Annotated in this window: 105 protein-coding genes and 1 tRNA gene (1 of these 106 cut by a window edge); 54 read left to right on the top strand and 52 right to left on the bottom strand. The window is 65.3% G+C overall.

All coding sequences use genetic code 11. From position 1 onward, the window contains the following. Positions 1-96: 96 nt before the first annotated feature. From EAH75_RS16445 to rsmD, 3 genes are read right to left on the bottom strand one after another with little or no spacing between them, the layout of a single operon-like run. Positions 97-600, bottom strand: coding sequence for a hypothetical protein (locus tag EAH75_RS16445; RefSeq protein WP_140806250.1), 504 nt, complete (start codon positions 598-600; stop codon positions 97-99). Next, entirely contained in the window at positions 593-1,132 is a 540-nt protein-coding gene (gene coaD, locus EAH75_RS16440; protein ID WP_140653595.1) for a pantetheine-phosphate adenylyltransferase, read from the bottom strand. Before coaD ends, EAH75_RS16445 begins: the two co-directional genes overlap by 8 nt. Positions 1,133-1,171: 39 nt before the next feature. Continuing rightward, a complete protein-coding gene (gene rsmD, locus EAH75_RS16435; protein ID WP_140806249.1) occupies positions 1,172-1,753 on the bottom strand; it encodes a 16S rRNA (guanine(966)-N(2))-methyltransferase RsmD in 582 nt (193 codons plus the stop codon). An 89-nt stretch (positions 1,754-1,842) separates the two neighbouring features. Here rsmD and ftsY point away from each other — a divergent pair, with 89 nt between their 5' ends. The 6 genes from ftsY to EAH75_RS16405 all read left to right on the top strand — a co-directional run bounded on the left by ftsY (position 1,843) and on the right by EAH75_RS16405 (position 6,562). After that, entirely contained in the window at positions 1,843-3,000 is a 1,158-nt protein-coding gene (gene ftsY, locus EAH75_RS16430) for a signal recognition particle-docking protein FtsY (RefSeq protein WP_140806248.1), read from the top strand. 23 nt (positions 3,001-3,023) lie between these two features. Then, positions 3,024-4,103, top strand: coding sequence for an AsmA family protein (locus EAH75_RS16425; protein ID WP_140806247.1), 1,080 nt, complete (start codon positions 3,024-3,026; stop codon positions 4,101-4,103). A 115-nt stretch (positions 4,104-4,218) separates the two neighbouring features. Beyond that, entirely contained in the window at positions 4,219-5,265 is a 1,047-nt protein-coding gene (gene mutY, locus EAH75_RS16420; protein WP_140806246.1) for an A/G-specific adenine glycosylase, read from the top strand. Positions 5,266-5,334: 69 nt separating this feature from the next. Continuing rightward, entirely contained in the window at positions 5,335-5,613 is a 279-nt protein-coding gene (locus EAH75_RS16415; protein WP_140653376.1) for an oxidative damage protection protein, read from the top strand. Positions 5,614-5,685: 72 nt separating this feature from the next. After that, positions 5,686-5,761: transfer RNA gene (locus tag EAH75_RS16410), tRNA-Phe, on the top strand. 342 nt (positions 5,762-6,103) lie between these two features. Beyond that, positions 6,104-6,562 carry a hypothetical protein gene (locus tag EAH75_RS16405; protein WP_140653374.1) on the top strand — a complete coding sequence of 153 codons (459 nt, stop codon included), beginning with the start codon at positions 6,104-6,106 and terminating at the stop codon, positions 6,560-6,562. Here the strand turns inward: EAH75_RS16405 and EAH75_RS16400 are convergent. From EAH75_RS16400 to EAH75_RS16385, 4 genes are all read right to left on the bottom strand, one after another. After that, a complete protein-coding gene (locus EAH75_RS16400) occupies positions 6,549-8,156 on the bottom strand; it encodes an MASE1 domain-containing protein (protein WP_161596314.1) in 1,608 nt (535 codons plus the stop codon). The genes EAH75_RS16405 and EAH75_RS16400 overlap by 14 nt on opposite strands. A gap of 330 nt (positions 8,157-8,486) precedes the next feature. Continuing rightward, a complete protein-coding gene (locus EAH75_RS16395) occupies positions 8,487-11,612 on the bottom strand; it encodes an efflux RND transporter permease subunit (protein WP_241668979.1) in 3,126 nt (1,041 codons plus the stop codon). Beyond that, a complete protein-coding gene (locus EAH75_RS16390; RefSeq protein ID WP_140653370.1) occupies positions 11,609-12,736 on the bottom strand; it encodes an efflux RND transporter periplasmic adaptor subunit in 1,128 nt (375 codons plus the stop codon). The genes EAH75_RS16395 and EAH75_RS16390 overlap by 4 nt, the downstream gene beginning before the upstream one ends. Before the next feature lie 46 nt (positions 12,737-12,782). Continuing rightward, positions 12,783-14,270, bottom strand: coding sequence for an efflux transporter outer membrane subunit (locus EAH75_RS16385; protein ID WP_428993521.1), 1,488 nt, complete (start codon positions 14,268-14,270; stop codon positions 12,783-12,785). A 338-nt stretch (positions 14,271-14,608) separates the two neighbouring features. On the opposite strand from EAH75_RS16385, the gene EAH75_RS16380 reads away from it, so the two are divergent. Continuing rightward, complete coding sequence (locus EAH75_RS16380; RefSeq protein WP_140653368.1) at positions 14,609-14,887, top strand: 2-hydroxyacyl-CoA dehydratase; 279 nt, start codon at positions 14,609-14,611, stop codon at positions 14,885-14,887. 191 nt (positions 14,888-15,078) lie between these two features. Here EAH75_RS16380 and EAH75_RS19980 read toward each other — a convergent pair whose 3' ends face one another. Next, positions 15,079-15,216 (bottom strand): hypothetical protein, encoded by a 138-nt coding sequence (locus EAH75_RS19980; RefSeq protein WP_241668978.1) that lies wholly within the window; start codon positions 15,214-15,216, stop codon positions 15,079-15,081. Between the two features lie 31 nt (positions 15,217-15,247). Between EAH75_RS19980 and EAH75_RS16375 the strand changes: the two genes are divergently transcribed. After that, positions 15,248-16,009 (top strand): LysM peptidoglycan-binding domain-containing protein, encoded by a 762-nt coding sequence (locus EAH75_RS16375; RefSeq protein ID WP_241668977.1) that lies wholly within the window; start codon positions 15,248-15,250, stop codon positions 16,007-16,009. Positions 16,010-16,050: 41 nt separating this feature from the next. Here the strand turns inward: EAH75_RS16375 and EAH75_RS16370 are convergent, their stop codons facing one another. Both EAH75_RS16370 and EAH75_RS16365 read right to left on the bottom strand, forming a co-directional pair. Continuing rightward, positions 16,051-17,751, bottom strand: coding sequence for a serine/threonine-protein kinase (locus EAH75_RS16370; protein ID WP_140806242.1), 1,701 nt, complete (start codon positions 17,749-17,751; stop codon positions 16,051-16,053). Further along, a complete protein-coding gene (locus EAH75_RS16365) occupies positions 17,748-18,143 on the bottom strand; it encodes an FHA domain-containing protein (protein ID WP_241668976.1) in 396 nt (131 codons plus the stop codon). Before EAH75_RS16365 ends, EAH75_RS16370 begins: the two co-directional genes overlap by 4 nt. 281 nt (positions 18,144-18,424) lie before the next feature. Between EAH75_RS16365 and EAH75_RS16360 the strand changes: the two genes are divergently transcribed. From EAH75_RS16360 to arsB, 4 genes are read left to right on the top strand one after another with little or no spacing between them, the layout of a single operon-like run. Further along, positions 18,425-18,922, top strand: a complete 498-nt coding sequence (locus tag EAH75_RS16360) for an ArsR/SmtB family transcription factor (protein ID WP_241668975.1) — start codon at positions 18,425-18,427, stop codon at positions 18,920-18,922. Beyond that, positions 18,919-19,383: an ArsI/CadI family heavy metal resistance metalloenzyme gene (locus EAH75_RS16355; protein ID WP_140806241.1), complete on the top strand. Its 465-nt coding sequence runs from the start codon at positions 18,919-18,921 to the stop codon at positions 19,381-19,383. Before EAH75_RS16360 ends, EAH75_RS16355 begins: the two co-directional genes overlap by 4 nt. Before the next feature lie 3 nt (positions 19,384-19,386). Beyond that, on the top strand, positions 19,387-19,896 hold the full coding sequence (locus EAH75_RS16350) for an arsenate reductase ArsC (RefSeq protein ID WP_140806240.1): 510 nt from the start codon (positions 19,387-19,389) through the stop codon (positions 19,894-19,896). After that, entirely contained in the window at positions 19,886-20,968 is a 1,083-nt protein-coding gene (gene arsB / locus EAH75_RS16345; protein WP_140806239.1) for an ACR3 family arsenite efflux transporter, read from the top strand. The genes EAH75_RS16350 and arsB overlap by 11 nt, the downstream gene beginning before the upstream one ends. Before the next feature lie 9 nt (positions 20,969-20,977). Here arsB and EAH75_RS16340 read toward each other — a convergent pair whose 3' ends face one another. After that, the gene (locus EAH75_RS16340; protein ID WP_140806238.1) at positions 20,978-23,467 is read right to left on the bottom strand and encodes a glucose/quinate/shikimate family membrane-bound PQQ-dependent dehydrogenase; all 2,490 of its coding nucleotides are present in this window, start codon (positions 23,465-23,467) and stop codon (positions 20,978-20,980) included. A gap of 196 nt (positions 23,468-23,663) precedes the next feature. On the opposite strand from EAH75_RS16340, the gene EAH75_RS16335 reads away from it, so the two are divergent. Further along, the gene (locus EAH75_RS16335) at positions 23,664-24,098 is read left to right on the top strand and encodes a PepSY domain-containing protein (RefSeq protein WP_140806236.1); all 435 of its coding nucleotides are present in this window, start codon (positions 23,664-23,666) and stop codon (positions 24,096-24,098) included. A 79-nt stretch (positions 24,099-24,177) separates the two neighbouring features. Here the strand turns inward: EAH75_RS16335 and EAH75_RS16330 are convergent, their stop codons facing one another. Next, complete coding sequence (locus tag EAH75_RS16330) at positions 24,178-24,981, bottom strand: glycosyltransferase family 9 protein (protein ID WP_241668974.1); 804 nt, start codon at positions 24,979-24,981, stop codon at positions 24,178-24,180. Between EAH75_RS16330 and EAH75_RS19975 the strand changes: the two genes are divergently transcribed. From EAH75_RS19975 to EAH75_RS16320, 3 genes are all read left to right on the top strand, one after another. Next, positions 24,982-25,446, top strand: a complete 465-nt coding sequence (locus EAH75_RS19975; protein ID WP_241668973.1) for a hypothetical protein — start codon at positions 24,982-24,984, stop codon at positions 25,444-25,446. Between the two features lie 336 nt (positions 25,447-25,782). Then, positions 25,783-26,085 carry a PepSY domain-containing protein gene (locus EAH75_RS16325; RefSeq protein ID WP_140653345.1) on the top strand — a complete coding sequence of 101 codons (303 nt, stop codon included), beginning with the start codon at positions 25,783-25,785 and terminating at the stop codon, positions 26,083-26,085. A 154-nt stretch (positions 26,086-26,239) separates the two neighbouring features. Then, a complete protein-coding gene (locus EAH75_RS16320; RefSeq protein ID WP_428993520.1) occupies positions 26,240-27,865 on the top strand; it encodes a M28 family metallopeptidase in 1,626 nt (541 codons plus the stop codon). 74 nt (positions 27,866-27,939) lie between these two features. Here EAH75_RS16320 and EAH75_RS16315 read toward each other — a convergent pair whose 3' ends face one another. Together EAH75_RS16315 and EAH75_RS16310 are read right to left on the bottom strand one after the other, a co-directional pair. After that, complete coding sequence (locus tag EAH75_RS16315; protein WP_140653341.1) at positions 27,940-28,923, bottom strand: alpha/beta hydrolase; 984 nt, start codon at positions 28,921-28,923, stop codon at positions 27,940-27,942. Between the two features lie 17 nt (positions 28,924-28,940). Further along, complete coding sequence (locus tag EAH75_RS16310; protein ID WP_140653339.1) at positions 28,941-30,563, bottom strand: alpha-glucosidase family protein; 1,623 nt, start codon at positions 30,561-30,563, stop codon at positions 28,941-28,943. Positions 30,564-31,109: 546 nt separating this feature from the next. On the opposite strand from EAH75_RS16310, the gene EAH75_RS16305 reads away from it, so the two are divergent. From EAH75_RS16305 to EAH75_RS16290, 4 genes are all read left to right on the top strand, one after another. After that, complete coding sequence (locus EAH75_RS16305; RefSeq protein WP_140806234.1) at positions 31,110-33,839, top strand: TonB-dependent receptor; 2,730 nt, start codon at positions 31,110-31,112, stop codon at positions 33,837-33,839. 380 nt (positions 33,840-34,219) lie between these two features. After that, positions 34,220-35,779 (top strand): alpha-amylase family glycosyl hydrolase, encoded by a 1,560-nt coding sequence (locus tag EAH75_RS16300; protein ID WP_140806322.1) that lies wholly within the window; start codon positions 34,220-34,222, stop codon positions 35,777-35,779. Between the two features lie 27 nt (positions 35,780-35,806). Further along, positions 35,807-38,182 (top strand): TIM-barrel domain-containing protein, encoded by a 2,376-nt coding sequence (locus EAH75_RS16295; protein WP_170212704.1) that lies wholly within the window; start codon positions 35,807-35,809, stop codon positions 38,180-38,182. A 128-nt stretch (positions 38,183-38,310) separates the two neighbouring features. Then, positions 38,311-39,867 carry a GH39 family glycosyl hydrolase gene (locus EAH75_RS16290; protein ID WP_140653335.1) on the top strand — a complete coding sequence of 519 codons (1,557 nt, stop codon included), beginning with the start codon at positions 38,311-38,313 and terminating at the stop codon, positions 39,865-39,867. A gap of 125 nt (positions 39,868-39,992) precedes the next feature. Here the strand turns inward: EAH75_RS16290 and EAH75_RS16285 are convergent, their stop codons facing one another. Then, entirely contained in the window at positions 39,993-40,520 is a 528-nt protein-coding gene (locus EAH75_RS16285; protein ID WP_140806233.1) for a hypothetical protein, read from the bottom strand. A gap of 75 nt (positions 40,521-40,595) precedes the next feature. Continuing rightward, positions 40,596-42,179 (bottom strand): tryptophan halogenase family protein, encoded by a 1,584-nt coding sequence (locus EAH75_RS16280; protein WP_140806232.1) that lies wholly within the window; start codon positions 42,177-42,179, stop codon positions 40,596-40,598. Positions 42,180-42,350: 171 nt separating this feature from the next. On the opposite strand from EAH75_RS16280, the gene EAH75_RS16275 reads away from it, so the two are divergent. After that, positions 42,351-44,756 (top strand): TonB-dependent receptor, encoded by a 2,406-nt coding sequence (locus EAH75_RS16275; protein WP_140653328.1) that lies wholly within the window; start codon positions 42,351-42,353, stop codon positions 44,754-44,756. A gap of 196 nt (positions 44,757-44,952) precedes the next feature. Here the strand turns inward: EAH75_RS16275 and EAH75_RS16270 are convergent, their stop codons facing one another. From EAH75_RS16270 to EAH75_RS16260, 3 genes are all read right to left on the bottom strand, one after another. After that, positions 44,953-46,347: a sugar porter family MFS transporter gene (locus EAH75_RS16270; protein ID WP_140653326.1), complete on the bottom strand. Its 1,395-nt coding sequence runs from the start codon at positions 46,345-46,347 to the stop codon at positions 44,953-44,955. After that, positions 46,347-48,839: a glycoside hydrolase family 3 protein gene (locus EAH75_RS16265; RefSeq protein ID WP_194150630.1), complete on the bottom strand. Its 2,493-nt coding sequence runs from the start codon at positions 48,837-48,839 to the stop codon at positions 46,347-46,349. The genes EAH75_RS16270 and EAH75_RS16265 overlap by 1 nt, the downstream gene beginning before the upstream one ends. Before the next feature lie 209 nt (positions 48,840-49,048). Further along, positions 49,049-50,062 carry a LacI family DNA-binding transcriptional regulator gene (locus tag EAH75_RS16260; protein ID WP_140806229.1) on the bottom strand — a complete coding sequence of 338 codons (1,014 nt, stop codon included), beginning with the start codon at positions 50,060-50,062 and terminating at the stop codon, positions 49,049-49,051. Between the two features lie 345 nt (positions 50,063-50,407). On the opposite strand from EAH75_RS16260, the gene EAH75_RS16255 reads away from it, so the two are divergent. The 9 genes from EAH75_RS16255 to EAH75_RS20070 all read left to right on the top strand — a co-directional run bounded on the left by EAH75_RS16255 (position 50,408) and on the right by EAH75_RS20070 (position 60,443). After that, positions 50,408-52,597: a Six-hairpin glycosidase-like protein gene (locus tag EAH75_RS16255; protein ID WP_140806228.1), complete on the top strand. Its 2,190-nt coding sequence runs from the start codon at positions 50,408-50,410 to the stop codon at positions 52,595-52,597. Further along, positions 52,594-54,105, top strand: a complete 1,512-nt coding sequence (locus EAH75_RS16250) for an MFS transporter (RefSeq protein WP_140806227.1) — start codon at positions 52,594-52,596, stop codon at positions 54,103-54,105. The genes EAH75_RS16255 and EAH75_RS16250 overlap by 4 nt, the downstream gene beginning before the upstream one ends. Positions 54,106-54,234: 129 nt before the next feature. After that, positions 54,235-55,917: an alpha-amylase family glycosyl hydrolase gene (locus tag EAH75_RS16245; protein ID WP_140806226.1), complete on the top strand. Its 1,683-nt coding sequence runs from the start codon at positions 54,235-54,237 to the stop codon at positions 55,915-55,917. 712 nt (positions 55,918-56,629) lie between these two features. Beyond that, positions 56,630-56,818: a hypothetical protein gene (locus tag EAH75_RS16240; RefSeq protein ID WP_140806224.1), complete on the top strand. Its 189-nt coding sequence runs from the start codon at positions 56,630-56,632 to the stop codon at positions 56,816-56,818. Further along, positions 56,815-57,237, top strand: a complete 423-nt coding sequence (locus EAH75_RS16235) for an ACT domain-containing protein (RefSeq protein WP_140806223.1) — start codon at positions 56,815-56,817, stop codon at positions 57,235-57,237. The genes EAH75_RS16240 and EAH75_RS16235 overlap by 4 nt, the downstream gene beginning before the upstream one ends. Positions 57,238-57,250: 13 nt before the next feature. Then, a complete protein-coding gene (locus EAH75_RS16230; protein ID WP_140806222.1) occupies positions 57,251-57,787 on the top strand; it encodes a DUF1697 domain-containing protein in 537 nt (178 codons plus the stop codon). A 193-nt stretch (positions 57,788-57,980) separates the two neighbouring features. Beyond that, positions 57,981-59,576, top strand: a complete 1,596-nt coding sequence (locus tag EAH75_RS16225) for a DHA2 family efflux MFS transporter permease subunit (RefSeq protein ID WP_140806221.1) — start codon at positions 57,981-57,983, stop codon at positions 59,574-59,576. Between the two features lie 101 nt (positions 59,577-59,677). Then, a complete protein-coding gene (locus EAH75_RS16220) occupies positions 59,678-60,085 on the top strand; it encodes a pyrimidine dimer DNA glycosylase/endonuclease V (RefSeq protein WP_241668971.1) in 408 nt (135 codons plus the stop codon). A 226-nt stretch (positions 60,086-60,311) separates the two neighbouring features. Then, a complete protein-coding gene (locus EAH75_RS20070) occupies positions 60,312-60,443 on the top strand; it encodes a hypothetical protein (RefSeq protein ID WP_277752549.1) in 132 nt (43 codons plus the stop codon). 21 nt (positions 60,444-60,464) lie between these two features. Here EAH75_RS20070 and EAH75_RS16215 read toward each other — a convergent pair whose 3' ends face one another. Next, on the bottom strand, positions 60,465-60,710 hold the full coding sequence (locus tag EAH75_RS16215) for a hypothetical protein (protein WP_140806220.1): 246 nt from the start codon (positions 60,708-60,710) through the stop codon (positions 60,465-60,467). A 175-nt stretch (positions 60,711-60,885) separates the two neighbouring features. Here EAH75_RS16215 and EAH75_RS16210 point away from each other — a divergent pair, with 175 nt between their 5' ends. Further along, on the top strand, positions 60,886-62,094 hold the full coding sequence (locus EAH75_RS16210; RefSeq protein WP_241668970.1) for a patatin-like phospholipase family protein: 1,209 nt from the start codon (positions 60,886-60,888) through the stop codon (positions 62,092-62,094). 127 nt (positions 62,095-62,221) lie between these two features. Here EAH75_RS16210 and EAH75_RS16205 read toward each other — a convergent pair whose 3' ends face one another. The 5 genes from EAH75_RS16205 to EAH75_RS16185 all read right to left on the bottom strand — a co-directional run bounded on the left by EAH75_RS16205 (position 62,222) and on the right by EAH75_RS16185 (position 67,975). Further along, entirely contained in the window at positions 62,222-63,757 is a 1,536-nt protein-coding gene (locus EAH75_RS16205; protein WP_194150628.1) for an MFS transporter, read from the bottom strand. A gap of 6 nt (positions 63,758-63,763) precedes the next feature. Next, positions 63,764-64,921 (bottom strand): efflux RND transporter periplasmic adaptor subunit, encoded by a 1,158-nt coding sequence (locus EAH75_RS16200; protein ID WP_140806217.1) that lies wholly within the window; start codon positions 64,919-64,921, stop codon positions 63,764-63,766. Further along, entirely contained in the window at positions 64,918-66,402 is a 1,485-nt protein-coding gene (locus EAH75_RS16195; protein ID WP_140806216.1) for an efflux transporter outer membrane subunit, read from the bottom strand. Before EAH75_RS16195 ends, EAH75_RS16200 begins: the two co-directional genes overlap by 4 nt. Before the next feature lie 65 nt (positions 66,403-66,467). Continuing rightward, the gene (locus tag EAH75_RS16190) at positions 66,468-66,926 is read right to left on the bottom strand and encodes a MarR family winged helix-turn-helix transcriptional regulator (protein WP_140806215.1); all 459 of its coding nucleotides are present in this window, start codon (positions 66,924-66,926) and stop codon (positions 66,468-66,470) included. A 299-nt stretch (positions 66,927-67,225) separates the two neighbouring features. After that, positions 67,226-67,975 (bottom strand): SDR family oxidoreductase, encoded by a 750-nt coding sequence (locus EAH75_RS16185; RefSeq protein ID WP_140653297.1) that lies wholly within the window; start codon positions 67,973-67,975, stop codon positions 67,226-67,228. Positions 67,976-68,083: 108 nt separating this feature from the next. Here EAH75_RS16185 and EAH75_RS16180 point away from each other — a divergent pair, with 108 nt between their 5' ends. Continuing rightward, positions 68,084-68,998: a LysR family transcriptional regulator gene (locus EAH75_RS16180; protein ID WP_140653295.1), complete on the top strand. Its 915-nt coding sequence runs from the start codon at positions 68,084-68,086 to the stop codon at positions 68,996-68,998. A gap of 54 nt (positions 68,999-69,052) precedes the next feature. Here the strand turns inward: EAH75_RS16180 and EAH75_RS16175 are convergent, their stop codons facing one another. From EAH75_RS16175 to EAH75_RS16160, 4 genes are all read right to left on the bottom strand, one after another. Next, positions 69,053-70,075 carry a LacI family DNA-binding transcriptional regulator gene (locus EAH75_RS16175; RefSeq protein WP_140653293.1) on the bottom strand — a complete coding sequence of 341 codons (1,023 nt, stop codon included), beginning with the start codon at positions 70,073-70,075 and terminating at the stop codon, positions 69,053-69,055. Positions 70,076-70,261: 186 nt separating this feature from the next. Beyond that, positions 70,262-71,686 carry a sugar porter family MFS transporter gene (locus tag EAH75_RS16170; RefSeq protein WP_140653291.1) on the bottom strand — a complete coding sequence of 475 codons (1,425 nt, stop codon included), beginning with the start codon at positions 71,684-71,686 and terminating at the stop codon, positions 70,262-70,264. A gap of 177 nt (positions 71,687-71,863) precedes the next feature. Then, positions 71,864-73,693, bottom strand: coding sequence for a DNA helicase RecQ (gene recQ / locus EAH75_RS16165; protein WP_140653289.1), 1,830 nt, complete (start codon positions 73,691-73,693; stop codon positions 71,864-71,866). A 74-nt stretch (positions 73,694-73,767) separates the two neighbouring features. Beyond that, positions 73,768-74,112 (bottom strand): MGMT family protein, encoded by a 345-nt coding sequence (locus EAH75_RS16160; RefSeq protein WP_140653287.1) that lies wholly within the window; start codon positions 74,110-74,112, stop codon positions 73,768-73,770. Between the two features lie 95 nt (positions 74,113-74,207). Here EAH75_RS16160 and EAH75_RS16155 point away from each other — a divergent pair, with 95 nt between their 5' ends. Next, positions 74,208-74,612, top strand: coding sequence for a hypothetical protein (locus EAH75_RS16155; RefSeq protein WP_140653285.1), 405 nt, complete (start codon positions 74,208-74,210; stop codon positions 74,610-74,612). A gap of 6 nt (positions 74,613-74,618) precedes the next feature. On the opposite strand, the gene EAH75_RS16150 is transcribed toward EAH75_RS16155, so the two are convergent. Next, positions 74,619-75,731 (bottom strand): inorganic phosphate transporter, encoded by a 1,113-nt coding sequence (locus tag EAH75_RS16150; protein ID WP_140653283.1) that lies wholly within the window; start codon positions 75,729-75,731, stop codon positions 74,619-74,621. 90 nt (positions 75,732-75,821) lie between these two features. Next, positions 75,822-76,451: a DUF47 domain-containing protein gene (locus EAH75_RS16145; RefSeq protein WP_140653281.1), complete on the bottom strand. Its 630-nt coding sequence runs from the start codon at positions 76,449-76,451 to the stop codon at positions 75,822-75,824. Positions 76,452-76,600: 149 nt separating this feature from the next. On the opposite strand from EAH75_RS16145, the gene EAH75_RS16140 reads away from it, so the two are divergent. Further along, complete coding sequence (locus EAH75_RS16140; RefSeq protein WP_140653279.1) at positions 76,601-77,923, top strand: hemolysin family protein; 1,323 nt, start codon at positions 76,601-76,603, stop codon at positions 77,921-77,923. 15 nt (positions 77,924-77,938) lie between these two features. Here the strand turns inward: EAH75_RS16140 and EAH75_RS16135 are convergent, their stop codons facing one another. Next, a complete protein-coding gene (locus EAH75_RS16135) occupies positions 77,939-78,697 on the bottom strand; it encodes an RNA methyltransferase (RefSeq protein WP_140653276.1) in 759 nt (252 codons plus the stop codon). A gap of 126 nt (positions 78,698-78,823) precedes the next feature. Here EAH75_RS16135 and EAH75_RS16130 point away from each other — a divergent pair, with 126 nt between their 5' ends. Next, positions 78,824-79,627 carry an inositol monophosphatase family protein gene (locus EAH75_RS16130; RefSeq protein ID WP_140653273.1) on the top strand — a complete coding sequence of 268 codons (804 nt, stop codon included), beginning with the start codon at positions 78,824-78,826 and terminating at the stop codon, positions 79,625-79,627. A gap of 87 nt (positions 79,628-79,714) precedes the next feature. On the opposite strand, the gene EAH75_RS16125 is transcribed toward EAH75_RS16130, so the two are convergent. The 4 genes from EAH75_RS16125 to EAH75_RS16110 form a co-directional block, all read right to left on the bottom strand. Continuing rightward, a complete protein-coding gene (locus tag EAH75_RS16125) occupies positions 79,715-80,203 on the bottom strand; it encodes a hypothetical protein (protein ID WP_140653271.1) in 489 nt (162 codons plus the stop codon). Positions 80,204-80,246: 43 nt separating this feature from the next. Beyond that, positions 80,247-80,954, bottom strand: coding sequence for a DnaA regulatory inactivator Hda (gene hda, locus EAH75_RS16120; protein WP_140653269.1), 708 nt, complete (start codon positions 80,952-80,954; stop codon positions 80,247-80,249). Further along, positions 80,951-82,123 (bottom strand): AI-2E family transporter, encoded by a 1,173-nt coding sequence (locus tag EAH75_RS16115; RefSeq protein ID WP_140653267.1) that lies wholly within the window; start codon positions 82,121-82,123, stop codon positions 80,951-80,953. Before EAH75_RS16115 ends, hda begins: the two co-directional genes overlap by 4 nt. A gap of 109 nt (positions 82,124-82,232) precedes the next feature. Continuing rightward, positions 82,233-83,216 (bottom strand): DUF2066 domain-containing protein, encoded by a 984-nt coding sequence (locus EAH75_RS16110; RefSeq protein ID WP_140653265.1) that lies wholly within the window; start codon positions 83,214-83,216, stop codon positions 82,233-82,235. Positions 83,217-83,367: 151 nt separating this feature from the next. Between EAH75_RS16110 and purM the strand changes: the two genes are divergently transcribed. The 3 genes from purM to EAH75_RS16095 are packed head-to-tail and all read left to right on the top strand — an operon-like array spanning position 83,368 to position 85,831. Next, on the top strand, positions 83,368-84,396 hold the full coding sequence (gene purM / locus EAH75_RS16105; RefSeq protein ID WP_140653263.1) for a phosphoribosylformylglycinamidine cyclo-ligase: 1,029 nt from the start codon (positions 83,368-83,370) through the stop codon (positions 84,394-84,396). Positions 84,397-84,416: 20 nt separating this feature from the next. Next, entirely contained in the window at positions 84,417-85,088 is a 672-nt protein-coding gene (gene purN, locus EAH75_RS16100; protein ID WP_140653261.1) for a phosphoribosylglycinamide formyltransferase, read from the top strand. A 35-nt stretch (positions 85,089-85,123) separates the two neighbouring features. Next, entirely contained in the window at positions 85,124-85,831 is a 708-nt protein-coding gene (locus EAH75_RS16095) for a DUF3108 domain-containing protein (RefSeq protein ID WP_140653259.1), read from the top strand. A 75-nt stretch (positions 85,832-85,906) separates the two neighbouring features. On the opposite strand, the gene murA is transcribed toward EAH75_RS16095, so the two are convergent. Both murA and EAH75_RS16085 read right to left on the bottom strand, forming a co-directional pair. After that, the gene (gene murA / locus EAH75_RS16090) at positions 85,907-87,166 is read right to left on the bottom strand and encodes a UDP-N-acetylglucosamine 1-carboxyvinyltransferase (RefSeq protein ID WP_140653257.1); all 1,260 of its coding nucleotides are present in this window, start codon (positions 87,164-87,166) and stop codon (positions 85,907-85,909) included. A 47-nt stretch (positions 87,167-87,213) separates the two neighbouring features. Then, entirely contained in the window at positions 87,214-87,453 is a 240-nt protein-coding gene (locus tag EAH75_RS16085) for a BolA family protein (RefSeq protein WP_140653255.1), read from the bottom strand. Positions 87,454-87,678: 225 nt separating this feature from the next. On the opposite strand from EAH75_RS16085, the gene EAH75_RS16080 reads away from it, so the two are divergent. From EAH75_RS16080 to EAH75_RS16020, 14 genes are all read left to right on the top strand, one after another. Next, positions 87,679-88,689, top strand: coding sequence for a KpsF/GutQ family sugar-phosphate isomerase (locus EAH75_RS16080; RefSeq protein ID WP_140653253.1), 1,011 nt, complete (start codon positions 87,679-87,681; stop codon positions 88,687-88,689). 36 nt (positions 88,690-88,725) lie between these two features. Then, positions 88,726-89,265: a KdsC family phosphatase gene (locus tag EAH75_RS16075; RefSeq protein WP_140806214.1), complete on the top strand. Its 540-nt coding sequence runs from the start codon at positions 88,726-88,728 to the stop codon at positions 89,263-89,265. Next, complete coding sequence (gene lptC, locus EAH75_RS16070; protein ID WP_140806213.1) at positions 89,262-89,864, top strand: LPS export ABC transporter periplasmic protein LptC; 603 nt, start codon at positions 89,262-89,264, stop codon at positions 89,862-89,864. Before EAH75_RS16075 ends, lptC begins: the two co-directional genes overlap by 4 nt. Beyond that, entirely contained in the window at positions 89,821-90,417 is a 597-nt protein-coding gene (gene lptA / locus EAH75_RS16065; protein ID WP_140806211.1) for a lipopolysaccharide transport periplasmic protein LptA, read from the top strand. The genes lptC and lptA overlap by 44 nt, the downstream gene beginning before the upstream one ends. A gap of 3 nt (positions 90,418-90,420) precedes the next feature. Further along, positions 90,421-91,140, top strand: coding sequence for an LPS export ABC transporter ATP-binding protein (lptB, locus tag EAH75_RS16060; RefSeq protein WP_140653243.1), 720 nt, complete (start codon positions 90,421-90,423; stop codon positions 91,138-91,140). Positions 91,141-91,237: 97 nt separating this feature from the next. After that, a complete protein-coding gene (locus EAH75_RS16055; RefSeq protein WP_140653579.1) occupies positions 91,238-92,704 on the top strand; it encodes an RNA polymerase factor sigma-54 in 1,467 nt (488 codons plus the stop codon). A 147-nt stretch (positions 92,705-92,851) separates the two neighbouring features. Beyond that, the gene (gene hpf / locus EAH75_RS16050; protein WP_140653240.1) at positions 92,852-93,175 is read left to right on the top strand and encodes a ribosome hibernation-promoting factor, HPF/YfiA family; all 324 of its coding nucleotides are present in this window, start codon (positions 92,852-92,854) and stop codon (positions 93,173-93,175) included. 158 nt (positions 93,176-93,333) lie between these two features. Beyond that, a complete protein-coding gene (gene hprK / locus EAH75_RS16045) occupies positions 93,334-94,299 on the top strand; it encodes an HPr(Ser) kinase/phosphatase (RefSeq protein ID WP_140653237.1) in 966 nt (321 codons plus the stop codon). Between the two features lie 4 nt (positions 94,300-94,303). Beyond that, the gene (gene rapZ, locus EAH75_RS16040; RefSeq protein WP_140806210.1) at positions 94,304-95,212 is read left to right on the top strand and encodes an RNase adapter RapZ; all 909 of its coding nucleotides are present in this window, start codon (positions 94,304-94,306) and stop codon (positions 95,210-95,212) included. Positions 95,213-95,252: 40 nt separating this feature from the next. Beyond that, positions 95,253-95,645, top strand: a complete 393-nt coding sequence (locus EAH75_RS16035) for a PTS sugar transporter subunit IIA (RefSeq protein WP_140806209.1) — start codon at positions 95,253-95,255, stop codon at positions 95,643-95,645. Then, complete coding sequence (locus EAH75_RS16030) at positions 95,638-95,907, top strand: HPr family phosphocarrier protein (RefSeq protein WP_140653230.1); 270 nt, start codon at positions 95,638-95,640, stop codon at positions 95,905-95,907. Before EAH75_RS16035 ends, EAH75_RS16030 begins: the two co-directional genes overlap by 8 nt. A gap of 5 nt (positions 95,908-95,912) precedes the next feature. Next, on the top strand, positions 95,913-96,035 hold the full coding sequence (locus tag EAH75_RS20065; protein ID WP_275669872.1) for a hypothetical protein: 123 nt from the start codon (positions 95,913-95,915) through the stop codon (positions 96,033-96,035). Then, positions 96,032-97,774: a phosphoenolpyruvate--protein phosphotransferase gene (gene ptsP, locus EAH75_RS16025; protein WP_140806208.1), complete on the top strand. Its 1,743-nt coding sequence runs from the start codon at positions 96,032-96,034 to the stop codon at positions 97,772-97,774. The genes EAH75_RS20065 and ptsP overlap by 4 nt, the downstream gene beginning before the upstream one ends. A gap of 192 nt (positions 97,775-97,966) precedes the next feature. Then, positions 97,967-98,770 (top strand): hypothetical protein, encoded by an 804-nt coding sequence (locus EAH75_RS16020; protein WP_240046276.1) that lies wholly within the window; start codon positions 97,967-97,969, stop codon positions 98,768-98,770. Between the two features lie 48 nt (positions 98,771-98,818). On the opposite strand, the gene EAH75_RS16015 is transcribed toward EAH75_RS16020, so the two are convergent. Beyond that, a complete protein-coding gene (locus tag EAH75_RS16015; protein ID WP_140806206.1) occupies positions 98,819-99,730 on the bottom strand; it encodes a LysR substrate-binding domain-containing protein in 912 nt (303 codons plus the stop codon). A 100-nt stretch (positions 99,731-99,830) separates the two neighbouring features. Here EAH75_RS16015 and EAH75_RS16010 point away from each other — a divergent pair, with 100 nt between their 5' ends. Continuing rightward, positions 99,831-100,871: a YeiH family protein gene (locus tag EAH75_RS16010; protein ID WP_140806205.1), complete on the top strand. Its 1,041-nt coding sequence runs from the start codon at positions 99,831-99,833 to the stop codon at positions 100,869-100,871. Between the two features lie 932 nt (positions 100,872-101,803). On the opposite strand, the gene tsaB is transcribed toward EAH75_RS16010, so the two are convergent. Both tsaB and creD read right to left on the bottom strand, forming a co-directional pair. Beyond that, on the bottom strand, positions 101,804-102,496 hold the full coding sequence (gene tsaB, locus EAH75_RS16005) for a tRNA (adenosine(37)-N6)-threonylcarbamoyltransferase complex dimerization subunit type 1 TsaB (RefSeq protein WP_140653222.1): 693 nt from the start codon (positions 102,494-102,496) through the stop codon (positions 101,804-101,806). After that, positions 102,493-103,866, bottom strand: coding sequence for a cell envelope integrity protein CreD (creD, locus tag EAH75_RS16000; RefSeq protein ID WP_140806204.1), 1,374 nt, complete (start codon positions 103,864-103,866; stop codon positions 102,493-102,495). The genes tsaB and creD overlap by 4 nt, the downstream gene beginning before the upstream one ends. 198 nt (positions 103,867-104,064) lie before the next feature. On the opposite strand from creD, the gene lepB reads away from it, so the two are divergent. After that, complete coding sequence (gene lepB / locus EAH75_RS15995; protein ID WP_140806203.1) at positions 104,065-104,739, top strand: signal peptidase I; 675 nt, start codon at positions 104,065-104,067, stop codon at positions 104,737-104,739. 59 nt (positions 104,740-104,798) lie between these two features. Here lepB and EAH75_RS15990 read toward each other — a convergent pair whose 3' ends face one another. The 11 genes from EAH75_RS15990 to EAH75_RS15940 form a co-directional block, all read right to left on the bottom strand. Next, positions 104,799-105,263, bottom strand: coding sequence for a hypothetical protein (locus EAH75_RS15990; RefSeq protein ID WP_140806201.1), 465 nt, complete (start codon positions 105,261-105,263; stop codon positions 104,799-104,801). A 198-nt stretch (positions 105,264-105,461) separates the two neighbouring features. After that, a complete protein-coding gene (locus EAH75_RS15985; RefSeq protein ID WP_140806200.1) occupies positions 105,462-106,124 on the bottom strand; it encodes a class I SAM-dependent methyltransferase in 663 nt (220 codons plus the stop codon). Positions 106,125-106,267: 143 nt separating this feature from the next. Beyond that, positions 106,268-107,080, bottom strand: coding sequence for an alpha/beta fold hydrolase (locus EAH75_RS15980; RefSeq protein WP_140806199.1), 813 nt, complete (start codon positions 107,078-107,080; stop codon positions 106,268-106,270). A gap of 49 nt (positions 107,081-107,129) precedes the next feature. Further along, on the bottom strand, positions 107,130-107,555 hold the full coding sequence (locus EAH75_RS15975) for an organic hydroperoxide resistance protein (protein WP_140806198.1): 426 nt from the start codon (positions 107,553-107,555) through the stop codon (positions 107,130-107,132). 359 nt (positions 107,556-107,914) lie between these two features. Next, complete coding sequence (locus tag EAH75_RS15970) at positions 107,915-109,546, bottom strand: ABC-F family ATP-binding cassette domain-containing protein (RefSeq protein ID WP_140806196.1); 1,632 nt, start codon at positions 109,544-109,546, stop codon at positions 107,915-107,917. A gap of 217 nt (positions 109,547-109,763) precedes the next feature. After that, on the bottom strand, positions 109,764-110,729 hold the full coding sequence (locus EAH75_RS15965) for a quinone oxidoreductase family protein (RefSeq protein WP_140653205.1): 966 nt from the start codon (positions 110,727-110,729) through the stop codon (positions 109,764-109,766). A 30-nt stretch (positions 110,730-110,759) separates the two neighbouring features. Further along, complete coding sequence (locus tag EAH75_RS15960) at positions 110,760-111,590, bottom strand: oxidoreductase (protein ID WP_140806195.1); 831 nt, start codon at positions 111,588-111,590, stop codon at positions 110,760-110,762. 51 nt (positions 111,591-111,641) lie between these two features. Beyond that, positions 111,642-112,151, bottom strand: coding sequence for a cytochrome P460 family protein (locus EAH75_RS15955; protein WP_140653201.1), 510 nt, complete (start codon positions 112,149-112,151; stop codon positions 111,642-111,644). A gap of 25 nt (positions 112,152-112,176) precedes the next feature. Continuing rightward, the gene (locus tag EAH75_RS15950; protein WP_140653199.1) at positions 112,177-113,235 is read right to left on the bottom strand and encodes an alpha/beta fold hydrolase; all 1,059 of its coding nucleotides are present in this window, start codon (positions 113,233-113,235) and stop codon (positions 112,177-112,179) included. Between the two features lie 98 nt (positions 113,236-113,333). Then, entirely contained in the window at positions 113,334-113,933 is a 600-nt protein-coding gene (locus EAH75_RS15945) for a DUF308 domain-containing protein (protein ID WP_140653197.1), read from the bottom strand. Beyond that, on the bottom strand, positions 113,930-113,964 hold the end of the coding sequence (locus EAH75_RS15940; RefSeq protein ID WP_428993519.1) for an epoxide hydrolase family protein. Its footprint extends 1,330 nt past the window's final position; the window shows 35 of its 1,365 coding nt (coding positions 1,331-1,365); the start codon falls outside the window, past its right edge; the stop codon is at positions 113,930-113,932. The genes EAH75_RS15945 and EAH75_RS15940 overlap by 4 nt, the downstream gene beginning before the upstream one ends.

Here is a 113,964-nt window from a genome sequence, read left to right as displayed (position 1 = left end):
CTTCACGGCGATCGGCCCCGCGACATCGTCCTCGCCCCGTCGAAGGGAGCGCAACGATGCAACGCCGCGCCGGTGCGACCGGCGCGGCAATCACGATTACATGACGACGAAACGGATGGTGGCACCGGTCGGCTTCAGCGCGTCGGTGACGCGCTGTTCGTCGGCCTTGTCGCCGATGAACAGGACAATCACGTCCTTGAACGAACCGGGCTTGGCATCCTTGAATGCCGCCACGACCAGATCGGCGGTCTTGGTGGAGTCCGGGCCACCGAAGGCCAGCAGGTTGCCCGGCAATACGCCGCGCGCCACGGTGTCCTGCACGCTCTGCAACTGGCGATCGTTCTGTGCCTTGGCTTCGTCGGTGGTGCCTGCGGTCACCATGTAGGCATACGGCTGGTTGGCACTCATGCCCTGCATGTTCTTCTGAACAATCTGGCCGAGGTAGTTGTTCCAACCCTTCGAATCGGCCGGATCGGTCGGCTTGGGCGCCTGCTGCGCCGCCTGCTGGCCGTCTTGCTGGTCATCTCCGTGTTTGCCGCAGGCGCTCAGGGCCAGCGTGGCGGTCAGAGCAATGGCAGCGATGAGAACGAACTTACGCATGGTTATCACCTTCGGTTTCGGGTTGTTTGTTGGAGCCGGGACGGCTTTTCTGCCAGCGCTGCCGCATGGCCTGTTGCACCGCCGGATGCACGAAACCCGAGATGTCGCCACCAAGGCGGCCGATCTCGCGCACCAGCGAGGAGGAAATGAAACTGTATTGCTCTGCCGGGGTCAGAAACAGCGTCTCCGCCTGCGGAATCAGATGCCGGTTCATGCTGGCCAGCTGAAACTCGTATTCGAAATCCGACACCGCGCGCAGACCGCGAATGATCACCCCTGCACCGATGTCCTCGACAAAGGTGGCCAGCAGGCAATCGAAGCCGCGCACTTCCACGTTCGGCAGGTCGGCCAGCGCCATGCGCGCCAGGGTGATCCGTTCGCCAATGCTGAAGCCGGGCCCCTTGCTCGAACTGTCGGCCACTGCCACCACCACCCGGTCGAACAGCGGCGCGGCGCGCGTCACCAGGTCGGTGTGACCATTGGTGATCGGATCGAAGGTGCCCGGATAGACGGCCAGGCGCGGGTTGCCCAAAGGTTTTCTCACAAGGCGAAAGCGGCAGTGGATGTGCCCCTAGCTTAACGGAAGCGAGCGCCGATAGAGCGCAAAACGCACCTCGCCAGCATGGCCTTCGCGATGCAACTGCCAGTTTGCCGGCAGTACCGGCACCTCGGCACGCGGCGACTCCACGTAAATCCATGCCTGTGCGGCCAGCCAGCCGCCCTGTTCCAGTTGCTGCGCCAGCACCGACCACAACTCCAGCGCGAACGGTGGGTCGAGAAATACCAGATCCTGCAGTTGCGGCGCGCCCTGCAGAAACTGGCCTGCATCCGATACCGCCACCTGGCCGCCGGTGGTCTTCAGTCGCACCAGGTTGTCGCGCAGCACCTGCGCCGCACGCGCATCGCGCTCGACAAACCGCACGCCTGCCGCCCCGCGCGACAGCGCCTCGATGCCGAGCGCGCCGGTACCGGCGCACAGATCCAGGCAGCGCGCGCCATCCATCACCGGGGCCAGCCAGTTGAACAGCGTCTCGCGCACCCGCTCGGCGGTAGGCCGCAGGCCCGGCAGCTCCGGCACGTTGAGCCGCGAATTGCGCAGGCTGCCACCGATGATGCGAATGCGCCCGGGCGCCGCGCTGCGACCGCCGTTCACGGCGCGGCACCCTCAGCGGCCAGACCCTCAGCGGGCAGTACAGGTTGGAGTGTTAGCATGCCGCCCATTGTCTTTGAATCACGGCCGCAATGCTCAAGTTCTGGAAGAAGAAGCCTGTTGAAGCGGGGCCCGCCGAACCGGCTCCGGGGCAATCCGCTGCCAAGGTGCCAGCCAGCGCTGCCGTACCGGAAAGCAGCGATCCGTCGCTGCATGAGGCGTTGGCGGAAATTCCCGCGCCGCTGGAGACGCAGCCCGACACCGAGCGCTTCGCCGCGCCGGTCATCGAATCCGCAGCCACCGCAGAAGCACCCGCAACCAAACGTGGCTGGCGCGAACGGCTGTCCGGCAACGCCTTCGCGCGCAGCCTCAGCTCGTTGTTCGTGCGCCATCCCAAACTCGACGACGATCTGCTCGACGAACTGGAAACCACTCTGATCACCGCCGACGTCGGCGTCGAGGCCAGCACCGAATTGGTCGACAGCCTGCGCAAGCGCATGCACAAGCGCGAATTCGCCGATGCTCCCGCTTTGCTGGCTGCGTTGCGCCAGGCGCTGATCGCCCTGCTCAGGCCGGTCGAGCAGCCGCTGGATGTGCGCGGCAGGCTGCCGTTCGTGGTGCTCGTCGTCGGCATCAACGGCGCGGGCAAGACCACCACCATCGGCAAGCTGGCCCGTCGCTGGCGTGACGAGCGCCACGCGGTGATGCTGGCCGCCGGCGACACCTTCCGCGCTGCCGCGGTCGAGCAGCTCAAGACCTGGGGCGAGCGCAACCAGGTGCCGGTGATCTCGCAGGGTCAGGATGCCGACGCCGCCAGCGTGATCTTCGACGCGCTGCAGGCGGCGCGCTCGCGCGGCATCGACGTGCTGATCGCCGACACTGCTGGTCGCCTGCATACCCAGGGCGGCCTGATGGACGAACTGGGCAAGATCGCCCGCGTGCTGAAGAAGATCGACGACGCCGCACCACATGAAGTGCTGATGGTGATCGACGGCACCACCGGCCAGAACGCGGTCAACCAGGTGCGCCAGTTCCGCCAGATCGTCGGCGTCACCGGCCTGGTCGTGACCAAGCTCGACGGCACCGCCAAAGGCGGCGTGGTGTTTGCGCTGGCACGCGAATTCGGCCTGCCGATCCGTTACGTGGGGCTGGGCGAGACCGCCACGGACTTGCGCGTGTTCGAGGCCGAGGCATTTGTCGATGGCCTGCTGCCCGCCAGCCTCGGTGGCGATGGGCATGACCATGACTGAACCGCGACGGCGAGGCTGAGCCGATGTCGCGCCGACTGCGGCTGACCCTGCTGATACTTGGCGGCTTCGCGTTGGCCGTCGTGCTGGCCGCGGTGATAGCCGTCTATCTGCTGCTGCAGCCCGAGCGCTTCACCCGAATGCTGCAGACCCAGGCGCGCTCAGCCGGGCTGGAGCTGAACCTGGCAAGCCCGGCCAGCCCGACATTGTTCCCGCGGCCGGCGCTGGATCTGAACGGCATCACACTCAATGCGGAAGGTGCCAACGTGCCGATCCTGCTGGCTGCGCGTGGCCAACTGGCACTGCCATGGCACACGCTGTTCGGCGGCCCGACGGTCATTTCGCAGTTGCAGATCGAATCGCCGCGGGTCGACCTGGACGCATTACAGGAATGGCTGAGCGCCTTGCCCGCACAACCTGCCGGCACGCCGCCGAACATCCCGCGTATCGACACCGGCGTCAGCATCACTCGCGGCAGCGTGGTGCGCGGCAACGAAGTGCTGCTCAACAACGTCTCGCTCGAGGCCGGCAGCCTGATCTCGGGCCAGCCTTTTCCGCTGAGCCTGTCCGCTACCACGGCGGCCGGCACGCCGCTGCAAGTGCGGCTGTCTGCCACTCCGCGCATCGAGGGCAATGCGCTGCAACTGGACAACGTCACCCTGCATCTTTCGCAAGGCAGCGCGATGACGCTTGCGCTCACCGGCAGCGCACACTGGCATGGCACAGCCGATGCCGCCGCCAGCCTTGCCGGCAAGCTCGATCAGGCCAGCGCCGGCCAATACGACATCTCGCTGACGCTGACCCCGGCCAATCAGGGCAACCCGCTGTTGCTCGCATTGAAACTCGACGGCCCCGACAACCACGCCGACCTGCGCCTGCCGCCGCTGACCCTGGCACATTGGTGGAGCCAGCTTGGCGACGAGCAGGCTCCGCAGCTGACCATGCCGCCCATCAGCGGCCATGCGGAAATCGCGAAAATCGAAACCGGCAGCATCAGCATCGAGGGGCTCACCGTGCAGGCCGGCGACGACGTGCCTGCAGCCGCCAGCACCGTCGCAGTACCAGCGAAACCCGCCGCCAGCAAACAGCCATCCAAACAAAAGTGACAGTTCATCCCCAGACAACCGCATGCCATCAAGTCATCGCTCACTACTTGGATCAAGCTCGAGGCGAACGGCTGATGTGCAGCATCTCGTCAAGATTCATTGCCTCGGAGAATCCGTGAGCGCACCGTTGGTCACCCGCCTGCTGCCCTGGTTCGACCAGCACGGCCGCAAGGATCTGCCGTGGCAGCACCCGCGCGACGCCTATCGCGTGTGGCTATCCGAAGTGATGCTGCAGCAGACCCAGGTCGCCACCGTCATCGGTTACTTCAAGCGTTTCATCCACGCGCTGCCGACCCTGCGCGACCTCGCCGCCGCCGATGAGGACACCGTGCTGGCGCTGTGGTCCGGGCTCGGCTACTACCGCCGCGCGCGCTTCCTGCATCGCGCCGCACAGATCTGCGTCGAGCAACATGGCGGCGAACTGCCGCGTGACTTCGATGCACTGCGTGCCCTACCCGGCATCGGCCGCTCCACCGCCGGCGCGATCCTGGCCCAGGCACATGGCCTGCGCTTCGCGATCCTCGACGGCAACGTCAAGCGCGTGCTCACCCGCTACCACGGCATCCACGGTCATCCCGGCGAAAGCGCGGTGGAAAGACAGCTATGGCTGCACGCCGAAGCCCACACGCCGGTTACCCGCGTCGCTGACTACACCCAGGCGATCATGGATCTGGGCGCTACCCTTTGCGTACGCTCGCGTCCGCGCTGCGGGGACTGCCCGCTGGCCGGCGACTGCATCGCGTACCGCGACGACCTCACCGCGCAACTGCCCAGCCGCAAACCCGGCAAATCCATTCCCACCCGCGCCACCGTGATGCTGATCCTGCGCGACAGCCAGGGCCGCGTGCTGCTGGAACGACGCGGCCCGCAAGGCGTGTGGTCGGGCCTGTGGAGCCTGCCCGAAGCCACCGACCCCGATGGTGCGTGGCGCATCGCGCAGCAGCACGCGCAGATCGACGACGTGCAAACCCTCACCCCGTTCACCCACGTGTTCAGCCATTACAGGCTGGACATCGAGCCGTTGCTGTTCGACCGCGCGACAGCACAACGCGGTATCGCCGATAATCCGCAGTTGCGCTGGTGCAGCGCCAGCGAACTGGGCGCACTCGGCCTGCCCGCACCCGTGCGTGCGTTGTTGCTGCAGATCAACGACGCCAGCTGAGCGCATGCGGCAAGCTCCACACTTCACCCCGGCCACGCCCGACCGGCACAGCCGACAAGGAACCAGACCATGAGCCGCACCATCCATTGCGCCAAGCTCGGCATCGACGCCGAAGGCCTCGACTTCGCCCCTTGGCCCGGCCCGCTCGGCCAGCGCATCTACGCCGAGATCTCCAAGCCTGCATGGCAGCAGTGGCTGGCCCACCAGACCACGTTGATCAACGAATACCGGCTCAACCCGCTCGACCCGAAGTCACGCAAATACCTCGGCGAACAGATGGAGAAATTCCTGTTCGGCGGCGACTTCGCCCAGGCCACCGGCTTCACCCCGCCCGACCACGAGTCTTGACGAAACGCCGTGCATTCGGTCTAATGCGCGGCTCCACGCAACATCGGCAACCCTCGCGGTTGTTCAAGTTTTGGCCGGGTAGCTCAGTTGGTAGAGCAGGGGATTGAAAATCCCCGTGTCGGCGGTTCGATTCCGTCCCCGGCCACCATGTACAGCAACGCCTTAGCCCACTTTCGCGAGTGGGCTTTTTCGTTTCAGGACATGGCCAAGGCGCGGGTAAACTCGAGGTTGTTCGGGTGAATCGGTTTCCCCCCCCGGAAAGTGCCAACAGCGCACTTGATGCTTTTCCACATCCCCTTCCAGGTTCATCGCAGGGGCCACGATGGCGTAACCCGATAGTCGGATGATTCGACGCTCATTGTGTCTGCCGCAAAGCCCATGCTGCGGGACATACCCGGGTGAAATGACGTCATGGCGCACGACACGTTTTAGCCGCCGCCAAGAGTGCTACATTCAGCCCGCAACCATCAACAACGAAGGGGATACCTGTATGAGTCGCAAAGGATTCGCCGTTCGATCGGCGTTGCTCGTGGGGCTGGTGACCATCACGCTCGCTGGACCTGTCCTGGCGCAGCAGCAAACGAACGCAGGACTTGGCAGCGCCTGGCCCACCGATACGCAAGATGTGAGTCGCATGCCTGGTTACCACGTCTATACGTGGATGAAGTCAGGCGTGAAATACATCCAGGTCAATGACTACTCGGGCAATGTCCTGGTGGCCGTGGCCACAGCGGAGGGCGTGTTCCTGCCGCTGCCGATGGGCAGCGATGCGAAGAACCTTCGAACACCCGAGGATGCCTCCCCCGACTCGACGACGGGCGCCGCGGTCTATCAGGACGATTCGGTGCAGGTTACGGCCGCCCCCCAAAGCGACGGCGCGATGATTTTTCTGGCAGCACCGACCTGCACCAATCCGATCGAGTGCAGCGTGCACATCAACGGAAATTGAAGAGTTCCGGGGTGGTGTGTTCGATCAGCACCACCCGTTCCAGCGAATCGGCCTGGTCGTCGTAGACCATCATGCTGATGCATTTGCCGTGCGCGGTGGTGCGCACTTTGACCGTGCCGTCGTAGAGTTCGGCACGGTCCTTGATGGCGTCCAAGCCGAGGCCGGTTGCGGCCAGACGGTGGAGCAAGGGGCCACCATGCACGCGTAATCCCGGATCCTCCGAAAAGAGCGCATCGATCCGGACGACGACCCAACGCCGCCCTGCATGCTGGCCACTGCGCAAGTGCACCGTGAGATCGCTCACGCTGTGGGCACCGCACAAGTGGGCGATTCCCTCGCACGCCAGACGGTGAAGCGCGAGTTGCATGGCGTGGGACAACTGGTCGATCCCGCCCCGCGCCAGGCACCAATAACCGATGCGATGGCTGTCCAGGGCGCGGGCAATGCCGCCACGACGCAGCGCGGCGACCAGGCCATGCTCACGCAGGGTCACCGGATTCAGGCCATCCGCCAACTGGAACAACTGTTCCCGGGTAACCGTGGTGCGGCGCCGAAGCTCACGTGGATCCACCATCGGCCGAACCTGCCGCAGGCGTTCGAACATCAGTTCTTCGGTCGCGTGAATGGTTTCACTGATCAGCTCGATCCCCAGCGAAGTTTGGCGCAGCTGCGCCTCGCACTGCGCCTGGATGCGGCGAGCCAGGTCGAGGGACTTGCCAGCGCTTTCGCTCCCCCGTCCCTTCTGCTGATGCAGCAGGGCAATCCGGCTTCCAAACAGCAGCATCGAGGTAGTGGCGAATGCCACAAACACTTCCGCCTGCAACGTCGACGTGTCGTAGAGCTCCGGCATCGTCAAGACCACCGCGATGCTGGCGACCGTGCCACCGACGGCGGCGCCATGCCAACCGTGGCGGAGGGCAAGCCAGATGACCGGCAAGAACATCAGCATGCGCGCGACCTGTCGGGATCCGTCGCCGGATGCCTCCAGCCCGATCCATACGAGCAGTGCCAGCGCAGGAACCACGAACGCCGCCACTTCGATCGCCAGGCGCTCGCCCAACGCATGCTCGACGGCCAAACGCCACGACGCGGCCCGTTTTACCCTGCCCTCCCACACCATCAGTACGAGGGGTACCAGCGTCAGGATGCCCAGGTAGTTGCCAATGAAATACTGTGCTGCCGCAACGCCGTAGTCGATCGGCGGGAAATTGGAGGAAGTCTTTGCCACCGAGAGGGCGGCCAGAATCACAAGCGACCACAGCCCGGAAACCGCCAGCGTGCACACCAGCACAGCGCCCATGCGCACCGGGCCGTGGGCCGGGATCATGTTCAGGCGGTCGCGGCAGGCCCTGACCAGGGGCATGGCAAGGGCGATGGGAGGCACCAGCATGACGCTGGACCAAACCCAGCCGAAAGCTTCAAGGCATGAGAGACTGACGTACGCCACCGGGCCCATTTCGCCGACCACCAGCGCTGGCCAGTAGCGGTAGGGCACCAACAACAGCACGGACAGGCGGTAGCCGGCGAGCAATACCCAGTGCGACCACGACACTTGCCGCAGCAGCACGTACCCGAGCGCATAACCCAGGGCCACTGCGCCATGCCGCAGCCACACGTTCCATCGCGATCCATGACTCATCCGGCGACCCCCTGGCAATCAGACGTTCCTCGGCGATAACGATGGAGAGAACCCCACCCCATCCAGATCATGCCCGTGAAACCGCGTTGAAACTGCGACGTCATAGGCGAACCGGTCGGTCCCCCAAAGAACTATGCCGATAGTCCTACACCGGCGCCCCGGCTGCAATGCTCGGAACAGTCCAGGACCCTTGTCCGGTATGCAAGTTGGGTAACGGGCGCATCTGTCCCATGTTGAAGCGCCGTCGGACCGTCGTCTGTCCCCGATACAGGGACCGATCCCGACTCAAACCTCCAGCCGATCGTCCGGCCGCGCCACCAGTGCATACAGCGCCGGCATCAGGAAGATGCTGATCAACAGCCGCGTGAACAGACCGCTGACGATGACCAGGGCGAACGGCCGCTGCGTATCGGTGCCGACGCCGGTGGCCAGTGCCGCGGGCAACAGACCCAGCGCCGCCACCAGGGCGGTCATCATGATCGGGCGCAGGCGCAGGATCGCAGCTTCGCGGATGGCCTCGCTCAGGATGATGCCGCCGCGGCGTAGTTCGTTGACGTACGAGATGTAGACGACGGCGGTCTGCACCGAGACGCCAAACAAGGCCAGGAAGCCGATGCCGGAGGAAACCGAGAACGGCGTGCCGGTGAGCCACAACGCCACGATGCCGCCCACTGGCGCCGACAGCAGCACGCCCAGCACGGTGATGAACGGGAATTTGAAATTGCTGTAGAGGGTGAACAGCAGCAGGAAGATCAGCGACAAGGTCAGCGGCAGGATCACATTCAGCTGCGCGCGCGAGGCCGTGTATTCGGAGTACTCGCCGCCCCAGTCCAAACGGTAGCCCTGCGGCAGATCGACCTTCTTGTTGACCTGCGCGATGGCGTCCTCCACCGCGCCAGCCAGATCGCGCCCTTCCACCGAGAACTGCACGCCGATGTAGCGCGAATTGTCCTGGCGATAGATGAATGAGGCGCCGTTGGTTACCTGGATGTCCGCCAGTTCCTTGAGCGGAATCTGCTGCCCGGCAGGCGTGGCTACCAGGATGTTGCCGATTTCCTCGGGGTTGTCGCGATATTGCTGTTCGAGGCGTACGACGAGATCGAACTGCTTCTCGCCCTGCACCACCTGGGTAGCCACGTCGCCGCCGATCGCGGTCGTTATCAGGCCATTGATGTCGGCAACGTTCAGGCCGTAACGCGCAATCGCGGCACGGTCGATCTTGATGCTCAGGCTGGGCTGGCCGAGCTCCTTCACCAGGGTCACATCGCGGATGCCGCGTACCTTTTCCAGCACCCGCTTGATCGCCTTGCCCTTCTGTTGCAGCGTGTCCAGATCGGAGCCGAATACCTTGACCGCCAGCGCGCTCTTCAGTCCCGTCTCGGCCTCGTCCACCGCATCCTCGGCCGGCTGGGTGTAATTGAAAATGATGCCGGGAAAGGCCTGCAGTTTCTTGTTGATCGCCTCGATCAACGCGGGCTTGCTGCGATAGCTGCCGGTCCATTGCGAATACGGCTTGAGACCCACGTAGAACTCGGCATTGAAGAAGCCGGTCGAGTCGGTGCCGTCGTCGGGCCGGCCGTGTTCGGAGGCGACCGTGGTGACTTCGGGGAACGAGCGCAGTACCTCGCGCACCTTCGGCACGATCTTCGCCGACTCGTCGAACGAGATGGTGTACGGCATCGTGGCGCGCACCCACAACGCGCCCTCGTCCAGTTGCGGCATGAACTCGGCGCCAATGCGCGGGATCAGCAGCAGCGAACCTGCCAGCAGGATGGCCGAGGCAAATGTCGTTCCCCACGCATGCGCGAGACAGAAATCGAGTCCCTTGATGTAGACCGATTTGATCGCTTCGAAAATGCCGTTGCGTCGCTCGCGCACGCCCTTTCGCATCAGCCACGCGCACAACACCGGCAACAGCGTCAGCGTGACGATCAGCGAACCGACCAGCGCGAACACCATGGTGTCCGCCATCGGCCTGAACAACGTGCCGGAAGGTCCGGACAACACGTAGATCGGCAGGAAGCTGACCACGATCACCGCGACGGCGTAGAAAATCGGACGATCCACTTCCGCCGCCGCGTCGACGATGATTTCCTTGATGTTGAGCGGCGTACCCTTGCGCTCGGCGATCTGGCGGTAGATGTTTTCCACCATCACCACCGCGCCATCCACCAGGATGCCGAAATCCACCGCGCCGATGGACAGCAGATTGGCCGAGGCGTGCTGCAGATCCAGGCAGATGAACGCGAACAGCAAGGCCAGCGGAATGGTGGTGGCGACGATCAGGCCCGCACGGAAATCGTAGAGAAAGAAGATCAGGATCACGACGACCAGCAGCATGCCGCGCAGCAGATTCTGCTTGACGATCTGCGTGGTGACATCAACCAGGTCGGAGCGGTCGTAGAACGGCACCACTTTCACGTCCTTCGGCAGCACGTGATCATTGAGCTCCTTCGTCTTCGCTTCGACCCGCTGCAGGACGTCCTGGGTTTTCTCGCCCGTGCGCAGGAAGATGACCCCCTCCACCGCATCGTCCTGTTTCTCGAAGCCGAATTCGCCCAGCCGCGGAGCGATGCCGATGACCACACGGCCGACATCCTTCAGCAACACCGGGGTGCCGTCATGCACTGCCAGCACCACGTTGCCGATGTCTTCCAGCGTGCTCAGGTTGCCCAGGCCGCGCACGTAGTAGAACTGGCCGCCTTGCGAATAGAAGCCGCCACCGGCATTGCCGTTGTTCGCCGCCAGTGCGGCCTCCACCTGCGTGGCGGACAGGCCGACCGCGGCGATCTTCGCCTGATCGAGCAGTACCTGGTACTGCATGGTGCCGCCGCCGAACCCCGAATCGTCTGCCACGCCAGGAACCGATCGGTACTGTGGCTCGACGGTCCAGTCCTCGAGCGTCTTGAGCTCCATCGGCGAGCGGTCGGAGCTTTGCAGCACGTACCGATAGATCAGGCCCGAAGGCGAGGACAACGGCGATACCGACGGCGTCACGCCACTGGGCAGACTGAGGTCGCCCAGCCGGTTGAAAACTTCCTGACGAGCGAAATTGCTGTCCGTACCGTCCTGGAATGTGATGACAACGTCGGACAGCCCATACAGCGAGATGGAACGCGTATTGGTCGTCTTCGGAATGCCGTTCATGCCGAGCTCGACCGGCACGGTGATCAGCCGCTCCACTTCCTCGGCGGCATGCCCGGGCCACTGCGTCACCAGCTCGACGCTGGGCGGCGAAAGATCGGGATACGCATCCACCGGCAGGCGCTGCAGCGAACGTGTGCCGGCGCCGGTCAGGACCAGCGTCAGCAGGATGACGAGAAACGGCTGCATCAGTGACGCGGAGACGATCCGGTTCATGAGCGAGGCCGTGCGCGACGGCAACCCGGCAGGAGGCAATTGGTCGCTCATTGGCTTTGCATGAACTGCACGAAGATGCCGCCATCGACCACAATCTGGTCGCCGGCCTTGAGCCCGTCGGCAATGTCGTAGTGATCGCCGGTGCGATAGCCCAGGGTCACGTGCCGACGCGCGAAGCTGCCATCGCGCTGGATGGCATAGACGAACGGCAGGTTCTCGTCGTCACGCAGGATCGCCGACACCGGCACCAGTAGTCCCTTGCTTTGCTGGCGCGAATGAATCCGCACGCTGACGTACATCTGCTTCTTCAGGAAGTCGCCCGGGTTTTCGACGACTATCCGCGCCAGCACCGCGCGCGTGTCGGGGTTCACCAGCGCCGAGATGTTGGCTACGGTTCCAGGAAAGTTTTTCGAGGCTATGCCGGGCACCACTTCCGCCGGATCGCCGACGCTGACCGACGCCAGCTCGGAACCGGAAACCTGCGCCATCACCCAAACGCGCGACAGGTCGGCCACGGTAAAGCATGGTGTTGTGCCCGCCTGCAGCAGCTGGCCGGGCGTGATCAGTTTTTCCACCACGGTTCCGGCGATCGGTGCGCGGATGGTGCCCTCGATACGCGACACCGGCCGACCGGCGTGGATGTCGTTGATGACCTGCGGATCGACACCCAGCGAAGCGAGTGCCTGCAGGGCCGAGTCCCGGTCGGCCTCGGCGCTGGCCGCGTCGGTCTGTGCCTGCTGCTCCTCGCGCGGGGCTATGCCGTCGTGCTGGACGAGGTCCTTGTCCATATCGGCCAGCCGGCGGGCATTTTTTGCGGTGACCAGTGCCTTGCGATACGTGCTGATGGCTTGCGCAAAATCGGGCGAATCCACGATAGCCAGCGCCTGCCCTTTTCTCACCCTGTCGCCGGGCGAAACCAGCAGACGCGTCACCGGACCGGAGAACGGCGCCAGCACGCTGGTGGCCTGGTCGCTGTCGAAATCGACCACCCCGGTGGTTTCGATCGTCTTGCTGAATGTCGTCGGCGCCACGGTGTGGAGGCGGATGTGCTGTCGCTGGGCCGCCGTCATCGTCACGTTGCTGGCTGTAGTGGATGCCGGTTGCGCGTTGTCATTGCCGGCTCCCGACGAGCAACCGGCAATCAGCATGGCGCTCGCCAGCATCATGACGGTCATCGCGATGCTGACCCGACGCATAGCTGCAGGCCCCCCGAAGAGCGATCTACTTTTCATCTGCATTCCGGGTTGGAGCGGGATAGGCGGGTTCCGCGCGGTGCCACCAGCCACCGCCCAGCGCCTGGTACAGCGCCGCGGTGTCGACATAACGATTCGCCTGCGCCTGCACCAGGTTGATCCGCGCCTGCTGATAGGCCTGTTCGGCACTCAGCACCGAGAGATAACCGGCGTAGCCGTCCTTCCACTGCCGCTGGGACAGATCCAGCGTGACCTTGGCGGCATCGGCGGCGCTTGCCGCGGCCTTCAGGCCTTCGGCGTCCTGCTCGAGTGCGGCCAGCGTGTCGGCGACATTCTGGAAAGCGGTCAATACCGTGCTGCGGTATTGCGCAGCTGCTTGCACATACGCGGCTTTCGCGGCGCGCTGCTGATGAAGCAGCGTGCCGCCCTGGAATACCGGAGCGGCCACGTCCGCGCCCAGGCTCCAGAAACCGGTACCCGCCTTGAACACCTGGCCAATCGCCAGCGCCGTGCTGCCGGCATTCGCAGTCAGCAAAATATTCGGCAGCCGGTTCGCGATGGCGACGCCGACCTGGGCGCTGGCGGCGTGCATGTTCGCTTCGGCCTGGCGCACATCCGGGCGCTGCGCCACGAGTGCCGAAGGCAGGCTCAGCGGCAGATCCTGCGGCAATTGCAGGCCCGGCAGCTCGAATTTCTCGTCCGGCGCCTGGCTCGGAAACCGACCGGCCAGCACGGCCAGCAGATCGTGCTGCTGGGCCAGCTGCTTGAGCAATGGCGGCAACGTGGCAGCAACTTGTGCCAGTTGCGACTCCTGCGCGGCAACATCGAGCCGGCCGGCATAACCCTTGGCAAACTGGTAGCGCAGGACCCCAAGCATCCTGGTGTCGATATCGATCATCTGGTGCGTCGCTTCCACCTGCGCCTGCAACGACGCCTGCTGGATCGCGGCAACCACCACGTTGGCGGTCAACGTGACCTGGGTCGCGATGGCCTGGAAACGAACCGCCTGTTCCTGAGCCTTCAAAGACTCCAGGCTGCGCCGGTTCAGGCCGAACACATCGGGCACATATGAAACGCTGACCTGCGGGGTGAACAGGTTGTACAGGAACGCATTGTTGCTGGGCACGGGCGCGAGCGCGCCGGGCGGATCCTGCTGACGGCTTGCCGAAACGCCTGCCGTGACGCCGGGATAGTAAGCGCCTCGTCCCGCCAGCACATTTTCCCTGGCTACCGACAACGCCGCCTGCGCTGCCTTGAGGTCGGGATTGCTATTGAGCGACTGTTCGATCAGCGCATTCAGCGGCCCGGAATGGAACAGGGTCCACCAGTCTGCAGGGATGTCGCCACCCTTGGCGAAACGCTGGGCCTCACCACCGGCGACGTTCGCGCTGCTGGCTGTGGTCGCTGGCGGACGGGCGGTGTAATCGCTGACATCGGGGGCGGCAGGCTTCTTGAAATCGGGCCCGACGGTACAGCCGGCAAGCAGCAGCGAGGCCAGTATCGTGATGAAAGGCAGGCGGCGCGAGGACGATGGGTGAGCCGCCAACCGAACTACTCTTGCTGATTCTTGGCTCACTATTTCGGTGTTGGCAGACACATCGCCCCACGTCATGTTCATGCGAGTGCGTCTTCAGGAGAGCCGAGCAGAATGTAACAATATATCGTTACAAATGGTGGCGAAAGCCCTGCCAGAAGTCATGACCTAGAGATTGAGAAGTCCGGCTGCGCGCGCATCGACCGGATCGTGATGGGGATTCTCGTGGCTCAAGCGCGATGACTCCATGACGCGCCACCAGGTCGGCGTGCGAAACTGGAGCGCTGCATACCCCATCGACCAGATACCTCATCGACGCCATGACCACCCAGAAATACGACTTCCGCCAGTTCCAGGAAGAACTCGCCAGACTTGAACGCAAGGTAGAAAAGCAGCAGCCGGTCAAGCCGCTCGGCAAGAAGGCCGCAGCTGCCCAGCGCCTGGCGATGGCGCGCGAGGAGTTCCTGGTGCTGCGCAAACGGCACGACCTCAGCGTCGCCGACGTGGTTGCGTTCTTTCCCGAGGAAGAAGGCATTGCCTACTTGCAGCAGCTGATCGCGGCGGCACAGGCGAAGCCTCGACGTGCGCGAAAGTCATAACCCGGATTTTTTCGTCTGCAGCCGCGGCCTGAACTGCGCAGTTGCTCCCGGCAAGGCAGCAGCAATCCGGATGCCCTTGGCTATACTGGGCCGTCAGCGGCGAGTCCGCTCCGGCGAGCCGGATGTTGTGACGGGAAACGGCCCGTCATCGCCACGACCCGACCGCCTGACAGACAGGACATGGGGCAGCTTCAACGCATGGCATCGGCACGACAATTGATGGGCAGTCGCCAGTGGCGGGCGCGGGCGATGTTGTACGCCTGTGCCTTGGCCATGCTTGGCATGAACGGCTGCGCCAGGCTGGGCGGACGATCTTCGGTGGTGGTCACTCCGCCGGTATCGTCGGTGGCGCCTGCTGAAATGCCCCGCGAGCGCTCGCTGGCCACGATCGTCAACAACGAACTTCAGCTCGGCCACTACAGCGAGGGCGAAAAAGCCTTGCGGTGGTATTTGAAGCAGCATCCGGGCGACCGCGCGGCACAGGCCATGTTGCGGCAGCTCACTGCCGATCCCCGGCAGATGCTTGGCGATCGATGGCGCCCGCACGTCGTGCAATCGGGCGACTCTTACAGCACCCTGGCCACCCGCTATCTCGGCGACCCGAACCTGTTCCTGATCCTGGCCCGCTACAACAACTCGAGCAACCCTTCGATGCTGCGTGCGGGCGAAACGCTGCACATGCCGGCGTCCGCGAAAGGCACATCGTCGGCGCCGGAGACTCCGCCCGCCGTTCCCGGCGACGACGATCGCGGCGCCATCGCAGCCGCCCCCCAGGCCATCGCCACGCCAGCTACCGAACTACCGGCAGCGAAGGCGCGCCGGCTGCAGAACGAAAGCGTGGCCCTGCTCGATCAGGGCCACAAGGATCAAGCGCTCGCGCGCCTCGGCGAAGCACTGGCCATCGAGCCGCGGCTGAAGCCGGTCGATACCAAGGCAACAACCTTGCGCACCCAGTTGCTGGGCTCGTACCACGAGCGCGCGATTGTGCTGTACCGCGACCAGCAGCTGGAGCAGGCCATCGCCCTGTGGAATCGCGTGCTGGCGATCGATCCGGGTTACGAGCCGGCCATCGCCTATCGCGCGCGGGCACGCGAACTCCAGCATCGCCTCAAGCAGTACTGACTCACCTACGCGGGAATGCCTCGCGCAAAACGCCCAGGTCCCTAGGGACCCTCTTCGCCTTCAGTCGCAGACAGGATGCGTGTCGGTCGCGTGATGTCTTCAGTGGCGACCGCTGGCCTGGGTTTTCCGGATCGATGCTGACGGGTTTGCAGTGCACCGTTCATCAGGTTGAAGGTGGCGAACAATCGGCCAAATTCATCCCGGCGAACCAGCCGGATGCGGTGGCGGAAGTCACCACGCGCCACCCGCAACAGCGCCTCGCCAAGCAGATCCAGCATGGCGAGCGGCCGGCGGAACAGCCAGTAAGCCGCGCCGACGACTGCCGCCAGGGTCAGCACCAAGACGATGACGATCACGGACAGTGTGGTTCTTTGCGCCGCGAGCAACGCGGCGTTGCTGACCCCGAGGCGCAGTTCGCCCACCGTCTTCGTCTGGTAGCGGATGGGCACGTCGAACAGCAGCATCTCGCCCTGGTTCCTGTCGTCCGGGATCCGCCCGAGATAGCTCTGGATATCATCCGACCGCGGCAGGTAGTGCTGCCCGGCCGGTGTGAGCAGCCTGCCACCGATTTCCTCCTGCCGAGTGCTCGCGATGATGGCGCCATGGCGATCGGCGACCGCCAGATAATGAATCTGCTGATTGCGCGAAATATCCTTGATCAGGGCGCGGGTGGCGGCGTCATCGCCGAGCAGCAGGTTCTCGGCCGATTCACCGGCGACCATGCGCCCCATCGAGCTGCCGAAGTCCAGCGCCAGACCGGTCACGGCGGCGCTCTGCTTGGCATAGATCGCGGCCAGTCCCAGCACCAGCACCAGGCTCAGGATCGCGCCCAGGCTACCGGCCCAGCGCAGCCGCAATGAAATGATGCGGGTGGCCAGCGGCTCTTCACGCTCGCGTTCGTATTCGCGGGCGGCCAGACGCAGGTCGTCGATGACCTCCGCGCCACGCTGGTAGCGCGACTCCGCCGTAGGTGCCAGCAAGGCACGCACGATGCTGATCAGCACCGATGGTGTCGCCGGATCGCGCGGCCGGATCGGCGGGCGCGGCGAGCGCAGGCGCTTCCTGATCAGCTGCTGCACATTTCCGAATTCCGGCCACGGCAACTTGCCGGTGACCAGCCAGTACAGCACCACGCCCAGCGAGAACAGGTCGCTGCGCGCGTCGCTCGGCTCGCCACGCAGGCGTTCGATCGCCATGTAGGCCGGGGTGCCACCTGTTTCCGCAGGCAGGCCGCCGGCATCACGGTGCGACCCGCGATGTTCGGCGATGCCGAAATCGCTGATCTTGGCGTAGCTCCAGCCATCGGCCAGCATGATGTTCTCGGGCTTGATGTCGTGGTGGACCACGCCGTTGGCATGCGCATAGTCGAGTGCGGCGGCCAGCTGGCCGACCAGGTCGATGATCGCCGGCAGGGGCGGAAAGCCCTCGCGGCTGACCCGGCTGGCAAGCGTCTCGCCCGAGAGGCGCTCCATCGCGATATACGAGCGGCCATCGTCGGTCTCGCCGACATCGAAGATCGTGACGATGTGCGGGTGGGTCAAATGACCTGCCGCACGTGCCTCGATCAGGAAGCGTCGGCGATAGGCAGGATCGGCCGCGATCTCCCCGTGCAGGCATTTGATCGCCACCTTGCGCTCGATGCCCGGGTCGAAACCGGCGTAGACGACGGCCATCGCACCTTCGCCAAGGACACCCTCGATGCGGTAGCGGCCGACTGTCGAAGGGATGGCGCTCTCGCTCACAGCGACCCTAGGAACCACCACATGACGACACCCAAGGCTGCCAGCAACAGGCTCGCGATGGCGATCCGGCGCCTGGATACGGGCCATGGCAGATCATGCTCACGGGTCAGGAACACGAACTCGGCCTGACCCAGCCGTATGTGATCGCCATGCCGCAACATCGCTTCATGGATGCGCTTGTCGTTCACGAATGTGCCGTTGGTGGACAGCGTGTTCATGATGGCGCAGTGACCGTGCTGGTTCGTGATCCAGGCATGGCAGCCCGACACACTCTGGTCCTCGACGACGATCTCGTTGTCGATCCGACGGCCGATGGCCTGCCGGCCTGGACGAAGGACAAAGCGGCGACCCACGATGCCGGGGCTGCTGCCTTCCAGAACCGGCTCGTGCATGCTGATCCGGCCATCCGACCCGTCCGCGGCATCACTGGCGTACTGCCGCAATGCCTCGGTGGAAAAAAACCGGGTTCCCTGCGGTCCTGAAGACCGTTCACCGGGCAGGCGAGACGGTGATTGACCACGATTGCTCATTGAAATCTCGGACCTCCAGACCAGTGGCGCACTATATCCAACTACTCATGGGCGGGAATGTGGCAACACGGGACGCCAGCCATTGAACCACCCTGCGTTCAGGTTGCATTGTCGCCTGAGCGGCCCCCCGGACGCACTCCCGCATGGCAGGGATTGTCATCACCGCAGCGTGCTGTTCCGGTGACGACCGTCCAACCACCCGGCGACTCGGCGCGGATCGCCGCGCGTGGCTGGCATGGGTAACGCATGCTCCGTCTGCGCATCTTGACTTCGATATTTATTTCCGTAATTCTGGAAATATGAAATCAAATGACGCCCTCGCCTGCCTCAACGCGCTCGCCCAGGAGCACCGCCTGAACCTGTATCGCCTGTTGGTCCAGGCGGGTGAGGATGGTCTTGCGGTGGGCGAGCTGGCCGCGGCAACCGGCTTGGCGGGGGCGACGCTGACCAACCACCTGCACATCCTGCGTCGGGCCGGCATGGTCACCGACGAGCGGCGCGGACGGGTGATCCAGTGCCGCGCGAACTATCCGCAAATGAACGATCTGCTCGGCTTCCTCAGCGAGAACTGTTGCGCAGGGTCGGCCACCGCCGGCTGCGCGCCCACCACTGCCTGCCTGCCGGCAAGGAGCAAACGATGAAACGCTTCCATGTCCACGTGAACGTCGACCAGCTCGACCGCAGCATCACTTTCTACACCACGCTGTTCGGCACAGCGCCGACCGTAGTCAAGCCCGACTACGCGAAGTGGATGCTGGACGATCCGCGGGTCAATTTCGCGATCTCGCAGCGCGGCCGCCAGACGGGCGTGGATCATCTGGGCATGCAGGCGGAGGATGACGCCGAACTTGCCGCGATCGGCACACGCTTGCAGGCCGCCGACGCCGTCGCGCTGGCGGAAAAAGGCACGACCTGCTGCTACGCGCGTTCGGACAAGTTCTGGGCCGAGGATCCGCAGGGCGTGCGCTGGGAAACGTTCCGCACCCACGGCGAAGCGACGACCTATACGTCCGCATCGAGCGAATCCGTGGCAGCCTGTTGCGGCCCGACCACCCGCAGTGAGCCAGCCGCCTCGTGCGGGCCGAACACGGGGTGCTGCTGAGCCATGTCGACCCAACCGTACAACGTGCTGTTCCTGTGCACCGGCAATTCCGCCCGCAGCGTGATGGCCGAGGCCATGCTCAACGTGCTCGGCGCAGGCCGCTTCCGTGCGTACAGCGCCGGCAGTTTTCCCAGCGGCAAGGTGCAACCGATCGCCGCCGAACTGGCCCAGGCATTCGGCTACAACGAGCCGCTGCGCAGCAAGAGCTGGGATGAGTTCGCGCAGGCCGACTCGCCCGGCATCGACATGGTGATCACCGTCTGCGACAACGCCGCCGGGGAGGTCTGTCCGATCTGGCCCGGCCAGCCGGTGACCGCGCACTGGGGCGTACCCGATCCGGCATCGGTCAGCGGCAGCGAGGACGAACGCCGGCGCGCGTTCCAGTCGGCGTGGATGATGCTGCGTCGGCGCATCGACCTGCTGCTGGCGTTGCCGCTGGACAAGCTGGACCGCATCGCGACGCAACAGGAACTGCGTGACATCGCCCGGACGGCCAGCGCCCATGAGCACTGAACCCGACGCCGCCGCACCGCCGCGGATCGGTTTCTTCGCGCACTACCTCAGCGTGTGGGTGGCGTTATGCATCGTCGCCGGCATCGCGCTCGGGCATGCGCTCCCCGCGGTATTCGAAATGCTGGCGGCCGCCGAGGTGCAGCACATCAACCTGCCGGTCGCCGCGCTGGTGTGGCTGATGATCGTGCCGATGCTGCTGAAGGTCGACTTCGCGCAGCTCGCCGGTGTGCACCATCAGGCGCGCGGCATCGGCATCACCTTGCTGGTGAACTGGGCGATCAAGCCGTTCTCGATGGCGCTGCTGGGCTGGCTGTTCATCCGGCATGTATTCGCCGCGTGGTTGCCGGTCGGGCAGCACGATGCGTATATCGCGGGGCTGATCCTGCTGGCCGCCGCGCCGTGCACGGCGATGGTGTTCGTGTGGTCGCGGCTGTGCGGCGGCGAACCGAATTTCACGCTGGCGCAAGTGGCGCTCAACGACACCATCATGGTCGTGGCGTTCGCGCCGATCGTAGCGTTGCTGCTTGGCGTGGCCTCGATCCATGTACCGTGGGGCACGCTGCTGCTGTCGGTGCTGCTGTACATCGTGGTGCCGGTGATCGCCGCGCAGCTGTGGCGCGGGTGGTTGCTGCGACGTCGCGGACAGGCTGCGCTCGATACGACGCTGCATCGCATCGACCCATGGTCGACCGCCGCCCTGCTCGCCACCCTGGTGCTGCTGTTCGGTTTCCAGGGCGAGGCGATCCTTGCGCAGCCGCTGATCATCGCCTTGCTGGCGGTGCCGATCATCATCCAAGTCTATCTCAACGCCGGTATCGCCTATGGCCTCAGCCGCTGGCTGAAGGTGCCGCATTGCGTGGCCGGCCCGGCCGCGCTGATCGGTGCCAGCAACTTCTTCGAGCTGGCGGTGGCGGCGGCCATCAGCATTTTCGGCCTGCGTTCGGGCGCCGCGCTGGCGACGGTGGTCGGTGTGCTGGTCGAGGTGCCGGTGATGCTGTCGGTGGTACGCATCGTCAACCGCACTGGACACTGGTTCGACCGAAAACCGGTGCCCGCCCCTGCAGACATCTGAAGACCGCGATTATGGTTTCAGTGGCGATGCGACCGGCAACGCATACGCCACCAGCGAATCGCCCATCTTCGTGCCCAGTGAACCGTGGCCGCCGGCCATCACCACCACGAACTGGCGGCCGCTCCGATCGGAGACGTAGCTCATCGGCGTGGCCTGGCCACCGGCCGGCAGTCGCGACTGCCAGAGTTGCCTGCCGGTACGCACGTCGTACGCGCGCAGGTAGTAGTCCAGCGTACCGCTGAGAAACGCCACGCCACCACCGGTGGTCATCGGTCCGCCGAGACTGGGCACGCCCAGCGGGAACGGCATGCCGAACGGCGCCTGGTCCTGGATCGTGCCGTTGCGATGCATCCACACCCGCTGCATGGTGTTCAGATCGATCGCCGCGAGATAACCCCACGGCGGCGCCTGACAGGGAATGCCCAGCGGCGACAGCAGCGGATGCAGTTCGACCGCGAACGGCGTACCGGCCATCGGGTGCACGCCCTGCTCGCTGCCTTGGCCACCACGGGCGTCCAGCTTGCTGCGCGGAATCAGCTTCGACACGAACGCCATGTAGTCGGGATTGAGCACGGCCAGCTGGCGCACCGGATCGACGGCCATGCCGCCCCAGTCGAACACGCCAAGGTCGCCCGGATAAATCAGCGAGCCCTGCTCCGATGGCGGCGTGAAGATGCCCTCGTAGCGCAACCGCTTGAATGTGATGCGGCAGATCAGCTGATCGAACGGCGTGGTGCCCCACATGTCGCGCTCGCGCAGTGTCGGCGGCTTGAACGACAGTGCGGAGAATGGCTGCGTGGGTGACGTGCGATCGCCTGTCGCCGCGCCCTGCGGCACCGGCTGCTCCGGCGCGGGCACGACGAGCTTGCCGTCGCGGCGGTCGACTACGTAAATGTCGCCGCGCTTGGTCGAGGCAAGCAACGCCGGCACCTTGCCGTGTGGCGTATCCAGATCGACCAGGCTGGGTTGTCCGCCGATGTCCATGTCCCACAGGTCGTGATGCACGCTCTGGTAAACCCAGCGCAGTTCGCCCGTGGCGATGTCCAGCGCCACGATCGCGCTGCTGAAACGCTCGCCCTGCGGGTCGCGCTGACCGCCCCACATGTCCGGTGTCTGGCTGCCCATCGGGATGTAGACCAGACCGAGCTTCTCGTCGACGCTGGACACGCTCCACGAGTTCGGTGAGTTCCGCACATAGGTCTGCCCCGGTGCCAGCGGCGCGGTGCTGGCCGGGTTCGATGCGTCCCAGTTCCACAGCAACCTGCCGCTGTCGATGTCGTAGCCGCGGATCGCGCCGGAGGGTTCGTCGGTCGAGCCGCTGTCGGTGACGCTGGCGCCGACGATCAGCACGTGCCGCGTCGCCACCGGTGGCGAGGTGGGATTGAGGAAACCGCGTTGCTTCATCGGCTGGTGTTCGTACAGCCCGATCACGCCGTGCTCTCCGAAGCTCTCGCAGGGCTGGCCGGTGTCGGCGTTGATCGCCACGATCGTGGCGTCCGCCGTCGGTGCAAAGATGCGTCGCGGGCATTCCTCGAAATGGATGCGCGACATCGGCAACGCGCCCTTGGGCACGGGCGGCGGCGGGCTCGGTGCGGCGATGGACGCGCTCGCTGCGGGCAACCACGCGGCCGCGTCCGGCCCGACGTAGGCACCGGAGTCGTGATACGCCACACCGCGGCAGATCATGTGCTGGTAATCCTTCGCCTGCCGGTCGATTTTCGGGTCGTAACGCCAGCGCTGCTTGCCGGTATCCGGATCCAGCGCGATCACGATGCCGTGCGGCGTGCACAGGTACAGCATGCCGTTCGCCTTCAGCGGCGTGACCTCGTTGGCGATTTCCAGCGGATCGCCCGGGCCCTTGAAGTCGCCGGTATGAAACGTCCACGCAAGCTGCAGCCGATCCACATTCTGCGGGTTGATCTGTTGCGCCGGGGCATGGCGATCGCCAAAGCCGGAGCGGCCGTAGGCGCTCCAGTCGCCGGCAGCGGTGAACGGCGCCGGCGATGGACCGGATGCGTTCATGCGCGCCTGCGCGAATTCGCCCGGATGGTCATGCGGATGTTGCAGCAGGGCGGCGACACCGACGATGGCCGCGATCGACAACGCGCCACCCAGCGCCCAGCGCCCGCTCCGCAACATCGCATCGCGGCCATCCGGCGACCTGCGCAACCCGGCATTGACGAACGGCAGCCACAACCACAGTGCCAGCGCGAAAACCACGTCCAGCCGCGGCAACAGCTGCCACCAATCCAGCCGCACCTCGATCAACGCCCACGCCGTCGTGCCCAACAGCACCAGCGCATACAGCCACATCGCCTGGGACCGCCGCACGATCGACAGCGCGCCGGTGACGGCCATGCCAAGCCCGGCAAGCAGGTAGTAGAACGAACCGCCCAGCACCAGCAGGTACGCGCCGCCGGTCGCAAGGGCCAGGCCCAGCAGAACGAACACGCCGCCGGTGATCAGCAGCAACGGGCGGGAACGTGGCAATCGTGTCATGGCGATCTCGGTGATGGCGGCGAGGCTTCAACGCGACGTCTTCATCAGCCACGCAAAGTCTGCCGTCGTGTGTAGCACGACGCATGCCCGCGCATTGTTGACGTTAGCCGCGATTCAGCCTCATCGCCACGATTCACCCTACGTTTGCACGATCCGGCCAAGACTCGGACTTCCTGCAGGCAACGAGGTACGTTCCATGAAGAACAAGATCACATCACTGACTTTCGCGCTGGCCCTGGGCACCCTCTCGCTGGGCGTTTCCGGCCTCGTCATGGCACAGCAGGCGATGACCGAGCCGCAGGTGCACAGCAAGCTCACCGAACAGGGCTATACGAAAGTGCACGACGTGAAGTTCAAGGACGGCATGTGGCGCGCGGAGGCAAAGAGCGCCGACGGCAAGCACGTCGACCTGCGCATCGATGCCAAGACCGGCGAGGTTTACCCGGATGAACAGGTCTCCAGGCTGAGCGAAAAAGACGTGCGCGCCTCACTGGAAACCCAGGGCTATACCCACGTCCACGATGTCGATTTCGACGATGGCATCTGGAAGGCCAAGGCGGAAAATCAGAGCGGGGTCGACGTCAAGCTGAAGATCGATGCGGGCACCGGCAAGGTGATCGCTACCGACTAGGTAGGCTGAGTCAGAGCGGAAATGGCGGGCGGCGCGCAGCACACACACTCCGCCCGCCACAGTTTTCACTGACCGTGCTTTACTGGCTGCGTGTCGACAGCGGCAGCGAAGTTTGCCGTTCGGCCGGCAAGGTCCCGGTGAGCCACGCTGAAACCTTACCCGCCACCTGGGCCGCACTCATGCTGCCCGTATCGATGGCCGTGTTGCTTCGCCCATACGGACTATATTTCGACGAACTCGTCACCGAGAACAAGCCGATGGTCGGGGTGCCGCTGGCGACGGCCAGATGCATCACGCCACAGTCCGCGCTGATGAAGCCATCCATGTTCGCGATCATCGAGGCCAGGCGACGCAAGTCACGCGTGTAGTAAGAGGCAAAGTCCCCGCCCAGCTGCGTCTGGCCGTGTTCTGCGATCACGTCCACGATCAGCAGATTCGGCTGCGCGGCCTGCAGTGCGTCGACGAATTCCTTCCACCATGTCTCGCCATAGCGCTTGGCGCCCGTGGCATTGGCGAATATGCCGATAACCGGGCGTCCGGCCGCTGCCTGCTGGGTTCCGCCGAGCACGGCGGTCAACGCCTTGCCCGCTTGCTGCCGTTCATCATCGGACAGGCGCAGATTGAGCGTTTCGTAAGGCCGGTCCACCTTCCCCGCATATGCCGTACGCAGCAGAAACACGCTGCGACGTGCCAGGTGATCCGGCCAGGACAGGCTGTGCCACAGCGAACCGGCATTCGCCCGGATATCCGGAAAGCCGAGCTTGAAGCGGGCCTTGACGATGCCCAGCAACAGGCGGCCGGACTGCGAACCGTTGCAGGCATCGATCGCCAGATCGTAGGAGTTGTGTCGCAGTTGCCGCAGCAGCGCGATGGTCTGCCACACATGCCGCGCGATCTTTCGCGGCAGGCAAAAAACCTGTCGCACCTGAAACCGGTTGGTGAACAGCATCCGTGCCGCTTCGCCGCCACTGACCAGGTCGATCTCGGCTCCGGGATAGAGCGCCTCGATCTCGGCGAGCAAGGGGCTGATCAGCACGGTATTGCCGAGTCGATGATTGGGCCGGCAGATCAGCACGCGATGGACGCCGCGCGTCGGCAACTGGCCGGGCTCGCACAGCTGCCCGCCCACGGCGGAAAACAGACGGCCAAAAAGCAAGGTGATGGCGCGGTGCCGCAGCGCATCGCCGCGTCGCAGCCTGACATGGATGGCTGGCTGCTCGCCTTGTGGCAGTTCGGCAACGTCATTCATCGGAGTAGCCGAAACCAGGAAGATTCCTGCAAGTTACGGCAAGCCACCTTTCCCGAACCCTTCCAAAATTCGACGGGCACCATTCATGTCGAGGATTAACGAAATTCTCATGAATTCACAGCTCCCGCAACGATCGCTTCGTACTGCAAAGCGCTGCAGCACCATCCATGGAAAGGCCATATGGATGGCCAAATGAAACGTCATGACGCGACGCAGGGTAGCGATCTTCATCGCCTCGGCATACGAATGGTGGTTGCCCATAGTAGTGGCCTTTCCTTAGTCGACTCTTAAGTTCGGCGGCTATAGCGGAAGATTCACAAGAATCCGGATGAGGCGGATGAATGTATCCGTGCAACCCATAAGCTCGCACTAAGTTGGCTGGGCGCATAAAGGCGGCGCGGCAAGTTTCGTCGCTCACCATGACCCGGAGTCACCATGAAGAAATCCCTCGCAATCCTCGCCGTCGTTGCGCTCGCCGCGACCACCTTTGCCGCCACTGCCGCGACCCCCAGTGCACTGGTCAAGCAGGCCAAAGTGAAGATGCCGGAGGCGCGCGAGATCGCGCTCAAGGCCTATCCCGGGAAGATCGTCAAGGAAGAACTGGAACAGGAGAAAGGCGGCAGTGGCCTGCGCTATTCATTCGACATCGCGAACGGAAAGGTCACCCACGAAGTCGGTGTCGATGCGAAAACCGGCGAGCTTCTGGAGAACTCTGTCGAAGGTGCCGACAACGATTGATCGGCACGGTCGAGGTCCGAGCATGTCTTGCAGACGTCGGCCCGATCGCACGCCGCCGCGGATGGACCGGCGCATCCCGCCTCACTACTATCGGTGGACTCCTTCCCCCGACAGGTGACAGCCCGTGACGCGATTGCTCCTTTGTGCACTGATCATGGCCGCGTGTCCGCTCGCGCTGGCTGCCAGCACCAAGCCGACTTTCAGCACCGAGCGCCTGTCCGCCGAGGTGAAAGCGCTGTCCTCCGATGCATTCGAAGGCCGCGGCCCGGCCACGCCGGCTGAAACGAAAACCATCGACTACGTGGTGGCGCAGATGAAGGCCGCCGGCCTGCAGCCGGGCGGCGATCTCAAGGAAGGCAAGCGCGCGTGGACCCAGGCCGTGCCGCTGCGGCGCAGCGAGATCGTCGGCACACCGGCGTTGACGCTGAGCCACGACGGCAAGATCTCGGTGCTGACCCAGGGTGAACAAATCTCGGTACGCGCACCCATGGATGGTTCCACCAGCGTGGCAATTGCCGACGCGCCGCTGGTGTTTGTCGGCTACGGCGTAAAAGCGCCCGAGCGGCGCTGGGACGACTTCAAGGGCGTCGACCTGCACGGCAAGATCGCGGTGGTGCTGATCAACGATCCGGATTTCGAAACCGGCAAGGGCGACTTCGGCGGCAAGGCAATGACCTACTACGGCCGCTGGACCTACAAGTACGAAGAAGCTGCCCGCCAGGGCGCGCTGGGCATGCTGGTGATCCACGAAACCGCGCCGGCTTCGTATGGCTGGGCCACGGTGAAGAACTCCAACACCAACACCATGTTCGACATCGTGCGCGACAACCCGGCAGCGGTGCATCCTGAACTGGAAGGCTGGATCCAGCGCGATCTGGCGGTGCAGATGTTCAAGCGCGCCGGGCTCGATTTCGACACATTGAAGAAGCAGGCGCAGACGCGCGCATTCAAGCCGGTGACGCTGAAGGGCGAGAGCTTCTCGGCCAGCTTCAAGGTCGATTCCAGCGTGATCACCTCGCACAACATCGTCGGCCGCATCGAGGGCAGCAAGCGCCCGGACGAAACGGTGATGTACAGCGCGCACTGGGATCACCTGGGCGTCGGCGCGCCAGATGCCAAAGGCGATCGCATCTACAACGGCGCTGTCGACAATGCCACCGGCACTGCGGCGCTGATCGAGATGGGCCGCGCCTTCGCGCAGGGCCCGCGGCCCGAGCGCTCGGTGGTGTTCCTCAACGTCACCGCCGAGGAAAAGGGCCTACTCGGTTCGGAGTACTACTCCGCCAATCCGCTGTATCCGCTGGCCACGACGGCAGGCGTACTCAACGTGGATGCGCTCGACCCCCATGGCCCGGCGCGCAACTTCAACATCTCCGGCAGCGCGAAACTCGGCCTGCTGGATGACCTGATCGCCGACGCGAAGACCTACGGCATGGTCTATTCGGCGGATCCGAAACCGGAGGCAGGCCACTTCTTCCGCTCCGATCATTTTTCATTCGCCAAGCGCGGCGTGCCGGCGATCTCGTTCGGCTCCGGCAACGACTGGGTCGATGGCGACCTCGCTGCCGGCAGGGCGGCGGAGGACGACTACAACACCAAACGCTATCACCAGCCCGCCGACGAATGGCAGGCGAGCTGGACATTCACCGGCATGGCGCGCGACCTTCAGCTGCTCTACACCGTCGGCAACGACCTGGCCAATTCCCGTGCGTGGCCAAACTGGAGCGCGGATTCGGAATTCCGTGGCACGCGCGACAAGACCGCCGCCGAGCGCAAGTAACTTCGTCGTACTGGATGTAGCAGCGCCCCGGCCCTGAATGCGCTTCCTTCTGCCTGCAGGGGGAGCAACCGAGGTCAATGCCGGCCGTAAGCCCAGCGCAGGAACGGCGGCAGCGCCCGCTTCCATGACGCCTGGTTGTGCACGCCGCCCTGCAGCTGGAACAGTGCGGCATCCGCCCTGCGCGATGGGTGCCCGGCATAATCCATGTTGATCGAGTAGCCGAGCTGCTGCAGGCCGCGTGCGCGAAAGCCATCGGCACCGTGATAACCCTGAAGCAGATCCTGCACGTCGTCGACGGTATCGTTGATGCCATCGCCATCGCGGTCCTTGGTTTCCTCTGCGGTGCCCACCGCAAACCACATCCTGAGGCCGGTGCGCCGGCTGCCGTGGTCGACCATGGCCTGCGCCAGTCGCGTGTGCTGCACCGAGGTGGCGCTTGTGCGATCGGCGGCCAGCCAGAACGAGGGCGAGAACGCGCCGACCCGGCCGATTACGTCCGGATACTGCCAGCCGAGATTGAACGCGTTGAGCGCACCCAGCGACCAGCCCAGCATCGCGCGCGCGCGCGGCGACCTGCGTGTGCGGTAGTGCGCGTCTACATACGGCACCAGCGCGGTGGCGACCCAGGCGGAATAGTCATGCGCGCGCGTGCCGATCGGGCCGATCGCCGAGCCGCCGACCAGGCTGCGCGCGGTGGCGCGGTCGGACAGGCCGTAGCCACTGGCGCGGTCGGTCAGCATGTCGACCGCCACCACGATCACCGGCTCGATCGCTTGCTCGCGATAAAGTCGTGTGAGCGTTGACTGCAGACCCACCGCATCCATGTCCTGGCCGTCGTTCGCATACAGCACGGGATAGCGACGCACACCGCGCGCATAACCGGGGGGCAGATAGACGTCGACCTTGATCCGTTCCGGCGCGAATGCGGGCGCGTCGAGCTGCAGCTGCACGACGCTGCTGTCGAAGCGTGGCGCCACCGGGTTCGATGCCTCGGCGGGATGCACGCCGGCCAGCAGCACCCCGAGCAGCAGATACCGAACCACGCGGTGCCTGACCATGCGCCGCAACCGCTTCATCACGCCACGCTGGCGAACCACACGCCGTAGCCTGGCAGCTGCAGCAGGTTGCCGTGGAGATGACCGTGCCGCAGGCCATGGCCCTCCAGCGGATGCGCGTTGCCGAATGCGGCAGGCAGGCGGATCTCGGCTTCGGCATCGGCCAGGTTGAACGCGACCAGCACGGTTTGGCCGTCCAGATGACGCGTGAACGCCAGCACCGGCTCGGCGGTATCGATGAATCGAATGTCGCCCCAGCGCAGCGCGGGCTGTGATTGGCGCCAGTGCATGAAGGTACGAAAACCGTTCAATACCGAGTCCGGATCGGCTTCCTGCCGGGCCACTGCGAGTGCGCGATGTTCCTGCGGCACCGGCAGCCATGGCATGCCGCGGCTGAAGCCGGCATGCGCATCGTCATCGTTCCACGGCATCGGCGTGCGACAGCCGTCACGACCCTTGAATTGCGGCCAGAACGCGATGCCGTAGGGATCCTGCAGTGCCTCGTAGGGCAGTTCGGCTTCGGTCAGGCCGAGTTCCTCACCCTGATAGACACACACCGAACCGCGCAGCGAACAGACCATCGCGGTGAGCAGGTTGGCCAGCTGCGACGAAGGCTGCCCCCTGCCCCAACGCGTCAGCACGCGCTCGACGTCGTGATTGGAAATCGCCCAGCACGGCCAGCCTTCGGTCATCTGCGCTTCCAGCATCTGCACCGTGCCGCGGATGTGCGCGGCGCTGAAGTCGTCAGTCAGCAGTTCGAAGCTGTAACCCATGTGCAGGCGGCCGGCGCGGGTGTACTCGGCCATCGTCGCCAGTGAATCCTCCGACGAGATTTCGCCCAGCGCAGCCACGTCCGGATAGCGGTCCATCAGCGCACGCAGCTCGCCGAGAAACGCCAGGTTCTCCGGTCGCGTGTTGTTGTAGTAGTGATACTGGAACGCGTAGGGATTGTCCGGGCTGAAGCCGCGGCCCACGCGTTTCTCTTTCGGCTTGGGCGGGTTGTCGCGCAGCTCGCGATCGTGGAAGCAGAAGTTGATCGCGTCCAGGCGCACACCGTCCACGCCCTTGTCCAGCCAGAAGCGCACGCTGTCGAGGATCGCCACGCGCACCTCGGGATGATGGAAATTCAGATCCGGCTGCGAAGTCAGGAAATTGTGCAGGTAGTACTGCCCGCGCCGCGGCTCCCACTGCCAGGCCGAACCGCCGAACAGCGACAGCCAGTTGTTCGGCGCACTGCCATCGTCCTTCGCATCCGCCCACACGTACCAGTCGGCCTTCGGGTTGTCGCGACTCTCGCGACTTTCCTTGAACCAGGCATGCTCGATCGAGGTATGGCTGAGCACCTGGTCGATCATCACCTTCAGACCAAGACCGTGCGCCTTGGCCAGCAGGCGATCGAAATCCGCCAGCGTGCCGAACAGTGGATCGACGTCGCGGTAATCGGCAATGTCGTAACCGAAGTCGGCCATCGGCGATTTGAAGAACGGCGCGATCCAGATCGCATCGACGCCAAGGCTGGCCACGTAGTCGAGCCGCTCGATGATGCCCGGCAGATCGCCCACGCCGTTGCCGTCGGTGTCCAGGAAACTGCGCGGGTAAATCTGGTAGGTGACGGCTCCGCGCCACCAAGGTGCATCACTCATTCACATGTCCCGTAAGTTTTTGCACGAGTCGAAGCAACACGCCCGAGGCGGTGCTTTCGCAGCTTGTCGAGGAGCTTAACGGCTGCATGCCGGCACGGCCTTGGCAGTGCATACGTATTCATGGAAGCGTGCTATCGCAATGCAGCACGACGCGCTGCGCGATGATGGGCGCAGTCTCGGCGAGACTCGCGCAACACGGCAAACATCCACGCTAGCCCATGCGCGCCATCCGCACGGGCCGCCGAAAAAACTGCACTTGCGCATCGTGGGCCGCGCCGTCCGCACACGTTTGCGATGCACAGCAGCACAATGAATACGTATGCAGGAAACGACTCGGCTGCGGGAGGCGGCCCTACCATGGCGCCACGTCGACGGGCACAGGCACGTGCATGCGTGCTGTCTGTCGCAACGTTGGGGCTGATGTGCAGCAACTACAAAAATGACGCGTAACCCTGGGAGGGGATAACGGTGATACTCAAACGTAATGTACTTGCCTTGGCATTGGCATCGGTGGGCTTCTGTGCGAACACCGCCGCATATGCGGCCATGCCGCAGAATGACCAGCCAGCCAGTCCGCAGGATAGCAGCCAGGTCGCGAAAGATGCCAAGGCCGTCGACGACGCCAAGGCGAAGCGGAAAAAAGAAGCCACCGAGCTTGGCGTCGTGACGGTGAGTGGCTTCGCGCAGAGTATCCAGAGCGCGATCGCGACCAAGCAATCGTCCAACGAGATCGTCGAGGCCATTTCTTCCGAAGACATCGGCAAGCTGCCTGACGTCAGCATCGCCGAATCGATTGCGCGCCTGCCGGGCGTGTCGGCCCAGCGCGTCGCAGGACGCGCCCAGGTGATCAGCGTGCGCGGCCTCTCGCCGGACTTTGCCACCACCCTGCTCAACGGTCGCGAGATGGTCAGCACCGGTGACAACCGCAGCGTGGAATTCGATCAGTATCCTTCCGAACTGGTCAGCGGCGTCACCGTGTACAAGACACCCAGAGCCAGCCTGATCGGCCAGGGACTTTCCGGCACGCTCGACATGCACACCGTGCGGCCCCTGGACTACCAGCAGGATGTGACTGTCGTCGGGGTCCGTGGCCAGCACAATTCCCTGGGCCGGGCGGCCGATTCGAGTGCGTTCGGCAATCGCTTCAACGCCAGCTACATCGGCCAGTTCATGGATCACACGCTGGGCCTTGCCATTGGCTACGCGCACTCGCAGACCCCAACCCAGGAGAATCAGGTCGGCCTGTACGAACCGTGGCAGCAGGTGGGTGATAACTGGCGTCCCGGCGTGCCCGCAGGTACCTGGTTCTCGGATGGCATCAAGGCGCTGCGCCGCACCGGCTACACCAAGCGCGACGGCGTGATGGCCACCGTCGAGTGGCGCCCGTCGGACCAATGGACCAGCACGCTGGACCTGTTCCATACCAAGGCCACGCAGAAGGACACCGCCAACCAGTTCGAGGTGAACCTTGGCGACTACAACGGCGGCTACGGCCGTCTCGACGTCACCAACCCGACGATCAACAGCAACGGGACATTCACCGGCGGCACGGCCAACAACATCTATCCGCTGGTTCGCGGCATGTACAACAGCCGTCACGACACCATCAACGCGGCGGGCTGGAAGAACGAGTTCAACGCCGGTCAGGTCAGCATCGTGGCCGACCTCAGCTACTCCAAGGCCAAGCGTCGCGAGCTCAACCTGGAGAACAATACCCAGCTGGTACCTGCGCCGCAGCTGGACTCGCTTAACCTGAACTACTCGGGCAGCAGCTTTTCCCAGCTGACGCCAGGGCTCAACTATTCCGATGCGAGCAAGCTGTTCCTTACCAATACCATCTACGGCTCAGGCTATGGCAAGGCGCCGAGGATCAGCGATGAGCTGAAGAGCGCCAAGCTCGGCGCCACCATTCCGATGCCCGATTCCGTCAGCCGGCTGATCACAGATGTGGAAGTGGGTGTCAATTACGCCGACCGCGAAAAGATCAAGCACCAGCCCGAAGGCAACATCAACGTCGGTGCCCAAGGCGACACGGCCATCGCACCCGACCTGCAGTACGGCCTGGTCGACCTGGGTTTCGCCGGTGTCGGCAAGATTCCGTCGTGGTATGTGCCAGGTGCCGTCGCGCGCTACATGACCTTTGCGCCCAATGAAGACGCCTCGTACCTGGTGTCCAAAGCCTGGGACCTGTCGGAGAAGATCACCACCGCCTACGCGATGGCGAATATCGACACCGTGTGGGGCATTCCCGTGCGCGGCAATGTGGGTGTCCAGGTGCAGCGCGCGGACCAGTCCTCGTCGGCCAACGTCTTCAATGATTCGAAACCGGTTGGCAGCCAGATCGAAAGATTCACCGACGGCAAGACCTCTACCGACGTACTCCCCAGCCTGAACCTGGCCTTCTCGCTCAGCGAAAGCCAGATGCTTCGCGTGGCACTGGCAAAGCAGGTGGCACGTCCGCGCATGGATGACATGCGCGCCTCGCTGGAGTTCGGTGTCGACAAGACCACCGGCAAGCCGGGTGCCAGTGGCGGCAACCCGAGGCTTGACCCGTGGCGCGCCAATGCCTTCGATCTGTCGTGGGAAAAATACTTCGGTGGCAGTGGCTACGTCGCCGCGGCGTTCTTCTACAAGGACCTGACCAGCTATATCTATACGCAGACTCGCGACAACTACGACTTCTCGTCCCTCGTGGCCAATTACGTGCCGGGTCCCGGAGAGCCGCCGACCCTGACCAAGGGAACCTTCAGTGCCCCGTTCAACGGCAAGGGCGGCAGCCTGAGGGGTGTGGAATTGTCCGCATCGATACCGCTGAACATGCTTACGCCAGCACTCGATGGCTTCGGCGTGCTGGGTAGCGCGAGCTTCAATGACAGCAGCGTCAAGATCAGATCTCCCGAGAACGCGACCAGCGTGGGCGATGGCCCGATCAGCCTGCCAGGCCTGTCCAAGCGCGTGTTCAACCTCACCGCCTACTACGAAAAGAACGGGTTCGATGCCCGCATCAGTGAGCGCAAGCGCTCGGACTTCATCGGCGAGATTGGCAACTTCAACGGTGCGCGCACGCTGCGCTATGTCGTCGGCGAAAAAATCTTCGACGCACAGGTTGGCTACACCTTTGCCGAGGGCAGCAAGCTGCACGGACTGAGCGTGCAGCTGCAGGCCAGCAACCTGACGAACGCACCTTATCGTACGTACGCCGGAACCAAGGATCGTCCGCTCGAGTACATCGAGTGGGGCCGAACCTACCTGCTTGGCGCCACCTACAAGTTCTAAGCCAACGCAGCTATCCCCTGTCCTGCCGGCGGCGACGCCGGCAGGTTTTTTTTGCCTGCCATTTGTGTCGCGCGCGGCTCGAAAGATGTAGCCAGCGCGTCGCCCGCCCCGACTGCCGCGGCCACTCAGACGGACTCGCTCCGCTGCGGCACATCGAAAGCCTGTCGCTCATCTCGCGGGGCAGCGCAGTAGATCGCGCAAGCGGCGGATGAATACGTATGCAGAAACGCGGCATTCGCCGCTCAGCGGCCTACCATGAAGACACTCCCATGGATGGATGGTCGGCGTTGGGTGCAAGCCTTCCACCACGCAAAAACGACACGATCATCCGCAAGTTGCCGGAGTCTCCGTTGAAACGCCTTGCTGCCTTTGCCTTGCTCATGTGCACTGCCCTGCTGGCTACCGGATGTGCGGTGCCATCCGCACAAGTGCCTGCCGAGCACCATGACGCCGCGGTCAAGGCGTTGCCGTCGGGCGACGCTTCCACGGTCCGCCCGGATGTCTGGTACGAAATCTTCGTGCGCAGCTGGGCCGACACCAACGGTGACGGCATCGGCGACCTCAACGGCGTCACCGCGAAACTCGATTACCTGCAATCGCTCGGCGTCAGCGGCATCTGGCTGATGCCGATCAACCCCTCGCCGAGTTATCACGGCTACGACATCACCGACTACTACGGCATCAACCCGCAGTACGGCACGATGGATGATTTCCGGCATCTGCTGGACGCAGCGCACAAACGTGGCATCAAGGTGATGATCGATCTGGTGATCAACCACACCAGCGACCAGCACCCGTGGTTCAAGGCCGCGCGCGATCCCGCCAGTCCGTATCACGACTGGTATAGCTGGGCCGGCCCGCACACCGATTTGAGCGCAGCCAGCGCCGTGGGCGGCCAGGCCTGGCGCATCGCGGGCAGCGCGCATTACCTGGGCGACTTCACCGGCGCGATGCCGGACCTGAACTACGACACGCCCGCCGTGCGCCAGGAAATACTCAAGCTCGGCCAGTTCTGGCTGACGCAGGGTGTCGACGGCTTTCGTCTCGATGCAGCCCAGCACATCTACTACGACTTCAAGGCACAGGACGGCGATCCCGTCGTGCTCAAGAAGAACCTGGCCTGGTGGTCGCAATTTCGCCGCGGCATGCAGGCGGTCCGCCCGGACGTCTATATCGTGGGCGAGGTCACCCAGGACTCGCCGGACAAGCTTGCGCCGTGGTTCGGCCCGCTCAGCGCGGTGTTCGACTTCCCGCTGGCGAGCCAACTCATCGACAGCGCAAGGAACGAACGCGCCGGCGACCTCGCCACACTGCTGGCGCGCACCGATGCCGCCTATCGCAAGGCCAGCGGCAGGTCGGGCGTGGATGCGCCGTTCCTGTCCAACCACGATCAGGATCGGGTGATGAGCCAGCTCGACGGCAACCCGCAGCACATGCGCATGGCCGCCGCGATGCTGCTCACCCTGCCCGGCCAGCCATTTGTCTATTACGGCGAAGAGCTGGGCATGCGAGGTCGCAAACCCGACCCCGATGTGCGCGAACCGATGCGCTGGGATCGCGTACCTGGCGTGGCGGGCGAAGCGACATGGAAGGCATCCACCTCGCACGACGGCGCCGCGGTGTCGGTGGAATCGCAACAAGCCGATCCGGATTCGCTGCTGCGTCACTACACGACGCTGATCCACTGGCGCAGTCAGGTCAGCGCGCTGCGCGATGGCGCGATTCATCCACTGGCGCTGGACAATCCGCACATTGCCGCCTGGCAACTCGACGACGCGAGCAGTCACGTGCTGGTCGTGCACAATTTATCCGGCCAGGCGCAGGACCTGCCGCTGGGCGATACCCGTTTCCGCGCCGTGCTGTTGCACAGCAAGTCGGGCATCACGCTGCAGCGCGGCCACTTGCAGATGCCGGCGTATGCCACGGCGATCCTGCAGTGAAGCGGCAAGCAAACGGGGTTTGATGCGATGACGAAGACAGTCCACGAAAGACTCGGCGTGTCGATGGCATGGCTGTGTCTTGGCCTCTCGCTGGCACCCATCACCGCGGTCGCATCGTCGCCACAGGTGGCCCCCATGGTTCAGACCTCCGATCACGCGCAGCCCACCGACCTCATCGCGGGCCAGCTCACCCTCCGCTTCGTCGCGCCCGGCATCCTGCACGTGCAGCGCAACGACGTCGGCCAGGCCGATGCTTCGACGCTGGTGATCGACCACGACAACACGCTGACGCGCGCCGCCCCGCTCCGCCCCGTGAGCACCGCCAACGGCATGACTCTCACCTCCGGCCGCGGCGTGGTCCGCTGGGACAGGCAACACCAGCAGTTGTTGATCGACGACCTGCAAAAGCATGGCCTGCTGCAGCTCGACCTCAGTTCGCCGCGACGCGGCGCTCTGACCCTGCAGCACGACCCGCACGATGCGCTGTACGGCATCGGCGGTTACAACGCCACGGCGGATGCTTCCGCCGGCATGTTGCGCAGTGGCAGGCAGATCGCCACCGCCGGCGAGCAGGGTCATGCCGGCGCGCCGTTCGTGTGGAGCAGCGCCGGCTATGGCGTGCTGCTCGACAGCGACGGCGCCACGTTCGCACTGGCACCGGGCACGATCAGCGTCAGCGGCACCGCGCGCCAACATCCCGACTTCTACGTCCTGCTGGGTACGCCCGCGCAGATCTTCAGCGCACTGGCCCAGCTCAGCGGCAGGTCGCCGCTGTTCCCGAAGTGGGCGATGGGCTTCACCAACAGCCAGTGGGGGATCGACCAGCACGAGCTGCTGCAGATCGTCGACACCTACCGCGCCAAACACATACCGATCGACAACTTCACGCTCGACTTCGACTGGAAGGCCTGGGGCGAGGACGACTACGGCGAGTTCCGCTGGAACGCCATCAAGTTTCCGGACGCACCCAGCGGTAAGCTGAAAGCCGAACTCGATCAGCGCGGCATCCACCTCACCGGCATCATGAAGCCGCGCGTCCACGTCGACACGGTGGAGGGTCGCTACGCCACCGCGCACGACCTGTGGCGCCCGGATGAGAAGGCCGCGCCGGACTACTTTTCGCACAAACCGGTGAAGGACATCGACTTCGACAAGCCGGCGGCGCGCGCCTGGTTCTTCAACGACGCGCTGAAGCAAAGCTTCGCCACCGGCATGGCCGGCTGGTGGAACGACGAAGCCGACAACACCCCGAGCAACACCCAGTTCCTCAACATGCAGCGCACGCTGTACGACAGCCAGCGCGCGATCTCGAACCAGCGCGTGTGGTCGGTCAACCGCAACTTCTGGCTGGGCTCGCAACGCTACGCCTACGGCCTGTGGTCGGGCGACATCCCCACCGGCTTCGCCAGCATGGCCGGCCAGCGTGCGCGCATGCTCAGCGCGATCAACGTCGGTGCGATGCAGTGGGGCATGGACGGCGGCGGCTTCAAGAACGGCACGCCGACGCCGGAGAATTACGCGCGCTGGATCGAGTTCGGCGCGTTCACGCCGATCTTCCGCGTGCACGGCGACTTCGGACAGAAACGCCAGCCATGGGTCTACGGGCCGGTCGCCGAAAAGGCAGCCACGGATGCAATCCGCCTGCGCTACGCGTTGATCCCGTACATCTACAGCTACGCCCACCGCTACAGCACCAGCGGCATCGGCCTGGTGCGCCCGCTGCTGTTCGACTGGCCTGATGATCCGAAGGTCCGCAACGATGTCGATGCCTGGCTGTTCGGCGACTGGCTGCTGGCGTCGCCGGTGGTGATCGAGGGCCAGACCGGCAAGAACATCTACCTGCCGGCCGGACGCTGGACCGACTGGTTCAGCGGCAAGGTTTACGACGGTGGCCAAGATGTCCATCTCGCCATCGACAGCAAGGCGTGGGGCGACATCCCTCTTTTCGTTCGCGACGGCGCGATCATCCCGACCCAGCCGGTGATGGACCATGTCGGCGAGCATCCGGTGACCCAGCTCGACGTCGAGGTGTTCCCTGCCGGAATGCGCACGCAGTTCGACTACTACGACGATGATGGCGCCACCTACGACTACGAGCACGGCGCGTACTTCAGCCAGTCGCTCGCGGTGCAGCGGCATGGCGACACCGTGCAATTCGAGACCGGCGCGGTTACCGGCAGCTTCAAGCCGGCGTTGCAGTTCTATCTGCTGAAGATCCATGGCAGCGCGACCGGCACGGTCAGCGGCAACGGCAAGGCCATGCCGAATTTCGCCGATCTCGATGCACTGCAACGCCATCATGGCGACGGCTGGGCCAGCGGCCACGATCGTTTCGGTGCGGTGACCTGGGTGCGGATTGCCGCCGCCACGCGGCAGATCGTGGTGCTCTCGCCGGAACGCTGAGCGCTCCGGATTCCGTCACTGCAGTGGACGCCGGCACCAAACCGTACGAGACTTTCCGTTTCGATGTAAACGTTTACACTCCGGGTACGGGCACCTCGCCCACCTCCCGCAGCCCCATGGACATCGCCATGAAACAGGCGTCATCTGCCCACCGCCTCATCCTTTCGCTCTGCGCTGTCGCCTTGCTGGTCGCCGGCACCGTCCACGCAGTGCCTGCCACTGGCAGCGCCGAACAGATCCGCATCGACGCCCGCGCCAGCGGCACGCCGTTCCCGCATTTCTGGGAACAGATGCTCGGCTCCGGCCGCGCCTCGCTCGCGCTGCGCGACGACTACCGCAAGGATCTGGACGCCGTGCACCAGGCCACCGGCGTCGGCTACATCCGCTTCCACGGCATCCTCGACCACGACGTGGGCCTGGTGCAGCGCGACGCGCAGGGAAAGATTTCCTACAACTTCTCCTACGTCGACCAGATCTACGACGGTCTGCTCGAGCACGGTTTCAAACCGTTCGTCGAACTCGGCTTCATGCCGCCGGAACTGACTTCCGACCCGGCCGCGCTGCATCCGTTCTGGTACCACCCGAACATTGCGCCGCCGAAGAACTATGCCGAATGGGACGCGATGATCGGCGCGCTGGCAAAACATCTGGTCGAGCGCTACGGCATCGACGAAGTGGCCAGCTGGTACTTCGAGGTATGGAACGAGCCGAACATCGGCTTCTGGGTCGGCACCCCGGCGCAAGCGAGCTACTTCACGCTGTATGACCACACCGTGCGCGCACTCAAGGCAGTCAACCCGCGCCTGCGCGTGGGCGGCCCGTCCACCGCTCAGGCGGCGTGGATCCCCGACTTCCTCAAGCATGCGCAGGAAGCGAAGGTGCCGGTGGATTTCGTCAGCAGCCACGTCTACGGCGACGACACCGCCGGCAACGTGCTGCACAGCGACGAGAACATCCCGCGCCGCGACATGGTCTGCCGCGCGGTGGACAAGGTGCACAAGGAAATCGCCGCGTCGCCGTACCCGAAGATGCCGCTGGTCTTCAGCGAGTACAACGCCAGCTACGCGAACCTTCCCAACGTCACCGACACCGTGTTCATGGGGCCATGGCTCGCCAACACGATCCGCGAGTGCGCCGGCAAGATCGAGGTCATGAGCTACTGGTCGTTCTCCGACGTGTTCGAGGAACAGGGCATCGTGCGCAACCCGTTCTACGGCGGCTTCGGCCTGATCGCCGCCGACCGCATCGCCAAGCCCGCGTTCAACGCATTCGCGATGCTGCACAAGCTGGGCGACAAACGGCTGGCCGTCGATTCGGATTCCGCCCTGGTCACCCGGCGCGATGACGGCAATGTGGTCATCGCGCTATGGAACTACGCCCCGGAGGTCGGCAGCTCCGCCAGCTACACGCCCGGCAAACCCGCCGGCGCGCCAAAGCACTTCAGCCTCGACGTGCAGCACCTGCCCGCAGGCGCCCACGCCACCGTCTGGCGGCTGGACGCCACTCACGGCAACGCCGTCGCCACGTTCGATCGGATGGGCCGGCCCGACTTCCCCAGCCGCGAGCAGATCGCCCGGCTGCGCGAAGCCGGCAAACTGGCTGCGCCGGAGTCGATGAAGGTGAGCGGTGGCAAGTTCGAGGTCACCGTGCCGGTGCAGGGACTGGTGGTGATCGAGTTGCATTGAAGCCGGGCTCGATGAGCTCGGCGCGAAGGCCACGATCAATGCTCGTCACCGGGATCCTGCTCATCCCGATCCCGGTGTTTCCAGCTCACGGATCAATCGCGAAGTCTCATGCCATCGCACGCATGTCACATCCTCGCCTTCGCGGTGTTGAAAATTTTCTTCGCTTTTACCGGCGCGTCGGTCACGCCCGAAAAGACGATCTGCACAAGGTCCTCGCCGCTGCGAATCCACAGCGTCGTTCCCACTGATTTCGCCTGATCGCCGATGCCGGCGTAAGGGTCGTCCGGGCCCGGTTTGCCCTGACCCATGGCTCCCATGGCCCCCATCGCCGTCTCACCTTCGCCCCATTCGACCGAGAACTCGACGTAGGGGCTGACCCCTCCGGCAGGTTGGTAGATGCATTCGGTCTTGCCGGACGATTTGTGACCTGGTTCGGTGCCGACCACGACGCTGCCGAGAATCGCGGACATTTCCTGCGGCGTGACCAGATCGCATGCCCGGGCATCTTCCCGCGATGGTTTTCCCGGGACCGACGCTGATGGCGGCGCAGCGACCGCCGTCGGCGCCGCTGCCTCGGCGGGCGGTTTCGAGCAGCCATCGAGCGCTGGCAGCACCAGCAGCACGCCAGCGAAAACGAGACGGGTCATTTGCATGGGAGGCTCCAGTGGCGATCGCGCCAGGATCAGGTCAGGGTGAGTTTCCGACACTGCGGCGGGGCTATCACCCAATCAACCATCCGCCCCGGCAAGCCTGCCCATCTTCCGCTGCGAATGCTCGCGACACAATTGCTCGACCAGCGCACGATGATCCGGCAAATCGTTCTGCGCATGCGTTGCCATCTGCTGGATCATCGCGAACTCGCGCTGCGCCGCCTCCATCTGCGGGTAGGCGCTGCGCATCGGTTCGAGGTCGGTGCTGAACTCCATGCCGTACAGCACGTATTGCCAGCTGGCCGGCATGAACATTTCCAGGTCGGTGACGAAGTCCAGTCGGTGCGGTGGTCGATGACGCCATAGCGCGAGCCGGTCCTGCAGGGTCTGCGGGATGCTGGCGAGATCCGTGTTGTCGATCCAGAACGCACTGTCGCGGCGCTGCGTGAGGCAGTAGTGCATCTTGATGAAGTCGATGATGCGCTCGTAACGGGCAACCATCATCTGATTGAATTGGCGCGCCGTGCGTTCCATGTCGTCCACATCGCCCGGAAGCAGATGGGTGATCAGGTAGGCGGCCAGTTCGACCAAAGCGATGCCGGTGGATTCCAGCGGTTCGACGAAGCCACCGGCCAGCCCCACCGCTACGCAGTTCCTGCGCCAGTGTTCCGGTCGGTAGCCGGTCTCGAACTTGATGTGCAACGCATCCAGTTCGGTCGCCGCGTCGCCCACGTAACCGCGGATGACCTCTTCCGCGCGCGTGGCGCCGCTGTGCTGCGATGAATAGACGTAACCGATGCCGCGCCGCTTCTGCAGGCCGATGTCCCAGATCCAGCCGGCCTCCTGCGCGGTGGCGCGGGTGAACGGCAGGATCGACGCGTCCGGACGCGGGTACGGCACTTGCAGCGCCACCGCCCGATCGGCGAACAGCACGTCACGCCGGCTGTGGAATGGCGACTGCATGGCGTTGCCGATCAGCGCGCCGCGCAGGCCGGTGCAGTCCACGTAGAGGTCCGCGGTCAGCTCACCGATTTCTTTGGTGACGATGCGCGCGATCGCGCCCGATTCGTCGAGTTCGGCGCGTTCCACCGTGCCCAGGTGACGCCTGACGCCAAGACCCTGCCCATGCTCGGCGAGCACGGCGGCGAAGCAGGCTGCATCGAAGTGATAGGCATGGTTCATCGGCGCCTGGTAGTCGGGATCGGTGGCGCGCTTCGGCGCCCGGCCCCGCTTCACCAGGCTGGCCTGCATGGTCACCGCATCGGCAAACGGCATGCCCTCCGGTGCACCGCCCAGCAGCCAGTACGGCAGCAGTTCCGGGCTGCCGGCGCGCTGGCTGGGCAGGCTGAAGGGATGAAAGAAGCGGTCCGGCCCCGGCGTGCCGGGCGGACGTACCCAGTTCACGTACTGGATGCCCTGCTTGAACGTTGCGGTGGCGCCGACCAGGAAACGGCGTTCATCCAGGCCGATCGCGGCCAGCGTGCCGCGGATCGACGGGAACGTGGCCTCGCCCACGCCAAGCAGGCCGATGTTCGGCGATTCGACCAGCTCGACCTGGATGCTTTCCCGTTTCGTGCTGTTCAACACCTTGGCCAGGTAGCAAGCCGTCAGCCAGCCGGCGGTGCCGCCACCCACGACCAGGATCTTCTGAATACGCGCCATTTCACTCCCCTCCTCCGCTTGCTGCTTCGCAACAAGCCTATTGCCGATTTTCGCAGTAGGATCGGCCCCGATGACAGCGCTGTCATTCAATTTGACAGCGCTGTCATACACAGACTACCGCATGTCCGTGACTACCTGCATGTCCACGACGATTTTTGGGGAGAGGGTGAAATGAAATTACGCTACTCGGCTTTGTACGTCGCCATGACCGCCATATTCGCTGCCGGCGCCGTCCACGCTGCCGCACAGGATCCCGCCCCGCAGGACGCGGCAGCGGCCAGAAAGGTCAAGGACCTGGACAGCGTCCAGGTCACCGCCACCAAACGCGAAACACCGCTGCAGAAGACCCCGGTCGCGATCAGCGCGATCAGTGCCGACTCGCTCGACAAGGAACGGGTGATGACGGTGCAGGACATCACCAAACTGGTGCCCGGCTTCGAAGCCACGTCGCAAGGCGACCACGGCGTGGTCACCCTGACTATGCGCGGCATCGGCAACGACAGCGCCAAGACCGAGTACGCCGATCCCGAAGTGGCGATGTTCATTGACGGCGTGTATTCGCCGCGACCGGAAGCGGCCGCCGGCCTGCTGCTCGACATCGAACGCGTGGAAGTGCTGCGCGGTCCGCAAGGCACGTTGTGGGGTCGCAACTCCACCGCCGGCGTGGTCAACTTCGAGACCGGCAAACCGGACACCAGCGGCTTCTACGGCAACGCGCAGCTCGACTTCGGCAACTACAGCCACGTCGGCACCCGCGCCACGGTGAACCTGCCGATCAGCAGCACGTTCGCGCTGCGCTTCGCGATGGCGCAGGAGCAGCACGACGGCTACGTGGACTACCAGAATCCTTCGCAGCAACTGCCCAGCGTGGCGCAGCAGCAGGCAAACTACCTAGCCAGCGGCGGCACCCTCGCCACCTTCCAGCCAATCAACGCCAGCAACTACGTCACCGGTGGCGATCAGTACAACGCGCAGGACCAGTCGGCCGCCCGCGTCAGCGCCCTGTGGCAGCCGAACGACGCGTTCACCTGGAACCTGTCCTACGAGTATTTCCGCGATCGCGGCACGCCCGGCATGAGCCTGATGCAGCAGCCGCGCGCGGGACAGGATTTCTGGTCGGCGCTGATCGACACCGCGCCCTACCTCAAGCGCGATTCCAACACGGTGCGCAGCCGGATGGATTTCAAGATCAGCGACGCGATGACGCTGAGCTACGTCGCCGGCTTCAACCGCTTCTCCGGCAAGAGCAATTTCGACCAGGACAACGGCGTGCAGGTGCCGACCAGCTTCACCACGGGCGCGTCCTACCAGGCCGATCGCACCAACTCGTCCAATTACAAGAACTATAGCCACGAGCTGGACCTGAAGTCCGCCGGCGACAACACGGTGGACTGGATCCTCGGTCTCTACTACGCGGCGGAGGACAATAACATCCGCTTCGACATTCCGATCCTCAACGGCACCGCACAGGGCACCGTCGCCTGGCAGGGCTCGTTCATCCAGCCAAAGGAGACGGTGAACACCACGGCCTTCTTCGGCCAGGCCACCTGGCACATCACCGACGGCCTGCGCCTGACCGGTGGAGCGCGCTGGTCCAAGGACGAGAAGAAGAACGAAGGCGGCCGCGGCTGGGGCTGGGCGTACGACCCGACGGTGCCGCAGGTGCCGATCTCGCCGGACGTCGATCCGGGCAATGTGGGCTTCAACGTTTCCACCGTCAACGACGCGAAGTACAGCAAGAGCAAGGTCACCTGGCTGGCCCGGCTCGACACCGACGTGGGCCAGCACGGCCTGCTGTATGCCAGCGTGTCCACCGGCTACAAGTCCGGCGGCACCCAGGACGCCGGCACGTTGTACGCACCGGAGACACTGACCAATTACGAAGTCGGTTCGAAGTTCAGCTTCCTCGATGGTCATCTGACCTGGAACAGCGCGATCTACTACGAGCAGTTCAAGAACTTCCAGCTGGCCGCACCGATCACCTACCCCGACGGCAACCGCGGGCTGGGCTTCTCCAACGTCAAGGGCACCACCAAGGTGATGGGCTTCGAATCGGAGCTCGCATGGCAGACCGAGAGCGACCGGCTCAACCTGGTGTTCTCGGCGATCCCGAAGAAGGAACTGGGCACGCTCAAGTACGCCGGCAGCAACGACTACCAGGGCCTGCCCGCCTGCGACCCGGCGTCCGGCATCAGCGCCTGCGTCGACGTCAGCGGCAACGACCTGCCGCATGCGCCGAATGCCTCGCTCACCGCGATCTACGAGCATGACTTCCGCCTGTCCAACGGCGGCCGGCTGACGCCACGTATCTCCGCGCAGTACCAGAGTTCGCAGTGGCTCAGCACGTTCAATCTCGGCGACGGCGACAAGCAGAAGGCGTACGGTCGCGGCGACATCTCGTTGCGCTACAACGAGCCGCAGGATCGCTGGTGGGTGGGGATGTACGTGCAGAACGTCTCCGACGCCAAGGTACGCACCAGTGCCGGTCGCTTCGCCCTGCCGGGCGGCAGCTTCGCCTATACCTCGCAGTACCAGCCGCCGCGCACCTACGGCGTCAACGTCGGGGTGTGGTTCTAGATTTCAGGTTCTCCCTGGCGACGGTTCCCTCCCCTCGATCGCCACTGGATGCCCCGGCAACGGGGCATCCTTTTTTTTTTCGCGCAAGCAAAAACGGCGACCCGAAGGTCGCCGCTTTTTTGTCATTGGGTACGCTCATGCCCATGCAAACGGAGGGGGCTCAACCAGCTCCAGCCGTGTGTGCCGGGCTGGCCAGTCAGCGGCCGATCTCGCGCAGCGGCCGGCCCGCCATCAGCTTGCGCTCGATCTGCTCCAGTGTGACGCCGCGCGTTTCCGGCACCCACAGCAAGGTGATCACGATGAACACCAGGTTGAGCCCCGAATACAGCCAGAACGTGGCCGCGTGGCCGATGCCGTTGAGCAGGGACAGGAAGGTCGCGCCGACGATCATGTTGGCCGTCCAGTTGACGAAAGTGGAGCAACCGATGCCGAAGTCGCGGCCACGCAGCGGCTGCACTTCCGAGCACAGCGTCCATACCAGCGGTCCGGCCGACATCGCGAAGCCGACGATGAACACCAGCAGCATCACCACCGTGGCCATCTGCTCGGCATGCGTGGTGGTGCCCAGGTACATCATCGTGCCGACCGCGCCGAGGCTGGCCGCCATCACGCCGAAGCCCGCGTACAGGATCGGCTTGCGCCCCAGTCGGTCGACCAGGCCGATCGCGATGAAGGTGGCCAGCATGTTGGTGAGGCCGACGATGGCGGTGGTCCACATCTGCGCACTGGTGCCGAAGCCGACACTGGCGAAGATGCGCGGCGCGTAATACATGATCACGTTGATGCCGGTGAGCTGCTGCATCACCTGCAGCAGGATGCCGAGGCCGACCGAGCGGCGGAAATTGCGGTTGTGCCGGAACAGCTGCCAGCCATGCTGCGGCGATTTGAGCTGCGCATCGATTTCGGCCACTTCGCGATCCACCACCACATCGTCGCCGCGCAGGCGTGCCAGCACCGCGGTCGCCTCGTCGCGGCGTCCACGCAGCATCAACCAGCGCGGACTCTCCGGCAGGACCAGCACGCCGAGCAGAAACAGCGCACCGGGAATCGCGATGATGCCGAGCATCCAGCGCCAGGCACCGCTGTAGCTGAGCGCCAGGTCGGACAGGAATGCCACGAAGATGCCGATGGTGATCATCAACTGGTAAGTGGAGATCATCGCGCCGCGGGTCTGTTCCGGCGCCACCTCGGCCAGGTACAGCGGCGCGGTGAACGCGGCCATGCCGATCGCCAGCCCGAGCGCCAGACGCGCGCCGATCAGGCTCGCCGGCGACCAGGCCAGCCCGCACAACAGCGAGCCGGCCACGAACAGCATCGCGCTGAGGATCAGCGAGCGCTTGCGGCCCAACGCGGCCGACAGCCAGCCGGCGCCGGCGGCACCGATCGCGGCACCCAGCATCATCGCGCTGACGATCCATTCGATGACGTGGTCGGAGATGGCGAACTCGGCCTGGATGAACTGCGTGGCGCCGGAGATCACGCCGATGTCGAGGCCGAACATCAAGCCGGCCAGCGCGGCCAGCACGCAGGTGAGCAGGGTCGTCGTGCGGGCGCGCGCAACGGCGGTGGTGGGCAGGGCCAGGACATTCATCAGTCTTTCCTGGCGACCGGGCAAACCAGCGTCTTGTCCGCCACCGTACCCAGCGACACGTCGGTAATGGCGATGCTTTCGCCGGGGCTGCCGATCCATTCGAACGGCTGGTCCAGCTTGCTCATGTCCGCACCGGCATCGCGGAAACATTTCAGCGAAATACCCACCCGCAGCCACTGCCCCCGCGGCAAGTCGTCCAGCTGCCGGCCGATCGGCACCTGCGCATTGCAGCCGACTCCGCAACCGACGCCGATCGCCGTACCCTGCGGCGACACCGCATCGACCCGCAGCGTGGTCACCAGCAGCACATCGCCATTGGTTTCGCGCTCCACATCCAGTGGCGCGGGCGCGACCAGCGCAGCGTGCGCCGCACCGTTGCCGGACCAGCTCAGGCGACGCGCGTCCTCCTGTGCCTTGTAGTCGAGCGAGGCGATGCGCAGGCTGCCGTCCGCCGTTGCCGCCGGTGTGGCGGTGACGTTTGCGGCCGCGCCATTGGCGCCGGTCAGGCGCAGCGCGAAACCCTGCGCGGGTTTGCCATGGGTGAAGTAGACGCCGGCGCGCGCGCTGCTCAACTCGATGCCGGCTTCTTCCGGCAACCGGCCGGTGTCGTCGTGATCTGCATAGGTCAGCCCGAAACCGTAGGGGAATTGCGGGTGATAGTTGTCCTTGCCGCCTGCGAGCGGGATCTGCACCGCGGTGCGCGGCCACGAATACGCCAGCTTGCCGTGGAAGTCGTGGGCGATGCGGCCATCGCGCGTGCGCAGCAACACGTCGGCGATGCCCGCGCCCTCGCTGCCCGGCAACCACGCCACCACGAACGCATCAGACGCATTGATCTCCCGATTCATCCACAGCGGCCGTCCGGTGAGGAACACCGCCACCACCGGCACGCCCTGTCCGCGCAGGCGGCGCAACAGGTCCAGATCGTGGTCATTGCCCGGCCGGTACGCCAGGTTCGGCAGGTCGCCCTGGAACTCGGCGTAGGGGTCTTCGCCAAACACCACGACGGCAACGTCGGGCTTGCTCTTGTAGCTGCCGTCGATCGACAGCTCGGCACTGCCGCCGGCTGCCTTCACCTGCGCCTGGATGCCGGCAAAGATCGAGGTGGCACCCGGAAAATCCGCATTGGTCAGGCCGGTGCCCTGCCAGGTCAGCGTCCAGCCGCCGTTCTGCTTGGAGATGTTGTCGGCGCCGTCGCCGGTTACCAGCACGTGCTTGCGCGGATCGATCGGCAGCGCCCCGTCGTTTTTCAGCAGCACCAGCGATTCGCGCACCGCCCGGCGCGCCAGCGCGCGATGCGCAGGGCTGCCGATCACCTGCGCCGACGCGAGCACCAGCGGGTTGGCCGACGGCAGCCCGGCCTCGAACATGCCCAGGCGCAGCTTCACCCGCAGAATGCGGGTCACCGCATCGTCGACGCGACTCATCGGGATCACGCCGGACTTCACCTCGGCCAGCGTGTTGTTGTAGAGGCCCTTCCAGGAGTCCGGCGCCTCCAGCATGTCCAGCCCGGCGTTGTACGCCACCGGGCAATCCTCGTTGGTGCAGCCCGGCACTTGGCCGTGCGCGTTCCAGTCGCCCAGCACGATGCCGCCGAAGTCCATGCGGCCCTTCAGCACGTCGGTGATCAGCGCCTTGTTGCCGGCCATCTTCACCCCGTTCCAGCTGGAGAACGAAACCATCACCACCTGCACGCCGGCCTTGATTGCCGGCGGGTAGCCGGCCGCGTGCACGTCGCGCAGCACCGCTTCGCTGACCTGGGCATCGCCCTGGTCCTTGCCGTCATGCGTGCCGCCGTCGCCGACGAAGTGCTTGGCGGTAGCGATCACGTGATCGGCATCGAGGAACTGCGGCGTGCCCAGCTTGCCTTCGAGGCCCTCGACCACGGCGGCGGCGTACTGCGCCACCAGCGCCGGATTTTCCGAATAGCCTTCGTAGGCGCGGCCCCAGCGGCCATCCTGCGGCACCGTGAGGGTGGGCGCGAAGGTCCAGTTGATGCCGCTGGCGCGCAGTTCCCTCGCGGTGGCGGCGCCGATCTCGTGGATCAGTTCCGGATCGCGCGCGTTGCCCAGCGCGGAGTTCTGCGGAAACAGCGTGCTGCCGACCAGGTTGTTGTGGCCATGCACGGCGTCGATGCCGAACAGCACCGGGATCGCCAGGCGTCCGCCCGAGGTATCCATCGAGGCGCGGTAGAACGCGTCGGACAGTTGCTGCCACTGTTTCGTGGTGGCGGTCTGCTGACCGTTCGGCTTGGAGTTGCCACCGGCCAGGATCGAGCCAAGGCGATATTTGCGCACGTCGTCCGGCGTCACCGACTTGATGTCGGCCTGGATCATCTGGCCAACCTTGTCCTCCACCGACATTTTCGCCAGCAGCGCCTTGACCCTTGCCTCAAGCGCCGGATCGGGCGGCAGCGGCCAGCTGCCCTGCGGCCATGCATCGGGGTGAACCGTGGCAGCGATGTCCGCGGCCAGCACGAGATGAGTGGGCATGATCAGCGCGCCAGCGAGGGATGCGGCCAGAAAAATACGATGCAGGGACAGGGTCTGGTGGGGCGAAAATCGCACGGCTGGGCTCCAGGCAGGCGCGCCGGCGGCGCGCGTCTGAACCGCAGAGTGACACAGATGACAGCGCTGTCAATTTGCTGCGCAACATGACCGCCAGGCCACGCCGGCTCCGCTTGCGGCAGGCCTTGCCGGATTCAGGGAATGCGTGCGGTCGAGTCGCGGATCTGCAGGGAAAACGGCACCTGCACCAGCTGACCGGGACCCCGACCGCGCAGCAGGTTCAGCAATTGCGTGGCGGCAATCTTGCCCATCTCGCGGCTGGGCTGCTGGATGGTGGTGAGCGCCGGCCACAGCTGCCGTGCCAGCGGCGTGTCGTCGAAGCCGCAGACGGAAAGGTCATGCGGCACCTTCAGGCCATACTCGCCGGCCGCCCACATCACGCCGGTCGCCATGTCGTCGTTGGCGGCAAACACGGCGGTGGGCCGCTGCTTCAGCGCGAACAGTTCGCGCGCGGCGGCGACGCCGGAGCTGAACGTAAACGCGCCCTGCACCACCAGCTCGGGATCCTCGGGCAGGCCCGCCGCGGCCATCGCCTCGCGATAACCGGCCAGGCGCCAGCGGCTGGCACCGTGATCGGCAATGCCGATGACGTGGGCGACCCGCCGATGCCCCAGTGCCAGCAGATGCTCCACGATCGCCCGCGCGGCGGCCTGTTCGTCCATGGTCACGCCGATGACGCCGTTGCGCTGCATCGGCGACACGCTCGCATATGGCACGTTGCGCTCGCGCAGGCGCTTCAGCAGCGGCGCGTAGTCGGTGATCGGCGGCGTCAGCACGACGCCATCGGGGTGGTGATCGGAGATCAGCGCGTCGAGGCGGCGGATGAAGTCGTCGCCGCGCATCCGCAGCGGGCGCACCATCATGCTGTAGCGATGCTCGTCGCAGGCTTCCAGCACGCCATCCTGAATTTCGGCCAGGTAGGTCGAGGCGGGGTTGTCGTTGTTGTCGTACAGCATCGCCACCAGGAACGAGCGATTGCCCGCCAGGCTGCGTGCCGACGGATGCGGGCGATAATCCATCGCCTCCATCGCGGCGAGCACGCGTTTGCGCGTGGCGTCGCTTACGTTGGCCTCGTCGTTGAGTACACGGGACACCGTCTTGGGCGATACGCTCGCTGCGCGCGCCACATCTTCGAGGCGTACCCGCATGGAATCTCCCGCAATGGCCACTGGTGTCGATCGACTATGCCGTCATCGCCGTCCGCTTTACAAGAACCCATTGCGGCAGCCCGACGCGTGCCCGATCGCCCCTGGCGCGCAGCAAGCGTAGGCTGCCGGCGTTGGCCGGTGGCGTTCCGTCACGCATGAATACGTATGCAACCACTGGTTGCTGCAGTGCGACGCTACCTACCATGCAGGACCCATCCCGACACCAGCCCGTCGTCGATGTTGCAGCCGCAACATGCGGTATATGCCACGCCGTGACATAACAGCCGCCGGAGGGCTCATGTCGATGACCAGCACGATCCACACTTCACTACCGCCGGCCCGCTCATGCTGAGCCTGCTGCTGACCGCGGCGATGGCCGCCGCCACGGCGGCACCCACCTGGCAGAACGGGCTGGACTGGCATGGCGTGCACGCCGGCATCAGTCGCGATGCGCAGGGCAGTTACACGCTGGCATGGCCCTATGGCCAGCGCGTGATCGCGGCGCAGCCGCTGCGCACGGATACCGCCAGCGCGCTGTTCGATGGCCTGTTCGCAATGGCGCAGGACGACCTGGCACTGGATTCGGTCGGCGCGATCCGCGACGGCGCGTTCGACCACGGCCAGCCGATTCCCTGCCAGTGTTTCGTGACCGGCCTGAAGTGGCCGTACGTGTGGACGCGCGATCTGTCGTACGCGATCGACCTCGGCCTGTGGCGCTACGACCCGGCGCGCTCGCGCAACGGGCTGAAGTTCAAGCTGTCCGGCGTGCGCGTTCCGACCGCACCGCAGGGCTTGTACGCGATGCAGGACACCGGCTCGGGCGGCAGCTGGCCGATCAGCACCGATCGCGTGGTCTGGTTTCTGGGCGCGCGACATCTGCTCGATGACAAGGCATTTGCCGAAGACGTCGACAAGGCGCTCGGCGCGACCCTGGCTCAGGACCGGCAGTACGCGTTCGACGCTGCATTCGGCCTGTATCGCGGCGAGACCTCGTTCCTCGACTGGCGCGAACAGAGCTATCCGGCGTGGACGGCGGACGAGGTGACGTTCATCGCGCAGTCCTACGCGTTGTCCACCAACGTGCTGCATTACCAGGCACTGAAACTGGCTGCGAGGCTGGCCGATGATCGGCACGACTCGAAGACATCCGCCGGCTATCGCAGCCAGGCGGACGCCCTGAAGGCAGCGATCAACGCGCACTTCTGGCGCGCCGACCGCGGCATGTACATGAGCTACCTCGGTGGCGACGGCACGCCGTACGACACCTATGACCTGCTCGGCATCTCGCTGGCGATCACCAGCGGCGTGGCCGATGGCGAGCGTGCGCGGCAGGCACTGGCGAACTATCCGACCTGGCCGGCCGGCAGCCCGGTAATCTGGCCCGAGCGTTCCGACCGGCCGATCTACCACAACCGCGCGATCTGGCCTTTCGTCAGTGCCTACGCGTTGCGCGCCGCACGCATGACGGAGCAGCCCGCACGCATTGCGCACGAGATCGAATCGGTGATGCGCGGCGCGGCGCTGTACGGCTCCAACATGGAGAATTACGAACTGCTGACCCAGGGCCAGCATGTCGACGAAGACAAGCTCAGCGGCCCGGTGGTGAATTCGCCGCGGCAGCTGTGGTCGGTGGCGGCCTATCTCGCGGTCGTCACCGAAGGGGTGTTCGGCCTCGGCGAAGACGGCCGGGTGGTACCGAAACTGCCGACCTCGCTGGTACCGATGCTGTTTGGCCAGCGCACATCGATCACGCTGAAGCTTCGCGACCGCAGCATCACGCTGCAGCTGCCGACAAAGTACGCCGGCAACCTGCTCGTCGCCGACCGCGGCAGCACGCTCGGCACGGTCACCACGATGACGCTCAAGGCGGTACAGGTGAAGGACGTGCCGCTGCGCACCGACGCGCCGCTGTACGCGCCGCTCGCACCCGCCGCGCCGCTGTTGCGCGCCGACGGCGACGGCTGGCAGATCACGGTGGACGGCAAGGTGCAGCTCTACCTCAACGGCCGGCTCCACGGCAGCATCGACGGCAGCGGCCACCTCGCACAGCAGCCCGGTCTCGCCTGCATCAGTGCCACGCGTGTGGATGCGCACGGCCTGGAGTCCCTGCACAGCCCCGCCACCTGCGTGGGCGCGGTGACGAAGGTCGCCGGCCACTGGCCGCGCCGCTGGACCGCGCCCGCCACCGGCGACTATCGCGTGTCGCTCGACTACGCCAACGACCACGGCCCGATCAATACCGGCATCACCGCCGCAGTGAAGATGCTGACCGTCCGCTGCGATGGCAGCGACGAGCAGCACCTGCCGATCGTGATGCCGCACAGCGTGCGCATACAGCCATCCACATGGGGTCGCTTTACGGCAAGGGCCGGCGCCGCCTGCCGGTTCGACCTCGACGATGGTTTCAACATGAGTTATCTCGCCCACTTCGCCCACTACACCGGGGGCAGCGGCGGCAGCGATGGTCCATTGAACCAGGCCGACGTGCATGATCTGCTGATCGCCCCGCTCGCCACCGGTCACGGCGCCCCATGAAGGACGGCATCCACTTGAACAACAAACCGGCGCTGTCGTTCTGGCAGATATGGAACATGTGCTTCGGCTTCCTCGGCCTGCAGTTCGGCTTTGCGCTGCAGAACGCGAATGTCAGCCGGATCTTCCAGACCCTCGGCGCCAACGTGAACGACATCCCGGCGCTGTGGATCGCCGCGCCGCTGACCGGGTTGATCGTGCAGCCGATCATCGGCCACTTCTCCGACCGCACCTGGACGCGGCTGGGGCGGCGCCGCCCGTATTTCCTGGTCGGCGCGGTGTTCGCTTCACTGGCGTTGCTGTGGATGCCGAACGCGCCGGCGCTGTGGATGGCCGCCGGCCTGCTGTGGATTCTGGATGCTTCGATCAACGTGTCGATGGAGCCGTTCCGTGCCTTCGTCGGCGACCAGTTGCCCACGCGCCAGCGACCGCTGGGCTACGCGACGCAGAGCTTCTTCATCGCCGTGGGCGCGGTGGTCGCCTCGGCGCTGCCGTGGATGCTGGCGCAACTGGGTGTGGCCAACGTGGCCGCGGGCGGTGGCATCCCCGACACAGTGAAATACGCGTTCTACGCCGGCGGCGCGGTGCTGCTGGGCGCGGTGCTGTGGACGATCCTGCGCACGCGCGAATACCCGCCCGAGCAGCTGCAGTCGTTCACCGACAATGTGACCGAGCAGCCGGCGGTGGATGCCTCGCGCGCCTGGAAACTCGGCCTGCTGCTGCTGGCGGCCGGTGTGCTGGTGCTGCTCGCGATCCGCCATTTCGCGCTGGAGAAGGAGTTGTATCTGCTAGCTGGCGGCCTGCTCATGTTCGGCCTGCTGTTCGCCTGGCTCAGCTTCACGCGCAGCCGCGGCATGCTGCGCGAGGTGATGGGCGATCTGTACAGCATGCCGGGGCCGATGCGCCGGCTCGCCTGGGTGCAGCTGTTCTCGTGGTTCGCGCTGTTCGCCATGTGGATCTACACCACGCCGGGCGTGACGCAGACGCTGTACGGCACCACCGATACCGGCTCGGCCGCCTACAACGACGGCGCCAACTGGGTCGGCGTGCTGTTCGCCGCGTACAACGGTTTCGCGGCGCTGGCCGCGGTGGTGATCCCGTTGATGGTGCGCCGCTGGGGCCTGCGCATCAGCCATCTGGTGAACCTGTGCCTGGGCGGCGCGGGGCTGTTGTCGTTCCTGGTCATCCGCGACCCGCAGTGGTTGCTGGCCTCGATGGTCGGCGTGGGTTTTGCGTGGGCGTCGATCCTGTCGCTGCCGTATGCGCTGCTGTCGGACAACCTGCCGGCGGCGAAGATGGGCGTCTATATGGGTATCTTCAATTTCTTCATCGTGATCCCGCAGCTGCTCGCCGCCAGCGTGCTCGGCCTGCTGCTGCGGCTGTGCTTCCACAACCAGCCGATCTGGGCGCTGGCGCTGGGCGGCGCCTGCCTGCTGGTCGCCGGCCTGTTCACCCTGCGCGTGCGCGAGCCGGAGACCAACGCCGGGGCGGTGTCGGCAGGCGCCCACTAGAGCTCGCCGCTGCCCTGCCTGTATGTGCGGGAGGACTTCAGTCGCGATGCTTGTCGAATAACCAGCTGAGAGCATCGCGACTGAAGTCGCTCCCACAGCGCCCCACCTTTGCTGCAACAGGACGCATACATGCTCTACAAAACCGCACTCCCGGCCCTCGCCATGATGCTGGCCGCCGGCCTCGCCCACGCCGCCACCACACCACCCGAATTCGTCGGCACTGACGCGCCATTCGCGTCGAATGCGATCTACTTCGTGATGACCGACCGCTTCGTCAACGGTGATCCATCCAACGACCAGCGCCACCAGGGCGGCGCGCATCCCACCTTCGACATCCCGGTGAGTGGCGCGCCCAAGGGCGAGAGCGACAACATCGGCTACCTCGGCGGCGACTTCAAAGGCGTGCTCGATAACGCCGGCTACATTCGCGACATGGGCTTCGGCGCGGTGTGGATCACGCCGATCGTGGACAACCCGGACGAGGCGTTCACCGGCGGCGACCCGGTGAGCTGGGGCTCGAAATTCACCGACCGGGGCAAGACCGGCTTCCACGGCTACTGGGGCGTCAACTTCTACAAGCTCGACGAGCACCTGCCCAGCAAGGGCCTCGATTTCGCGCAGTTCACCGCGAAGATGCGCGCGCAAGGCCTGAGGACCGTGCTCGACATCGTCGCCAACCACGGCTCGCCCGCCTTCACGATGCCGAAGGCGCAGCCGATGTTCGGCCAGATTTACGACAAGGCCGGCAAGCTGATCGCCGACGAACAGAACCTGCCACCGTACCAGCTCGACCCCGCGCGCAACCCGCTGCATCGCTTCTATCACGCATACGACGACCTGGTGCAGCTCTCCAACAACGACGACCAGAACCCGGCCGTGCTGGACTATTTCGTCGGCGCGTACATGCAGTGGGCCGACGCAGGCGCCGACGCGTTCCGCATCGACACCATCAGCCACATGTCCACCACGTTCTGGAAGCAGTTCGCCGCGCGCATCCGCGCGAAGCATCCCGGCTTCTTCATGTTCGGCGAGGCATTCGATTACAGCCCCGACAATATCGGCCAGTACACCTGGCCGCAGAACGGCGGCATCAGCGTGCTCGACTTCCCGCTGCGCGGCCGCATCGCCGACGTGTTCGAACACCCCGGCAGCGACTACGCGAAACTCCTCGACCGCCTGTACCTCACCGATGGCCCGTACGCGAATCCGTACGAACTGGTCACGTTCTATGACAACCACGACATGGCCCGGTTGAATGCCACCGACCACGGCTTCATCGACGCCAACAACTGGCTGTTCACCGCCCGCGGCATCCCGGCGATTTACTACGGCTCCGAAACCGGCTTCGAACGCGGCAAGGCCGAGCACGAAGGCAACCGCAACTACTACGGCCAGCAGCGCATCGACGCGGCTTCAAACAGTCCGATCTATCAACAGCTGAAACGCATCGCGTTGTTGCGCGAAAAGACACCCGCGCTGCAACGCGGCCTGATGTTGCCGATCCGCTTCGCCGGCGACCAGGCCGCGTTTTACCGCGTGTACCAGCAAGGCGACGCGCACCAGATCGCGCTGGTACTGCTCAACAAGGGCGATACCACCGCGCAGTTCGACGTCGGCGATCACCTGCAGGCCGGTCGCTGGAAGCCAGTGTTGGGCGGAGCTGCAATCAACGTGGCCGAGGATGGCAGCCTGCACGCCAGCGTCGCGGCGCACGACGTGCAGGTTTATTTGCTGGATGCGGCAGTGAAGCAAGCGGGCCTGACGGCGGAGTTGACTCGGTTGATGGAAGAGCGGGGACATCCCGAGCGCTGAGGCAGGTGCATATGCCGCGAAATGAGGTGGCAAGTGATATGACCTCGAATGGCGCCATAAATACCTGAAGGATTCGCCGTGCTCAAGGCACATCCATCAGGCTACGCACCGACCGAGAAAAATTTACGTGCGGTTGACGCTGAGGCGCCAGACGGCCAACCATCCACGCATACGCTCCGACCTGGGGTCCAGACCTACATGGAGGTTTTCCACGTGCTTTATCAAAAGCGCCACTTGTCACTAATCATCCTTGCCACCATTGGGTGTTTAGTCCCTTGCGGCGAAAGCAGCACAGCCAAAGCGAACTCGGCGTCAGGCTTCGGACCGGCCACTTATCCAATGTCACGCGCTGAGTTCTTCGGGCGCATAAACTCCCGACTAGTTGCAAGCTGTGATGTCTCGCGTGATGAGTACAACCTTGGCCGAGACACGTGCCTGCAGCTAATAACCCAAAGAACAACCTCTTGCGCCAAGTCCGTTTCGATTGCCAGCACCATAGAGGACAAGACTCAGTTCAAGACTTATGGCAGGGCATACCTGGAATGCGCGAAACCGCATTTCTTCTGTAAAGGCATTGAGGTCAAGACACCCGAGGCAGCGATTGGCGACTGCAGGTAGGCCCGACAATTCGTTCAAGGCGGACGCCTTCGCCACCGCTTAACTTCAGCGTCAAACAGCACCCGCGCACTGCGGAAGGTCGAGGATAAATGCCATGCATATCCATTCCATGATTGCCTTCAGGCTCATTGCCCTGAGTCCAGTCGCTGCAGCTTCCGCGGAGCCCGAGGATCTAGTCGCATCCTTCGTCCAGTCTGAAAACAGGAAGCGGCCCGCGCCGATTGCGCACCGGGTGCGACCACAGGCATTGCAGGCCATCCATCTGATCAACCAGCCATCATGAGCAACGCTGTCTCGAATCTCGCGGTGTTGCTGCACTCGATGGATCCCGTACTGAACATCGGCGTGTATGCGTTCGTCTCGCTGCCGGCGGGCGCCGTGCCGGGCCCGATCGAGCCGATTGCCACATTTCGCGAAAGCGAGGGCATTACCCTCATCGTCGAGGAGCAGCAGGCCAGCGGCGCGCGGCTTCCCATCCTGTTCCGCGCCGCATGGATCACGCTGACCGTGCACTCCGACCTGCAGGCGGTCGGCCTGACTGCCGCCGTCGCGACCGCGCTGGCCGACGCAGGCATCAGCTGCAACGTCGTCGCGGCCGCGTATCACGATCATCTCTTCGTTCCCGTCGAGTCGGCCAGCCAGGCGATCGCCGTTCTGCGCACACTGCAGGAACGTGCCGGCTCGCGTCTCGGCGCAGCCTGACCGGACACCGCTGATGCTCTACGCCGCCTTCTTCCGCAACCTCAATCTGGGCCGTCGCAACTGTCCCGACCGCGCGCAGTTCGAGCATGCGTTTCTTGAGGCCGGCGCGTTCGCGGCGGCGTCATTCCTGACCAACGGCACAATCGCGTTCGAGGCACGCGGCCGGCGTGCTGCAGAAAATATCCTCGCCGCTGCATCACGAATTCTGGCCAGCGGCTGCGGCCTCGCCGAGCCTGGTTTTCTGCGCGAGCTCGCGTACCTTGCCGGCCTGGTCGAAACCGCCCCGTTCAAGTCGATCGACCCTGCTGCGGTCTACGGTTGCTATGTCACCTTCCTGCAGCACGATGGGGCCGCTGGCAGGCTCCCGGCGGCGACAGCGCGCGGCGATGTCGAGGTGGTCGGCATCACGGCGACGGAGGCGCTGTGCATCGCCCGCCAGTTCGGCAAGAGCCCGGGCAGTCCGAACGCATTCGCGGAAAAGGTGCTCGGTGCGCCAGCGACCACGCGCGCATGGAACACCGTCGTGCGGCTGGTGGACAGATACGCCTGAACTCGCGAGGCGACGCGAACGCCGGCCTTCCGTGTGGGAGCGGTTTCAGCCGCGACGCCCTTCCGTCTTTCGCAGCGCCGGGATCAACAGCGTCACGACCGAAGCCGCTGGCCGATCGGGAAACCTGGTCACAGCGACTCCGCCGTGCCACGCCAATAGTAAGCTTCGACGGTACCCGTCCAGCGCAATCGCCATGAGCCATATCGGCAAGCCACCCTGCGATACCGGTGTCATCCTGAGTGGCGCGCGGGCCACGCCGTGCCTGAAGGCTTCGCAGCGCTGGACGTTGCTGGCAGCGATCATTGGCTCCAGCCTGGCTTTCATCGACGGCACCGTGGTCAATGTGGCGCTGCCGTCGATCCAGCTGGCTCTGAACGCCACCACCGCCGATGCGCAGTGGGTGATGGAGTCGTATGCGCTGTTCCTCGCCGCGTTGCTGCTGGTGGGCGGTGCGCTGGGCGATCGTTTCGGGCGCCGGCGCGTGTTCATGATCGGCGTGGCGCTGTTCACGCTGGCCTCGGCCGGCTGCGCGCTGTCCGCCAGCGTGAACCAGCTGATCGCCACGCGTGCGGTGCAGGGCATTGGCGCCGCGCTGCTGGTGCCGGGCAGCCTCGCGCTGATCAGCGCGGCCTATCCGCAAGCCGGACGCGGCGCGGCGATCGGCACGTGGTCGGCATGCAGCGGCATCATGGCCGCAATCGGACCGGTGATCGGGGGCTTTCTGGTCGAACACTACGCGTGGACCTGGGCGTTCCTGGTGAACGTGCCGGTCGGCGGCGTGCTGTTGGTGCTCTGCGCAATGAAAGTACCGGAAAGCATGGGGGCGGCGAGCCGCCAGCCGGTTGACGTGATGGGTGCCATGCTGGTCACGACAGGGCTGGCCGGGGTGGTGTTCGCACTGATCGAGGCGCCGGCCCGCGGCTGGACTGCCGCGCCTGTGCTGATCGCCGCAGGCACCGGTGTCGCGGCACTCGCACTGTTCGTGCGCGCGGAGGCACGCGGGCGTGCGCCGATGCTGCCGCTGGCGCTGTTCCGTCAGCGCAATTTTGCCGGGGCCAACCTGCTGACCCTGCTACTGTACGCGGCACTCGGCGGCGCGCTGTTCTTTCTGCCACTCAACCTGATCCAGGTGCAGGGCTACGGCGCCACCGCCGCCGGCGCGGCGTTGTTGCCTTTCATCGCGATCATGTTCGTGCTGTCGCGCTGGGCGGGCAGCCTGGTCGACGTGTTCGGCTCGAAGCTGCCGTTGGTCGCGGGGCCGAGCGTGGCGGCGCTGGGCTTCGCGCTGTTCGCGTTGCCCGCGCTCGACGCCGGCTACTGGACGACGTTTTTCCCGGCCATCTGCGTGCTCGGCCTGGGCATGAGCATCACGGTGGCGCCGCTGACCGCCACGGTGATGAACGCGGTCGGCCCGGAACTCGCGGGCACGGCATCGGGCGTGAACAATGCGGTGGCGCGTGCGGCCGGGCTGCTGGCGATCGCCACCTTCGGCATCGTCCTCACCACAGCGTTCAATGCCCGCCTGGCCAGTGAACTCGCACGCTTGCAGTTGCCGCCCGAACTGCTGTCCCCGGTACTGGCACAGCGCCAGAGGCTGGCCGGCATCGTCATCCCGCACAACGCGTCCGCCGCAGCAGCGGCGACACTGCAGCACGCGATCGGCACATCGTTCGTGGCAGGCTTCCGCTGGGTCATGCTGCTGTCCGCCGGCCTCGCCCTGCTCAGCGCGATATGCGCAGCGTTGCTCATCGAGGGGAAGGATCCCCGCGAGCGGAAAGCCCGCGTCTGAGTCGCGCACAAAATGCGGATTCGCTCGCTTCATTCGGGCCGGCGTTGCCGCAGGTCTCCTGCACCGTACGATCAAGCTCCGGATAACCCTCCCATGCGCTTGTGGACATTGCACCCGAAGTAGCTCTGGTCGCTGTGGCGGGAGCCCTGCTGGCCCGCGCCGTGCTGCGCGGCGAAACACAGGGCCATCGGCAGCATCCGCAGCTGCAGCGAATTCGGCAGCATGCAACACCATTGCTCGTCATCAACGCCTATCTTTCCCCCATACATGCCGAATCCGTGGCGCGCGATTATTCGTTCGATCGCAGCAAAATCGGGCCGGTGCGCAGCATCGCCGCGATCGATGCCACGACCGGGCAGCTGGCCTATGAATGGCAATGCCTGCTGCAAAAGCTGGCAACCCGCAACCCCGTCCTGCACGAGCAATGGCACGCGCTCGCCAGGCAGGAATGCCATCCGTTATTTCGCCTGCGCCAGGGCCCGGTTGAACCCTGGGAGCGTCATGCCTGAAGATCGAGTCGTTCGACGCGGCAATCCTTTCGGGCCGCAAGCAGGATGCGGTGGAAGCACCGTTCGACCTTGCAAAACGTCGGTCGCGTTTCGACAGTCTCATCGTTGCCCGCTCGCGCAGGTTCCGGTTGCTGCTTCCGGCAACGGTTGAGGCGCAGGCGGACGTCCGTGCGGGTGACATCGTGCATATCGGAGTCGCACCGCGGCAGGCCGACGATGAGGTGTCATGACTGAAGCCGTCGTCGGCCTCGCCGAGTGGCTTCGATCGATGCATCCCATGCTGAAACGCAGCGTGTATGCGCTCGTCTCGCTATCCACTGCCACGGCGCCTGCCGCGATCCAGCCGATCGCCACATAACGCTGCAGGGCTGCGCCCTGCTCACACCCTTTCGCGACAGAGCTGGACCGCGGCCACACAGGAAGCCGGCTTTGCGGATTCCGCCCATCTTCGCCGCACCTGCCGTCGGATGATCGGGCTGGCGCCGGCCAGCCCGATCAGGGAAACGGCAATGGCAAGCAGTGTGGATTGAATAGCATCGCCGGCTATCGCGACCGGACCAGTCACTTCTTCGCGCAACGCCACGAAGGTGTTTGATGCGGTGCGCCGCCGCGTCGCATACTTCACCAGGCACGATGGATCCAGTCTTTGACGATGCGCAGCAATCGCCCTCGACTTCGCTGCGTCACGCCTGTCCTGAGTTCGTCGAAGGGCACATGGCGAACGGTTTTTCCTGTTGCCTGCGGCCAGACCGATCGCCGCTGTCGGGAGCGTCACAATGCGAAGCAAGCCGGTTTTTCTGATGCTTGGATTGCTGGCGCTGGCCGGTTGCCAGACCGCGCCACGTCGCCCGGCACCGCCCGACCTGATCAGCGCGGCGACGCCCGTCGGCTTTCCGCCCAGCGTGCGGCTGGTCACCACCGATCTGCGCACGTTCACCGCACTGGCGCCGGATTTCTTCAGCGGCATTCGCGCCGCGGCGACCGACGGCACAGTCGACATCCTGGCGCTGTCCGGCGGTGGCTCGGGCGGTGCCTACGGCGCCGGCGCACTGGCCGGGATGAGTCGCGCGCATACGCGTCCTCAATTCGAAATGGTAACCGGCGTTAGCGCCGGCGCGCTGCTGGCGCCGTTCGCGTTTCTCGGGTCGGCGTGGGATGCGCGCATGCAGCAAGCCTTCACCGGCGAGCGCAGCGCACGACTGTTGCGTTCGCCTACCCGCAGCATCCTGTCCCGGCTGCTGTCGCCGCGCGGCCTGCCGCACCGCAATGCGCTGTTCCAGCTGGTCGATCACTTCGTCACGCCGCAGATGATCGACGCCGTGGCACGCGAGGCCGACAAGGGTCGCCGGCTGGTCGTGGCGACCACCGACCTGGACAAGCATGAGACCGTGCTGTGGAACCTCGGCGAGATTGCGCAGCACGGCGGCAGCACGGCACGCAGGCTGTTTCGCGACGTGCTGGTTGCGTCGGCCAGCGTGCCGGGCGCGTTTGCGCCGGTGCTGATCCATGTGCGCGACGGCGACTACGAATACGACGAGATGCAAGTGGACGGCGGCGTCACCACGTCGGTGTTCAGCACGCCACTGATCGTCGGCGTCCAATCGACCGAACTGCCGCTGTTGCGCGGCGCTCACCTGTACATGATCGTCAACGGCCAGCTCGCCCGCACACCGAAGACCACGCGCTACAACACCATCGACATCCTGTCGAACGCGTTCGCCGCCGAGATGACCTACAAGACCCGCGAGGCGATCGTGGACAACATCGCCGCCGCCCACCGGCTGGGCATGACATTCAACCTCACCGAGATTCCTGTGGATTATCCGCAAGCCAGTTTCATCGACTTCGATCAGCAGCACATGCAGGCGCTGTTCGACTACGCCGCCGATTGCGCGACGCGTGGCTTGTTGTGGCTCACGCCGGCACGATCGATCCGGCGCAACATGACGGCATATACGGCGCCTGTCTCGAGCCATCCGGCCTGCCCTGTGCAGACCACGCAGCCCTGACGTACCTGCGTTTCGCCGCGCATGGCGCAATGGTCAGCGCCGGTCCCCGGCACCGGCGTGCGCCATGGGGCGTATCCGATCTCGTTTCGCGGGCGTCAATAGTCACCGCCAAAAACGGTGGACGGGTTCAGCGGAAAATCTTCTGCGCCAGCGTCACCACGATGCCGAGCACGCCGAGCGCGGCGATCAGCATGAAGTGGTCGATGTTCGCCAGCAGCGCCGACTGCTGCGCCAGCGACTGGGCCACGCGGGCCACCGCGATCTGCGCGGCCTGGACGGGGCCCACGCTGGCTGCGAGCGCGCTCTGCAGGTGCTGGATCGTGGCGAGGTAAACCGGATTGTCCGGACTCACCTGCGCATTGAGCATGTTGTAGTGCACGGTGGTGCGCCACTGTTGCCCCAGCGTGGCGACCGAGATGCCCAGCGCGATGCCGGCCTGCGCCAGCATGTTCTTCACCTGCTGCGCGTTGGAGAACAGGGTTTCGTCGTTCTCCATCTGGCGGAACGCCTGCATCGCCGCGATCGGCAGCACGGTCAGCAGGAAGATGTTGTAGCAGGCCAGCGCCGGCAGTACGTGCAGCCACGGATCGGCGGCCGGGTCGAGCCGCGCCAGCAGCGCGCCGAACGTGGCCAGCGCGAGGAAGCCGGTGATCCAGAACTTGCGCGGTGCCGGATGTTTCGGCAGCAATCGCGCTACCACTGTAAACGTGACGACCGCCGCCAATGCGCCGAGCGCCTCGAAGTGGCCGACCGTTTCCCACGAGTAGCCCAGTGTCCGCTGCAGCATCACCGGCACCACATAGTTGTTCGCGCCCAGCATCAGGTAGGCGAACAGGAACAGCGCGAGGCCAGCGAGATAGCGCGGGTGCAGCATGGGGCGGATGTGCAGCAGCGGCTGCTGGTTGAGGCGCTGGTGGTGCGCATAGACGATCAACCCGAGTAGCGCCGCTACCAGCACGCTGGCGACGAACAGCACGTCGCCGTAGAAGTCGTAGTAGAAGCGCTGCAGCGCATACAACAAGCCGAAACTGCCTCCCACCAACAGCACCTGCAACCAGGGGTTCCAGTCGCTGCGCCCTTGCTCGTAGCCGCGCAGCCTGTTGTCCAGGCTGCGGCTGGCGAGCACGAAGGCGAGGACATCGAAGATCGCCAGCAACCAGAAGATCGCCGACCAGGTGTCGTTCGACACCGCCTGCGCCGCCAGCCAGGGTCCGGCGGAAATGCACAGCGCCACGCCGTAGGCCAGCGCCTTGATGCCCATGAAGCGCTGGGGCCCGGCCAGCCGATGATGGATGATCATGCGCGCCGAGGTGAACAGCGCACCGCCGCCGAGCGCCATCACGAAGCGGCCGAGCAGGAACGAGGCAAAGTCGTGGCTGGTCGCGCACAGCACCGCGCCGAGCAGCGACACCGCGGTGGCGCACTGGATGAACAGCCGCCCGCCCAGCCGGGTCACGAACCAGCGCTGCATCGAGATCACCAGGATCGCCACGCTGGCGTATACCGCCGCAATCAGGCTGAAATCCTCGGGCGTGATGCTCACCTCGCCCATGATCGGCCCGGCGCCGAACGCGACCATGCTCAGCTGCAGGAACTCGATCGCGGTCAGCACGAAGATCGTGGCGTAGAGCATCAAGCCGGGCGTACGCGCATGCATGGTCATGCCTCGCTACTGGTTGGCCGCGATGATCTTGTCGACCACGGCATCCGCGCTGGCCAGCTCGTTGGCGAACACATCGGTGCGGTAGCCGTGCTCGCGCGAGCCCGCCGTGACCAGACGGCTGCCGTCGCGTTGGCGCGTGGCCACGACGACCTTCATCGACAGGCCCAGTTGCAACGGATGCTTCGCCACTTGTCGCGGATCCAGCGCGATGCGGATCGGCACGCGCTGCACCACCTTGATCCAGTTGCCGGTAGCGTTCTGCGCCGGCAGCAGCGAGAACGCGCTGCCGGTGCCGGCTTCCTGGCCGACCACGCTGCCGTGGTAGACCACGTCGTCGCCGTACACGTCGGCCACGAGATCAACCTTCTGGCCGATGCGGATGTGCCGCAATTGGGATTCCTTGAAGTTCGCGTTGACCCACAAATGGTCGAGCGGCACTACCGACATCAGCGATACGCCCGGATTGATCTTCTGCCCGAGCTGCACGTTGCGCCGGGTCACCATGCCGGCAACCGGCGCGGGTACGCTGGTGCGATACACCGCGATCCAGGCGTCGCGCACCTGCGAGGCGGCGGCCAGCACGTCCGGGTTGTCGGCGATCGCGGTACGACCGATCAGGGCGCTGCTGCCGGCCAGTTGCTGGCTGGCCACGCCGAGCGCGGCGCTGGCGGCGCGCACGGCATCCTCGGCGTGCTTGACCTCCTCGCCGGAGATCGCACCGCCGGCCACCAGTTCGCGCCGGCGGGCGAGATCCGCCCTGGCCTTGGCCAGTTCGATCTCGCGCAGCTGAACGCTGGCGCGGGTCTGGCCGACGTTGGCGTACTGCGCGCGCACCTGGCGCACGCTGCGCGCCAGCTGGGCCTCGGCGCGCGACAGGGCGAGCCGCGCGTCGGTGTCGTCAAGCTTGACCAACCGGCTGCCGGCGCGGACGTAGTCGGTGTCGTCCGCGCCGATCGCCGTGACCACACCGGTGACCTGCGCGGTCACGGCGACCACATTGCCATCGACGAAAGCGTCTTCGGTGGTTTCGCGATACTGCCCTGCGAGCAGCCACCAGCATGCCACGCCGATCACCGCCAGCAGCACGGCTGCCAGGCCGATCCACTGGGCGAGACGCGAGCGCGCGGGTGCGGCCGGTGACGGCGCGGAGGAATCGGTATTCATGACTTGCTCCCTGAAGTGCGGGTCTGGGCAACGTTGGTAGGCGGCGGCACGGCCACGGGCCGGTAGCTGCCACCGAGGGCGCGATTCAGGTTCAGGCGTAGCTCGCGCTGGCGTGACTGCGACGCGATCATCAACTGCTTCTGTGCCAGCACCTGGGTCTCGGCACTGAGTACCTGCAGGTAGTTCGCGAGGCCGCTGCGATAGCGCGCCTGCGCAAGCCCGTACGCGCGCTGGCTGAGTTGCAACGCCTGATCCTGCTGTTGCACCTGTTCCTGCAGCCAGTGCAGCGATACCAGCTGGTCGACGACGTCGTGCACGGCGGCGATCACGGTGGCGTTGTAGTGCTCCACCGCCGCGTCGTAGCCGGCCTGGCGCACGCCGAGGTTGCCGCGCAACCGGCCGCCGTCGAAGATCGGCAGCGAGATCGCCGGGCCGATGCCGAGCACGCGGCTGCCGGCGTCGAGGAAGTTGTCGAAGCCCAGGCTTTGCAGGCCGACCAGTGCATTCAGGCTGATGTTGGGATAGAAGTGCGCCTTGGCCACGGCGATGTCCTGGCTCGCCGCTTCGACGCGCCAGCGGTCGGCCACCACGTCGGGGCGCCGGCCGATCAGTTCGGCGGGAAGGCTGGACGGCAGGCTCACCGCGCCCACCGCCGCCAGCTGCGGCCGCCGGATCGCCAGCCCCACATCCGGCCCCTTGCCTTGCAGCGCGGCAAGCTGATTGCCGAGCAGCGCGATCGACTCGTCGAGCGCGGCGATGCGCTCGCGCGTGGCCGGCAGGGCCGCTTCGGCCTGGGTAAGCTCCAGTTGCGAGTCGATCTGCGCGGCGACGCGGCGGCGCGTGAGTTCGAGGATCTGTTCGCGCTGCTTCAGCGTGTCCCGCGCCAGATCGCGCTGGGCGTAGGCCTGGTCCAGCCGCAGATAGGTACGCGACAGCGCGGTGGCGAGCATCAGCCGCGCGGCCTGCAGGTCGACCTCCGCCGCGTGGGTGCGGTCCAGTTCGGCATTCACCGCCGCACGGTTTTTGCCCCAGAAATCCAGTTCGTAATTGAGACCGAGCGAGAGGTCGTTGATGGTCTGCCAGCTGCCGGCTATCGGCGGCGGTACGGTGCCATCCTCGCTGAAACGCTGGCGCGTGCTTCTCAGGCTGGCGTTGGCTTGCGGATACAACGAGGCGCCGACCACGCCCGCCACCGCCTGCGCCTGGCGCACGCGCGCCTCGGCGATGCGCAGGCCTGGCTGGCCGCTCAGGGCGTCGGCGATGATCCGATCCAGCTGGGTGTCACCGAGATCGGTCCACCACGCCTCGTGCGGCCATGCCGCGGGAGAGAACGCGACGTTCGACAGGCTCTGCGCGGCATCCACCCGGTCCGGATCGACTGCGGTGGCGTGGGTGTGCAGGCCGCGCATGCTGGCGCAGCCGGCCAGCGCCAGCGCCACCAGCAGCGTGGTCATGTGCTTGCGAAATAGGTGCAACGACATGTGGGCAATCCTCGATGTCACGCCTGTAAATACAGCCTAGGCAGATATATGATCATGCAAACGACTCATATGGCGCTTGCGGCGTTCTCCAGGATCTTCTCCAGCGCGGCTTTCAACGCGGTGGCTTCGTCATCGCTGAAACCCTTCAGCAACGCCGCAAAGACTTTCTGCACCTGGCGCCGCGCTTGCGGTACCAGCGCCCCGCTTTCCTCCGTCAACTCGATCAGGTAGCTGCGCCGGTCGTCCGGGTTGGCGACGCGGCGAACCAGGCCTTTCTTCTCGATCCGGTCCAGCAGCCGGGTCATCGCCCCCGAGTCGTAGCCAATCACCCGGCACAACTCGCCGATGGTGCTTCCCTTGCCTTTGGCGATGCTGTTGAACACTACGAACTGTGCGGTAGTAATGTCCAGCGGCTGCAGCTCCCTGTCAATCGACGCCCAGATCGCATTGCGCACGCCGGTGACCAGAAAACCCAGCTCGCCCGTACTGAGCTGCGATATGACGTCAGGCTTCGGCTTTTTCATGCTTGGTCTCCCGATGGAGAAGCGACTTTATCTGCCTAGGCTGTATCTGTCAAATCAATTTAATGCCATGCCTCGGGTCGACGAAGACATCGTGCGCCTGACCCGTAGCGGCATATTTCACGAACCGGTCGCCGCTGGATCGAAATTGATCCGTCTTACAGCTGGGCCGCACCGCCATCCACCATCCATTCCGCACCGGTGACAAACGCGGCCGCATCGGAAGCCAGGAACAGCGCTTCAAGGGATTTCCTTGGTGCGCGCGATGGCGGTCGCCATCGCGCGGTAAAGGGGCGCGTGTGTCAGAGCTGGCTCATGCCACCGTCGACGACGATCTCGCTGCCGACGATGAAGGCCGATTCCGGCGCGGCCAGATGCAGCACGGTCGAGGCCAGTTCCTGCGGCGTGCCGAAACGGCCCAGCGGAACCTGCGACTGGATCTGCGCAGCGGTAGTTTCCAGCGCAGCGGCATCCAGACCCAGCTTGCCGTATAGCGGCGTGCTGATCGGCCCCGGGCTGACCACGTTGACGCGCACGCCGCGCGGCAGCAATTCGGCCGACAGCGTCTTCGCCAGCGAAATCAGCGCCGCCTTGCTGGCGGCGTAGACCGACGAGTTCGGCATGCCGATGTGTGCATTGATCGAACCGTTCAGCACGATCGAGGCACCGGCGTTGAGCCGCGGCAACAGCGCCTGCAACTGAAAGTAGGCGCCCTTGACGTTGGTGCCGAAGCCCTGCTCCCACATCGCCTCGTCGACCTCGGCGAACGGTGCGAACCTGGCGCTGCCGGCGTTGATGAAGACGACGTCGAGCAGGATGTCCTGACTGGCCAGGGCAGCGGCGAGCTCCTTCGCGTCGGCGATCGCGCCGGCGTCATTGCGGATCGCGATCGAGCGCGCACCGAGGGTGGCCTTGGCCTGCACCAGCGCCGCGGTGTCGCGACCGGTGATGATGACGCGCGCGCCTTCGGCAGCGAACGCCTGGGCGGCAGCCAGTCCGATGCCGCTGCTGCCGCCGGTGACGAGTACGGACTTGCCTTCGAAACGATTCATGATGTGCTCCAGTGATGGTGGTGATGGTGTTTCAGTGGAGCCAGCTTGATCGTCGACGCACCGATTGCCGTACCATCGTTTCGACGAACTCGTTCGAAGGAGTTGCACATGTTGTCCGACGACGAACTGGCCCTGCTGGAGGCGATCCGCGACAGCGGCAGCCTGTCACGCGCGGCGGCCCGGCTGGGCAAGGCGCCGTCGACGATCTCGCATGCGGCGCGCCAGCTGGAAACACGTTTCGACGCGCTGCTGTTCGATCGCCGCCGCTATCGCCTGCAGCTCACCCCGGCCGGCGAGCTGCTGACGCGGGAAGCCGCGCGGCTGGTTCAGGACGTGGCACGGCTGGGCCAGCGCGTGAAGCAGGTGGCCAGCGGTTGGGAGGATCGATTGCACATCGTCACCGACGAGATCCTGGAGATCGAGACGCTGTTGCCGGCAATCCACGCATTCGATGCGCTGCGTTCGGGCGTGCGCCTGCGCATCACCCACGAGGTACTCGGCGGCACCTGGGAGGCGTTGCGCGACGGCCGCGCGGATCTGGTGGTGGGCGCCACCAACGAGCCGCCGGCGATGCCCAAGCTGCGCTGGTTCGAACTCGGCGCGATGGAGTGGGTATTCGCCGTCGCCGCGCGCCATCCACTGGCAAAGGCGGCCGAGCCGGTGTCGCAGGACATGGTCAGCCAGCATCGCTCGGTGGTGGTGGCCGACTCATCGCGCAGCTCCGGCCGCGCTTATGGAGTACTCGGTGGCCAGGCCACGCTGGCGCTGCCGAGCATGCGCGCCAAGATCCTGGCCCAGCGCGACGGGCTGGGCGTGGGCTGGTTGCCGCGACAACGGGTGGGCGCGTTGCTGAAGCATGGCTTGCTGGTGGAGAAGCGCATGACCGAACCACGCGAACCCAACACGCTCTATGTCGCCTGGCACAGCGATCACGAAGGCCGCGCGCTGGAATGGTGGCTGCAGCAATTCCGCCAGCCGCGTCTGGCGAAACGATTGATCCAGGGCCTGGAAGTACCCGCATGACCCGGCCTGCGGCGGGCACCTGGTGCAGGCCACCTCAACGGCAACGCGTTCGTATCAGCGCAGGCTTGAGCGCCGCACCATCAGTTTCACCGGCAGCACCTCGCTGTCGACCGGCTCGCCGCGGATCAGGCCAAGCAGGCTGTCGACGAGGACTTCGCCTGCCTGCTTGGTGTCCTGCAGCACGGTGGTCAGCGGCGGATTGACGAAGCTGGCGGTGGCGATGTCGTCGAAGCCGGCCAGCGCAACGTCCTGCGGCACGCGCAGGCCGTGGTCGCTGAGCGCCCGCATGGCGCCGATCGCGATCAGGTCGCTGGCCGCGAACACCGCGTCGAAACCGACTTCGCGGGTAATCAGCGAGCGCATCGCCTCGTAGCCGGAGCGCTCGGTGCTTTCGGCGTTCTGCTGCAGGGCCGGGTCGATCTCCACGCGGGCTTGCTGCAAGGCATCGACGTAACCGCGATAGCGCCCGAAGAATTCCGGATAGTGGCTGGAGGCGTCGCCGAGGAAGGCGATCCGGCGACAGCCGCGTTCCAGCAGATGTTCCGCCACCGCCTGGCCACCACGGAAGTTGTCGCAGCCGATCGACACGCCGGGCTGGTCCGGCAGCACCGCGCCCCAGCGCACGAAGCGGGTGCCCTGGGCGACCAGTTTTTCCAGCTTGTCGGTATACGCCAGATAGTCGCCGTAGCCGAGCAGGATCAGGCCATCGGCTTTCTTGCTGTCGGCGAAATCGGCGTGCCAGTCGTGCGAGAACTGCTGAAACGAGATCAGCAGGTCGTAACCCTGCAGCGCGCAGGCGCGGGTGATCGAGCCGAGCATCGACAGGAAGAACGGGTTGATGTGCGACTCGTCGGCGGTGGGGTCTTCGAAGAACAGCAGCGCCAGCGTGCCTGTATGCATCCGGCGCAGGTTCGACGCGTTCTTGTCGACCTTGTAGTTGAGCTGTTCGGCGGCAGCCTGAATGCGCCGCCGGGTTTCCTCATTGACCAGCGGGCTGCCACGCAATGCACGTGACACCGTGGCCTGGGAAACCCCGGTCAGATGGGCGATGTCGATCGATGTGGCTTTTACCTTCATCGGTGGCTTGATCCGGGAGCGTCCGATCGGACAGCGTAGCGCCGGCCGGAGACTGCCCGGCCATCACGAATCCTAACCGCTTTGCACGGCGCCTGTCGTAAAGCGCCTGGCGCTGCTCCACGCAGCGGCAATCGACGGGCGGCGCCGTGCCGGCAGCACCGGCGGAAAAGGAGTGCTCCAGCGTCCTCATGCGCGCATGTCCTCCAGCTCGATGCCCCTGGTCTCATGCACACCAAACAGCACGAACAGCAGCGACAACAACGCGAACGCCGCGTACAGGCCGTAGGCAAAGCTGAGGCCCAGTTCGGCCAGCGCCGGGAACGTGCTGGTGATCGCGAAGTTCGCCAGCCACTGCGCCGCGGCGGCCACCGCCAGCGCAGTGGCGCGGATGCGGTTCGGAAACATCTCGCCCAGCAGCACCCATACCACCGGGCCCCAGCTGACCCCGAAAAACACCACATAGGCATTCGCCGCGACCAGCGCCACCATGCCGGTAACGCCGGGAAGGCTCAGCGTGTCGCCACTGCCGGTGGCCTGCGAGAAGCACCAGGCCATCATCGCCAGCGTGATCGCCATGCCGGCCGAACCAACCACCAGCAAGGGCTTGCGGCCGATGCGATCGACCAGCGCGATGGCAACGAGGGTGACCAGCACGTTGACGATCGAGGTGACCACGGTGATCGTGAACGAATCGGCCTCGCTGAAGCCGACCGAATGCCACAGGGTCGACGAGTAGTAGAAGATCACGTTGATGCCAACGAACTGCTGGAACACCGACAGCAGGATGCCGATCCAGACCACCGGCAGCAGGCCGGCGGCCTTGCCGCGCAGGTCGCTCAGGCGGGGCTGGTGTTCCGAACGAAGGCTGACTTCGATGTCGCTCAGCTTGGTATCCAGAGCCGCCTCGCTGTGCATGTTCAGCACGTTGCGCAGCACGACACGGGCTTCGGCCAGACGGCCCTTGGCCACCAGATACCGCGGCGACTCCGGGATGCCCAGTACCAGGGTGCCGTAGATCAGCGCCGGCAGCACTGCCGCCAGGAACATCCAGCGCCAGGCGGCCAGCCCCAGCCACGACGGCAATGAAGAACCGCCGGCTGCACCGGCCAGCCACGCATCGCTGAGCAGCGCCGCGAAGATGCCGAGCACGATTGCCAGCTGCTGCATCGAGCCGAGTCGGCCACGGATGTACGCAGGCGACACTTCGGCGATATAGGTCGGCGCGATCACCGAGGCCACGCCGACACCAATGCCGCCGACCAGCCGCCAGGCGATCAGGCTCCACACGCTGTACGCCAGACCCGAGCCCAGCGCACTGGCGACCAGCAACACCGCCGCCACCTGCATGGTGCGCACCCGGCCGAAGCGGTTCGCCAGCATGCCGGCATACCAGGCGCCCAATGCCGAACCGAGCAAGGCACAGGACACCGCGAAACCGGTCTGCGCCGCGTCCAGCGCGAAGCTGCCGCGGATCGCGTCGACCGCGCCGTTGATCACCGCGGTATCGAATCCGAACAGGAAGCCGCCCAGCGCCGCCGCCGCCGAGATCAGCACTACCCTTGCGGTGGCGCGCTGTCCCAGCCCGTCCCCTGTCGCGTCCACTGTGCTCATCGCGTCTCCCCAACGTCATGGCATCAAGATGTACGCCCGAGTCTGCACCGTGGCCTTTGCGCTGTCCGGCTGAATACGTATGCAGTCGCCAAGGACTTGAGGGAGCGGCTTCAGCCGCGACGCTCTTCCCGGCAACACGAAAAGCATCGCCGCTGAAGCCGCTCCCACAGAGACGACCTATGCCGGCGCGTTGATCACCGCCAGAAAATCGCGCCCGTAACGCTTCAGCTTGGCCTCGCCGACGCCACTGATGGTGGCCAGTTCGTCTTCGTTCGCCGGCAACGCGCGCAGCATCGCCAGCAAGGTGGCGTCATGGAACACCACGTACGGCGGCACACCCTGCTGCTTGGCCAGCTGCGTGCGCAAGGCGCGCAAATCGTCCCACATCGACTGTTCATAGGCCTCGATGCCGAGGCTGCCGCCGCTGCTTTTATCGGACGCGCCCATCTTGCTGTCGCGGCGACGGCGGCTGCCGCGTTCGGGCCGGGCATCCTCACGCAGCTTCACCGACTTGTTGCCGCTGAGCACAGCGCGGCTGGCGGCGGTCAGACGCAAGGTGCCGTAGCCCTCGGCGTCGGCTTCGAGCAGTCCGGCGGCGAGCAGCTGGCGGAATACCGAGCGCCACTGCTTCTCGTCCATCTCGGCGCCGATGCCGAATGTACTGAGCTGGTGATGCTGCAGACTGAGCACGCGCTCGGTTTCCTCGCCGCGCAACACGTCGATCACGTGGCCGGAGCCGAAGCGCTGGCCGGTGCGATACACCGCCGAAAGTGCCTTCTGCGCCGGCACCGTGGCGTCCCAGGTCTTCGGCGGCGCGATGCAGTTGTCGCAATGGCCGCAGGGGCCGGGATAGTTTTCGCCGAACGCACCAAGCAGCAGCTGGCGGCGGCAATCGGTGGCTTCGGCGTAGGCCAGCAGCGATTCCAGCTTCTGTCGTTCGACCCGCTTGCGTTCGTCCGCCGATTCGGACTGCGCGATCATCTGGCTCATCGTGACCACGTCGGACAGGCCGTAGATCATCCATGCCTCGGCCGGCAAACCGTCACGGCCAGCGCGGCCGGTTTCCTGGTAATAGCCCTCGATGCTGCGCGGCAGATCCAGATGCGCCACGAAGCGTACGTCGGGCTTGTCGATGCCCATGCCGAACGCGACCGTGGCCACCATCACCACGCCGTCCTCGCGCAGGAAGCGCTTCTGGTTTTTTGCGCGGGTGGGTGCATCGAGGCCGGCGTGATACGGCAGCGCCTCGACACCGAGCTCGGCCAGCCATTCGGCGGTGTCATCCACCTTGCGCCGGCTGAGGCAGTACACGATGCCGGATTCGCCCTGATGCCCCTGCAGGAACTCGGTCAGCTGGCGCTTCGCGTTGTGGCGCAGGCCGACCCGGTAGCCGATGTTCGGGCGGTCGAAACTGGCGACGAACCGGCGCGCGTCCTGCAGCGATAACCGCTCGACGATCTCATCGCGCGTGCGCGGGTCGGCGGTTGCGGTGAGCGCGATCCGCGGCACCTGCGGGAAACGTTGGTGCAGAATCGCCAGCTCGCGGTATTCCGGGCGAAAATCGTGGCCCCACTGCGATACGCAGTGCGCCTCGTCGATCGCGAACAATGCCACCTCGGTGCGTTCGAGCTGACTGAGGAAGCGTCCGGTGAGCAGGCGCTCGGGTGCCACGTAGAGCAGATTCAGTTCGCCGGCCAGCAGCTGCCGTTCGACCTCGCGCTGTTCCTCGGCGCCGAGGCTGGAGTTGAGATACGCGGCAGCCACGCCGGCCTCGCGCAAAGCGTCGACCTGGTCCTGCATCAGCGCGATCAGCGGCGACACCACGATGCCGGTGCCCTGGCGCAGCAGCGCGGGAATCTGGTAGCACAGCGACTTGCCGCCACCGGTCGGCATCAGCACCAGCGCGTCGCCACCTGCGCTCAGGTGCTCGACGACGGCCTGTTGCTGGCCGCGGAAACTGGGATAACCGAAAACGCTTTGAAGCAGGTCGAGGGCAGAGGCATTCATCGGTGGCATGGTAACAAACCGACCCGGCCCAGCCGCCGGAAATATCTGCGACGACTCGTCGGCAGCACCGCCGCTCAACCGTCCGGCATGCCCCACAGCGCATGGTCGAGATCGCCATCCAGGCCGAACCGCGACAGCGGCACGCGGCCGTTCTTCACTTCGACGCCTTCGGCCCGCAGCAGCCGGGATTGCTCGCGAAAACCGCGGCTGCCCGGCGGCATCGCGATGTGACCGCTCGAACGCAGCACGCGGTACCACGGCAACACCATGCCATCAGGCACCTCGCCCAACAGCCGGCCAACCAGCCGCGCCCGTCCCGGCAGGCCCGCGCGGGCGGCAATGGCGCCATAGCTGGCAACGCGGCCGGGCGGAATGGCGGCGATGGCGGCGTAGATGCGAGTGGCAACATCAGTATTCATGCGGATTCATTCCGGACGGATTCCATCGAACTTGACGCGACGCAGGCAGGCAGACGTGGCAGAGTAGCAGCGCCCTTCGCCAGCGGAAGTCGCATATGCGTCACTTCGAAGCCGTGCGTTCCCATATCGGCAGCCAGCACGAGCTGCGTCATAACGATCCGTATCTGATCAGTTTCGACCTGGAGCTGGCGCAGGACCGCTATCAGGGCATCTACCTGGCGGAACTGGAGGACGAATCGGGGCGGCGTTACCTGCGCATTTCCACGCCGATCGGCCCGCTGGCCGGCACCGATCCCAACCGCTGCCTGCGCTTCAACTGGCAGCAGCGCACCGGTTTCCTGGCGGTTGCCGATCTGGATGGCTCACCCTATCTGCACCTGTGCGAAAACCGCCCGTACGAATTCCTCGACACCGCCGAGCTGCAGCGGGTGGTACGCGAACTGGGCACGCTGGGCGACCAGCTGGAGCAGATCATCGCCACCGGCGGCGATTCGCTCTGAGGCGAATCAGGACGCCAGCTTGACGACCACCACCAGCCCATAAGCCAGCAACGCAGTGATTGGCAGGGTCAGGATCCACGCCCACACCATCCGCTCGACCACCGACCAGCGGATCGCGTTGAAGCGCTTGGCCGCGCCCACGCCCATGATCGAGGCGGACACGTTGTGGGTGGTCGACACTGGAATGCCGAACATCGACGCGGTGAGGATCACCAGCGCCGAACTGGTCTCGGCCGCAAAACCATTGATCGGATGCAACTTGACCATCTTGTGGCCCAGCGTCTTGATGATGCGCCAGCCGCCGCCAGCGGTACCGGCGGCCATGGTCAGCGCGGAAACCACCTTCACCCACACCGGAATCTCGAAACCGCCGGAGGGATCGCCGGCGATGCGCAGGAAACCCAGCCACACCGGCAGATGATCGAATTGATGCGCGGCGGTGGCGCCGGCCAGCGCCAGCGCGATGATGCCCATGCTCTTCTGCGCATCGTTCATGCCGTGCGCCACGCCCATCGCGCTGGCCGACACGATCTGTGCCTTGCCGAAGAAGAAGTTGACGAATGGCGTGCGTCCGAACCGGCGCGACCAGCCATGCCGGTTCGCAAACCAGGCCAGCAGCGCATACAACCCGCCCATCAGCAGGAAACTGATGACGAACCCGGCCGCCGGCGACAGCACCATCGGGATGATCACCTTGGGGATCACGCCGTGGCCCTTCAGCCAGCTGCCTTCAATCCAGATCACCGATTGGAAATTGTTGCCCGCGGCGGCGACGGCCGCGCCCACCAGCGAACCGACCAGCGCATGACTGGAACTGGACGGCAAACCCAGCCACCAGGTGATCAGGTTCCACACGATCGCTGCCAGCAGCGCGCAGATCAGCAACTGCGAGCTCATCTCGATCACGCCGGCGTTGATCAGGCCCGAGGCAATCGTGGCCGCCACCGCGGTGCCCATGAAGGCGCCCACCAGATTGGTGCCGGCCGCCAGCAACACGGCCTGGCCGGGGGTGAGCACCTTGGTCGCCACGACGGTGGCGATCGAGTTGGCGGTGTCGTGGAAACCGTTGATGTAGGTGAAGACGAGCGCGATCACCACCACCGCGATGACGATGCTCATGCGCGTGCTCCGGCCAGTCGCGGACGGGTGCACGCCGACGAGGGCATCGCGGTCGGGCAATGCGGAATACGGAGGGTCACGACGACGGCCTCAGGAGTTCTTGAGAACGATCGAATAGACGATGTTGCCGACGTCGCGGCATTTGTCGATCGCCTTCTCGATCAGCTCGAACAGATCCTTGGCCAGCATCGCGCGCATCGCGTCGCTGCCCTCGATGTACAGCGTGCGGTACGGCGCCAGCAGCATGCGGTCGCCTTCCGACTCCAGCGCCTGCAGCCGATCCTGCAGCTTCTTCACCGGGTCGATGCGCAAGCCCCGGCGCAGCTCGCCGATCATCTCGGCCACGACTTCGCTGGAACGCTCCAGCACCAGCGCGCGCTGGGCGAAATCCACCCCGGCCAGGCGATCCGCCACGATCTCGTAGCGCTCGGCAAACTTCTCGATGGTCTTGGGGATCTTGTACAAAGCCGAGTTCAGTGCCTCGATGTCCTCGCGGTCGAGCGCGGTGACGAACGTGTTCACCAACCCCTCGCTGATCTGCGCGGCCAGTTCCTTCTCGCGGGCACGGGTGGCGGTGAACGCAGCCATCACCGAGCCGCCGCCGGGCTTGGTCAGCAGTTCGTGCAGGGCCTTGGCGCTTTCGTGGGCGGTGGCGGCACTCTGTTCCAGCAGGCCGTAGAACTTGTCGCCTTTGCCGAAAATCGTCTGCAATGAAAACATGCGGGGCCATGCCTGAGAAAACGGGATGACGGGAATGTTACAGGACTGCCGTGCTGGCCTGCATCAACGCCCCCGCCATCGCCACGCGTGAAGTGCGGGCCCCGCTGCCCTTACACTGTGCCCATGCGCCCTCCTCCATCAACACCGCGATGCTGACCGAAATCGCGCTCGTCTTCGTGCTGGCCCTGTGCAACGGCTTCTTCGCCCTGTCGGAGATGGCGCTGGTGGTATCGCGCAAGAGCCGGCTCAAGCAGATGGCCAGAAACAGCCGCAAGGCTGCGCTGGCATTGCGCCACGCCGAGGCTCCGGAGCATTTCCTGTCCACCGTGCAGGTCGGCATCACTTTGGTGATGCTGATTACCGGCGCAATCGCCGGCGATGCGCTGGGCGGCCACATCGCCGATGCCCTGCGCGGCGACCGTCTGGCGTGGCTGCTGCCGTACTCGCGAATCATCGGCATCGTGCTCGGCTTCGTGCTGATCTCGTTCATCCAGATCGTGATCGGCGAGCTGGTGCCCAAGCGGCTGGCGCTGTCGGCACCGGAAAAGGTGTCGTCCTACGTGGCGATTCCAATGCTGGTGCTGTCGCGAATCACCTCGCCGTTCGTGTGGTTGCTGAATGTGTCGAGCAACCTGCTGTTGCGCCTGCTGCGGGTCAACCAGCACGGTCGCGGTGTGGTTACCGAAGATGAGATTCGCCTGCTGGTGGCCGAGAGCGCCGAACAGGGCGTGCTCGACCCGGACGAACACAACATGGTCAACCGCGTGCTGCGGCTGGGCGACCGCACGGTCGACAGCGTGATGACTCCGCGCATGCGCATCGCGTGGCTGGATACCGCCGCCTCGCGCGACGAGAACATCGAAGTGCTGCGGCAGACACCGTATTCGCGCTATCCGGTCTATCGTGGCGACGAGAGCGAAGTGGTCGGCGTGGTCGAGGTCAAGCGCCTGCTGCACGGCTTCGCCGATGGCAGGCTGGAGCTGTTCGATCACCTGTCCAAGCCGCTGTTCGTGCCGGCTACCGCGCGTGCGCTGGATCTGCTGGAGGAATTTCGCGATGCGGAAACCCCGCTGGCGCTGGTGGTCGACGAGTACGGCGACATCGAAGGCGTGGTCACCGTCAACGACCTGCTCGCGGCGGTGGTCGGCGCCAGCCAGATCGGCCACGGTGGCGGCAACGAGGACAGCCCGATCATGCAGCGCGCCGATGGCAGCTGGCTGATCGACGGCAGCCTGTCCACCGATGACCTGCGCGAACTGCTGCAGATCGGGGAACTGCCCGGCGAGCATGAACACGATTTCCGCACCGTCGCCGGCATGGTGATGACGGCGCTCGGGCATGTACCGCAAACCGGCGAAGTGTTCGCCTGGCGCGGCATCCGTTTCGAGGTGGTCGACCTCGACGGTGCGCGCATCGACAAGCTGCTGGTGACGCCGGCGCCGTCGCTGGATCTGTCGGACGACGAGCAGTAAGAGCGCTGCGCCGTACTATTTGCTCTTCGCCAACCCCGCCATCCGCTGCGCGTCGGCGAGGATGCCGTGCAATACCCGCAGCTCGCGCTCATCCGGCTGCGCGCGTTGGAACAGCTTGCGCAGGCGCAGCATGATCGTGGTCGGCTCGCGCCCCTTGTGGAACTCGATCTCGTCCAGTGTCTGCGCCAGATGCACGTAGAACTGCTCCATCCGCGCCGCATCGGCCGGCGGCTCGCCGTGCACGGGCGGTGTCGGTGCCGGCGCATCGCCCAACATCGCCACACGCAATTCGTAAGCCATTACCTGCACCGCCTGCGACAGGTTGAGCGAGCTGAAGTCGTCCACGCTGGGAATGCGCACCATCGCGTGGCAGCGCGCCAGCTCCTCGTTCTCCAGCCCGGTGCGCTCGTTGCCGAACACTAGCGCCACCTGCTCGCCGCGGGCCGCCGCGGCCAGCGCCTGCTGCGCCGCTTCACGCGGTGAAATCTCCGGCAAATTCACGCCGCGCCGGCGCGCCGACAGGCCCAGCGCCAGGCTGCTGCCGGCCAGGCTGCCGATCAGATCGTTGTGTACGCCGGCATTCGCCAGCACGTTATCCGCACCCGCAGCCAGTGCACTCGCCTCGCGATCGGGAAAGCGCGCCGGGGTCACCAGCTCCAGCCGCTCGAAGCCCATCGTGCGGATCGCCCGTGCCGCACTGCCGATATTGCCCGGATGCGAGGTGCGCACCAGCACGTAGCGGATGCGGGCGGTGAGGTCGTCGATTGTGGACATGACGCGGCCGAATGGAGTGACAGCCGACAAGGATAACGGAAGCACGCCGGGAGCCGGACGGGCTTCGACGGCCCGCCTCTGCTAGAATCGCCGGCCGCAACCCCGCTCTCTTCCAAAGTCGAAACCATGGCCAGACCACACGTCACGATCGCGGCGCGCGCCGCGCGTTCTGCAGGCAACGTGATCCTGCGCTACATGAACCGCATCGACGGCCTCAACATCGTCGAGAAGCAGCAGCTGGATTTCGTCTCCGAAGTCGACAAGCTGGCCGAGGCGGAAATCATCAAGGAACTGCGCCGCGCCTACCCCGACCATGCGATCCTCGCCGAGGAAAGCGGCGCGACCGGCAAGGGTCCGCTGACCTGGGTGATCGACCCGCTGGACGGCACCCACAACTACCTGCGCGGCATCCCGCATTTCTGCGTGTCGATCGCGTTGCTGGAAAAGGGCGTGCCGATCCATGCCGTGGTGTTCGATCCGCTGCGCGACGAGCTGTACACCGCCAGCAAGGGCGACGGCGCCTACCTCAACGACCGCCGCATGCGCGTGAGCAAGCGCGAGAACCTCGGCGGCGCGATGATCGCCACCGGCTTCCCGTTCCGCCAGCGCGAGCACCTGGTGCCGCAACTGGACATGACCCGCGCGATCCTCGGCCAAGCCGAAGACATCCGCCGCTCCGGCTCCGCCGCGCTCGATCTGGCCTACGTCGCCGCCGGTCGCTACGACGGCTACTTCGAGATCGGCCTGAAACCGTGGGACATGGCCGCCGGCGTATTGCTGGTGCACGAAGCGGGCGGCCGCTACTGCGACTTCGCCGGCCGCGACGGCATCCCCGCCAGCGGCAACATCATCGCCGGCAATCTCAATGTGGCGAAGGCAATGGTCGATGCGATCGGCCAGCAGGCGACGCCGGAGCTGTTGAAGGCTTGACCAGATCTGCGCGTCACTGGCGGAGTTCGGTCGGCAACTCCAGCTGACAGATCGCCTTCGTCCAGCTCGGTGCCACGCTGGGCTACCCTAGCGCGCCGGCACGCCACGCGACACCGCGAGTGCGGCGCCCGAGTACGCAGGATCGCGCGTGACTTCGACGCGCGCAAAAGCCGGCGGCCGATAGCTGACCGCCTCGGCAACCGTTGCGAACTCGATCTCGAAGATCGCCAGCGACGACACTCCGCCATAGATATCCAGGGCACCTCCTGCAATGGCATATCGGCGCTTGCGCACGCGCTGCCCCGGCAGCCCGGAAAGCGTCCGATATTGCGCCTCGGTCAGGTACAGGTTGGCGATCGCCTCCGAAATGTCCTCGCCGCCATACTTCTTGCAGAACTTGAAGACGACTGTGCTCGCGGCGTCTTCCATCCGGCGCAGGCGCAAACGCGTGTCGGCGACGTAGAGGTCGTCGATCACACAGCACGGCAGCCCGTCGAGCGAACCCGCAGCAGGCAGATCGACCAACCAGCGTCGTTCGATCTCGGCGTGCGCGTATTTTGGCGTGCTGCCGTTCATCGTCGGGCAAGGCGTCGACAACGGGGGGTGGCGACGGAGCGGCTCATGGCGCGGATGATCCCGTCTCCAGCAGGAACCCTCGCAGGAACGGAATGGTGATCCGACGCTGCGCTGCCAGCGACGCCGCATCCAGCTTGTCGAGCAGATCCAGCAACGCGCCGAGGTCGCGCGCGTAGCGGGCGAACAGCCAGTCGAGCACGCTGTCGTCCAGTTCGATGCCGCGCGCGGCAGCCTGCGCCTTCAGCACGGCGCGGCGTTCGTCATCGTCCAGCGGCTTGAGTGCGAACTGGGTGCAGGCGCCGAGGCGCGAGCGCAGGTCGGGCAGTTCGAGGCCGAGCTGGGTCGGGGTGGCATCGGCGGCGAACAGCAGCGCGCTGCCTTCGGCGCGGGCGCGGTTGTAGAGGTCGAACAGCGCATGTTCCGCTTCGCGGTTGCCGGCGATGGCGCCGAGATCGTCCAGCGCCAGCAGGTCGCTGCCGGCCACGCCGCGCAGGGCCGACACATGATCGGACAACGCCGCCAACGGCAGGTATTGCACACGTCGCCCCGCCGAACTGGCTGCCTGACATGCAGCCATCAGCAAATGACTGCGGCCACTGCCATTCGCGCCATGCAGATAGACCCAAGGTGCAGCGGGTTCGAGCGCCAGCACCTGCACCGCGGCCAGTGCTGCCGCATTAGCGCCAGCATGGAAATGTTCGAAGCGCTGGCGACGTGGCCAGCGCAGCGCCAGCGGCAGCTGCGGGATCATGGTTCGGCCCGGTCGCCCTGCGGACCTGGTGCCACCGTGGTCGTGGTGTCGACCTCACCATCGCGATGCACGGTGACATCCACTTCCGCGATCACCGGATCGTCCGGCCCCTGCTCGTTGTACAGCTCGCTCAACCGGTAGCGTTCGAGCAGGTAACGCAGCAGCACCATGATCACCGACGCGGCCGGCAGGGCCAGCAGCACGCCGAGAAAACCGAACAGGTAGCCGCCGGCCAGCACCGCGAAAATCACCGCCACCGGATGCAGGCCGATCTTGTCGCCGACCAGCTTGGGCACCAGCACATAGCCTTCCAGCAACTGGCCGATCACGAACACGCCGCAGACCAGCAGCACGTGAGTCCAGTCGCCGTACTGCACCAGCGCGGCGATGATCGCGGCGACGAAACCGATGATGAAGCCCAGGTACGGCACGAAGCTGAGCAGGCCGGCAACCAGGCCGATCAGCAACCCGACCGACAGGCCGACCAGCCCCAGGCCGGCGCCGTAGAACACGCCCAGCGCCAGCATCACCAGCAGCTGGCCGCGCACGAACGCACCGAGGATCTTGTCCGACTCGTGCGCCAGATGCGCGATGGTCGGCTGGATCGAGCGCGGCAACATGCTGTCGATCTTGGCCACCAGCCGGTCCCAGTCACGCAGCAGGTAGAACGCCACCACCGGGATCAGCACCAGGTTGGTCAGCCACATCGCGATGCCCAGGCCCGAGCGCGATACCTTGCCCAACACCACGGTGGCGACGCCACCGATCGAACCGATGTGCGCCTTGATCGCGGCAAGCAGACGGTCGCTGTCGAACGTATGCGGATCCAGGTGCAGGCGTGCCTGCAGCCACGGCCACGCCACGTTCTGCGCCCATTCGCCGTAGCGTGGCAGGTTCTCGATGAGGTTCTCGACCTGACGCGCAATCAACGGGATCAGCAACAACAGCACGCCGCACACGACCACCAACAAAACCACGAAGACGATCGTGGCCGCCCACATCCGGTTCAACCCGAACCGCTCCAGCCGGTCAGCCAGCGGGTCGCCCAGGTAGGCCAGCATGGCGGCTACCGCGAACGGCATCAGCACCGGCGCCAGCAACCAGACCAGGTAAACGATGGCCGCCGCAATGGCGAACAATTGCCAGCGGCGCGAACTGTCAGACGTCATGGGCGCGTTCATCGGGTGGAGTGGGCCAGCTCGGCCGGGATCGAACGGTGGCGTCGGTGGCGCGTGACTTGTCGCAGCGCATCGCTGTCACCATCGCGGGCAGGCCGATTCAATGCAGCCAGCGCAGGTTGGCATCGGCGCCCGGGTGTGGCTCGCCCTGCAGCAACAGGTGACCGCCGGCAGCAAGATTTGCCGCCAGCCCACTCATCGGTACCGATGCCTTGACGTACAGCAGCACGGCGTCGTTCTCTGCGCCCAGGGTCGTCACCTGCTTGACCGAGGGATCGGCCTGCAACGCGGCCAGCAGGTTCGCGTAATCTGCCGCCGAGCCCAGCCCGCTGATCCACAGCTTGCCTTCGCTGGGGCCCGCGCCAATCATGTTGAGCTGCTTGCCTATGCGATCGACCATGCCGTTGCCCGCATCACCCAGCAGCGCATCCTCGGTCGCGCCGTGACTGCTCCAGCGCTGCGGCTGGCCGCCGGAAATCAGCGTCCAGTCGGCGCTGCCGTCGTGCAGCTTGCCGAGCAGCACCAGGCCGGTGTGGTAATGCTGGTTGATGGTCGCCAGCGCGGCAGGATCAGCGGCGGCGACTTTTGCCGGATCCGGCGGATTGGTGGCATCGGGATAGACCACGTTGGTTCCGCGCGCGGCGGCAGCCGATGCAAGATTCGCCAGCGCCGCCTGCTCGAACAGGTTACCGTCGCGGCCCTGCACCAGCAGCAATACCGGCGGCTTGATGCCCGCGCTGACCACGCCCAGCTTCGACACCAGCCGGCGCACCGACCCGGGCTCGAACTCCACATCCAGGATCAGTCCGGTCGCGGCACGCTGGTACTGGAATTTCTGCACGATCGAGCCGGCCTTGCCCAGCGCATCACCGTAGCCGGGGTTGCTGCGCAGATCCTGGCCGCCGGCAACCCGCGTCAGCACCTGCCCGAGCGCGGTGGCAAACGCCTGATCGCGTTGCGCGTCACTGGTATCGGCGACCGGCACGACGACCGAGTACGGCGAGCCCGAGCTCTGCGCCTGCAACGACGGCAGTGCGGCAAAACCCAGCAGCAAGGTGACGATCAACAGGCGGGACAGGCGCATGGATGTGGGCATCTTCGGAGGAAAGCTCCCGGAAGTCTGCCCAATCGCGCCCCCAGCGTCCATCGGAGCCGTCACCAAACCGGCCTCCAGCGCCCGGCAACGGCGCCACAAGCTGTTAAACTTACGCGTTTCACCCACGCCGGTTTTCGCCATGTCTGACGCCCTCACCTACCGCGCCGCCGGCGTCGACATCGACGCGGGCAATGCGCTCGTCGAACGCATCAAGCCGCTGGTCAAGCGCACCTTCCGCCCGGAAGTGATGGGCGGGCTGGGCGGCTTCGGCGGCCTGTTCGATCTGTCCGGCCGCTACAAGGAACCGGTGCTGGTGTCCGGTACCGATGGCGTCGGCACCAAGCTGAAGCTGGCGCAGGTGCTGAACCGGCACGACACCATCGGTATCGACCTGGTCGGCATGTGCGTCAACGACGTGCTGGTGCAGGGCGCCGAACCGCTGTTCTTCCTCGACTACTTCGCCACCGGCAAGCTGGATGTGGACACCGCGGTCGCCGTGGTCGGCGGCATCGCGAAAGGCTGCGAGCTGGCCGGTTGCGCGCTGATCGGCGGCGAGACCGCCGAGATGCCGGACATGTATCCGCCGGGCGAATACGACCTGGCCGGATTCACCGTCGGCGCGGTGGAGAAGTCACAGATGCTCAGCGGCGACGCGATCGTTGCCGGCGACGTGATCCTCGGCGTGGCCTCGTCCGGCCCGCACTCGAACGGTTACTCGCTGGTCCGCAAGATTCTCGAACGCGCCGGCAACCCATTGGATCTCGATCTCGGTGGCGTCAAGCTGGCCGACGCACTGATGGCGCCGACCACGATCTACGTGAAGTCGATGCTTGAACTCCTGAAGTCGGCCCCGGTGCACGGCATGGCCCACATCACCGGCGGCGGCTTGAAGGAAAACATCATCCGCGTGGTACCCGACGGCCTCGGCATCGCACTGGAAGCGTCGGCCATCGTGCTGCCGCCGGTGTTCGACTGGCTGATGCGCGAAGGCAACGTGGCGCGCGAGGAAATGTGGCGCACGTTCAACTGCGGCGTCGGCTTCACCGTGATCCTGCCGCGCGACGCCCTCAGTGCTGCCTCGGCTCTGCTGGCCAGACATGGCCTGGCCAGTTCGGTGATCGGCGGGATCGTGCCTGCGCAGGGCGACGAGCGCGTGCGGATCGGCTGACCACTTCCGCAACGCCGTCGATGACCATGCCACTGCCACGTGTCGCCGTGCTCGCCTCCGGGCGCGGCAGCAATCTCGCTGCACTGCTCGACGCGCGTGAGCGCGGTGAACTGCCGGTCGAGTTCGTGTTGGTCGGCAGCGACAAGGCCAGTGCCGGCGCACTGCGACTGGCCGAAGCGGCCAATATCCCCACGCTGGCACTCGATCCGCGCAGCTATCCGGATCGGCGCGCATTCGATCTGGACCTGTTCGCCCGCATCAGCGCCAGTGGTGCCGAGTGGCTGGTGCTGGCCGGCTTCATGCGCATCCTCGATGGCGAGGCGCTGACGCCGTGGGTCGGCCGCATGATCAATATCCACCCCTCGTTGCTGCCGAAATACCGCGGCCTGCATACCCATCGCCGCGCACTGGAAGCCGGCGACCATGAGCACGGTGCCAGCGTGCACTTCGTTACCGCCGAACTGGACGGCGGCCCGGTGATCGCACAGGCGCGCCTCGCGATCGCCGCCGGTGACGACGAACACCAACTCGCGCAACGGCTGTTGCCGCTGGAACACCGACTGCTGCCCGCGGTACTGGGATTGCTGGCCAGTCAGCGCCTGCAGTGGGATGGTCACGCGGCGCGATTCGACGGACAGCTTTTGCAGAAGCCGCTGGCGCTCGGCGATGAAGGCCTGCGGCTGGCAGAGTGATCCCCGGTTCAGCCCGGCGCCGGCAGACTCGGTGCATGACTATCCGAACCCTGCTTGCTCCCCTTTTCGGCCTCGGCCTGCTGCTTGGCACATCGGCCGTCCTCGCCGCCACGCCCGGCGCCTTCATCGCCACCTATAACGTGTCGCAAGGCGGCGAGCCCATGGGCGTTGCCACCGTCACCTTGCGCAATGCCGGCAATGGCGAGTGGATATACAGCAAGGACGTCAAGAGCACCGGCGGACTGGCTGCGATGCTCGGCGCCAGCCTCACCGAGGCATCGCGCTTCCGTTGGAAAGGCGATGTACCCGAGGCGATCAGCTACGACTACCAGCTGCAGACGGGCATCAAGAACAAACAGCGGAACATGACCGTCGACTGGGTCAAAAATCAGGTGACCGTCGACGAGGGCAAGGGGGCGAAAACCTACCCGGCCAGCCCCGGCATGGTCGAGCGCAATACCACGTCACTGGCACTTGGCCTGGCGTTGCGCGACGGCAAGCAGCAGATCGCGCTGCCGGTCGCCGTGCGCCAGCAGGTGCAGACGCAGAGCTTCAAGGTGACGGGCAAGGAAGCCATCAAGGTTCCCGCCGGCAACTTCAACGCCGAGCGGGTCGACCGCACCGATGCCGAGCGCGGTTTCAGCGCATGGTATGTGCCAGCCCGCTACTTGCTGCCGGTGAAGCTGTCGCAGCACGATGGTGGCGACCTGACGATGGAACTGGTGAGCTATAAGGCCAACTGAGGATGGCGTCGGGTTCGCCCGTCCATCAAAAGAAAAGCCCGGCATCGCCGGGCTTTTCTTTTGATGCAGATCCGCTCAGTTCGGCAAACGGCGGATCTTCGCACCAAGCACGCCGAGTTTCTCCTCGATATTCTCGTAACCGCGGTCGATGTGGTACACGCGGTCGACGACGGTGTCGCCCTTGGCCACCAGACCGGCCAGCACCAGGCAAGCCGAGGCGCGCAGGTCGGTAGCCATGATCGGTGCGCCGCTCATCTGGGGCACGCCCTGCACGATCGCGGTATTGCCTTCGAGGCGAATGTCCGCGCCGAGCCGCTGCAGTTCATGCGCGTGCATGAAGCGGTTTTCGAACACCGTCTCGGTGACCACGCCGGTGCCTTCGGCCACGCAATTGAGCGCGGTGAACTGCGCCTGCATGTCGGTCGGGAACGCCGGATACGGCGCCGTGCTGATGTTGACCGCCTTCGGGCGGCGCCCACCCATGTCCAGCTCGATCCAGTCGTCACCGGTGGAGATGTGCGCGCCAGCTTCTTCCAGCTTGGCCAGCACCGCATCGAGCGTGTTGGCGCGCGCATGCCGAGTGCGCACCTTGCCGCCGGTCATGGCGGCGCCGACCAGGAAGGTGCCCGTCTCGATGCGATCGGGCAGCACTTCGTACTCGGCACCGTGCAGGCGCTCGACGCCATGGATCACCATGGTCGAAGTGCCGGCGCCTTCGATCTGTGCACCCATCGCGATCAGGCAGTGGGCCAGGTCGACCACCTCGGGCTCCTGCGCGGCGTTCTCGATCACCGTGGTGCCCTGCGCCAGGGTCGCCGCCATCATGATGTTCTCGGTGCCGGTGACGGTGACCATGTCCATCAGGATGCGCGCGCCCTTGAGCCGGCTCGCTTTTGCCTTGATGTAACCGTTTTCGACCGTGATGTCGGCGCCCAGCGCCTGCAGGCCACGGATATGCTGGTCGACCGGACGCGAACCGATCGCGCAGCCACCCGGCAGCGACACCTCGGCCTGGCCGAAGCGCGCGACCAGCGGGCCAAGCACCAGGATCGAGGCGCGCATCGTGCGCACCAGGTCGTACGGCGCCACGCAGGTACTGGTGGTGCGCGGGTCGACGTGCATCTTCATGCGGTCGTCCAGCACCAGCTGCACGCCCATCTGGCCGAGCAGTTCGATGAAGGTGGTGACGTCATGCAGGTGCGGCACGTTGCCGATGCTGACCGGCTCATCGGCCAGCAGGCAGGCGGCGAGAATCGGCAGCACGGCATTCTTGGCGCCGGAAATGCCGACCTCGCCATGGAGTGGCGTGCCGCCACTGATCAGGATCTTGGCCATCGTTGTCCTTCAAAATGAAACGGTGAACGGGAGTGCGGCTGCGGCCATCAAGGGCGCGCCACAACCTCCTCGGGTGTCAGGGTTTTCAGCGCCAGCGCATGAATCGCGCCGCCCATCAGATCACCGAGCGTGGCATACACCAGCCGATGCCGCGCCAGCGGCAACTTGCCGGCGAACTGGCTGGCCACTACGGTGGCCTCGAAATGCACGCCATCGGCACCACTGACCTCCACCTGCGCACCGGGCAGGCCATTTTCGATCATTGCCTGGATGCTGGCTGAGTCCATCGGGGGTGTTCCATGCAGGAGCTTAAGTCGGCAAGAAGGTGGATTCCATTGTCGCCGGAATCCATTGCACTGACTTATGACGTTAAAATACGAATGTGCCATGGTAATGGAAATTCGCTGGCGCAGAAACGACAGCTGCTTCCGATCAGCATCATTTGATCGGCACGACCGGTGCCTCGCCGCCATGGCGTCAGCGGCATCCGATTCTCCCTTTTCCGAGTCTCCATGAACGCACGCATCGCTCCGCCCACCCCGATCGACCTGAACCCGGCGGCCATCACGCGCAGCGCGCGTACCGTGATCGCCACCGAAGCTGCTGCCGTGCATGCGCTGGAGTCGCGGATCGGGCCGGAGTTTGTCGAAGCCTGCCGGCTGATCCTGGCCTGCAAGGGCCGCGTGGTGGTCAGCGGCATGGGCAAGTCCGGCCACATCGGGCGCAAGATCGCCGCCACCCTGGCCTCGACCGGCACGCCGGCGTTCTTCGTGCATCCGGGCGAGGCCAGCCATGGCGACCTCGGCATGATCACGCCGCAGGATGTGGTACTGGCGCTGTCCTATTCCGGCGAGACCGACGAGCTGTTGCTGATCCTGCCGGTGATCAAGCGCCAGGGCATTCCGTTGATCGCGATCACCGGCAAGCCGGATTCCTCGCTGGCCACCGAGGCGGACGTGCATCTGGACGGCAGCATCTCCAGCGAAGCCTGCCCGCTGGGCCTGGCGCCCACCACCAGCACCACCGTCGCGCTGGTGCTTGGCGATGCGCTCGCGATCGCACTGCTGGAAGCCCGCGGCTTCACCTCGGACGATTTCGCGCGCTCCCATCCCGCCGGCAGCCTGGGCCGCCGGCTGCTGCTGCATATCGGCGACGTGATGCACAAGGGCGAGGACGTGCCACGGGTGGCACCGGACGCCAGCCTTACCGCTGCCCTGGTCGAGATGACCCGCAAGCATCTGGGCATGACCGCCGTGGTCGACGCCGACCAACGCCTGCTCGGCGTATTCACCGATGGCGACCTGCGCCGCGCGCTGGACGACGATGGCGTCGACCTGCGCGGCGCCACCGTGGCCGAGCTGATGACCCGCGGCCCGAAGACGATCGCCGCCGACAAGCTGGCGGCCGAGGCGGCCCAGCTGATGGAGAAGTATCAGATCCATGCGTTGCTGGTGGTCGATGATGAACAGCGCGTGGTCGGTGCGTTGAACATTCATGATCTGCTCCGCGCCCGCGTGGTCTGATCGCCCGTTCCCTCCCCTCCGGCACGAGCCCACTCCATGTACCTGGTCGACCTACCCGCCGACATCCTCGCCCGCGCCGCCAAGATCCGGCTGGCGGCGTTCGACGTGGACGGCACCCTGACCGACGGTCGCCTGTGGTACGGCGAGGACGGCCACGAGACCAAGGTGTTCCACGTGCACGACGGACTCGGCCTGAAGCGGCTGCAGGCCAACGGTGTGCAGGTGGCGCTGATCACCGCGCGAATCAGCCATCCGGTCGCCCTGCGTGCCGAGGAACTGGACATCGCCCACGTCTATCAGGGTCAGGGTGACAAACGTGGCTGCCTGCTGGAGCTGATCGATGCGTTGCATCTCACGCCCGAGCAGGTTGCCTTCGTCGGCGACGACCTGCCCGACCTGCCGCCCATGCGCATCGCCGGGCTGGCCGTGGCGGTGGCCAACGCGCATCCGTGGGTGGCCGGGCAGGCGCACTGGCAGACCAGCAAAAGTGGCGGCATGGGCGCCGCACGCGAGGTGTGCGACCTGATCCTGCACGCGCAGGGAAAAAGCGACGCCGAGCGGGAGCGCTGGCAGTGAATGTGCGCACCTACCTGCGCGACCGTCGCCTGCCGGCCGCGACGCTCGCCATCGCGCTCGCTGCGGGCATGGCCCAGTTGCTGCTGTGGTGGTTCGGGCCGGCACCGCGAACCCATGACTTCGTCGGCCCGCCGCGCTCGGGTTACACGCTGACCAACGCCCGGGTGACCGAATACAACGCCGAAGGACTGCCCAGCTTCCACCTGCAGACGCCGCACCTGGAGCGTCGCGAGGGCGACGACTCGCTCTACCTCAATTCGCCGACCTTCCAGTTGCCGGCCAAGCAAGCAGGCGTGCCGGACTGGCAGGGTGAGGCGCTCTACGGCTGGGTCAACAAAAGCGGCACCCAGCTCAAGCTACAGGGCCCGGTCAACATGCATCGACCGGCGTTCGGCGAGACGCCGGATGCCCAGATCCATACCGCCGACGTCAGCGCGTGGCCGAAGGAAAACCGCCTGGAAACCGCCGCACCGGCGCAGATGGTGCAAGGCGGCACTAGAATCAGCGGTGTCGGCATGCGTGCCAACCTCAACGACAAACACCTGGAGCTGCTCGATGATGTCCATGCCACTTTCCCGCCGCACCAGCGCAAGCGCTAGGTTTGCGCTTGCCGCCGCGGTGCTGGGCCTGCTTGCAGCCCAGCCCGCGCTGGCGCGGAAAAGCGATCGCCAGCAGGAAATGCACGTCGCCGCGAAAAATTTCGATGGCTTCCAGAAGCCCAACAGCATCAGCACCCTGACCGGCAACGTGGTGATCACCCAGGGCACGCTGAAAGCCACCGGTGCCCAGGCCAAGGTGTATTTCGACGCCGAAAGCCAGATCAGCCGGGTCGTCATCACCGGCAGCCCGGCCCATCTCGAACAACTGGACGAGAACAACAACCTGGTGCTCGGCGACGCCGCTACGCTGGACTACGACAACCTCAAGGGCATCGCCGTGCTGCATGGCAACGCCTCGATCACGCAGAAGGGTCGCGGCGAAGCACATGGCGACAAGCTCACCTATAACACCGAGACCAGCGAAATGACCGGCGAAAGCGGCGGTGACGGCATGGTGCACATGACCTTCAAGCCCAAGCCCAAACCCGCCGAAGCGGCTACGCCAGCGACCCCGGCACCGAGCAATTTGGCCCCCGCGCAGGAACAACACTAAAAGATGCTTTCCGCCGAAGGTCTGCAAAAAAGCTTCAAGGCACGTCAGGTCGTCCGTGATTTCGGCTTCTCGATCCGCCAGGGCGAGGTGGTTGGTCTGCTCGGCCCCAACGGCGCCGGCAAGACCACCTGTTTCTACATGGTGGTGGGCCTGATCGACGCCGATGCCGGCATCATCAAGCTGGACAAGCAGGACATCACCGGTCTGCCGATGCATTCGCGCGCCAAGCTGGGCATCGGCTACCTGCCGCAGGAGGCTTCGGTGTTCCGTCGGCTCAGCGTGGCGGACAACATCATGGCGGTGCTGGAATTGCGCGATGGCCTCACATCGCAGCAGCGCAACACCGAGCTGGAAAGCCTGCTGGACGAATTGAAGATCGCCCACATCGCCGGGCAGAAAGGCATCAGCCTGTCCGGCGGCGAACGGCGCCGGGTGGAGATCGCTCGCGCGCTGGCGGCGAAACCGCGGTACATGCTGCTGGATGAGCCATTCGCCGGAGTGGACCCGATCTCGGTCGGCGAAATCCAGCGCATCGTGCGCCACCTGAAGGAGCGTGGCATCGGCGTGCTGATCACCGATCACAACGTCCGCGAGACGCTGGGCATCTGCGATCGCGCCTACATCCTGAACGAGGGCGAGGTGCTCTCGCGCGGCACTCCGGCGCACATCCTTGCCGATGAAAGAGTGCGCGAGGTCTACCTCGGACGCGAGTTCCGCCTCTGAAGTACTTGCCTCGGTTTCCATCAGGCATGTCGCGTGGCTCTGGCTGCGCCTCCGGGCACGCGCTACGATGGCCGCGATTTCCTTCGACATGGCTGGCATGAAACCCGCACTGCAGTTTCGCCTCCACCAGCAGTTGACCCTGACGCCGCAATTGCAGCAGGCGATCCGCCTGTTGCAGCTGTCGCAGCTGGAGCTGGAAGCCGAGCTGCGGCAGATCGCCGAAAGCAACCCGCTGCTGGAGTTCGCCGAAGAAGTCGAGGACGAAGAGGCCATCGACGCGGCCCAGACCGAAAGCGAATACCCCAGCGCCGAGAGCGTTGCCGCCACCAGCAGCAGCGAGCATGACGGCGACGATGCCGGTGACTGGGCCGACGGCGGCGGTGTCGCCGAATCGCCGATCGACTTTTCCAGTAGTAGCAGTGCCAGCAGCGGCGCCAGTTCGCGCAATGACGAGGATTTCGAGCCGCAGAACGCTGCACCGGAAACCCTGCAGCAGCACCTGCTGTGGCAACTCAACCTCGCCTCGTTCAATCCGCGCCAGCACCTGATCGCCACGGTGCTGATCGACGCGCTGAACACCGCCGGCTATCTGGCTGAAGGCATGGAAGCAGTACTCGCCGCGCTGCCCGCCGACCTCAACGCCACCATCGAGGAAATCGATGCCGTGCGCCGCCAGTTGCAGGGCTTCGACCCCGCCGGCGTGGGCAGCCTGGACCTGCGCGACTGCCTGCGCGTGCAGCTGGAGCAGTTCGACCCGGACACGCCGCAACGCGAGTTGGCGCTGCGCATGGTCGACACCGAACTGGAGCTGCTCGCGCGCAATGACATTGCCCGACTGGCGCGCCGCCTGCGCGCCAGCGAAGACGATGTGGCTGCGGCCGCCGTGCTGATCCGCAGCCTCGATCCGCGCCCGGGCGCGGCACTCGACGCCACCCCGGTGGAATACGTCGCGCCGGATGTCTACGCACTGCGCGACGGCGGCCGCTGGCGGGTCAGCCTGAATCCCGATGCCCAGCCGCGACTGGGCCTCAACCAGCACTATTGCGGCCTGATCGCCAAAGCACGCGGTGAAGATGCCAGCTGGATGCGCGGGCAGCTGCAGGAGGCGCGCTGGCTGATCAAGAGCCTGGAATCGCGCGCCGAGACCCTGCTCAAGGTCGCCGACGCGATCGTGCGGCGGCAAAGTGCTTTCCTGGACTACGGCCCTGAAGCGATGCATCCGCTGGTGTTACGCGAGGTGGCCGAGGAAGTGGGCATGCACGAATCCACCATCTCGCGCGTCACCACCCGCAAGTATCTGCATACCCCGCGCGGCACGTTCGAATTGAAATATTTCTTTTCCAGCGGCGTATCCACCGAGGACGGCGGCAGCGCCTCGGCCACCGCGATCCAGGCCATGTTGCGCAAGTTGATCGACGCCGAGGATGTGCGCAAGCCGCTGTCCGATCTGGCGATCGCCGAGGAACTGCAACGTAAGGGTATCCAGGTGGCCCGCCGCACCGTCGCCAAATACCGGGAGGGACTGCGCATTCCCACATCCAGCGAACGCCAGCGCGCCAGCTGAGCGATCACGGAAACGGACACGGGAACTTGGTTCTCGCAAAAGTGTTCCCATACCTGTAGCAGACTGATTGACGATGTGCCGCCGCTCCGGCCACGGCACGTCCACCCGCCGCGAAAAGCGGCACTGCACCACCAGAGGAGGCGCCCTATGCAATTCCAACTCAGCGGCCAGCAGATTGAAGTCACCCCGGCCCTGCGCGACCACGCCACCGCCAAGCTCGACCGCCTCACCCGCCTCGACGAAAAACTGATCAGCCTTGCGATCGTGCTGTCGGTCGACAAGCTCCGGCAACGCGCCGAAGGCACGTTGGGCGTGATCGGCGCCACCCTGCATGCCGAGGCCACCGAGGCCGACATGTATGCCTCGATCGATGTGCTGTTCGACAAGCTGGTCAACCAGTTGCGCAAGCATCGCGAAAAAGTCAGCGACAAGCATCAACAGGAGGCGCGCGAAGCGCGCCAGTACGGCTGATCCTCCTGCGGCCCGCCCTTGGCGGGCCGCTTCCGTTGCCAGGGCCGCCCTGGGCGACCCGCTTCCGTTGCAAGAACGCGTAGTTCCCCAAGCTGGCACAATGGTCGTGCCGCCGCAGCTGCCCACCGGGCTCCCCATGCGGCGCAAAGGATCTTCGCTTGGACCGGATCAGCGCACGACAACTCTACGATGGCGTCCACGAACGCATGGCCTTGCGCTGGGTATCCGGCATGCGCGGCGAATCGCGCGTGCTCGAACCGGGCGCGGCGCAGGCGCGCCGGCCATCGCTGATTGGCTACCTCAACGTCATCTACCCGAACAAGATCCAGATCATCGGTTCGGAAGAGCTGAATTTCCTCGACGGACTGGACTCGCGCCAGCGCTGGGAGGTGATGCACAAGGTCGCCGCCTATCAGCCGGTAGCGCTGATCGTGACCAAGGATCAGGCAGTGCCTGCCGACCTGCGCGAGGTCGCCGAGGAAACCAACACACCGCTGTGGACCAGCCCCAAGCGCGGCCACGAGCTGCTGACCTACCTGCAATACCATCTGGCGCGCACGCTGGCGGCCAAGACCACCCTGCATGGCGTGTTTCTGGAAGTGTTCTCGATCGGCGTGCTGATCACCGGCGAGGCCGGTTCCGGCAAGAGCGAACTGGCGCTGGAACTGATCAGCCGCGGCCACCGACTGGTCGCCGACGACGCCACCGAGTTCACCCTGATCGCCCCGGACGTGATCGACGGCAGCTGTCCCGAGCTGCTGCAGGACCTGCTCGAAGTGCGCGGACTGGGCGTGCTCAACGTGCGCGAGATGTTTGGCCACATGTCGGTCAAGACATCCAAATACCTGCGCCTGGTGATCCACCTCAAACCGATGCGCGACGGCGACGGCTTTCCTGAGAACAGCAGCGACGCATTGACCCGCCTCACCGGCGACATCGGCCATCGCGAGATCTTCGACGTGCAGGTGCCGATGATCACCATTCCGGTGGCTTCGGGGCGCAACCTGTCGGTGCTGGTCGAGGCGGCGGTGCGCAGTCATGCACTCAAGAGCAAGGGCATCGATCCGGCGCAGACTTTCATAGATCGCCAGGCGCACCAGTTGCGCCGGCTGCCTCCATGGTGAATGCATGAGCGACAACAGCAACTCCCAGATCAATTCGCTGGTCGATCCGCACGAGATCCACCTGATCGTGCTCACCGGCATGTCCGGCGGCGGCAAGACGGTGGCGCTGCGTGCGCTGGAAGACCTGGAGTTCTACTGCGTCGACAACCTGCCCTCCGCGTTGCTGCCGCAACTGGTCGATGCGGCCACCAGCGGCGACCGCCGCGGCCGGCCACGACGCATCGCGGTTGGGGTGGACGTGCGCAACCGCGGTGCCGATTTCACGCACATGCCGACCGTGCTGTCGGAGCTGGCCGCGGCCGGTGTGCAGGTGCATCTGATTTTTCTGGATTGCCGCGACGAAGTGCTGATCAAGCGCTATTCGGAAACGCGCCGCCGTCACCCGCTGGCCATCCGTGGCGTGTCGCTGGCCGACGCGATCGTCGAGGAGCGCCGGTTGCTGCGTCCGCTGATGGCGATCGCCGAGAAGGTGATCGACTCCAGCGAGCTCAACGTGCACCAGCTTCGACGCCTGGTCGCCACCGGTTACGCGCAGGCCACCGAAGGGCTTACCCTGATGTTCCAGTCGTTTGCGTTCCGCCGCGGGCTGCCGCTGGATGCGGACTTCGTGTTCGACGCGCGCTGCCTGCCCAATCCACACTGGCAGGCGCATCTGCGGCCGCTGTCGGGCAAGGACACCGCGGTGCGCGAGTTCCTCGACGCCGAGCCGCTGGTCGGCGAATACTTCACCGACACCGTGCGCTGGCTGGATGCCTGGCTGCCGCGTTTCGAACAGGACGATCGCAGCTACGTGACGATCTCGGTCGGCTGCACCGGCGGGCGGCATCGTTCGGTCTACCTGGTCGAGAAGCTCGCCGCGTACTATCGCGATCGTCGCGAAGGCGTACTCACCTTCCACCGCGAGCTCGAATGATGAGCATGCCGATGCATAGCTTCACCACAGGCCGCCGCACATGAGCGTCGGTGTGCTGCTGATGACCCACGAGGCGGTCGGCAAGGCGCTGATCTCCGCCGCGCATCACGTGATGCCGAAATTGCCGTTGCGGGTGGCGGCGGTCGAAGTGCCACCCGAAGCTGACCCGGACGTGATGCGCACGCTCACCGCGCATCACGCGCGCGAACTCGACCAAGGCGACGGCGTGCTGATACTGGCCGATCTTTACGGCGCCACGCCGTGCAACATCGGGCTGTCACTCAGCGCGCTGGGCATCCATCTTCGCTGCGTCTCCGGTCTCAACCTGCCGATGCTGCTGCGCGTACTCAACTATGCGGAAAAACCACTGGATGAACTGGCCCAGATAGCAGCCAGCGGTGGCCGCGGGGGAATCTTCATCGACCATGCTTGAGCAAGACATCGTCATCACCAACCGGCTCGGCCTGCACGCCCGCGCCTCGGCCAAACTGGTGCAACTGGTGCAGGGTTTCAAAGCCACCGTGTGGTTGATCAGCAAGGGCCGCGAGATCAACGCGCAAAGCATCATGGGCGTGATGATGCTGGCCGCCGGCCTCGGCAGCACGCTGACCATCCGCGCCGAGGGTCCGGACGAGCAAGCCGCGCTGACCGCAGTGGCCGCACTGTTCGAGCGAAAATTCGACGAGGGAGCATGATTTTCATGGAAATCGAAAATCGGGAGTCGGCAATCGACAAAGCCGGCAGCATTAAGCCGACGGTGAATTACCCGTCCGTACGCGCCCTGCTTTCACCCATTCCCGATTCCGCAGGGAGCCATGCATGAGGCACCTGCTCAACGGCACCATCGCGGCCCACGGCATGGCGCTCGGTCGCGCCCGGCTGGTGCAGCCGAGCCGTTACAGCGTCGATACCCGGCCGCTGGCCGAGAACGAGATCGAGGAGCAGCTCGAACTGCTGCACCGCGCGCTGGACACGGCACGGCAGGAACTGCGCGAGCTGCGCGGCAAGCTGCATGGGGCGCTGGCACGCGAGGTCAACGAGTTCATCGACGCGCACAGCCTGCTGCTGGATGACGCCGAGCTGCTGCGTGGCCTCGACGATCTGGTGCGGATCGGCCACTACCGTCCCGGCGCGGCACTGAAGAAACAGCGCGATCGGCTCTCGGCCGTGTTCGAGGCGATGGACGATCCCTATCTGCGCAGCCGCAAGGAAGACGTCGAGCAGGTGATCAACCGGGTGATCTCCGCGCTGCAGCGGCAGACCAGCCCGGAAGAACGCAAGCTGGCCGCGCGCGTGGGCGAGATCCTGATCGCCGACACCATCGCGCCGGCCGACATGGCGCAGTTGGCCGGCAACGGCCTGCTCGGCGTGGTCGCCAGTTCCGGCAGCGCGTATTCGCACAGTGCGATCCTTGCGCGCAGCCTCGGCCTGCCGATGCTGGTCGGCACCCGCGACGCGCTATCGAACATCCACGACGACGACCTGATCCTGCTCGACGCCGAGCGCGGCGAAGCGGTGGTGCACCCCACCGCGCAGGACCTCTCGCGCTACCGCGCCTGGCAACGCGAGGCGGTGATCGAAGGCCGCCGTCTGGCCAAGCTGGCCAATGCACCCACGCGCACCCGCGATGGCGTCGACATCGGCCTGCTTGCCAATGCAGAGACGCCGGCCGACGTGGCGATGGCACGCGCACGCGGCGCCGATGGCGTGGGCCTTTATCGCACCGAGTTCCTGTTCCTCAAGCACAAGGGGCTGCCGTCCGAAGACGAGCAGTTCATCGCCTACCGCGACCTGGTGATGGGCATGGGCGGCCTGCCGGTGACCATCCGCACACTGGACCTGGGTGCGGACAAGGCCGACGCCGCCGGCCTGGTGGTGCGCGGCGAGGACAACCCCGCGCTCGGCGTGCGCGGCGTGCGCCTGTCGCTGCGCTACCCGGCAGTGTTCACCACCCAGATCCGCGCGATCCTGCGTGCCGCCTGCTACGGCCCGATGCGCGTGCTGGTGCCGATGGTGACGCAGCCGGACGAACTGATCGCGGTGCGCACGCTGTTCAAGCTGGCGCGGCAGGATCTGAAGCGCGAGAACATCGACCTGCCCGAAAAGCTGCCCTTGGGCGCGATGATCGAAGTACCCGCCGCGGCGATCAACGTGCGCGCACTGCTCGAACACGCCGACTTCCTGGCGATCGGCACCAACGACCTGGCGCAGTACGTACTCGCGGCCGACCGCGGCAACGACGCGCTGGAAAACATCTACAACCCGCTGCAACCGGCGCTGCTGCGTCTGCTGTCGCACGTGATCAGCGCCGGCCGTCGTGCGAAGAAGCCGGTGAGCCTGTGCGGCGAGATCGCCGGCGACGTTAACTTCACCGCACTGCTGCTGGTGCTTGGCCTCAACGAATTCAGCATGCATCCCGCCCAGATCCTGCAGGTTCGCGACCGGCTCGCCGCCCTGGATTACGCCCATCTGCGCCGTCACGCCGCACAGTTGCTGCGCGCACATACGCGTGAACAGGCCGAAGCGCTATTGAACGAAATCGTGGGCGCGCCGCCGCACTGAGGCTTTCGCCTGCCCCCATGGCCGGTCGTGTCCCGGTCATCCGCGATTCGTCACAAATTGTTTCGGCGTGCTTTACATCGGCCGGTGCACAGTCGCCGGCCAGGGGACAACAAACGCGTGCGCGTTCTTCAGCCGCCCGGAACTTCAGCACGACAACTCCGTATATCTCATCGAACTATGGGGAGTGTCACCATGAAAAAATCACTTTTTGCCGGACTGCTGACGGGCTTGCTGGGGGTATGCCTGATACCCACGCTCGCCATGGCCCAGAGTGCCTTCGACGGTACCTGGAAGATCGACCTGAACAAGCTGAAGATGCCGGACAAACCCACGGTCCTGCTGCTGCACAACGGCATGTTCCAGTGCACGACCTGCGTTCCGGCGATCAACGTCAAGGCCGACGGCACCGACCAGCCAGTCAGCGGCAACCCGTATTTCGACATGATGGCGGTGAAGGTCGTCAACGATCACACGATCCAGGAAACTGAAAAGAAGGCCGGCAAGGTCGTCTCCGACTCGACCACCACGGTGGCCGACGATGGCAAGACCGCCGCGTTCGAGTTCACCGACAGCAACACCAACAACCCCGAGCCGGTCACCGGAAAAGGAACCATGACGCGCGTGGCCAAGGGACCTGCTGGCTCACACGCGATATCCGGCTCCTGGCGCACATCGGGTTACGGCAACGTCTCGGACAATGCCCTGACGCGCACCTACAAGGTCGAAGGCGACAGCTTGAACATGAGCGCGCTCACCGGCGAATCGTTTACGGCCCGGATGGATGGCAGCGAATCGGTCTATAGCGGCGATCCCGGCACCACCAGCGTTTCGCTGAAAAAACTCGGCACCCACGCCATCCAGGAAACCGACAAGCGCGACGGCAAGGTAATCAGCGTCGCCAAGATGACCGTCGCGCCGGATGGCCAGAGCATGACCATCACGATCGACGACAAGCTGCACGGCACCACCATGTCGTTCGTGGCGATGAAACAATAGCTGCATCGCGGCAGGTCGTGGATTGACCTGCTGCATGGTGAGGCCGGCTCAACGACGACGGCCGCGCGGCGCGGTGCCGTCGAGATCGGTGCCATCCAGAAACGCATCCAGCAATGCGCCGCGATACTTCTGCCGATGCAGCAGCAGCGAAAGCTTGCGCTGCAGGTCGAGGAACGGCGTCTTCAGCGCCTTCAGCCGCCCCGTCGCCAGTGCGTCGGTGACCGCCACCACAGGCAGGCAGGCGATGCCCAGCCCGGCCACCACGGCCTGCTTGATGGCCTCGATCTGGTCGAGTTCCAGCACGGTTTCGCCGGGTGGAAGCTGCGCCAGCACGCGCTCGCTGGTGGCGCGCGTGGCCGAGCCGGGTTCGCGCAGTACCCAGCGCGCGCCAGCGAAATCGGCCGGCTTCAGGCCGCGCTTGCGCGCCAACGGATGCTCCGGCGGCGCGCACACCACCAGCAGGTCATCGCGCCACGGCCGCACTTCCAGCAACGGATGCGCCACCGGGCCTTCGACGCAGCCGATGTCGAGGCTGTGATCGAGCATGCCCGCGGTGATCGTTTCGGTATTCGCCACGCGCAGACGGATCGCCACCTGCGGATGCGCGCGCACGAACGTTCCCAGCAATTCACCAACGCGGTAATTGCCCACCGTATTGCTGGCGCCGATGCGCAACTCTCCGCTCAACGCCGCACCGTCTTCGCGGCCGCGGCGGCCGAATTCAGCGTGCCGCTCCAACAACTCCTGCGCCAGCGGCAGCAGCTCGCGGCCGCGCGCGTTCAGTCGCAGGCGGCCACGTTCGCGCGCGAACACCGGTGCGTCGAGCTGCCGCTCCATCTCCGCCAGCGCCATGCTGGCCGCGGGCTGGGTCAGGTGCAGGCGCTCGGCGGCAGCACGCACGCTGCCGTGCAGCGCAATCTCTACGAACACTTCGAGCTGGCGCGGACTGATATTGATCATCAGCCGATCTTATCAGCATGACTTATACATCCAATCATATATTCCAAGTTATACTGATTGATGCGCGAGCGGACAATGGCGGCATTGCCGGAGCCCATGCATGACCACGTCGTCCATCGCCACCCTTGTCCACCCCACGTTGCGCATGCGCGCACCCGGCCTGCTGCTGGCGGTAGGCATCGGCCTGCTGGCCCTGCTGCTGGGCCGCTGGGCACCGCTGATCGGCGGGCCGGTGATCGGCATCGTGCTTGGCATCGCGGTGCGCAACCTGCTGTCGCCGGGCGACCGCTACACGCCGGGCATCGCGTTTGCCGGCAAGAAGGTGCTGCAGTGGTCGATCATCGCGCTGGGCTTTGGACTCAGCCTGAGCCAGGTCGCCAAGACCGGCCTTGAGTCGTTGTCGGTGACCCTGGTGACGATGACTGTGGCCTTCCTCGCCGCGTGGCTGCTCGGTCGCTGGCTCGGCGTGCACGACAAGCTGAAGATTCTGATCGGCGTGGGCACTGCGATCTGCGGCGGCTCGGCAATCGCCGCGGTGACCCCGATCATCCGCCCCGACGACCACGACACCGCGTTCGCGATCTCCACCATCTTCCTGTTCAACCTGGTCGCCGTGTTGCTGTTCCCGTTGCTTGGCCACCTGATGCATCTGTCCGATCTGGGTTTCGGCCTGTGGGCCGGCACCGCGATCAACGACACCTCGTCGGTGGTCGCCGCCGGCTACAGCTTCAGCAAGACCGCCGGCGACTACGCCACCATCGTCAAGCTGACCCGCGCCACCCTGATCATCCCGGTCTGCCTGGTACTCGCCTTCGTCGTCGCCGCGCGCGAGAAGCGCAAGCACGCACTCGAAGGTAGCGTCGGCCACTTCAGCCTCGCCAGCATCTTCCCGTGGTTCATCCTGTGGTTCCTGGTCGCCTCGGCGATCCGCACCGCCGGCCTGATTCCAGTTGCGATCCAGCCGGCCATCCATACGCTGGCCGAGTTTCTGATCATCGTGGCGCTTACCGCGATCGGCCTGTCCGCCAACCTGCGCAAGATGGCCGCCAGCGGCGCGCGACCGATCCTGCTGGGGCTGGGCGTATGGATCGCGGTGGCGGTGAGCAGTCTGCTGGTGCAGTTGGTGATTGGGCAGCTGTGAGGTGCTCCCGTCATCAGGCGTCGACGTGTAGTTCGATCAAGTCCCGTGACTTCGCAACATTGCCAGTAATGCCTGACGCAGGAACTTTGGAAACATTCGACGGGTCCATTCCTAGCCTTTGCCAAGGGAAGGCCGCTTGTGAGAGTGGACAGGAGAGAGTTCGGTCGTCTGCAGGAATCCGGTCGCCGAGTTGCGGTGATGGTCGTAGTGATCAGTTGCCATCTCGTTTTTTTGATGCCGATGCTGCGACCGGTAGTCCGTGAGCGAGACACAACTCCGGCAATGAGAAACAACCCAGGAGCACTCCAACTGCATTTCTTTCGGCAACCGCAGCCAACTTTCACGCACTTGGCATTATCGATGCTTCAGCCGACCGCGTTGACTCTACGCACTCACAGGACGCTATCAGGGTGGCCGTCGGAACCGCTACCGGTTCAACGCGCTGCACACGTTGCAGCGCCGAGATCTGAAGCACATTTGACCAGTACGCCAATCACACCAAGCCCATACACGGACAACAAAGCCTCCGCTGGCGATGGGGACTTTCAAGAGCGGCTACTCAACGCTCAACGCTCCTATGCCGTTCATGGAATACCCGGTTCCGATACGCCCTTCGTACCAGGCATTCGTTTAGTCGATCCGATGAATCAAGGTATGGATGCAATGATGCGCAATACCCAACGTCTCTTTGGTGTTGCGAATCGTCACTGTATCGATGTCGAAGCATGGCGACAGCTCACTCCACAGGAGTTGATCGCGCGACATATATCACCTCGCGACGTGGATAGAACTGACGAAAAATACGACTGCAACAGACCGCCGGGGCTGAGCTTCTAGCCTCGCGAGCATGTGGATGATTCACCGGCACCTCGCGGCGCCTATGCACTACGTGGTTAGAACGACATTCCCCGCGTAGCCAGAGAAAAGACAGCTCAAGCCCTGCCCTGCTCCACCAACGTCAACGCCACCTTGTCACGCAGATACACCGGCAACGCCAGCTCCGGCGCCTGTACGTGACCGGCCTTGAATTCGCGCAACGCCAGCTCGGCGACGTGCGCGGCCTGCGGGTAGCGCAGCCCATCCGCTGAGTGCAACGTGCCAGTGAGGCGCTGGCTCAGCACGGTGGCGTAGGTGGCCCAGCCGCTACCGACCACCTGCCAGGCGGCGGCGTCCGGCAACTGCAGCGACTCGGCGGTGCAGATGCGCTCGTCGTCCAGCGCGATCAGGCCGCCGTTGTCGTCGCGGCGGTAGCAGGCGGCGTAGATCTCGCCCATGCGCGCGTCGATCACGGCGAGGATCGCGGTGTCCTCTTCTTCCGGCGCTTCCAGTGCCAGTGCGGCGAGCGAGGAAATGGTGATCACCGGCAGACCCAGCGCCAGCGCCATGCCTTGCGCCAGCGATACGCCGAGGCGCACGCCGGTGAACGCACCGGGGCCACGGCCTACCGCAATGGCGTCCAGCGCGTGCCGGCCGATGCCGGCTTCGGCCAGCAGCGCATCGGCCATCGGCAGCACCAGCTCGGTGTGCCGGCGTGGTGCGATCTCGCTGCGCGCGATCAGTTCGTCGCCATGGATCAGGGCGACGGAGCAGGCTTCGGTGGCGGTTTCGATCGCGAGCAGGTTCATGATTTGTCCATGATAGCGGCTGGCGGCACCGGCGGTTTGGTTGGAGTCGGTCCCGTTGTGGTCGGCACATACGCGTACCAGTCGATGCGGCGGGTCAGGTACATCATCAGCGCCACCATCACCAGCAGCACCAGCGCGCCGATCAGCAGCGCGTACTGCTCGGCCGCGATCAGGCCGTACAGCATCGCGTAGATCAGCCCCAGCACGCCGCCAAGCAGCAGGCCGGCACGTCGCGCGTGCAGTACCGCCATCGCGTAACCGCCCACGATCAAGGCCACCGCGGCCGCAGCCAGCGCATAGGCCGGACCGAAACCGATCTGTTCGGACAGCGCCAGCAGCACCACGTAGAACGTCGCCAGCGCCGCACCCACCAGCAGGTACTGCACCGGATGCACACGCAGCCGCTTGAGTATCTCGAACAGGAAGAACGCGACGAAGGTCATCGCGATGAACAGCAGGCCGTACTTGCCCGCGCGCACATTGCGCTGGTACACGTCGACCGGCTGGTACAACTGCACGCCGAAGGTGGATGCCTGCAGCGCCGCGTCCAGGCCATTGCCGGCGTCGGTCCAGTGCTGGCCGTAGCTGCGGTTGAGATCGAGCAGGTGCCAGTGCGCGCTGAAACCCTTGGTATCGAGCTGATGCTCCAGCGGCAGCGCCGCCCCGACGAAGCTCGGATCGCGCCACGGCGCCCGCATCGTCACGTCGATGCTGCGCGCCAGCGGCAGCAGCTGCAGCGATTCGGTGCCGGCCAGCTTGAGCGTGATCTCGACGTCGATCGGCTGATCGGCCAACGCATCCAGGTCGATCGGCACCACCACGTTGGGCCACGGGCCGAGCCGATCGGCCGACGAATCGAAGCGCGCCGGCTTGCCGTTGATGCGCAACTCGCTCACCTCCTGCAGGCCGCGCAGGTCGCCGATCGGCAGGCGCAGTTCGGCCTTGCTGCCCTGCCACTGCGCATTGCTGGCGCGGCGGAACTGAGCCAGATCCTGGGCACGGAACTGTCCGCGCAACTTCACGGTGGAAACGAATACCGGCGCGGCATAGATGCCGTAGCTGCGCGTCTGCACCGCCAGCGCCACATCCATCTTCAGCTCGTCCGCCAGCATGCTCTCGCTGCCGGCGCGCGTTTGCGGCGGCTGATTCTCCGCCACCACCAGCTGGCTCAGTGTGGGCACCGTCAGCACCGGACCGCCCAGCACCTGCTGGCCGCCCCAGCCTTGCGCGATCTGCGCAATCGCCGTCTCGCGCAGCTGCTGGCGCTCACTCACGAGGCCGCTCACCTGCATCAGCGGTATCGTCATCAGCAGCGCCAGCACACCGATACCCAGCACCTTGGCCGTCACCGTCTGTGTCCATGCACTCATCGGATCGCACTCCCTTTGGATGGCTTTGAATGGAGCGTCGATCACAGCAGCCGCACCGGCGGTGGCGCGGGCGGCACCGGCCCGTCAGCGGGCGGCAAGATGGCCTGTCGCTGACCACGCAACTTCACGCCGCGGGCGCTGTCACTTTCCATACAGACGGTAGTGACATGCCGGGCCACCACCACACGGGGAAGCGCGATGCGCACGATCACGAGGTTTCTGGCCCGCAACAAGGGCTTCATCACCTTCATGCTGTGCATGATCATGTTCCGCAGCGCGGTGGCCGACTGGAACGTGGTGCCGACCGGTTCGATGCAGCCCACCATCGAGATCGGTGACCGCATCTTCGTCGACAAGGCAGCCTACGACCTTCGGCTGCCGCTGACCCACATCTCGCTGCTGCACCTGGCCGACCCCTTGCGCGGCGACATCGTGGTGCTGGATTCGCACACGGCCAACGAGCGACTCGTGAAACGGGTGATCGGCCTGCCCGGCGATGTAGTGGCGATGCACGGCAATGTGCTCACCATCAATGGCCGCGCAGCCAGTTACGCCTCGGGCATTTACAGCGGCATTCATGACGATCTGCAGAATCCGGCACGATACGAAATTGAACGCTACGGCGCCATGCACCACGCGATACGGCTGTCCGTGAACTGGCCCAGCCCGGCCAGCAACTTCGGACCAGTGAAGGTGCCGCCCAACCAGTACCTGCTGCTCGGCGACGACCGCGACAACAGCATGGACTCGCGCTACTTCGGCTTCTTCCCGCGAAGCGAGATCGTCGGCCGCACCCGCCACGTGGTCGCCTCGCTCGACCCGGAGCATCACTACCTGCCGCGGAACGAGCGCTTCGGCGCGTCGCTCGAGTAGCCACCGGACACTGCTGGAACCGTTGTCCGCGCAACACATAAAGCGCAACGGAACCTCCATCAATCACGCGCGCCATCACGGATGGAAAGCAGAAACCTGATCACGTCGTCGGCGCGTCCCAGCGAGACGAGCTGCGCAGCCGTGAGGCCGTCCAGCTCCGCAATGCGGGTACGCTGGTACCAGAACCCCGCCTCGACAGGATGCGGCTCAACCTGCACCGCCATACGCAGCACCGTCAGCATCGCCGGAACAGGCTCGAAGAATGTGCTGTAGCCGCCCTCGTCGAAGGGAGAAATCGACCAGTGCTCCGCTTCGAACTCGCAGGCCGCCGACATCGCGGCGCGGGCTTTGGGCGTGATCTCGTTTGTTACCTCATCAAGCTGCGCTCCAGGATAGGCAACCCATGAGAGGCCGGCATCACTTCGCGCTGGACCTATCGAACAAACCGTATCGACGCCCGTCGGAACCTCGTCAAGTGGAATGCCCGGATCGGAATCGCACGTTGTGGAAATGCGTTGCTTCATGAGTATTCTCCTCGGCCGTTCTCCATCGTCGTGATCGGTCCAGGCATGGCGAGTGCGAACGCACGACACGCAGCTATGTGGCGGCAAGATCAAGGGTAATCACATCAGCGTCGCCTGGAGGCATCCATTGCACGAAGGTGCCGGTCTATACCAAAGCATCAATTGCGATGACGATGACGGCCTTGGTAATCGCACTGCTCAAAAAACCGGTTGACGCGCCTCGAACAACGCCACCGTGCCTTCGACGCGAACATCGACCTGCGCGAAGTGCCGTCGCAGCGCCAGCTCCAGTGCGTGGCGGGTGTCGTGCCGGTTGCCGAATATGCCCTTGCGGTTGTAGATCGCCATCAACCTGCGCCCGAAGCTGTTGTGACCGGCCTCGTCTCCCAGAATCGTGGCGCCATACAGCACGCCGTCAGACGCCAGATGCCATTTCAGATGGCCAAACACCTGGCCCTTGCCGGCCATCGTGCCAGGCAGACAATGCAGCAGGTAGAACAGCGATATCGAGTCCAGGCTCCGCCCGACGCGCCCCGGAAGCGGCGTCATCACATCGTGCAGGACCAGTTGCGTGGAGTCGCGCTGCAGTCGTCGCTGCGCCGCGCGCAAGCTGTCGGGATTGAGATCCATCAGGGTCACCCGGGTCGACGCGGGCAGCATCGCCCTGGCCGGATAGAAGCCGGTACCCACGCCCACGTCCAGATGGCGCTGCCCGACATGCTGGCGGAAAAACGGCAGCAGCACCGTGCTGGTCGAGCAGCGCCAGGCGTAGCGATTGGAGATGCCCAACACCCACCGGTCATAGAGTTTCAGGATCAGCGGGGAGTAGACAGCCGCGCCTTTATCGGTGTCGTGATTCACTTTGGCTACCTGTGAGGATCGGGAACAAGGGAAGACGTCCTGGCGTCGACTTGTATTCCGCAACGAGGCGGTCGTAATGTTCGTCGATCGCGAATCGACCAGACCATGCGCCCGGTCGAATCGCGAATCGCCGCGCGCGCGGCCTACTTCGCCTGCGCCGCCCGCTCAATCAAGGCCGCCACTTCCGCCGGGTGGGACACCATCACGACGTGTGACGCGCCCATGACCACCACAGTCTTGCGCGAGTGGGCGCGCGCGGCCATGAACACCTGCGCGGCGGGCGGAATGTTGAGGTCGGCGCTGCCGTAGACGAACCAGGAGGGAATGGTTTTCCAGGCGGCCGAGGTGCTCGCTTCATGCAGGGCCGCGTCGGTTACAGGTCGCTGCCCGGCCGCCATCAGTGCCGCCTGTGCCGTCGGCACATCGGCAGCGAACTGCGCGTGGAATTTGCTTTGCACGATGTACAGATCCTTGCCGCCATCGGCCAGCTCGACCGGCGGAGCCAACGCCGGCCCGAGCGAGCTGCCCGGGAAACGCCCGGCGAGTTCACCCGCACTCTCTCCCAACTCAGGTGCAAAGGCAGCGACATAGACCAGCGCTTTCACGTTGTCGAGCCCGCTAGCCGCCTCGCTGATCACCGAGCCGCCATACGAATGCCCGACCAGCACTACCGACCCGTGGATGCTCTTGACCAGGCTGTTGACGGATGCGGCATCACCCTTGACGCTGCGCAGCTCGTTCGCTGCCGCGACGACCGTATAGCCCTTCGCATGCAGGCGCTGGATGACGCCGTTCCAGCTGGACGAGTCGGCGAATGCGCCGTGCACCAGCACGACGGTGGGTTTTTGCGTGGTGGATTTCTGTGCCAAAGCAACCAGCGGCATCGCCAGCGCGAATGCGCCGAGCACGATCCAGCTGGCAAGAATGGTGGCGAAACGCCTGGATGAGAGATTCATGATCTTGTCTTCCGTGTTGTAAGGGATGAGGGAGAACCGGTGACGCGGATCAGACCAGGGTGATGACCACCTCGATGTTGCCGCGTGTGGCATGCGAATACGGACAGGCCTGGTGCGCGCCATCGACCAGTTGCTGCGCCTGGGCCCGATCCAGACCGGGCAGCGAGACCGCTAGCGTCACCGCCAGGCCATAGGCTGTGTCGTTCTCCGTCCTGCCCAGTGAAACGCTGGCATCCACCGCCGTATCCGGCGGCAACTTGATCTTCATCGCCGCGCCGACAATCTGCATCGCGCCCATGAAGCAGGCCGAATAGCCGACGCCAAACAACTGCTCCGGATTGGTGCCCGGCTTGCCCGAACCTAGCGAGCTGAGCGTGACGTCGAGCGCGCCATCGCTGGACCGGCCGGCACCGTCGCGGCCACCGGTGACATGGGTTTGCGCGGTGTAGAACACTTTTTCGAGTTTCCTGACCATGATGATTTTTCCTGTGAAGTTGGGGGTTGAATCGAATGGCGTACGACGGCCCGCCCCATGGCGTGCTCGCCTGCTGCGCGGTGAACATGCGCGCCAAGCCCCATGCAGCCCGCTTGTACCAAACACGCACCGGTTGTCGGGTTCCTTTCACTACGAACGCCGTTCCAGTTACCTTCCTGTGGCTGAAACCAGGCAGACCCCCGCGCCACAAGCTCATATCGAACCCACCATGCCGGATGGCGTTCGTGATGACATCAAAAGCGCCGTACGGCAGCTATTGCACGATGGTGTCGGTCGATACCAAAGCATCATCCGGTGATGACGTATAGCGAATGGCTAGCGTGGTGGTGGCGCCAACATCACTCGTCCCAAACCTCTTCCACCAGACGTCCACCCACCAACTCCAACCAGCGGGTCATACCAATCCCCGCCAGAAAGGCCTCATCGTGACTGACCACCACCAGCGCACCCTCGTACGCGTGCAACGCTTCTTCCAACACAGCAACGGTGTCGAGATCGAGGTTGTTGGTCGGCTCGTCGAGTAGCAGCAGCTGCGGCGCCGGTACGGCGTGCAGCACGCAGGCAAGCACGGCGCGCAAGCGTTCGCCACTGGACAGGACACCAACGGGAAGGTGCATGCGTGCGCCCTGGAACTGCAGGCGGGCGAGCAGGTTGGCGCGCTCCTGGATGGGCATGTCGAGGCTGTGGCCGGCGAAATTCTCGGCTACCGAACGCGCGGGATCGAGCAAGTCGAGGCGTTGCGACAGATAGGCGATGCGGCCGGGGCCGCGGCGGATGTGGCCTTCGTCTGGCACCAGTTCGCCGGACAGTATGTGCAGCAGGGTTGTCTTGCCGACGCCGTTGGCACCGCGCAGGGCGATGCGTTGCGGGCCGCAGATGGCCAGTGTCAGCCCGTGTTCGCCGAACGGGTCGCGGCCGCCCTGCCGTATGCGCAGGCCTTCGCCGGCGAACAGCACCCGGTCGGCCGGCACGCGCGTGGCTGGAAGGGCCAGATCCAGCGAGGTTGTTTCGCCGAGCGATTGCGTAGCTTCCAGCAAGCGCGCGCGAGCTTGTTTCACCCGATCGCCATGGGTGCCGTCGGCCTTGGCTGCAGCTACTTGCGCGAAACGTTTGCGGTTGCCGGCAACGATCCTTGGCAACCCGGCATCGGCCAGATTCCGCGAGGCGTTGCCGGCCCGGCGTGAGGCGCGTTCACGCGCCTGTTGCATCTCGCGCTTTTCGCGCCTCAACTCGCTGCGCAGGTTGCGCGCCTGTTGTTCGGCGGCGTTCTGTTCGGTTTCCACGGCCCGGCGGTAGAAGTCGAAGCCGCCGCCGTACAGTCGCAGGCTTGCGGGGGTCAGCTCGGCGATCTGGTCCATGCCCTGCAGCAATTCGCGGTCGTGGCTGGCGACGAGCAGGCCGCCCGGCCAGTCCTGCAACGTTGCGTACAAACGCTGGCGCGCAGCACGGTCGAGGTTGTTGGTGGGCTCGTCCAGCAACAGCACGTCAGGCCGCCGCAACAGTTGCGCGGCCAGTCGCAGCGACATTGCCTCGCCGCCGCTGAACATGGCTAGCCGCCGATGCAACGGCATGTCGGGCAGCCCCACCCGCGCCAACGCGGCACTGGTGCGCTCGCGCAAGTCCCAGTCGTTGTCGACCGTGTCGAAGTGCGCGGGGTCGGCACCGCCTGCCCGGATCGCGTCCAGTGCACGCAGCCGTGCAGCGATGCCCAAGGCCTGGGCCACGGTGGCTTCGCGATCCATCGGCAGGTCCTGCGGCAGGTAGCCGACGACGCCATCGACATCGAGCTGGCCGGCCTGCGCTTGCAGTTCGCCGGCGAGCAATTTGAGCAAGGTGCTCTTGCCCGCGCCGTTCGGCGCGACCAGGCCGGTACGCGCGGGGCCGAGCGTGAACGAGAGGTCGTCCAGCACGGGCGTGCCGTCCGGCCACGAAAAAACAAGATGGGAAACGCGAATGCGTGGATCCGACATGCGGGGATTCTCCATGGGTGCGCGCGGGCTTCAGTTGCCCGCGCCGCGTTGAACCAGACGGATCGCCGCTTCGCCAGGCCTCGTTGGCGGTGGCTGCGGAATCCATGGTGGGTCTATGGATGAATCATGTTGCTCACATGGGGCTTCGGTTTCCTTTTGGGGCGTGCATTGTAATGGCGAACAACCGGCTGCAAGAACGCCGATCCGCACCGGATGATCAAGGCAGCAACAGCAGCTTGCCGGTGGTGGCGCGGCCCTCCATGTCGGCATGCGCCTGCGCGGCCTGCACCAGTGGATAGGTGCCGCCGATGCGGACCTTCAGCTGGCCCGTGATGATCCAGTCGAACAGGCGGGCTGTACGGGCGCGCAACAGTTGCGGCGTGTGCACGTGATCGGAGAACACCGCGTAGCCGAGCTTGATGCTGCGCGGCAGGCTCATGATGTCCAGCTTCCCCGGCCCGCCCAGCACCGGTCCGTACCAGCAGAAGGTGCCGCAGCGGCGCAGCGCATCGAGCGAACCCTGGAAGGTGGTCGGCCCGGAGCCGTCGTAGACCACGTGGACGCCTTCGCCATCGGACAGTCGGATGGCCTCCTCGGCGAAGCTGCCGTCACGGTCGACGATCACGTGATCCGCGCCGGCTTCCCTGGCGATCGCCACCTTGTCCGCATGCGAGACCCGACCGATGACTCTGCCGCCACGCAACTTGATGATCTGCGTCAGCAACAGGCCCAGCCCACCTGCGGCAGCGTGCACCAGCGCAATCTCGCCCGGCTGCACGGGATGGAAGTCGGTGGCAAAGTGGCTCGCCGTGATGCCCTGCATCATTGCCGCCGCGGTGCAGTCGTCGATCGCATCGGGCACCGACACCAACGCGTTGGCATCGACCACCAGGCGCTCGGCGTAACTGCCGGGCGCGTAGACCCAAGCCACGCGCTGCCCCAGCACGATGTCGTCGACGCCAGGCCCCACGGCCAGCACGCGACCGGCGCCTTCCACGCCGAGCGTGCGGGGGAATGGCTGGTCGGTCCAGGCCATGCCACGGCGCACGCCGATGTCCATGAAGTTCACGCCTGCCGCAGCCACTTCGACCAGCACCTGGCCGGCGGCCGGTATGGGTTCCGGCTGTTCCTGTACCGACAGGACCTCGGGTCCGCCCAGGGCCGTCATCACGATCGATTTCATTGGTTGCTCCTGATTTATCGGGGGAACTTCTTATCGGGGGAAATCGGTGGAGGCGCTCAGTTCACGCCAGCATTCGAGTTCTTCCAGCTTGGCGAGGTCGGCCTGCTCGATGATCTTCAGCGCATCGCTACCCAGCGGCAGACGGAACGGCGGCGACTCCAGCGATGCCAGCTTGACGATGGCCTGCCCGGCGCGCTTCGGATCGCCGGGCTGCTGGCCGTTGTAGACGCGCTGCGCCCGCGCGGTGGCACCGACGACAGCGTCGTATTCGGGCCGGCCTTCGTTGAGCGTGGTGGACGAACCGGCGAAGTCCGTGCGGAAGCCGCCGGGCTCGATCACGCTGACGTGCACGCCGATCAAGGCCATTTCCCTGGCCAGCGATTCGGAGAAACCCTCGATCGCCCACTTCGCCGCCGAGTACGGCGCGCGGCCCGGCGCACCGATGCGTCCGCCCACCGACGAGAACTGGATGATGTGGCCGTTGCGCTGCTCGCGCATCACCGGAATCGCGGCCTTGGTCATGATGATGGTGCCGAACAGGTTGGTGTCGATCTGGCGGCGGAAATCCTCCAGCGTGGCGTCCTCGACCGAATCGACATCGCCGTAGCCGGCGTTGTTGACCAGCACGTCGAGCCCGCCGAACGCCTGCACCGCTGTGGCTACGGCTTGCGCGGCTGCCACCGGATCGGTGACGTCCAGTGCAACCACGCGCACTGCGTCGCCGTAGCGCTGTGCAAGGTCGGCAAGTTTCGCCGGGTCGCGGGCGGTCGCGACCAGGCGGTGGCCGGCGTCGAGCACGGCATCGGCCAGGTCGCGGCCGATGCCGCGCGAGCTGCCGGTGATGAGCCATCGTTGTGACATGACACTACCTCTTGATGTATTTGCGAGTGACGGCAGGCGAAACGGGAACGTTCAAGGCGCCCATCGCGTGAATACGAAATCGCGGTTTTTCACGCGCGCCTGGTGGCAGGCAAAGCAGGTGCGGTGCTGCGCTTCGTCGGCCGGCTTGCCGTCGACGAACCGGCCGAAACCCCAGCCACCCGTGGCCGCGTACTTATTCGAATCCTTGACCATGAACTGCACCGTGGTGGCCGCGCCGGGAATGGTTGCCGGCTCGAACTCCGGCGACGACACGTGCTTCCAGGCGAGCTTGGCCAGCACGGTGCCATCCGGGAACGGCAGCGTGCCATCGCGATACGCCCTGACCGCGATGGCATTGCCGAGTACCGCGCGAAGCTCGTTCAGCGGTGCCGCCTCCTGCGCCGGTGCGATCAGCTGCCATTGCCGGTAGCCGTCGGGGATGGTGACGCCGTAGATCGGTGAGGCAACCTTGCTTTCCGTGTCGCTGGCGTGGGCGACGAACGCCGACGCCAGCGCGCACGAGGTGACCGCAGCGAAAACGGCAAGATGCGTCAGTTTCATCGGAGCACTCCTTCAACGTCGACGGTCACAAGTGATCGGCGTCGATCACCGCTTGGATGAAAGCCTGCGGGTCTTCCTGCGGCAGGTTGTGGCCGATACCGCCCTTGATCAGCCGGTATTCGTACTTGCCGGTGAAGCGCTTGGCATACGCTTCGGCCGGCGGATGAGGCGCGCCGTTGGCGTCGCCCTCCATGGTGATAGTCGGCACGCCGATTGCGGGGAACGTGGCCAGCTTCTTCTCCAGCGCCGCGTACTTCGCCTCGCCCTTGGCCAGGCCCAGCCGCCAGCGATAGTTGTGGATCACCAGGGCGACCTGGTCCGGATTGTCCAGCGCGGCCGCGCTGCGCTCGAAGGTGGCGTCATCGAAGTTCCACTTCGGCGAGGCCAGCTGCCAGATCAGTTTGGCGAAGTCATGGCGATACTTGTCGTAGCCGTCACGGCCGCGGTCGGTGGCGAAGTAATACTGGTACCACCACTGCAGCTCGGCCTTCGGTGGCAACGGGTTTTTGCCGGATTCCTGGCTGCCGATCAGGTAGCCGCTGACGGACACCAGCGCCTTGACGCGCTCCGGCCACAGCGCCGCGACGATGTCGGCCGAGCGTGCGCCCCAGTCGTAGCCGGCAAGCTCTGCGCGCTGGATCTTCAGCGCGTCCATGAAGTCGATGATGTCCTGGGCCAGCGCGGCGGGTTCGGCGTTGCGCATGGTCTTGGCGGAGAGGAAACGCGTATCGCCATAGCCGCGCGCATACGGCACGAGCACTCGATAGCCTTTCGCCGCCAGCGCCGGCGCGACGTCGTCGTAGCTGTGGATGTCGTAAGGCCAGCCGTGCAACAGGATCACGACCGGGCCGGCGGCCGGCCCAAGCTCTGCGTAGGCCACGTCCAGCACGCCGGCACGGATGTGCTTGAGTGGACTGAGCGCGCCGCGCGCGGTTGCCGATGCCTGCGCGGGCACCGGCTTGATGGCTTGCGCGGCAGCCATGCCGAAGGAACCCATCGGCAACATGGCAACCGCAAGGAGCGACGCACACAGCAAGCGGAGGGGGGACGATTCGGTTTTTCCTTTCAACAGGTTCGTTTTCATGGAAACTCTCCGTGACAGGCGCATGGCCTGAGGTTCTGGCTCGTGCGAGCCGGCGATGAGGGCCATCCAGCGAACCGGGCGACCGTTATTTTCGACGATCAACCGATGGCAGTCCGCTGCTGGCGGGCACGCCGGGCCAGCAGAGCCGCCTGAACGATGAAGAACACGCCGCCACCGGTGGCGTAGACGGACAACACGTCGAGCGACGGCTGCTCGCCCGCGGCCCGGATGACGTAGGAGATGCCGACGAGAAAGGACAGCCCGCCCGCGATCAGCATCGGCCACTGCTTGCCCAGCTCGGCGCCACGCCGCCGCACGCCGACCGTCAGCTGGGCCGTTCCGGAGACGACGGCCCAGGCACCGAACACGGTGAGGGCTGCCGCCGCACCGATGCCACCCGCCACGCCCATGGCGATGGCCGCGAGGCTGCTCAGCGTCCCGTTGAACGCCGTAACCCGGCGCTCCGATCCGGACGGATTGGCGCGGTAATCGATCAGCGAGGACACCGCGTCGATCAGCGGGTAGATGACCAGCAGGGTGATCGCCAGCGCGTCGAGAGTGGCGTGGGCACTGGCGAAGATCGCGGCCCACGCAACGGCCAACAGGCCGCGAATCAGGTACAGCTTAAGCAGTGAGGAACGTTTGCCGTTCGACGCGGGCACTCGCGTCGTCAAAGTGTTCAACGTGGTCGTGTTCATCGTGCCTCCCCCTCGCGACGGCGCAGCGGGC

Source organism: Rhodanobacter glycinis (genome assembly GCF_006438785.1).
Lineage (GTDB): Bacteria > Pseudomonadota > Gammaproteobacteria > Xanthomonadales > Rhodanobacteraceae > Rhodanobacter > Rhodanobacter glycinis_A.
This window is presented reverse-complemented; position numbering and strand designations above follow the sequence as displayed.

What these genes read in the sequence shown, in the direction of transcription:
- EAH75_RS16210 (WP_241668970.1), top strand. Translation starts at nt 60,886, where the DNA reads ATGCTTGGATTGCTGGCGCTGGCCGGTTGCCAGACCGCGCCACGTCGC.
- EAH75_RS16185 (WP_140653297.1), bottom strand. Translation starts at nt 67,975, where the DNA reads ATGAATCGTTTCGAAGGCAAGTCCGTACTCGTCACCGGCGGCAGCAGC.
- EAH75_RS16035 (WP_140806209.1), top strand. Translation starts at nt 95,253, where the DNA reads ATGAGCGTCGGTGTGCTGCTGATGACCCACGAGGCGGTCGGCAAGGCG.
- EAH75_RS16135 (WP_140653276.1), bottom strand. Translation starts at nt 78,697, where the DNA reads ATGTCCACAATCGACGACCTCACCGCCCGCATCCGCTACGTGCTGGTG.
- EAH75_RS16225 (WP_140806221.1), top strand. Translation starts at nt 57,981, where the DNA reads ATGAGCCATATCGGCAAGCCACCCTGCGATACCGGTGTCATCCTGAGT.
- murA (WP_140653257.1), bottom strand. Translation starts at nt 87,166, where the DNA reads ATGGCCAAGATCCTGATCAGTGGCGGCACGCCACTCCATGGCGAGGTC.
- EAH75_RS16125 (WP_140653271.1), bottom strand. Translation starts at nt 80,203, where the DNA reads ATGAACGGCAGCACGCCAAAATACGCGCACGCCGAGATCGAACGACGC.
- lepB (WP_140806203.1), top strand. Translation starts at nt 104,065, where the DNA reads ATGCGCACGATCACGAGGTTTCTGGCCCGCAACAAGGGCTTCATCACC.
- EAH75_RS16320 (WP_428993520.1), top strand. Translation starts at nt 26,240, where the DNA reads ATGGCCGCGTGTCCGCTCGCGCTGGCTGCCAGCACCAAGCCGACTTTC.
- EAH75_RS16175 (WP_140653293.1), bottom strand. Translation starts at nt 70,075, where the DNA reads ATGAAGGTAAAAGCCACATCGATCGACATCGCCCATCTGACCGGGGTT.
- EAH75_RS16360 (WP_241668975.1), top strand. Translation starts at nt 18,425, where the DNA reads ATGGCAGGGATTGTCATCACCGCAGCGTGCTGTTCCGGTGACGACCGT.
- EAH75_RS16415 (WP_140653376.1), top strand. Translation starts at nt 5,335, where the DNA reads ATGAGCCGCACCATCCATTGCGCCAAGCTCGGCATCGACGCCGAAGGC.
- EAH75_RS16155 (WP_140653285.1), top strand. Translation starts at nt 74,208, where the DNA reads ATGCGTCACTTCGAAGCCGTGCGTTCCCATATCGGCAGCCAGCACGAG.
- EAH75_RS15955 (WP_140653201.1), bottom strand. Translation starts at nt 112,151, where the DNA reads ATGAAACTGACGCATCTTGCCGTTTTCGCTGCGGTCACCTCGTGCGCG.
- rapZ (WP_140806210.1), top strand. Translation starts at nt 94,304, where the DNA reads ATGAGCGACAACAGCAACTCCCAGATCAATTCGCTGGTCGATCCGCAC.
- EAH75_RS16375 (WP_241668977.1), top strand. Translation starts at nt 15,248, where the DNA reads ATGCCCCGCGAGCGCTCGCTGGCCACGATCGTCAACAACGAACTTCAG.
- EAH75_RS16080 (WP_140653253.1), top strand. Translation starts at nt 87,679, where the DNA reads ATGAACGCACGCATCGCTCCGCCCACCCCGATCGACCTGAACCCGGCG.
- EAH75_RS16200 (WP_140806217.1), bottom strand. Translation starts at nt 64,921, where the DNA reads ATGAATACCGATTCCTCCGCGCCGTCACCGGCCGCACCCGCGCGCTCG.
- tsaB (WP_140653222.1), bottom strand. Translation starts at nt 102,496, where the DNA reads ATGAACCTGCTCGCGATCGAAACCGCCACCGAAGCCTGCTCCGTCGCC.
- purM (WP_140653263.1), top strand. Translation starts at nt 83,368, where the DNA reads ATGTCTGACGCCCTCACCTACCGCGCCGCCGGCGTCGACATCGACGCG.
- EAH75_RS16365 (WP_241668976.1), bottom strand. Translation starts at nt 18,143, where the DNA reads ATGCACGAGCCGGTTCTGGAAGGCAGCAGCCCCGGCATCGTGGGTCGC.
- EAH75_RS16300 (WP_140806322.1), top strand. Translation starts at nt 34,220, where the DNA reads ATGTGCACTGCCCTGCTGGCTACCGGATGTGCGGTGCCATCCGCACAA.
- EAH75_RS16445 (WP_140806250.1), bottom strand. Translation starts at nt 600, where the DNA reads ATGCGTAAGTTCGTTCTCATCGCTGCCATTGCTCTGACCGCCACGCTG.
- EAH75_RS16230 (WP_140806222.1), top strand. Translation starts at nt 57,251, where the DNA reads ATGCTCTACGCCGCCTTCTTCCGCAACCTCAATCTGGGCCGTCGCAAC.
- EAH75_RS16285 (WP_140806233.1), bottom strand. Translation starts at nt 40,520, where the DNA reads ATGCAAATGACCCGTCTCGTTTTCGCTGGCGTGCTGCTGGTGCTGCCA.
- EAH75_RS16190 (WP_140806215.1), bottom strand. Translation starts at nt 66,926, where the DNA reads ATGAAAAAGCCGAAGCCTGACGTCATATCGCAGCTCAGTACGGGCGAG.
- EAH75_RS16405 (WP_140653374.1), top strand. Translation starts at nt 6,104, where the DNA reads ATGAGTCGCAAAGGATTCGCCGTTCGATCGGCGTTGCTCGTGGGGCTG.
- EAH75_RS16110 (WP_140653265.1), bottom strand. Translation starts at nt 83,216, where the DNA reads ATGCGCCTGTCCCGCCTGTTGATCGTCACCTTGCTGCTGGGTTTTGCC.
- EAH75_RS16180 (WP_140653295.1), top strand. Translation starts at nt 68,084, where the DNA reads ATGTTGTCCGACGACGAACTGGCCCTGCTGGAGGCGATCCGCGACAGC.
- EAH75_RS16425 (WP_140806247.1), top strand. Translation starts at nt 3,024, where the DNA reads ATGTCGCGCCGACTGCGGCTGACCCTGCTGATACTTGGCGGCTTCGCG.
- EAH75_RS16150 (WP_140653283.1), bottom strand. Translation starts at nt 75,731, where the DNA reads ATGAGCATCGTCATCGCGGTGGTGGTGATCGCGCTCGTCTTCACCTAC.
- EAH75_RS16140 (WP_140653279.1), top strand. Translation starts at nt 76,601, where the DNA reads ATGCTGACCGAAATCGCGCTCGTCTTCGTGCTGGCCCTGTGCAACGGC.
- EAH75_RS16355 (WP_140806241.1), top strand. Translation starts at nt 18,919, where the DNA reads ATGAAACGCTTCCATGTCCACGTGAACGTCGACCAGCTCGACCGCAGC.
- EAH75_RS16255 (WP_140806228.1), top strand. Translation starts at nt 50,408, where the DNA reads ATGCTGAGCCTGCTGCTGACCGCGGCGATGGCCGCCGCCACGGCGGCA.
- EAH75_RS16085 (WP_140653255.1), bottom strand. Translation starts at nt 87,453, where the DNA reads ATGGACTCAGCCAGCATCCAGGCAATGATCGAAAATGGCCTGCCCGGT.
- EAH75_RS15950 (WP_140653199.1), bottom strand. Translation starts at nt 113,235, where the DNA reads ATGAAAACGAACCTGTTGAAAGGAAAAACCGAATCGTCCCCCCTCCGC.
- EAH75_RS16290 (WP_140653335.1), top strand. Translation starts at nt 38,311, where the DNA reads ATGAAACAGGCGTCATCTGCCCACCGCCTCATCCTTTCGCTCTGCGCT.
- EAH75_RS16030 (WP_140653230.1), top strand. Translation starts at nt 95,638, where the DNA reads ATGCTTGAGCAAGACATCGTCATCACCAACCGGCTCGGCCTGCACGCC.
- EAH75_RS15945 (WP_140653197.1), bottom strand. Translation starts at nt 113,933, where the DNA reads ATGAACACGACCACGTTGAACACTTTGACGACGCGAGTGCCCGCGTCG.
- EAH75_RS20070 (WP_277752549.1), top strand. Translation starts at nt 60,312, where the DNA reads ATGACTGAAGCCGTCGTCGGCCTCGCCGAGTGGCTTCGATCGATGCAT.
- creD (WP_140806204.1), bottom strand. Translation starts at nt 103,866, where the DNA reads ATGAGTGCATGGACACAGACGGTGACGGCCAAGGTGCTGGGTATCGGT.
- EAH75_RS16335 (WP_140806236.1), top strand. Translation starts at nt 23,664, where the DNA reads ATGAAGAACAAGATCACATCACTGACTTTCGCGCTGGCCCTGGGCACC.
- EAH75_RS16205 (WP_194150628.1), bottom strand. Translation starts at nt 63,757, where the DNA reads ATGACCATGCATGCGCGTACGCCCGGCTTGATGCTCTACGCCACGATC.
- EAH75_RS16145 (WP_140653281.1), bottom strand. Translation starts at nt 76,451, where the DNA reads ATGTTTTCATTGCAGACGATTTTCGGCAAAGGCGACAAGTTCTACGGC.
- purN (WP_140653261.1), top strand. Translation starts at nt 84,417, where the DNA reads ATGACCATGCCACTGCCACGTGTCGCCGTGCTCGCCTCCGGGCGCGGC.
- EAH75_RS16130 (WP_140653273.1), top strand. Translation starts at nt 78,824, where the DNA reads ATGGCCAGACCACACGTCACGATCGCGGCGCGCGCCGCGCGTTCTGCA.
- lptB (WP_140653243.1), top strand. Translation starts at nt 90,421, where the DNA reads ATGCTTTCCGCCGAAGGTCTGCAAAAAAGCTTCAAGGCACGTCAGGTC.
- EAH75_RS16195 (WP_140806216.1), bottom strand. Translation starts at nt 66,402, where the DNA reads ATGTCGTTGCACCTATTTCGCAAGCACATGACCACGCTGCTGGTGGCG.
- EAH75_RS16280 (WP_140806232.1), bottom strand. Translation starts at nt 42,179, where the DNA reads ATGGCGCGTATTCAGAAGATCCTGGTCGTGGGTGGCGGCACCGCCGGC.
- EAH75_RS16275 (WP_140653328.1), top strand. Translation starts at nt 42,351, where the DNA reads ATGAAATTACGCTACTCGGCTTTGTACGTCGCCATGACCGCCATATTC.
- EAH75_RS20065 (WP_275669872.1), top strand. Translation starts at nt 95,913, where the DNA reads ATGGAAATCGAAAATCGGGAGTCGGCAATCGACAAAGCCGGCAGCATT.
- EAH75_RS16075 (WP_140806214.1), top strand. Translation starts at nt 88,726, where the DNA reads ATGTACCTGGTCGACCTACCCGCCGACATCCTCGCCCGCGCCGCCAAG.
- EAH75_RS16305 (WP_140806234.1), top strand. Translation starts at nt 31,110, where the DNA reads ATGCCGCAGAATGACCAGCCAGCCAGTCCGCAGGATAGCAGCCAGGTC.
- EAH75_RS16055 (WP_140653579.1), top strand. Translation starts at nt 91,238, where the DNA reads ATGAAACCCGCACTGCAGTTTCGCCTCCACCAGCAGTTGACCCTGACG.
- EAH75_RS16170 (WP_140653291.1), bottom strand. Translation starts at nt 71,686, where the DNA reads ATGAGCACAGTGGACGCGACAGGGGACGGGCTGGGACAGCGCGCCACC.
- EAH75_RS16310 (WP_140653339.1), bottom strand. Translation starts at nt 30,563, where the DNA reads ATGAGTGATGCACCTTGGTGGCGCGGAGCCGTCACCTACCAGATTTAC.
- EAH75_RS16295 (WP_170212704.1), top strand. Translation starts at nt 35,807, where the DNA reads ATGACGAAGACAGTCCACGAAAGACTCGGCGTGTCGATGGCATGGCTG.
- EAH75_RS16245 (WP_140806226.1), top strand. Translation starts at nt 54,235, where the DNA reads ATGCTCTACAAAACCGCACTCCCGGCCCTCGCCATGATGCTGGCCGCC.
- EAH75_RS15970 (WP_140806196.1), bottom strand. Translation starts at nt 109,546, where the DNA reads ATGTCGGATCCACGCATTCGCGTTTCCCATCTTGTTTTTTCGTGGCCG.
- EAH75_RS16270 (WP_140653326.1), bottom strand. Translation starts at nt 46,347, where the DNA reads ATGAATGTCCTGGCCCTGCCCACCACCGCCGTTGCGCGCGCCCGCACG.
- EAH75_RS16250 (WP_140806227.1), top strand. Translation starts at nt 52,594, where the DNA reads ATGAAGGACGGCATCCACTTGAACAACAAACCGGCGCTGTCGTTCTGG.
- recQ (WP_140653289.1), bottom strand. Translation starts at nt 73,693, where the DNA reads ATGAATGCCTCTGCCCTCGACCTGCTTCAAAGCGTTTTCGGTTATCCC.
- EAH75_RS16020 (WP_240046276.1), top strand. Translation starts at nt 97,967, where the DNA reads ATGAAAAAATCACTTTTTGCCGGACTGCTGACGGGCTTGCTGGGGGTA.
- EAH75_RS15960 (WP_140806195.1), bottom strand. Translation starts at nt 111,590, where the DNA reads ATGTCACAACGATGGCTCATCACCGGCAGCTCGCGCGGCATCGGCCGC.
- EAH75_RS16340 (WP_140806238.1), bottom strand. Translation starts at nt 23,467, where the DNA reads ATGACACGATTGCCACGTTCCCGCCCGTTGCTGCTGATCACCGGCGGC.
- EAH75_RS16265 (WP_194150630.1), bottom strand. Translation starts at nt 48,839, where the DNA reads ATGCCCACTCATCTCGTGCTGGCCGCGGACATCGCTGCCACGGTTCAC.
- EAH75_RS15965 (WP_140653205.1), bottom strand. Translation starts at nt 110,729, where the DNA reads ATGAAATCGATCGTGATGACGGCCCTGGGCGGACCCGAGGTCCTGTCG.
- ftsY (WP_140806248.1), top strand. Translation starts at nt 1,843, where the DNA reads ATGCTCAAGTTCTGGAAGAAGAAGCCTGTTGAAGCGGGGCCCGCCGAA.
- arsB (WP_140806239.1), top strand. Translation starts at nt 19,886, where the DNA reads ATGAGCACTGAACCCGACGCCGCCGCACCGCCGCGGATCGGTTTCTTC.
- EAH75_RS19975 (WP_241668973.1), top strand. Translation starts at nt 24,982, where the DNA reads ATGCCGCGCGATCTTTCGCGGCAGGCAAAAAACCTGTCGCACCTGAAA.
- EAH75_RS16115 (WP_140653267.1), bottom strand. Translation starts at nt 82,123, where the DNA reads ATGACGTCTGACAGTTCGCGCCGCTGGCAATTGTTCGCCATTGCGGCG.
- EAH75_RS16235 (WP_140806223.1), top strand. Translation starts at nt 56,815, where the DNA reads ATGAGCAACGCTGTCTCGAATCTCGCGGTGTTGCTGCACTCGATGGAT.
- EAH75_RS16380 (WP_140653368.1), top strand. Translation starts at nt 14,609, where the DNA reads ATGACCACCCAGAAATACGACTTCCGCCAGTTCCAGGAAGAACTCGCC.
- ptsP (WP_140806208.1), top strand. Translation starts at nt 96,032, where the DNA reads ATGAGGCACCTGCTCAACGGCACCATCGCGGCCCACGGCATGGCGCTC.
- hpf (WP_140653240.1), top strand. Translation starts at nt 92,852, where the DNA reads ATGCAATTCCAACTCAGCGGCCAGCAGATTGAAGTCACCCCGGCCCTG.
- EAH75_RS16350 (WP_140806240.1), top strand. Translation starts at nt 19,387, where the DNA reads ATGTCGACCCAACCGTACAACGTGCTGTTCCTGTGCACCGGCAATTCC.
- EAH75_RS16240 (WP_140806224.1), top strand. Translation starts at nt 56,630, where the DNA reads ATGCATATCCATTCCATGATTGCCTTCAGGCTCATTGCCCTGAGTCCA.
- EAH75_RS16315 (WP_140653341.1), bottom strand. Translation starts at nt 28,923, where the DNA reads ATGGTCAGGCACCGCGTGGTTCGGTATCTGCTGCTCGGGGTGCTGCTG.
- EAH75_RS15975 (WP_140806198.1), bottom strand. Translation starts at nt 107,555, where the DNA reads ATGGTCAGGAAACTCGAAAAAGTGTTCTACACCGCGCAAACCCATGTC.
- EAH75_RS15990 (WP_140806201.1), bottom strand. Translation starts at nt 105,263, where the DNA reads ATGAAGCAACGCATTTCCACAACGTGCGATTCCGATCCGGGCATTCCA.
- lptA (WP_140806211.1), top strand. Translation starts at nt 89,821, where the DNA reads ATGATGTCCATGCCACTTTCCCGCCGCACCAGCGCAAGCGCTAGGTTT.
- hda (WP_140653269.1), bottom strand. Translation starts at nt 80,954, where the DNA reads ATGATCCCGCAGCTGCCGCTGGCGCTGCGCTGGCCACGTCGCCAGCGC.
- EAH75_RS16095 (WP_140653259.1), top strand. Translation starts at nt 85,124, where the DNA reads ATGACTATCCGAACCCTGCTTGCTCCCCTTTTCGGCCTCGGCCTGCTG.
- EAH75_RS16010 (WP_140806205.1), top strand. Translation starts at nt 99,831, where the DNA reads ATGACCACGTCGTCCATCGCCACCCTTGTCCACCCCACGTTGCGCATG.
- EAH75_RS16395 (WP_241668979.1), bottom strand. Translation starts at nt 11,612, where the DNA reads ATGAGCGACCAATTGCCTCCTGCCGGGTTGCCGTCGCGCACGGCCTCG.
- EAH75_RS16390 (WP_140653370.1), bottom strand. Translation starts at nt 12,736, where the DNA reads ATGACCGTCATGATGCTGGCGAGCGCCATGCTGATTGCCGGTTGCTCG.
- EAH75_RS16015 (WP_140806206.1), bottom strand. Translation starts at nt 99,730, where the DNA reads ATGATCAATATCAGTCCGCGCCAGCTCGAAGTGTTCGTAGAGATTGCG.
- EAH75_RS16325 (WP_140653345.1), top strand. Translation starts at nt 25,783, where the DNA reads ATGAAGAAATCCCTCGCAATCCTCGCCGTCGTTGCGCTCGCCGCGACC.
- EAH75_RS16260 (WP_140806229.1), bottom strand. Translation starts at nt 50,062, where the DNA reads ATGCGGGTACGCCTCGAAGATGTGGCGCGCGCAGCGAGCGTATCGCCC.
- EAH75_RS16160 (WP_140653287.1), bottom strand. Translation starts at nt 74,112, where the DNA reads ATGAATACTGATGTTGCCACTCGCATCTACGCCGCCATCGCCGCCATT.
- EAH75_RS15980 (WP_140806199.1), bottom strand. Translation starts at nt 107,080, where the DNA reads ATGAATCTCTCATCCAGGCGTTTCGCCACCATTCTTGCCAGCTGGATC.